The 115,343-nt window shown below is 35.4% G+C and carries 93 protein-coding genes, 1 tRNA gene, 1 pseudogene and 1 riboswitch (2 of these 96 cut by a window edge); of the genes and pseudogenes, 85 read left to right on the top strand and 10 right to left on the bottom strand.

Annotation, left to right across the window (positions count from 1 at the left end; translation table 11 throughout):
• From FS935_RS08755 to prfB, 15 genes are all read left to right on the top strand, one after another.
• Positions 1 to 414 carry the final stretch of a glycosyltransferase gene (locus FS935_RS08755; protein WP_158638571.1) on the top strand. 2,568 nt of this gene lie to the left of the window's left edge, so the window shows 414 of its 2,982 coding nt (coding positions 2,569-2,982); its start codon lies beyond the left edge, outside the window; its stop codon occupies positions 412 to 414.
• 857 nt (positions 415 to 1,271) lie between these two features.
• Complete coding sequence (fliD, locus tag FS935_RS08760) at positions 1,272 to 2,831, top strand: flagellar filament capping protein FliD (protein ID WP_146947630.1); 1,560 nt, start codon at positions 1,272 to 1,274, stop codon at positions 2,829 to 2,831.
• A gap of 111 nt (positions 2,832 to 2,942) precedes the next feature.
• A complete protein-coding gene (gene flaG, locus FS935_RS08765; protein ID WP_146947632.1) occupies positions 2,943 to 3,299 on the top strand; it encodes a flagellar protein FlaG in 357 nt (118 codons plus the stop codon).
• A gap of 24 nt (positions 3,300 to 3,323) precedes the next feature.
• Positions 3,324 to 3,722, top strand: coding sequence for a flagellar export chaperone FliS (fliS, locus tag FS935_RS08770; protein WP_146947634.1), 399 nt, complete (start codon positions 3,324 to 3,326; stop codon positions 3,720 to 3,722).
• Positions 3,722 to 4,072 carry a flagellar protein FliT gene (gene fliT / locus FS935_RS08775; protein WP_146947636.1) on the top strand — a complete coding sequence of 117 codons (351 nt, stop codon included), beginning with the start codon at positions 3,722 to 3,724 and terminating at the stop codon, positions 4,070 to 4,072. Before fliS ends, fliT begins: the two co-directional genes overlap by 1 nt.
• Positions 4,073 to 4,198: 126 nt before the next feature.
• Positions 4,199 to 4,292, top strand: a riboswitch (cyclic di-GMP riboswitch).
• Positions 4,293 to 4,373: 81 nt separating this feature from the next.
• Positions 4,374 to 8,993, top strand: a complete 4,620-nt coding sequence (locus FS935_RS08780) for an OmpL47-type beta-barrel domain-containing protein (RefSeq protein WP_146947638.1) — start codon at positions 4,374 to 4,376, stop codon at positions 8,991 to 8,993.
• A 257-nt stretch (positions 8,994 to 9,250) separates the two neighbouring features.
• Complete coding sequence (gene hpf / locus FS935_RS08785; RefSeq protein ID WP_146947640.1) at positions 9,251 to 9,805, top strand: ribosome hibernation-promoting factor, HPF/YfiA family; 555 nt, start codon at positions 9,251 to 9,253, stop codon at positions 9,803 to 9,805.
• A 198-nt stretch (positions 9,806 to 10,003) separates the two neighbouring features.
• Positions 10,004 to 10,984 carry a LacI family DNA-binding transcriptional regulator gene (locus FS935_RS08790; RefSeq protein ID WP_146947642.1) on the top strand — a complete coding sequence of 327 codons (981 nt, stop codon included), beginning with the start codon at positions 10,004 to 10,006 and terminating at the stop codon, positions 10,982 to 10,984.
• Positions 10,985 to 10,995: 11 nt separating this feature from the next.
• Positions 10,996 to 11,898, top strand: a complete 903-nt coding sequence (gene rbsK / locus FS935_RS08795) for a ribokinase (RefSeq protein WP_146947644.1) — start codon at positions 10,996 to 10,998, stop codon at positions 11,896 to 11,898.
• Positions 11,899 to 12,297: a D-ribose pyranase gene (gene rbsD, locus FS935_RS08800; protein ID WP_146947646.1), complete on the top strand. Its 399-nt coding sequence runs from the start codon at positions 11,899 to 11,901 to the stop codon at positions 12,295 to 12,297.
• Positions 12,294 to 13,784, top strand: a complete 1,491-nt coding sequence (locus FS935_RS08805) for a sugar ABC transporter ATP-binding protein (protein ID WP_146947648.1) — start codon at positions 12,294 to 12,296, stop codon at positions 13,782 to 13,784. Before rbsD ends, FS935_RS08805 begins: the two co-directional genes overlap by 4 nt.
• 1 nt (position 13,785) lies before the next feature.
• A complete protein-coding gene (locus tag FS935_RS08810; RefSeq protein ID WP_146947650.1) occupies positions 13,786 to 14,730 on the top strand; it encodes an ABC transporter permease subunit in 945 nt (314 codons plus the stop codon).
• Positions 14,731 to 14,758: 28 nt separating this feature from the next.
• The gene (gene rbsB / locus FS935_RS08815) at positions 14,759 to 15,697 is read left to right on the top strand and encodes a ribose ABC transporter substrate-binding protein RbsB (protein ID WP_146947652.1); all 939 of its coding nucleotides are present in this window, start codon (positions 14,759 to 14,761) and stop codon (positions 15,695 to 15,697) included.
• A 316-nt stretch (positions 15,698 to 16,013) separates the two neighbouring features.
• Entirely contained in the window at positions 16,014 to 18,524 is a 2,511-nt protein-coding gene (gene secA / locus FS935_RS08820; protein ID WP_146947654.1) for a preprotein translocase subunit SecA, read from the top strand.
• 329 nt (positions 18,525 to 18,853) lie between these two features.
• Positions 18,854 to 19,958, top strand: a protein-coding gene (gene prfB / locus FS935_RS08825) for a peptide chain release factor 2 (protein WP_146947657.1) whose coding sequence is annotated in 2 segments (ribosomal slippage) — positions 18,854 to 18,925 and positions 18,927 to 19,958 — 1,104 coding nt in all. Because the reading frame shifts where the segments join, the coding sequence is not laid out codon by codon here.
• Positions 19,959 to 20,098: 140 nt separating this feature from the next.
• Here prfB and FS935_RS24180 read toward each other — a convergent pair.
• Positions 20,099 to 20,224, bottom strand: coding sequence for a hypothetical protein (locus FS935_RS24180; RefSeq protein WP_275669588.1), 126 nt, complete (start codon positions 20,222 to 20,224; stop codon positions 20,099 to 20,101).
• Positions 20,225 to 20,500: 276 nt separating this feature from the next.
• Between FS935_RS24180 and FS935_RS08830 the strand changes: the two genes are divergently transcribed.
• From FS935_RS08830 to FS935_RS08865, 8 genes are all read left to right on the top strand, one after another.
• Positions 20,501 to 21,361 (top strand): YitT family protein, encoded by an 861-nt coding sequence (locus FS935_RS08830; RefSeq protein ID WP_193559361.1) that lies wholly within the window; start codon positions 20,501 to 20,503, stop codon positions 21,359 to 21,361.
• A 78-nt stretch (positions 21,362 to 21,439) separates the two neighbouring features.
• Complete coding sequence (gene cccB, locus FS935_RS08835) at positions 21,440 to 21,775, top strand: cytochrome c551 (RefSeq protein WP_146947661.1); 336 nt, start codon at positions 21,440 to 21,442, stop codon at positions 21,773 to 21,775.
• A gap of 363 nt (positions 21,776 to 22,138) precedes the next feature.
• Positions 22,139 to 22,825 carry a cell division ATP-binding protein FtsE gene (ftsE, locus tag FS935_RS08840; protein WP_146947663.1) on the top strand — a complete coding sequence of 229 codons (687 nt, stop codon included), beginning with the start codon at positions 22,139 to 22,141 and terminating at the stop codon, positions 22,823 to 22,825.
• Positions 22,818 to 23,708, top strand: a complete 891-nt coding sequence (ftsX, locus tag FS935_RS08845; RefSeq protein ID WP_146948419.1) for a permease-like cell division protein FtsX — start codon at positions 22,818 to 22,820, stop codon at positions 23,706 to 23,708. Before ftsE ends, ftsX begins: the two co-directional genes overlap by 8 nt.
• A 75-nt stretch (positions 23,709 to 23,783) precedes the next feature.
• Entirely contained in the window at positions 23,784 to 25,121 is a 1,338-nt protein-coding gene (locus FS935_RS08850; RefSeq protein ID WP_146947665.1) for a murein hydrolase activator EnvC family protein, read from the top strand.
• Positions 25,122 to 25,545: 424 nt separating this feature from the next.
• Positions 25,546 to 27,003, top strand: a complete 1,458-nt coding sequence (locus FS935_RS08855) for a S41 family peptidase (RefSeq protein ID WP_146947667.1) — start codon at positions 25,546 to 25,548, stop codon at positions 27,001 to 27,003.
• Between the two features lie 565 nt (positions 27,004 to 27,568).
• Positions 27,569 to 27,919, top strand: a complete 351-nt coding sequence (locus FS935_RS08860) for a swarming motility protein SwrAA (RefSeq protein WP_146947669.1) — start codon at positions 27,569 to 27,571, stop codon at positions 27,917 to 27,919.
• Between the two features lie 117 nt (positions 27,920 to 28,036).
• Positions 28,037 to 29,224, top strand: a complete 1,188-nt coding sequence (locus tag FS935_RS08865) for a PDZ domain-containing protein (RefSeq protein ID WP_146947670.1) — start codon at positions 28,037 to 28,039, stop codon at positions 29,222 to 29,224.
• A gap of 152 nt (positions 29,225 to 29,376) precedes the next feature.
• On the opposite strand, the gene FS935_RS08870 is transcribed toward FS935_RS08865, so the two are convergent.
• Positions 29,377 to 29,826 (bottom strand): hypothetical protein, encoded by a 450-nt coding sequence (locus FS935_RS08870; protein ID WP_146947672.1) that lies wholly within the window; start codon positions 29,824 to 29,826, stop codon positions 29,377 to 29,379.
• Positions 29,827 to 30,016: 190 nt separating this feature from the next.
• Here FS935_RS08870 and FS935_RS08875 point away from each other — a divergent pair, with 190 nt between their 5' ends.
• The 4 genes from FS935_RS08875 to FS935_RS08890 all read left to right on the top strand — a co-directional run bounded on the left by FS935_RS08875 (position 30,017) and on the right by FS935_RS08890 (position 34,326).
• Positions 30,017 to 30,853, top strand: a complete 837-nt coding sequence (locus FS935_RS08875; RefSeq protein WP_146947674.1) for a C39 family peptidase — start codon at positions 30,017 to 30,019, stop codon at positions 30,851 to 30,853.
• Positions 30,854 to 31,108: 255 nt separating this feature from the next.
• Positions 31,109 to 31,945, top strand: a complete 837-nt coding sequence (locus tag FS935_RS08880; protein ID WP_146947676.1) for an MIP/aquaporin family protein — start codon at positions 31,109 to 31,111, stop codon at positions 31,943 to 31,945.
• Between the two features lie 27 nt (positions 31,946 to 31,972).
• Positions 31,973 to 33,499, top strand: a complete 1,527-nt coding sequence (glpK, locus tag FS935_RS08885) for a glycerol kinase GlpK (RefSeq protein ID WP_146947679.1) — start codon at positions 31,973 to 31,975, stop codon at positions 33,497 to 33,499.
• 278 nt (positions 33,500 to 33,777) lie between these two features.
• Positions 33,778 to 34,326 carry a glycerol-3-phosphate responsive antiterminator gene (locus tag FS935_RS08890; RefSeq protein ID WP_146947681.1) on the top strand — a complete coding sequence of 183 codons (549 nt, stop codon included), beginning with the start codon at positions 33,778 to 33,780 and terminating at the stop codon, positions 34,324 to 34,326.
• A gap of 411 nt (positions 34,327 to 34,737) precedes the next feature.
• Here the strand turns inward: FS935_RS08890 and FS935_RS08895 are convergent, their stop codons facing one another.
• Positions 34,738 to 35,226: a hypothetical protein gene (locus tag FS935_RS08895; protein ID WP_146947683.1), complete on the bottom strand. Its 489-nt coding sequence runs from the start codon at positions 35,224 to 35,226 to the stop codon at positions 34,738 to 34,740.
• A 1,014-nt stretch (positions 35,227 to 36,240) separates the two neighbouring features.
• On the opposite strand from FS935_RS08895, the pseudogene FS935_RS08905 reads away from it, so the two are divergent.
• From FS935_RS08905 to FS935_RS08950, 10 genes and pseudogenes are all read left to right on the top strand, one after another.
• A pseudogene (locus FS935_RS08905) lies at positions 36,241 to 39,023 on the top strand (EAL domain-containing protein).
• 219 nt (positions 39,024 to 39,242) lie between these two features.
• A complete protein-coding gene (locus tag FS935_RS08915; RefSeq protein WP_146947691.1) occupies positions 39,243 to 41,882 on the top strand; it encodes an ATP-binding protein in 2,640 nt (879 codons plus the stop codon).
• 10 nt (positions 41,883 to 41,892) lie between these two features.
• Positions 41,893 to 42,609: a LytR/AlgR family response regulator transcription factor gene (locus tag FS935_RS08920; RefSeq protein ID WP_146947694.1), complete on the top strand. Its 717-nt coding sequence runs from the start codon at positions 41,893 to 41,895 to the stop codon at positions 42,607 to 42,609.
• A 204-nt stretch (positions 42,610 to 42,813) separates the two neighbouring features.
• On the top strand, positions 42,814 to 43,527 hold the full coding sequence (locus FS935_RS08925) for an EAL domain-containing protein (protein ID WP_146947696.1): 714 nt from the start codon (positions 42,814 to 42,816) through the stop codon (positions 43,525 to 43,527).
• A gap of 53 nt (positions 43,528 to 43,580) precedes the next feature.
• Positions 43,581 to 43,742: a Myb-like DNA-binding domain-containing protein gene (locus FS935_RS23405; protein WP_158638573.1), complete on the top strand. Its 162-nt coding sequence runs from the start codon at positions 43,581 to 43,583 to the stop codon at positions 43,740 to 43,742.
• A gap of 76 nt (positions 43,743 to 43,818) precedes the next feature.
• A complete protein-coding gene (locus FS935_RS08930; protein WP_158638574.1) occupies positions 43,819 to 45,087 on the top strand; it encodes a methyl-accepting chemotaxis protein in 1,269 nt (422 codons plus the stop codon).
• Positions 45,088 to 45,735: 648 nt separating this feature from the next.
• On the top strand, positions 45,736 to 47,175 hold the full coding sequence (locus tag FS935_RS08935; RefSeq protein WP_146947698.1) for a PTS mannitol transporter subunit IIBC: 1,440 nt from the start codon (positions 45,736 to 45,738) through the stop codon (positions 47,173 to 47,175).
• A gap of 442 nt (positions 47,176 to 47,617) precedes the next feature.
• Positions 47,618 to 49,720: a BglG family transcription antiterminator gene (locus FS935_RS08940; protein ID WP_146947700.1), complete on the top strand. Its 2,103-nt coding sequence runs from the start codon at positions 47,618 to 47,620 to the stop codon at positions 49,718 to 49,720.
• A gap of 3 nt (positions 49,721 to 49,723) precedes the next feature.
• Entirely contained in the window at positions 49,724 to 50,155 is a 432-nt protein-coding gene (locus FS935_RS08945) for a PTS mannitol transporter subunit IIA (RefSeq protein WP_146947702.1), read from the top strand.
• 1 nt (position 50,156) lies between these two features.
• Positions 50,157 to 51,293 (top strand): mannitol-1-phosphate 5-dehydrogenase, encoded by a 1,137-nt coding sequence (locus tag FS935_RS08950; RefSeq protein ID WP_146947704.1) that lies wholly within the window; start codon positions 50,157 to 50,159, stop codon positions 51,291 to 51,293.
• A gap of 127 nt (positions 51,294 to 51,420) precedes the next feature.
• Here the strand turns inward: FS935_RS08950 and FS935_RS08955 are convergent, their stop codons facing one another.
• Positions 51,421 to 52,716: an aminotransferase class I/II-fold pyridoxal phosphate-dependent enzyme gene (locus FS935_RS08955; protein ID WP_146947706.1), complete on the bottom strand. Its 1,296-nt coding sequence runs from the start codon at positions 52,714 to 52,716 to the stop codon at positions 51,421 to 51,423.
• 385 nt (positions 52,717 to 53,101) lie between these two features.
• Here FS935_RS08955 and cls point away from each other — a divergent pair, with 385 nt between their 5' ends.
• Positions 53,102 to 54,550 (top strand): cardiolipin synthase, encoded by a 1,449-nt coding sequence (gene cls / locus FS935_RS08960; protein ID WP_146947708.1) that lies wholly within the window; start codon positions 53,102 to 53,104, stop codon positions 54,548 to 54,550.
• A gap of 886 nt (positions 54,551 to 55,436) precedes the next feature.
• On the opposite strand, the gene FS935_RS08965 is transcribed toward cls, so the two are convergent.
• Complete coding sequence (locus FS935_RS08965; protein ID WP_146947709.1) at positions 55,437 to 56,282, bottom strand: TetR/AcrR family transcriptional regulator; 846 nt, start codon at positions 56,280 to 56,282, stop codon at positions 55,437 to 55,439.
• 380 nt (positions 56,283 to 56,662) lie between these two features.
• On the opposite strand from FS935_RS08965, the gene FS935_RS08970 reads away from it, so the two are divergent.
• The 13 genes from FS935_RS08970 (at position 56,663) to FS935_RS09025 (ending at position 77,680) form a co-directional block, all read left to right on the top strand.
• The gene (locus FS935_RS08970) at positions 56,663 to 59,842 is read left to right on the top strand and encodes an efflux RND transporter permease subunit (protein WP_146947711.1); all 3,180 of its coding nucleotides are present in this window, start codon (positions 56,663 to 56,665) and stop codon (positions 59,840 to 59,842) included.
• A gap of 231 nt (positions 59,843 to 60,073) precedes the next feature.
• Entirely contained in the window at positions 60,074 to 60,880 is an 807-nt protein-coding gene (locus tag FS935_RS08975) for a pyruvate, water dikinase regulatory protein (RefSeq protein WP_146947713.1), read from the top strand.
• Positions 60,881 to 60,884: 4 nt separating this feature from the next.
• Positions 60,885 to 63,554 carry a pyruvate, phosphate dikinase gene (gene ppdK, locus FS935_RS08980; protein ID WP_146947715.1) on the top strand — a complete coding sequence of 890 codons (2,670 nt, stop codon included), beginning with the start codon at positions 60,885 to 60,887 and terminating at the stop codon, positions 63,552 to 63,554.
• Between the two features lie 783 nt (positions 63,555 to 64,337).
• Entirely contained in the window at positions 64,338 to 64,961 is a 624-nt protein-coding gene (locus FS935_RS08985) for a DUF47 domain-containing protein (protein ID WP_146947717.1), read from the top strand.
• A 14-nt stretch (positions 64,962 to 64,975) separates the two neighbouring features.
• Complete coding sequence (locus FS935_RS08990; RefSeq protein WP_146947719.1) at positions 64,976 to 65,974, top strand: inorganic phosphate transporter; 999 nt, start codon at positions 64,976 to 64,978, stop codon at positions 65,972 to 65,974.
• Positions 65,975 to 66,086: 112 nt separating this feature from the next.
• Positions 66,087 to 66,254, top strand: a complete 168-nt coding sequence (locus tag FS935_RS23410) for a hypothetical protein (protein ID WP_158638575.1) — start codon at positions 66,087 to 66,089, stop codon at positions 66,252 to 66,254.
• 252 nt (positions 66,255 to 66,506) lie between these two features.
• Complete coding sequence (locus FS935_RS08995) at positions 66,507 to 68,219, top strand: methyl-accepting chemotaxis protein (RefSeq protein WP_158638576.1); 1,713 nt, start codon at positions 66,507 to 66,509, stop codon at positions 68,217 to 68,219.
• Between the two features lie 523 nt (positions 68,220 to 68,742).
• The gene (locus FS935_RS09000; RefSeq protein WP_146947723.1) at positions 68,743 to 70,329 is read left to right on the top strand and encodes a peptide chain release factor 3; all 1,587 of its coding nucleotides are present in this window, start codon (positions 68,743 to 68,745) and stop codon (positions 70,327 to 70,329) included.
• Positions 70,330 to 70,581: 252 nt separating this feature from the next.
• Positions 70,582 to 71,031, top strand: a complete 450-nt coding sequence (locus FS935_RS09005) for a GNAT family N-acetyltransferase (RefSeq protein ID WP_193559356.1) — start codon at positions 70,582 to 70,584, stop codon at positions 71,029 to 71,031.
• Between the two features lie 39 nt (positions 71,032 to 71,070).
• A complete protein-coding gene (locus tag FS935_RS09010; RefSeq protein ID WP_146947727.1) occupies positions 71,071 to 71,304 on the top strand; it encodes a DUF2198 family protein in 234 nt (77 codons plus the stop codon).
• Between the two features lie 467 nt (positions 71,305 to 71,771).
• On the top strand, positions 71,772 to 73,757 hold the full coding sequence (gene uvrB / locus FS935_RS09015) for an excinuclease ABC subunit UvrB (protein WP_146947729.1): 1,986 nt from the start codon (positions 71,772 to 71,774) through the stop codon (positions 73,755 to 73,757).
• Between the two features lie 7 nt (positions 73,758 to 73,764).
• Positions 73,765 to 76,638, top strand: a complete 2,874-nt coding sequence (gene uvrA, locus FS935_RS09020; protein ID WP_146947731.1) for an excinuclease ABC subunit UvrA — start codon at positions 73,765 to 73,767, stop codon at positions 76,636 to 76,638.
• Between the two features lie 142 nt (positions 76,639 to 76,780).
• On the top strand, positions 76,781 to 77,680 hold the full coding sequence (locus FS935_RS09025; RefSeq protein ID WP_158638577.1) for a GNAT family N-acetyltransferase: 900 nt from the start codon (positions 76,781 to 76,783) through the stop codon (positions 77,678 to 77,680).
• 381 nt (positions 77,681 to 78,061) lie between these two features.
• Here the strand turns inward: FS935_RS09025 and FS935_RS09030 are convergent, their stop codons facing one another.
• Complete coding sequence (locus FS935_RS09030; protein WP_146947735.1) at positions 78,062 to 79,105, bottom strand: DUF4179 domain-containing protein; 1,044 nt, start codon at positions 79,103 to 79,105, stop codon at positions 78,062 to 78,064.
• Positions 79,102 to 79,653 (bottom strand): RNA polymerase sigma factor, encoded by a 552-nt coding sequence (locus tag FS935_RS09035; protein ID WP_146947736.1) that lies wholly within the window; start codon positions 79,651 to 79,653, stop codon positions 79,102 to 79,104. The genes FS935_RS09030 and FS935_RS09035 overlap by 4 nt, the downstream gene beginning before the upstream one ends.
• 159 nt (positions 79,654 to 79,812) lie before the next feature.
• Between FS935_RS09035 and FS935_RS09040 the strand changes: the two genes are divergently transcribed.
• From FS935_RS09040 to FS935_RS09060, 5 genes are all read left to right on the top strand, one after another.
• Positions 79,813 to 80,136 (top strand): magnetosome magnetite crystal formation protein family, encoded by a 324-nt coding sequence (locus tag FS935_RS09040; protein WP_146947737.1) that lies wholly within the window; start codon positions 79,813 to 79,815, stop codon positions 80,134 to 80,136.
• A 33-nt stretch (positions 80,137 to 80,169) separates the two neighbouring features.
• On the top strand, positions 80,170 to 81,255 hold the full coding sequence (locus FS935_RS09045) for a DUF4097 family beta strand repeat-containing protein (RefSeq protein WP_146947738.1): 1,086 nt from the start codon (positions 80,170 to 80,172) through the stop codon (positions 81,253 to 81,255).
• A gap of 30 nt (positions 81,256 to 81,285) precedes the next feature.
• Entirely contained in the window at positions 81,286 to 81,483 is a 198-nt protein-coding gene (locus FS935_RS09050; RefSeq protein WP_146947740.1) for a PspC domain-containing protein, read from the top strand.
• Between the two features lies 1 nt (position 81,484).
• On the top strand, positions 81,485 to 81,847 hold the full coding sequence (locus FS935_RS09055; protein WP_146947742.1) for a phage holin family protein: 363 nt from the start codon (positions 81,485 to 81,487) through the stop codon (positions 81,845 to 81,847).
• 105 nt (positions 81,848 to 81,952) lie between these two features.
• Positions 81,953 to 83,476, top strand: coding sequence for a metallophosphoesterase (locus FS935_RS09060; protein ID WP_146947744.1), 1,524 nt, complete (start codon positions 81,953 to 81,955; stop codon positions 83,474 to 83,476).
• 355 nt (positions 83,477 to 83,831) lie between these two features.
• Here the strand turns inward: FS935_RS09060 and FS935_RS09065 are convergent, their stop codons facing one another.
• Positions 83,832 to 84,506 (bottom strand): N-acetylmuramoyl-L-alanine amidase, encoded by a 675-nt coding sequence (locus tag FS935_RS09065; protein WP_240050881.1) that lies wholly within the window; start codon positions 84,504 to 84,506, stop codon positions 83,832 to 83,834.
• A gap of 605 nt (positions 84,507 to 85,111) precedes the next feature.
• On the opposite strand from FS935_RS09065, the gene hprK reads away from it, so the two are divergent.
• The 13 genes from hprK to hisIE all read left to right on the top strand — a co-directional run bounded on the left by hprK (position 85,112) and on the right by hisIE (position 96,444).
• The gene (hprK, locus tag FS935_RS09070; protein WP_146947748.1) at positions 85,112 to 86,047 is read left to right on the top strand and encodes an HPr(Ser) kinase/phosphatase; all 936 of its coding nucleotides are present in this window, start codon (positions 85,112 to 85,114) and stop codon (positions 86,045 to 86,047) included.
• Positions 86,048 to 86,299: 252 nt separating this feature from the next.
• On the top strand, positions 86,300 to 87,118 hold the full coding sequence (gene lgt / locus FS935_RS09075) for a prolipoprotein diacylglyceryl transferase (RefSeq protein ID WP_146947751.1): 819 nt from the start codon (positions 86,300 to 86,302) through the stop codon (positions 87,116 to 87,118).
• A gap of 39 nt (positions 87,119 to 87,157) precedes the next feature.
• Positions 87,158 to 88,105: a nucleoside recognition domain-containing protein gene (locus FS935_RS09080; RefSeq protein ID WP_146947757.1), complete on the top strand. Its 948-nt coding sequence runs from the start codon at positions 87,158 to 87,160 to the stop codon at positions 88,103 to 88,105.
• Positions 88,095 to 88,736 (top strand): pyrophosphatase PpaX, encoded by a 642-nt coding sequence (ppaX, locus tag FS935_RS09085; RefSeq protein WP_146947759.1) that lies wholly within the window; start codon positions 88,095 to 88,097, stop codon positions 88,734 to 88,736. Before FS935_RS09080 ends, ppaX begins: the two co-directional genes overlap by 11 nt.
• 1 nt (position 88,737) lies before the next feature.
• Positions 88,738 to 89,265, top strand: a complete 528-nt coding sequence (locus FS935_RS09090) for an acyltransferase (protein WP_146947761.1) — start codon at positions 88,738 to 88,740, stop codon at positions 89,263 to 89,265.
• Positions 89,266 to 90,032: 767 nt separating this feature from the next.
• On the top strand, positions 90,033 to 91,199 hold the full coding sequence (locus FS935_RS09095) for an ATP phosphoribosyltransferase regulatory subunit (RefSeq protein ID WP_146947763.1): 1,167 nt from the start codon (positions 90,033 to 90,035) through the stop codon (positions 91,197 to 91,199).
• 25 nt (positions 91,200 to 91,224) lie between these two features.
• Positions 91,225 to 91,830: an ATP phosphoribosyltransferase gene (gene hisG, locus FS935_RS09100; RefSeq protein ID WP_239589593.1), complete on the top strand. Its 606-nt coding sequence runs from the start codon at positions 91,225 to 91,227 to the stop codon at positions 91,828 to 91,830.
• A gap of 3 nt (positions 91,831 to 91,833) precedes the next feature.
• Positions 91,834 to 93,102 carry a histidinol dehydrogenase gene (gene hisD / locus FS935_RS09105; protein WP_146947767.1) on the top strand — a complete coding sequence of 423 codons (1,269 nt, stop codon included), beginning with the start codon at positions 91,834 to 91,836 and terminating at the stop codon, positions 93,100 to 93,102.
• 12 nt (positions 93,103 to 93,114) lie between these two features.
• A complete protein-coding gene (gene hisB / locus FS935_RS09110) occupies positions 93,115 to 93,705 on the top strand; it encodes an imidazoleglycerol-phosphate dehydratase HisB (protein ID WP_146947769.1) in 591 nt (196 codons plus the stop codon).
• A gap of 1 nt (position 93,706) precedes the next feature.
• Positions 93,707 to 94,330: an imidazole glycerol phosphate synthase subunit HisH gene (gene hisH, locus FS935_RS09115; RefSeq protein ID WP_146947771.1), complete on the top strand. Its 624-nt coding sequence runs from the start codon at positions 93,707 to 93,709 to the stop codon at positions 94,328 to 94,330.
• 1 nt (position 94,331) lies between these two features.
• A complete protein-coding gene (hisA, locus tag FS935_RS09120) occupies positions 94,332 to 95,069 on the top strand; it encodes a 1-(5-phosphoribosyl)-5-[(5-phosphoribosylamino)methylideneamino]imidazole-4-carboxamide isomerase (RefSeq protein WP_146947773.1) in 738 nt (245 codons plus the stop codon).
• Complete coding sequence (gene hisF / locus FS935_RS09125; RefSeq protein ID WP_146947775.1) at positions 95,066 to 95,824, top strand: imidazole glycerol phosphate synthase subunit HisF; 759 nt, start codon at positions 95,066 to 95,068, stop codon at positions 95,822 to 95,824. The genes hisA and hisF overlap by 4 nt, the downstream gene beginning before the upstream one ends.
• Positions 95,821 to 96,444: a bifunctional phosphoribosyl-AMP cyclohydrolase/phosphoribosyl-ATP diphosphatase HisIE gene (hisIE, locus tag FS935_RS09130; RefSeq protein ID WP_146947777.1), complete on the top strand. Its 624-nt coding sequence runs from the start codon at positions 95,821 to 95,823 to the stop codon at positions 96,442 to 96,444. Before hisF ends, hisIE begins: the two co-directional genes overlap by 4 nt.
• Positions 96,445 to 96,664: 220 nt before the next feature.
• Here hisIE and FS935_RS09135 read toward each other — a convergent pair whose 3' ends face one another.
• Positions 96,665 to 97,687 carry a DUF3231 family protein gene (locus tag FS935_RS09135; protein WP_146947779.1) on the bottom strand — a complete coding sequence of 341 codons (1,023 nt, stop codon included), beginning with the start codon at positions 97,685 to 97,687 and terminating at the stop codon, positions 96,665 to 96,667.
• Between the two features lie 271 nt (positions 97,688 to 97,958).
• Here FS935_RS09135 and FS935_RS09140 point away from each other — a divergent pair, with 271 nt between their 5' ends.
• The 7 genes from FS935_RS09140 to FS935_RS09170 all read left to right on the top strand — a co-directional run bounded on the left by FS935_RS09140 (position 97,959) and on the right by FS935_RS09170 (position 105,128).
• Positions 97,959 to 99,419, top strand: a complete 1,461-nt coding sequence (locus FS935_RS09140; RefSeq protein ID WP_158638578.1) for a tetratricopeptide repeat protein — start codon at positions 97,959 to 97,961, stop codon at positions 99,417 to 99,419.
• A 513-nt stretch (positions 99,420 to 99,932) separates the two neighbouring features.
• The gene (trxB, locus tag FS935_RS09145; protein ID WP_146947783.1) at positions 99,933 to 100,883 is read left to right on the top strand and encodes a thioredoxin-disulfide reductase; all 951 of its coding nucleotides are present in this window, start codon (positions 99,933 to 99,935) and stop codon (positions 100,881 to 100,883) included.
• Positions 100,884 to 101,279: 396 nt separating this feature from the next.
• Positions 101,280 to 101,738: an 8-oxo-dGTP diphosphatase gene (locus FS935_RS09150; RefSeq protein ID WP_146947785.1), complete on the top strand. Its 459-nt coding sequence runs from the start codon at positions 101,280 to 101,282 to the stop codon at positions 101,736 to 101,738.
• Between the two features lie 258 nt (positions 101,739 to 101,996).
• Entirely contained in the window at positions 101,997 to 102,893 is an 897-nt protein-coding gene (gene rapZ, locus FS935_RS09155) for an RNase adapter RapZ (protein ID WP_146947787.1), read from the top strand.
• A 3-nt stretch (positions 102,894 to 102,896) separates the two neighbouring features.
• On the top strand, positions 102,897 to 103,859 hold the full coding sequence (gene mgfK, locus FS935_RS09160) for a gluconeogenesis morphogenetic factor MgfK (RefSeq protein WP_146947789.1): 963 nt from the start codon (positions 102,897 to 102,899) through the stop codon (positions 103,857 to 103,859).
• 30 nt (positions 103,860 to 103,889) lie between these two features.
• Positions 103,890 to 104,840 (top strand): DNA-binding protein WhiA, encoded by a 951-nt coding sequence (gene whiA / locus FS935_RS09165; RefSeq protein ID WP_146947791.1) that lies wholly within the window; start codon positions 103,890 to 103,892, stop codon positions 104,838 to 104,840.
• Positions 104,841 to 104,870: 30 nt separating this feature from the next.
• A complete protein-coding gene (locus FS935_RS09170) occupies positions 104,871 to 105,128 on the top strand; it encodes an HPr family phosphocarrier protein (RefSeq protein WP_146947793.1) in 258 nt (85 codons plus the stop codon).
• 426 nt (positions 105,129 to 105,554) lie between these two features.
• Here the strand turns inward: FS935_RS09170 and clpP are convergent, their stop codons facing one another.
• Positions 105,555 to 106,148 carry an ATP-dependent Clp endopeptidase proteolytic subunit ClpP gene (gene clpP / locus FS935_RS09175; protein ID WP_146947795.1) on the bottom strand — a complete coding sequence of 198 codons (594 nt, stop codon included), beginning with the start codon at positions 106,146 to 106,148 and terminating at the stop codon, positions 105,555 to 105,557.
• A gap of 354 nt (positions 106,149 to 106,502) precedes the next feature.
• Between clpP and FS935_RS09180 the strand changes: the two genes are divergently transcribed.
• The 9 genes from FS935_RS09180 to eno form a co-directional block, all read left to right on the top strand.
• Positions 106,503 to 106,578, top strand: a tRNA-Arg gene (locus FS935_RS09180).
• A 246-nt stretch (positions 106,579 to 106,824) separates the two neighbouring features.
• Positions 106,825 to 108,117 carry an RNA polymerase factor sigma-54 gene (rpoN, locus tag FS935_RS09185; RefSeq protein ID WP_146947797.1) on the top strand — a complete coding sequence of 431 codons (1,293 nt, stop codon included), beginning with the start codon at positions 106,825 to 106,827 and terminating at the stop codon, positions 108,115 to 108,117.
• Between the two features lie 34 nt (positions 108,118 to 108,151).
• Positions 108,152 to 108,385 (top strand): glutaredoxin family protein, encoded by a 234-nt coding sequence (locus FS935_RS09190; protein WP_146947799.1) that lies wholly within the window; start codon positions 108,152 to 108,154, stop codon positions 108,383 to 108,385.
• A 144-nt stretch (positions 108,386 to 108,529) separates the two neighbouring features.
• Positions 108,530 to 109,549: a sugar-binding transcriptional regulator gene (locus FS935_RS09195; protein WP_146947801.1), complete on the top strand. Its 1,020-nt coding sequence runs from the start codon at positions 108,530 to 108,532 to the stop codon at positions 109,547 to 109,549.
• Between the two features lie 112 nt (positions 109,550 to 109,661).
• Positions 109,662 to 110,669 carry a type I glyceraldehyde-3-phosphate dehydrogenase gene (gene gap, locus FS935_RS09200; RefSeq protein ID WP_146947803.1) on the top strand — a complete coding sequence of 336 codons (1,008 nt, stop codon included), beginning with the start codon at positions 109,662 to 109,664 and terminating at the stop codon, positions 110,667 to 110,669.
• A 250-nt stretch (positions 110,670 to 110,919) separates the two neighbouring features.
• Positions 110,920 to 112,104: a phosphoglycerate kinase gene (locus FS935_RS09205; protein ID WP_146947805.1), complete on the top strand. Its 1,185-nt coding sequence runs from the start codon at positions 110,920 to 110,922 to the stop codon at positions 112,102 to 112,104.
• A gap of 266 nt (positions 112,105 to 112,370) precedes the next feature.
• Entirely contained in the window at positions 112,371 to 113,126 is a 756-nt protein-coding gene (tpiA, locus tag FS935_RS09210) for a triose-phosphate isomerase (protein WP_146947807.1), read from the top strand.
• A complete protein-coding gene (gpmI, locus tag FS935_RS09215) occupies positions 113,123 to 114,658 on the top strand; it encodes a 2,3-bisphosphoglycerate-independent phosphoglycerate mutase (protein WP_146947809.1) in 1,536 nt (511 codons plus the stop codon). Before tpiA ends, gpmI begins: the two co-directional genes overlap by 4 nt.
• Before the next feature lie 14 nt (positions 114,659 to 114,672).
• A protein-coding gene (eno, locus tag FS935_RS09220) for a phosphopyruvate hydratase (protein WP_146947811.1) crosses the window boundary here: on the top strand, positions 114,673 to 115,343 show its 5' portion. 622 nt of this gene lie beyond the right edge of the window; only the first 671 of its 1,293 coding nucleotides appear in the window; its start codon is at positions 114,673 to 114,675; its stop codon lies off the right edge, out of view.

Below are 115,343 nucleotides of genomic sequence, written 5' to 3' on the forward strand. Positions count from 1 at the left end.
GATGTGACGGGAATTGATATTCGACCGGTATATGCTGAGAATATATCTAAGTTATTAAATATACCAGTATACTCTGTTGACTTTCATGAGTATCAAGCAGAAAATCTGTTTGATGTAATTTGTATGGGAGATGTAATAGAACATATAATCGATCCGGTTTCTTCAATAGAAAAGGCTTCAAGTCTATTAAATCGAAATGGAGTATTGTGGATTTCAACACCCAATTTTGAAAGTGCATTTTCGCTCGTTACAAAAGATAAAGACCCAATGTGGAGAATAATAGAGCATTTAAACTACTTCTCTTTTAGATCATTAAAAAAGCTGCTCGAAAAATGTAATTTTAAGATAGTTGATTATAAAGTATCATCACACTATAATGGCTCAATGGAAGTTACTGCAGTGAAATTAGATTAAATAATTAAAAATGAGTGAATCGATAGTAAAGTATAAGATTAATGTTTCTCTCTCAATATTTCAGTATAGCTTGCTTATTATGATCATCAATTTAGCATCAGTAATCTTTAGATTCTTTTTGAATCGCATTATGGATACTTATCAAAACTTCTAAACCTTAGAAGGGAGTTCTGTAAATCTCTACCTTGTTGAAAGGTTCTGTTCAGGAAACATTTGTCCTAACTACTATAAGTTTAGGGGACGTTTCTGTAGAAGAGGTGTTATGACACTAAACAGTTTTTCGTCCTCTATTAATCATGAACTTTAGTAGCTATATTTCCATGTTGAGAGGAGAACTATTTTGTAAGTGCATTTTATTTATAATGTGATCACCCCATACTAATTCGGGATTCTTTACGATATTTTTTTAAAATCCTGAAAAATTTAAATTGAGTCCTTCATACACAATTTAAGGGTAAACTTAGTTTTGCTAGGGTCCTTTTTACAAAGATAAGAGTGATACTATCGATTATGTCATTGCTGTTAATCATTAGAAAATCTATGTAGATTTACGGATTTCCCATCTGTTTTTACTCATAATTTTAAGTGGTAATTTCCTCTAAACAAATGTTCATTTATTGGATTTCCTATTACCATCAAACTAGTAATTTTCTAACTTCACAAAACTTTATTGAAAACGTTCTTGCAATGCGGTGTTTTTTTATATAATGTGGCTAAAATTTTTTCTAATTCACTGGATAATTTTTTTGGAAAACCGATATAAATTCCATAAGTTAAATTGATCCAATAAAGGAACTTTTACTATTATTGAGTGATTGTAAGTCGATAATTAAAACGATTAGAGGAGGAAAGTAAGGATGAGTATTACTTCAATAAGATTTTCAGGTTTAGCATCAGGTATGGACACTGAAAGTATGGTTAAGCAGCTAGTTGATTCTCAAAAAGGTAGACTAATTAAATTGCAACAAGCTAAAACACTTAATAATTGGAAAACTGATATTTACAGAGATGTTAATGCTAAACTTGCTAATTTTCGAAAAGCAACAGAAAATTTAAGGCTTGAATCACCTTTTAATAAGCAAACCACATCTGTAAATAACGAAGAAAAGATAGGAGCAACTGTAACAGGTACACCATCGTTATCTTCTTATACAATTACGGAAGCTACGATGGCGACAGATGCTAGGGCTGCATCAGCAAGTTTCACTTTGAACGTTCCACAAGATGGGAAAATCGGACAAAACATTTCTTTTAACCTAAATGGATCTGCAACTGAAATTACACTCACTGCTGATGATACTATTTCTTCAGCGATTACAAAGATAAATAATGCTGGAACAGGAGTTAAGGCTTCATATTTTCAAGATGGTAATTCCATTATATTAACAAGTGATACCAAAACATCAACTGCTCAAGTAGAAATTACAAATTTAACGGTTGACGGGAGTACTGCTGCTACTTCGAATAACTTAGGTCTCTTTAATGGGATTATTGATGGTAGTACGGACACTTTTACTCCAAATAATGGTGTAACAGCTGCCAAAGGTCTTGATGCGGTAAATGCAAAAGTAGTCATCAATGGATTGACAATTAATCCTACTGGAAATAGCTTTTCTTTTGATGGAATACAATTTGATTTAAAATCCAATATCACATCTGATCAACCAGTTACAGTTGAAACTAAGCAAGATACACAAGCTATTTTTGATAGTATTAAAACCTTCGTTGATAAATACAATGAACTTATTGCTGATTTGAACACAAAGATAACAGAAAAGCAATATCGTGACTTTCCTCCATTAACTGATGAACAAAAAAGTGAAATGAAGGAACGAGACATTGAATTATGGGAAGAAAAGGCAAAAAGTGGTTTGGTAACTCGTGATCCCTCAATATCTAGCTTTTTAAATGATCTTCGAAATAGTTTAATGACACCTGTAGCTAATGGTGATGAAGGATTCAAGATGCTATCTAATATTGGTATAACAACAAGTAAAAACTATCGAGAAAATGGCAAATTAGAGCTAGATGAAACAAAGCTTAAAGCTTCACTTGAAAGTAACTTAGAAAGTGTAAAAAAACTTTTTAGTTCTTCTAGTAGTATTACACAAGATAACACACTAACAAATAAGACAAAGCATGATGAAAGTGGATTTGGACTTAGATTATATGAAAGGATAGGCCAAGGAATTACTGATTTAAGTAAAAAAGCTGGAGCGTTAACTTCTAGTATTGACGTAAATAGTTTTATGGCCAAAGAGTTAAAGAATATAGAAAGTGGAATATTAAAAGAACAAGATAGAATGCAAAGGTTAGAGGATCGGTATTGGCAACAATTCCAAGCAATGGAATCAGCTATACAAAGAGCTAACTCCCAAAGTGGTTGGCTCGCACAGCAATTTAGTGGTGGTATGTAAAGAAGCAGAGGTATTCCTTTGCTTCTTTTTTTACCGTAATACTAAAAATTAAATTGTAATTACCGATATATACACTATACAGGGGTTTTATTACGAAGGGAGAAAACATGGATGTCAATTGAAGGTATTTCAAATCATTCTGTTGCAGTTAATTCAAATTATGTAAATGATGTACAAAATGCACAAAAGGATCAGTTGGAAACAATAGAGCCTAAGTTAGAAGAATTCAATCAAGTAGTATCAAAAGAAAAGCTTGAAGAGGTTATCCATGGGTTGAATAATTTTTTAATACCTACCACAAATACAGCATTAAAATTTGAATTACATGAAGAACTAAACACATATTATGTGAAAGTGATTGATGAAAATTCGAAAGAAATTATACGTGAAATTCCGTCAAAGAAATTACTCGATATTTATGCCTCAATGACAGAGTTTTTGGGATTAGCGGTTGATAAAAAGGTTTAGGATAATAAAAGGAGTGCAATGAAAATGGCAATGAACAATCCGTATCAATCATATCAATCAAATGCAGTAACAACAGCATCACCTGGTGAACTAACGTTAATGCTTTATAATGGATGTATAAAGTTTATCAAACTTGCCAAAAAAGCTATCGAAGAGAAAAATATTAGTGAAAAAAACACCAATTTGATTAAGGCACAAAATATTATTCATGAATTGATGGTTACGATAAACATGGATTATGAGATTTCCAAAAATATGTTAGCAATGTATGACTATATGAAGAATCGTCTTGTAGAAGTGAATATTAGTAATGACCTTGAAATTTTAGAAGAAGTTCAAGGTTATGTAGAAGAGTTTCGGGATACATGGAAGCAAGTGGTTCAAGTAAATCGTCAAAAACAACATAAAGGTGGACAGGCATAGTGAATGCCGTACAAAAGTTATATGATACCAGTGTAGATTTACTATCTCTTTTAGAGAAGGATGCATCAAGTGAGGGCCGAGATCAGTTTATTCAAGAAATAGAGTCTTACTTGCAAGTTCGTGAAGAAATGATGAAAATGATAAATCCTCCATATACTCCTGAACAGAAGGATATAGGGAGCAAACTAATTGAATTAAATAAGAAAATTAACCTTCACTTAGCAGGTTTAAAAAAAGAGATTCAGGTTGATTTACGTAAACTAAATAATAATAAAATAAGCAAAAAAAAATATCAAGATGCCTATCAACCAGATACAATAAGTGGATTATTCTATGATAAGCGTAATTAACTAAATTTATAAAAGTATATGAGTCAATAAAACTATAAATGGGAAAAGTTATTTCATAATAGTCATTAAGAACTATATATAACCCAGGATAAAAGTATTATAATATTGATATGCTACTAAACTACCAAGTGAAAAAGGCAAACCATCGGAAACGCTGGGACGCAAAGCTAAGGGCCTTCCTCATGAACTGATATTTCATGAATGGCAGCCGGTTGCCACAAGGAATCATAGTCTATCAACCTATGAACCTTGTAAAAGGTTTATTTTTTTATGCCTTTTTCACAAAGAGAGGAAAAGGAAAATGAGAAATTTATTTCGTTTAAAACTATTGCTTATCGCATTGGTGCTTCTAAGTTACCAGATAATTGTTCCGATTGGGAGCGTATTTGCAACATCAGCTAATATGTTACCGCCAAGCAATCTTGCTGTAGAAAAGGTAACACCTGATGATGTGAAGCTAACTTGGAGCGCTGTATACGGAGCTTCTGGTTACCAAGTGTATGAGATTAAAGATGGACAAATCCTTCCTTTAGGGGAAGCGGAGTCGAACAGTTATACTGCCAATGATCTTGAAGAAGGTTATTATGAGTACGTTGTATCAACATTAAGCTCGGAAGGTGAATCAGGTCCAAGTGCTCCTGTCTCAGTTACGATTGAATACCCAGAGATGACGGCACCCGGAACATTCACGCAAACAATCAAAAATGGTAATGATATCGTATTGACCTGGGGTGCATCACAGTTTGTAGAAAAATATAATGTTTTTCAAATCTCAGGAGATGGTGAAAGGTCATTACTAACTTCTGTACCAGGCACAACTCACACAGTAAGTAATGCACAAGAAGGTAACTATTCATATGCTGTTTCTGCAGTAAATTCGTTATATGGAGAATCGCTTCTATCAAATCAGCTTGATGTTGCGGTTGTTCACCCAACAATGATAGCACCAGAAAACTTTACGTATTCTGTGACAAATGGGAATGACATCACATTAAAATGGAATTCTGTTTCTTTTGCGGATAATTACAAGGTTTACCAAGTGATTGATGGTGAAAAGATTTTAAAGGATACAGTAACAAGTACTTCTTTAAAATTAACGAATGTTCCTGCTGGGGAATATATGTATGAAGTTCACTCAAACAGTAACCGCTTTGGCGAGTCAGAAAAGGGCAGTCAATTAAATGTAACAGTTGACTCTATTACAATGGCAACACCAAACGTTACGTACAAGCTACAAAATATTAATGATCTTACGTTAACATGGGGAAGCGTTTCTTATGCTAACAGCTATAAAATTTATCAAATTATTGATGGAGAAAAAGTCTTACAAAATACAGTGACAGGATCAAGTATCACATTCAAAAACATGCCTGGTGGAGACTACACATATGAGGTTTACTCATATAGCGACCGTTTTGCTGAATCAAACGAAGGTGGCAAGGTTTCGTTGCACGTAGAGACTGTTACAATGGCTGCACCAGAAAACTTCAAATACGAAATTCAAAATGGGAACGATATCGTCCTAAGTTGGGATAGTGCTACAAATGCTGACAGCTATAAAATCTATCAAGTCATTGATGGTCAAAAGGTTCTGAAAAGTACCGCTAGTGGAACAACTGTCAGATATAGTAATCTACCTGAGGGCAACTACAGCTATGAAGTTCACTCGTATTCTAGTCGTTTTGGTGAATCAAATGAAAGCAGTACGCAAGCAATCACGCTTGTTCATCCTACGATGGAGCCACCGACTAATGTAGAAAAAACAATAAAAAGTGCTTCTAGCTTTACTATTAGCTGGGACCTGGCACCATATGCAACAAACTACAAAGTTTATCAAGTAGTTGATGGCAATGAAGTTTTAAAAAGCACTGTCACAGGGGCAGCTGTTTCATATAGTAACATAGCACCAGGAGATTACACATACGTTGTTTATGCGAACTCTTCGCGCTTTGGTCAGTCTGCTAGTGGTAGTAAGGTAACATTGACACTAACGGGACTTACGATGGAAGCACCAACTAATTTGTCACATACAATTACAAATGGAAATGATATGACGTTAAAGTGGACAGGTGTTCAAAACGCGAATGGCTATAACATTTATCAAGTAATCGATGGCGAAAGTGTTCTTCAAAAAACAGTAACAGGTACTTCTGTAAAGTTTACGAACATGCCTGCTGATAACTATCAATATAAGGTTACTTCTTATTCAAATTTATACGGTGAATCTGAGGGGAATGCGAACGTAGAGATTTCTTTAGTTCACCCAACAATGGAAGCTCCTACAGACTTTACCTATACAATTAAAAATGGAAATGATGTTGTGCTTAGCTGGAAATCAGTTGAGTATGCTAATACTTATAATGTTTATGAGATAATTGAAGGCGAAAAGAAATTAGTTAAATCAGTGTCATCATTATCTACAAGCATTGTGAATGTGGCAGAAGGTGATCATAAGTATGTTGTTCATTCTGAAAGCAGCCGTTTTGGTGAATCAATAAATAGCAGTGAAGTCTCTTTGGCTATGGTTCATCCAACGATGCAAGCACCAGGAAATGTATCACAAACAATCCTTAACGGAAATGATATTTTATTAAAATGGGATGCTTCAGAATATGCAACGCTTTATAATGTGTATCAAGTCATTGATGATGAACTAGTTTTAGCAAAAACAGTAACAAGTACGTCAGTCAGATTTAATAATATGCCTGAGTCTGAATATGCGTATGTGATTCATGCCTTTAGCACACGCTTTGGTGAATCAGTTGAAGGAAGTAAGCAGTCTTTCACGCTTGTTCATCCAACAATGCAGGCTCCAGCTAATCTTTCGGAAACGATTGTAAATGGTAATGATATTCGCTTGAAATGGATTGCTTCAGATTATGCAACAAGCTATAATGTGTATCAAATTATTGATAGCGAGCGGGTTTTACAGAAAACCGTAACAGGTACAAGTGTCACTTTTGTCAATATGCCAGAAGGTGACTACACATATGAGGTTCGTGCTGAAAGTAATCGTTTTGGTGAATCAGCAAATGGAATTGACCTTTCATTAACCCTTGTTCATCCAATCATGCAAGCACCAGAAAATCTAACAAAAAGTATTGTAAATGGAAATGATATTGTGTTGAAATGGAATGCTTCAACATATGCAACTGAATATAGAGTATACCAAATTGTTGAAGAACAACTTGTATTAAAATCAAGTGTAAAAGGAACAACGGCAAGATTTAATAACATGCCAGAGGGAGATTACGAATATGTCGTTCATTCATATAGTAATCGCTTTGATGAGTCACCAAATGGAAGCTCTACCAACTTCACATTAACATGGCCTGTTGTTGAAGCACCGGTTATTTCAGCTAAAGTAGAAAATATAAACAATATTACGTTATCTTGGCCTGTAGCAGCTTGGGCAAATGAATACCGTGTTTATCAAATCACAAATGATGAGAAAACATTAATTTATAAAGGTACTGCGCGAAGCTATAAAGCTAATAATCTTTCAGAAGATACACATTCTTTTGAGGTAACAGCCTACAATACACGATTTGGTGAATCAACTGCTTCAAATCGTATAACAGAAACAATTGTTTATCCAATTATGGAGCCGCCAACGGCAAGCTTGACTCTTGTAAGTGAAACAAGTGCAAGAATTAATTGGAATTTTATTACCTATGCAAATGGCTACAACATCTATGAAGTGATTGATGGAGAATTAGTGTTAATTGCTGAAAAAGTAAATAATTTAATGTATGCGCTCTTGAATTTAAGCTACGCAAATCATGAATATGTTGTCACGTCATACAGTAACTCGTTTGGTGAGTCTGAACCATCAAACATAGTACTGGCAAAGTTAATTTTAGATGAAGAAGCACCAGTTACAACTGCTAAGGCACCAACTGAGTGGGTAAATCAAGATCAAGTCATCACTTTATCAGCTACAGACAATGAAACAGGAGTTGCGAAAACGTATTATTCAGTTGATGGCAGTGATTTTGAAGAAGGCACTTCTTTTGAAGTAAAAGGAGAAGGTATCCACAATGTATCATTTTACTCAATTGACAAAGTGGACAACACTGAAAAAGTTCAAACAATTGAAGTGAAAATCGATCAAACAGCACCAGTGACAACTTCTGATGCACAAGACTTTTGGAGTATGGAAGATGTAACAGTGAACTTAACTGCAGACGATGGACAAAGTGGTGTTGCAAAAACCTTCTATTCTATTAATGGTTCTGACTATGTAAAGGGAACAGCCTTTAGATTAACGGAAGAAGGAATCCACGAAGTGAAATTTTTCTCAATGGATCACGCAATGAATATAGAAGCGATAAAGACAATTGAAGTGAAAATTGATAAGACAGCACCAGTTGTAAATATGGATTTAGGTACTGAATACAAATTAGGTACTGACTTGGAATTATTCTACAATGCAGAAGATACTATTTCTGATGTAGTTATCGAGAAAATGATTGTTTCTTATCCTGATCATACTGATGGAAAAGAGATTGTGAATGGTACTTCTATTTCATTAGACAATCCAGGTACCTACAATGTAACAGTTATTGCAACAAATGGAGCAGGCTTAACAACAATAATTGAAAAACAATTTGTCGTGTACATTCCTGCAACCATTGATGTGACGGCTAAAGTCATTAAAGGTAATAAGGGAGTGTTTACAGTTAGAGTAGACTTACCAGCAGGATTTGATACAAAGGGATTTGAACTGGATAAAGCTACCGTGAATGGAGTAAACGCCCTAACAAGCAACAAGGGCTACTATAACCAAGCGAAAATTGGACAATTCAAGTTTGAACGTTCTGACTTTACTTGGGATTCTTCAGAAGAAACACTTGTGTTCCGAGGATATCTTGATGGTTATTTAGTTGTTGGACAAAAGACTGTAAGAGTTCAGAAATAAACGATTCTGTTCTCTACCGGTAAAAGCAGATAGAAATGAAAAACTCGTCTACTAAGGCGAGTTTTTTCATTTAATGAATGAATACAACATATATTATTAACACACCCTTAAAGTTCCCTGCACAAACTTAACCCAACCAAACAATCTTCTACAAAATTCACAAAATTTTTCAAATTATTTTTTAGTTTAAGCAGGAGACAAGCAGGGAAATATAGAATTAGTACTACATAGCTTTATCATAAAGGAGGAGTTCAATCATGAGATATAACGTCAGAGGGGAAAACATTGAAATAACTCCAGCATTAAGAGAGTATGCAGAAAAGAAGATTGGTAAGCTTGAAAGATATTTTGAAGAGTCAGTTGACGCGAATGTGAATGTCAATCTGAAATATTATAATGATCAAGAATCTAAAATTGAAGTAACCATTCCAATGACAGATCTTGTCCTACGTGCTGAGGAATATAACCAAGATATGTACGCAGCGATTGATCTTGTGGTGAATAAATTAGAACGTCAAATTCGTAAGCATAAAACAAAGGTTAACCGCAAACTTCGTGAGCAAGGTACACCAAAGTTTGTGTTTAGTAATTTTCAATCAGAGGATGCTGTACCAGATGCAATTGATGATGAGGATGAAGTTGTTCGTACAAAGCGCTTTAACCTAAAGCCGATGGATAGTGAAGAAGCTATTCTTCAAATGGACATGTTAGGTCACAACTTCTTTGTTTATACAGATGCTAAATCTAACAAAACAAATGTAGTGTACAAGCGGAAAGATGGAAAATATGGCTTGATTGAGCCTCAAGTATAATATCATGGCGTCCTATTTATAGGGCGCTTTATTTTTTTTTATAAAAAATTATTGACAACAACCAAAGAAAGCGATTACAATACATGTAACGGGTTACACAAATGATACAAACGTATTAATTCAAATTTTTTTGAGATATTCCGTAACCGGTTACATATACGATCTACAATCGAGTGCAAGTTCATTGAGGTGTAAGTTATGAGTACAATAAAACAAGTCGCTCAAGAGGCAGGGGTATCTGTTGCAACCGTTTCGAGAGTGCTAAATAGTAATGGATATGTGAATGAAGAAACACGTAAAAAGGTTTTACAAACAATTGAAAAATTAAATTACAAACCAAATGCGGTTGCGCGTAGTTTGTTTAAAAAACAGTCAAAAACGATTGCGTTAATTGTGCCGAATATATCAAATCCATTCTTTCCAGAAGTTGCACGTGCCATTGAAGATGTCATGAGTGGTAAGGAATACACATTAATTTTGTGTAACTCTGATGATAAAGAAGAAAAAGAGCAGCATTATTTTGAAATGATGAAGCAGAAATATGTTGATGGTGTCATTATTGCAACTAGCACAGTGAGACCTAAATATATTGAAAAAAGCGGGATCCCAATTGTAGCTGTTGATAGATTTATTAATGAAGACATTCCATATGTTTCTGTTAACAATACTGCAGGCGCTATACAAGCAGTACGATATTTAAAAAGCACAGGTTGTAAAAAGATTGCGCATATTCGTGGTCCTGAATATATTCATAACTCTGAAGAACGTTATCAAGGTTATTTAAAAGAAGTTCAAGGTGAAGGTTGGTTTCATCCAGAATTAATTGTAAATGGAAATTTCGAAAGTGAAACAACGATAAAAGCTACTGAAAAGTTACTAACAAAATATCCTGATATTGATAGTATTTTTGCAGGAAATGATTATATGGCATTAAGTGTGATAAAAGCAGCACTGAGAATGGGAAAAAGAATACCTGAAGACTTGTCGGTTATTGGTTTTGATGGAATTAATTTATCTAAGCTAACAAATCCAGAGTTAACGACGATTGAACAACCAATCTATGATATTGGCTATAAAGCAGCAGAGCTATTACTAGATGTAATTGAAGGTAGACCATTGACGAAAATACAGCATGAATTAGATGTTTCTTTATATGAGGGGCAGACAACAAAACGATAGAGGTGAGGATAATGAAAAAAGCGAATATTACAGTCATCGGAAGCTTGAATATGGATATTGTGACAAAAACCTCGACAATACCTAAGGTTGGTGAAACAGTATTGGGTGAATCCTTTTTTACCATACCTGGTGGAAAAGGAGCAAACCAAGCTGTTGCAGCGGCAAGACTTGGTGCCAATGTGAAAATGGTAGGTAGAGTTGGAAGTGATGCATTTGGTTCTCAGCTTAAAGATGAATTACATAAACAGGGTATTAATTTGGATAATGTGAAACCGGTTACACATTCTTCGACAGGAGTTGCGGCGATTACTTTATCGAACGGAGATAATAGCATAATCGTTGTTCCTGGTGCTAATTATGAGGTAACACCTGAGGTTGTGTTAGGTGTTGAAGATGACATTGCTACAAGTGATATGTTGCTTTTACAATTGGAAATTCCACTAGATAGTGTAGTAGAAGCGGTAAGAGTAGCAAAAAAACATCGTGTTCCTGTGATCTTAAATCCTGCTCCATTTTTAGTATTACCAAAAGAGGTTTTACAGAATGTTGATTACCTAACACCTAATGAGCATGAGTTAAATCTTTTGATATCTTCTTACGAATGGTCAGATGATGAGCTTGAACAATTAAGAGCAAAATGTATTGTGACTAAGGGAGAAAGTGGCATCTCGTTTTTTGAAGGAAAAGACCAGCTGATACCTAGTTATAAAGTAGATGTAGTTGATACAACAGGTGCTGGTGATTCTGTGAATGGGGCATTAGCTGTTGCACTAGGTAATGGATTATCTCTTAAAGAAGCATGTAGATTTGCTAATGCTGTTGGTGCGTTAACTGTGACAAAGCTAGGAGCACAGGGGGGCATGCCCACAAAGAGTGAAGTTGACAGTTTCTTATCGGAAAGAGGTGAGGTTTAAATGAAAAAGCAAGGAATGCTAAACAGTCATATTGCGGAAGTGTTATCGCGTCTTGGTCATACAGATACGATTGTGATTGCTGATTGTGGGTTACCTATTCCTGATAAAGTGAAAAGAATAGATATTTCGTTAAAGCAAGGTGATCCGAGTTTTATTGAAACCATTGAAGCTATTTTGGAGGATATGGTTGTGGAAAAAGCAACACTTGCTAGTGAAATAGTGGAAGAAAATAGCGCTGTTCATTCATTAACTCTTCAACAATTAGGTGATGCAGAGATTAACTATGTAAGTCATGAGAAATTTAAGGAGCTTACGAAAAATGCAAAGGCAGTTATTCGAACTGGTGAAGTGACTCCTTATGCCAACATCATTTTTCATGCGGGAGTGACTTTTTCATGAAACCGATCGTACAAATGAAATCTATTTCTAAGGCATTTTCAGGTAATAGAGTACTAGAGAATGTTGATTTTGAGATTATGCCTGGTGAGGTTCATGCGTTAATGGGGGAAAATGGTGCTGGCAAATCTACGCTGATGAAAATCTTAACAGGTATTTATGAAAGAGATTCTGGAAGCGTTTCCTTTAAGGGGAATGAAGTACATTTTAAAAACCCAAAAGAAGCAGAAGATATTGGAATTGCGGTCATACATCAAGAATTGAACATTATTCCTTATTTGTCTGTAATCGATAATATGTTTCTTGGCAAAGAGCTAACAGTAGGAAAAACAGGTATTGTCAGACATAAAGAAATGAAGAAAAAAACAAAAGAATACTTAAATGCGTTAGGTATAGATATTGATCCTGATATCGAAGCTGGTGAACTTTCTGTAGGACAGCAACAGATGATTGAAATTGCAAGAGCTGTTGCTGCAAACATGGAAGTGCTGATTATGGATGAACCAACTGCAGCTTTAACCGATCGTGAAATTGACTCTCTTTTTAAAGTGATTTCAAGGTTAAGAGAGCAAGGTGTAGGAATTGTCTATATTTCTCATCGGATGGAAGAGATTTTTCAAATATGTGATCGTATTTCAGTGTTACGAGATGGTTCGTTTATTGGAGTTAAGAAAATTCCGAAAACAAATTTTGATGAAATTGTAAAGATGATGGTGGGACGTCAATTAGGCGAGCGCTTTCCAGCTAGAAACACCGTACTAGGTGCTGAGCGTATAAAGGTGAAAAACCTTTTTTGTAAGGGACTTTTTGAGAATATTAGTTTTTCCGTTAAAGAAGGTGAAGTTCTCGGTGTAGCAGGTCTTATGGGAGCTGGCAGGACAGAGATCATGGAAGCGATATTCGGACATCGTTCATTACACGGAGGAAAAATTATCATTGACGGTCAAGAAGTGAAAATCAAAAATCCATATGATGCGATTAAAAATGGACTAGGATTTATCACAGAAGATCGTAAAAGTGAAGGACTTGTTCTTGATCTTTCAGTTAGAGAAAACTTTTCACTCACAAATCTAGGGCGAATCTCAAAGAATCAAATCATTTCCACAAAGCAAGAAGAAGATTTTGTAGATGATTTAATAAAAAAGCTACATGTGAAAACAGCTAGTAGAGAATTACAGGTGAGTTCATTAAGTGGTGGAAATCAACAAAAAATTGTGATAGGTAAGTGGCTTGGAATTAAGCCAAAAATATTAATACTAGATGAACCGACTCGTGGTGTGGATGTTGGAGCGAAAAAGGAAATCTATCAGCTTATTAATCAACTAACAGAAGAGGGTGTATCGATTATTATGGTATCCTCTGAGCTTCCAGAAATACTCGGAATGAGTGATCGTGTTCTAGTTATTCATGAAGGAAAGGTTTCTGCGACAATTCCAATTGCAGAAGCAACTCAAGAAAAAATTATGCAAGCAGCAACAGGAGGGATATAAAATGAAATCCTCAAAATTAGTTACGACGAATCTACAAAAATTAGGCCCGTTAGTGGGATTGCTATTGATTATTGTGATTTTATCGATTGTTAGTCCAAATTTTATGACGGTAGACAATATTTTAAACGTATTACGTCAAGTATCAATAAATGCCCTTATTGCTTTTGGAATGACATTTATTATTTTAACAGGTGGTATTGATTTGTCTGTTGGATCGATCTTGGCTTTAGCTTCAGCTGTTACAGCAAGTATGTTAGCTAGTGGCATGGATCCTATTTTAGCAATTTTGATTGGTTTATTGGCTGGTGCCATTATGGGGGCAATAAATGGCTTGATTATTACAAAAGGAAAGGTAGCTCCTTTTATTGCAACTCTAGCTACAATGACTGTATTTAGAGGTCTGACACTTGTGTATACAGATGGTCGACCAATTACAGGTCTTTCTGAAAGTGAGTTATTTGTGTTAATGGGTAAAGGGTATGTTGGTTGGATTCCGGTACCTGTTATTTGGATGCTGATCACGTATGCCGTTCTCTATTTTATCTTAAAGAAAACAACATTTGGTAGACGCGTTTATGCGATTGGTGGAAATGAAGGAGCAGCCATTTTATCAGGAATTCGTGCTGATCGAGTGAAAATTTGGATTTATTCTTTAACTGGTTTGTTATCAGCTTTAGCTGGAATTATTCTTTCATCACGTCTTAACTCAGCACAACCAACTGCAGGTGCTTCTTATGAGCTTGATGCCATTGCAGCAGTTGTTCTTGGGGGAACAAGTCTTTCAGGTGGACGTGGTTGGATTTTTGGAACTTTGGTTGGTGCTTTGATTATCGGTGTGTTAAACAATGGGTTAAATATTATGAATGTGAGCTCCTTTTATCAACAAGTCGTTAAAGGAGGTGTTATTTTACTAGCCGTGTTGCTTGACCGAAAAAAATCAGCTTAATAAATGACAAACATAGGGGGAATTTAGTATGAAAAACATGTTGAAAATGGTTATGTTCTTTGTCTTAAGTTTTGCATTATTAGTAGGATGTTCAACAGAGCCACCAGGAGCATCTTCTGAGAAAGAGCCTGCTGCAGCTGAAGGAAATGATGATAAAGTTAAAGTAGGTCTTTCGATCTCGACGTTAAATAATCCATTCTTTGTTACGCTAAAAGAAGGTGCAGAAGAAGAAGCAAAAGCTAAGGGGATTGAAATTGTCGTTGTTGACGCACAAAATGATTCTGCAAAACAGGTAAGTGATATTGAAGATTTAATTCAACAAAATGTTGATGTTTTACTTGTTAATCCAACTGACTCTGCAGCCGTTTCAGCTGCGATTGAATCTGCGAATAATGCTAATGTTCCGGTTATAACATTAGATCGTAGTGCTGAAGGTGGAGAAGTTGTTGCTCATATTGCTTCAGATAATGTAGCAGGTGGTAAGATGGCAGGTGACTTTATTTTAGAACAACTTGGCGATAAGGGGAAAGTAGCGGAAATCGAAGGAATTCCAGGGTCATCAGCAGCACGTGAGCGTGGAGAAGGTTTTCACCAAGCGGTAGATGCTGTTGCTGAAATCGAAGTAGCTGCAAAACAAACAGCTGATTTTGACCGTGCGAAAGGTTTAACAGTTATGGAAAATATCTTGCAAGGTAATAAAGACATCCAAGCTGTTTTTGCTCATAATGATGAAATGGCATTAGGAGCTTTACAAGCCATTGAAGCTGCTGGTTTATCTAATGTTTTCGTTGTAGGCTTTGACGCAACTGAAGATGCAGTAAAAGCTGTAGAAGACGGAAGATTAGCAGCAACAGTTGCACAAAAACCAGCTGTTATTGGACAGCAGGGAATTGATACAGCTATTTTAGTGGCTAATGGAGAAGAAGTTGAAGAGTTTATTCCAGTAGAGCTTGAATTAGTAAAATAGTAGAATAAGAAAAAAGAGCCGATTTGGCTCTTTTTTGTCTTGGAGTATTTTTCACGAGCTCACTTTGTTTTCTGAAACTAATATGTGTTTTGAAATGAATGCTTTTGAAACTTGTTTACTAAAAAAGTAGGTTTTTAATTAGTTTACGTAGAACTGTTTTGTTTCGAAACTCAGTGGAATAATAACCTTAATCAACCCTCTTCCACTCCATCACCCTTCCCTGTTGTACCACATCCCAAATAGTGCTAAAATAAAGGATAGTTTGAATTATTTTCATTAGTTTGTATTTCCACTCTAAAACAGAGGAGCGTTTTGAATGCTTGGAATTTTAAATAAGGTGTTTGATTTTAACAAACGTGCGTTAAATCGTTATGAAAAGATGGCTGATCAGGTGTTAGCGTTAGATAGTCAAATGAATGGCTTATCTGATGAAGCACTAAAAGCTAAAACAGAGGAATTTAAGGGTCGTGTGGCGAAGGGTGAATCACTTGATGATCTTTTAATAGAAGCATTTGCTGTTGTTCGTGAATCAGCAAAGCGTGTATTAGGATTACATCCATATAAGGTTCAGTTAATGGGTGGTATTTCTCTACACGAAGGTAATATTTCAGAAATGAAAACAGGTGAAGGTAAAACATTAACGTCTACAATGCCTGTTTATTTGAATGCACTTTCAGGTGAAGGTGTGCATGTTGTGACGGTTAATGAATACTTGGCTAGTCGTGATGCACATGAAATGGGTCAATTGTACGAATTTCTTGGCTTAACAGTTGGTCTTAACTTGAATTCAATGGACAAAGATGAAAAACGTGAAGCATATGCTGCAGATGTTACATATTCAACAAATAACGAACTAGGCTTTGATTACTTACGTGACAATATGGTGTTATATCGTGAACAAATGGTTCAGCGTCCACTTAATTTTGCCGTAATTGATGAGGTTGACTCGATTTTAGTTGATGAAGCAAGAACACCATTAATTATTTCAGGACAAGCTGCGAAATCAACAAAGCTTTATATTCAAGCAAATGGCTTTGTTCGTCAGCTGAAAAAAGATGAAGATTTTACGTTTGATGTAAAAACAAAGGCTGTTCAGTTAACTGAAGATGGGATGACAAGGGCTGAGAAGGCTTTTGGAATTGAAAATCTTTATGACATCACACATGTCGCTTTACTTCACCATATTAACCAAGCATTAAAAGCACAGTTTGTGATGCAAAATGATGTTGATTATGTTGTTGATGAAGGACAAGTTGTGATTGTTGATTCATTCACAGGTCGTTTAATGAAGGGTCGTCGCTATAGTGAAGGTCTTCACCAAGCGATTGAAGCAAAAGAAGGCTTAGAAATTCAAAACGAAAGCATGACTCTTGCGACAATTACGTTCCAGAACTACTTCCGTATGTATAAAAAGCTGTCTGGTATGACTGGTACAGCAAAAACTGAGGAAGAAGAGTTCCGTAATATTTATAATATGCAGGTTGTTGCGATTCCAACGAACAAGCCAATTGCTCGTGATGATAAACCGGATCTTGTTTATCGTTCAATGGAAGGCAAGTTCCGTGCTGTTGTTGAGGATGTAAAACAACGTTATGATCTTGGTCAGCCGGTTTTAGTTGGAACAGTTGCTGTTGAAACATCTGAATTAATTTCTCAGCTTTTAAAGAAAAAAGGCGTTCCACATCATGTGTTAAATGCGAAGCAGCATGAAAAAGAAGCAGAAATTATTGAAACAGCAGGACATCGTGGTTCTGTTACAATCGCAACAAATATGGCAGGTCGTGGTACAGATATCAAGCTTGGCGAAGGTGTTCGGGAGGTTGGTGGCTTAGCTGTTATCGGTACTGAGCGTCATGAATCTCGTCGTATTGATAATCAGCTTCGTGGACGTTCTGGTCGTCAAGGTGATCCTGGTGCAACTCAATTCTATCTTTCAATGGAAGATGAATTAATGCGTCGTTTTGGTTCAGAAAACATGATGAATATGATGGATCGTCTTGGAATGGATGATACACAGCCAATTCAAAGTAAAATCGTTTCACGTGCGGTTGAATCTGCGCAAAAACGTGTTGAAGGTAATAACTTTGATGCACGTAAGCAGCTTCTACAATATGATGATGTATTACGTCAGCAGCGTGAAGTTATTTATAAACAACGCTTTGAAGTTCTTGATTCCGATAACCTTCGTAACATTGTTGAGAAAATGCTTACATCAACAATTCAACGTGTTGTGGCTACTTATACTCCACAATCAGAGGTTGAAGAAGATTGGAACTTAGAAGGCATTATTGATTATATGAATGCAAACATTCTTCAAGATGGTCAGCTTTCAATTGGTGATCTTCGTCGTAAAGAGCCAGAAGAAATGATTGAGCTTATTTCGAAGCAAGCACTTGCTCATTATGATGAAAAAGAAGCTGATTTCGGTGAAGAACAAATGCGTGAATTTGAAAAAGTTATCCTACTTCGCGCAGTTGATTCGAAATGGATGGATCATATTGATGCAATGGATCAGCTTCGTCAAGGAATTCATTTACGTGCTTACGGACAAAACGATCCGTTACGTGAATACCAAATGGAAGGCTTTGCAATGTTTGAGACTATGATTGCCTCAATTGAGGAAGATGTAGCAAAATACATCATGAAAGCTCAAATCCGCAACAACCTTGAACGTCAAGAAGTAGCCCAAGGTCAAACAGCTGTTCATCCAAAAGAAGGCGATGAAAAGGTTAAGAAAAAGCCAAAACGAAACGCCGTTGAAGTAGGCCGTAACGAAGCATGTATTTGCGGCAGCGGCAAAAAATATAAAAACTGCTGTGGACAATAATTAGCATTACGATCCATAGAGAGATATAATAGACTAATGTTTAAACTGAGAGAGGTGTTAATCACCTCTCTCTTGTTGCGAAAATATCATATAATAGGTTAATCAATAAGGCTGTTTTCTCAAAATATTATGTTTTGAACACTATAGTGTAATGGAGCGGAAGACACTGACTCCTGCGGGTGTAGAGGAAAGGCTGAGACCCCACAGGCGTAGCCGAGGAGGCTCAGCTTCCTCCCCGCGGAAAGCAGTGTCTGCAGCGAAATGAAACGAACTCGTTTTAAAAGCAATAATGTATATGAACAGCCTAAAATAATCATGAGGTGACTGGAATGGAATTAGTAGAAATTCGTCAAGAGCTTGAAAAAACAGCTAAACGTTTAGCGGACTTTAGGGGGTCTCTTTGACCTCGATATTAAAGAAGCACGTATCTCTCAACTTGAAGGGCAAATGACTGCACCTGATTTCTGGGATAATCAAAACGCTGCACAAGTTGTGATTAATGAAACAAATGCACTAAAAGAAATGGTCGATCAATTTCATAATTTATTCGAATCATATGAAAATCTTCAATTAACACATGATCTTGTCAAAGAAGAAGCAGATGAGGATTTACAGTCAGAGCTTGAGTCAGAGCTTAAAGACTTAGTTTCTCAGCTAAATGACTTCGAGCTTCAGCTTTTATTAAGCGAGCAACATGATAAAAACAATGCAATTTTAGAGCTTCACCCAGGTGCTGGTGGAACAGAATCACAAGACTGGGGCTCCATGCTTCTTCGTATGTACACACGTTGGGCTGAGAAAAAAGGCTTTAAAGTGGAGACTCTTGATTACCTACCAGGAGATGAAGCGGGAATTAAAAGTGTCACTCTTCTCATTAAAGGTCATAATGCTTATGGCTATTTAAAAGCAGAAAAAGGTGTACATCGTTTAGTTCGTATTTCACCGTTTGACTCATCAGGTCGTCGTCATACATCATTCGTATCATGTGAAATCATGCCAGAATTCAATGAAGAAATCGACATTGAAATACGTACTGAAGATTTAAAAGTTGATACCTACCGTGCAAGTGGAGCTGGTGGGCAGCATATCAATACAACTGACTCTGCAGTACGTATCACGCACGTACCAACAAACATTGTTGTAACATGTCAAACAGAGCGTTCACAGATCAAAAACCGTGAGCGTGCGATGAAAATGCTTCAAGCAAAGCTTTATCAAAAACGAATCGAAGAACAAGAAGCAGAGCTTGCTGAAATTCGTGGCGAGCAAAAAGACATCGGCTGGGGAAGCCAAATTCGTTCATACGTGTTCCACCCATATTCAATGGTGAAGGATCACCGTACGAATACGGAAATTGGGAATGTGCACGCTGTGATGGATGGAGAATTAGATCCGTTTATTGACGCGTTTCTTCGTTCTAAGTTATCTCAATAATAGATGGGAGCAACTCGACTTTATGGTTGAGTTGCTTTTTTAATTAGTCGTTTTTAGTAAGGGAAACTTGGGCTAGTGAAAGCTACTTAATTTTGGGCTATCAAACTAGGTGTGGTGGTGCGGATTTTGTCGGAAATAGTCTAATCGAAGATAAATCCGGAAAATCGAAGATAAATTCCCAGAATCGATGATAAATCAGAAAAATCGCCGATAAATTCAAAAAATCGACGATAATCTCGATCACCTGGGACCAAATCGAGCACCAAAGTACGAACCCCCCCTATTATAGTCCAAAATAGAGGCAAGTCAGCCTCCAAAATACCAGGAAATCACAAGTTTCTCCCTCCACCCACAGAATTTTTCCTCTTAAATAGCAAATACTACACAAAAAGAAGAATAGTCTTCCAATATTTCCACCTACACCGCAACTCTTTACTCCGTTAACACGTTATTTAACTGTTATTCACAGACAAAATGGCGAGTGCTATACTCATCTAGGGTTTTAGATTTTTGAAAGAGGAGGGCGAACTTACGATATGAATATGAAGAAACGAAATTATACTTATCATCCTAAATTCAACTTGCTACTTGAATACATATACATTTTGTTAGGATCAGCTACTGTTGCGATTGGGTTTAATTTGTTTTTACTGCCTAATCGGATTGCATCTGGTGGAGTAAGTGGAATTAGTACGATATTGGATGCTACTTTAGGATTAGAGCCGGCTTATGTACAATGGGCGTTTAATATTCCTTTATTTATTGCAGGTGTGATCTTGTTAGGAAAACAATTTGGGTTTAAAACATTAATTGGGACCATATTTTTACCGTTTGTTGTTTTTTTAACTAGAGATTGGGAGCCGGCTACAATGGATCCGTTGTTAGGTTCACTTTTTGGTGGAATTTGTATTGGGCTTGGTCTTGGGGTTGTTTTTAGAGGAAAGGCGTCGACTGGTGGAACAGATTTAGCGGCACAAATTATTCATAAATATACTGGCTTGTCATTAGGTACTTGTGTTGCGTTGATTGATGGGTTAATCGTCTTAAGTGCAGCATTTGTTTTCGATATTGAACGTGGACTTTATGCATTAGTTGGACTATATGTAACAAGTAAAACAATTGATATTGTTCAAATTGGCTGGGGACGTTCGAAGATGACGATGATTATTACAACAAAGCAAGAAGAAGTTCAGCATGCCATTTTAAATGAAATTGATCGTGGTGTGACAAGGCTTTCTGCACATGGTGGCTTTACGAATAATGAAAGACCTGTGTTAATGTGTGTTGTGGATCAGACAGAATTCACTAAGCTGAAGCAGCTCGTAAGAAGTATTGATCCAAATGCTTTTGTTACAGTTACAGATGCTTCTGAGGTGTTAGGGGAAGGTTTCAAAAGGGTTTAGAATGGTTATAATATCAATGGTATTGTATAGTAATTGATGAATGTTCTACATAATGAGGTTTGTTAGGAGGTATGCAAAATGAAACATAAGTTACTAGCGTTGTTACTTGGTACTTCTGTGATTTTAGGAGCTTGTGGTGGTGCAGAAGAACCAGCTGATGAAGCGGCAGATTCTACTGAAGGAACAACAACAGCCAGCGGAGATGGAGAGGAAATTTATCAACAAAACTGTATTGGGTGTCACGGCCGTAATCTTGAAGGAGCTTCTGGGCCAAACTTAACTGAGGTTGGTGGCAAGTATGATCAAGCTGCGATTGAGAGTATTATCATCAATGGACAAGGTAACATGCCTAAAGGGTTGCTGAATGAAGCGGATGCTGAGGTTGTTGCATCATGGTTAGCTGAAAAGAAATAGTGTTGAAGAAGATGGCTTAAATGGTCATCTTTTTTATTTGCATAAACCAGCATTATATTATTTTTTCTTGCAAAAATAGTCAGAAAGTTCTAAAATAAAACATAAATAATAGCGCTTACATACTAGTACCCAAAATATAACATTCTCCCATCATTCTCCCTAAAATGCCCTCTACAGCAAGTGTTCGACACAAATTACAAGCGTTGAAATGAAAATGTAACATTATTTAGTCTATATTTGTTGCATTTTGATGTTATAATAAATTTTGTAGTTTAGTAGACAAGGAATTACTATGTCTATTCGGTCGACAATTATCGACAACAATCGACTGTTATCCAAAAAAACAACTTTAGGTGGTTCTATATGATAGAAATGTCAGAAGTATATAAAACATATCCAAATGGTGTTTTGGCCATAAATGGTATAGATATAATGATCAACCAAGGTGAGTTCGTTTATGTCGTTGGACCTAGTGGAGCAGGAAAATCAACGTTTATTAAAATGATGTATCGTGAAGAAAAACCTTCTAGCGGTAAAATTGTCATAAATGGTGTTGATCTATCAAAGCTAAAGGAAGCAAAAGTGCCGATGTTAAGACGTAATATTGGTGTTGTTTTCCAAGACTTTAAACTATTACCGAAATTAACTGTATTTGAAAATGTTGCATTCGCATTAGAAGTTATTGGTGAAACACCAAAAACAATAAAAAAGAGAGTACTAGATGTACTAGATTTAGTTCAGTTAAAGCATAAAGCTAGATTTTTCCCTAATGAACTTTCAGGGGGAGAGCAGCAGCGTGTGTCAATTGCACGTTCCATTGTCAATAACCCATCAGTGATGATTGCCGATGAGCCTACAGGAAACCTTGATCCTGATACATCATGGGAAATCATGCATTTGTTCGAGGAAATTAATAATCGTGGTACAACAATTGTAATGGCAACTCACAACAAAGAAATTGTAAATACATTAAAAAAACGTGTCATCGCAGTTGAGGATGGAAAAATAGTCCGTGATGAAGCAAGAGGGGAGTATGGTTTATATGATTAATGCTCTTGGTCGTCACTTCAGAGAAAGTATAAAAAGCTTAGCAAGAAATGCATGGATGACCTTTGCGTCAGTAAGTGCAGTGACTGTGACGTTGATTTTAGTAGGAACATTCCTAGTTATCATGATGAACCTTAATCATGTTGCATCTAACCTTGAGAATGATGTTGAGATTCGAGTACTAGTTGATGTAACAGCAAATGAAGAAGCACAAGCAAAGCTTAAAAGTGAAATAGAAAAGATCAGTCAGGTAGAATCAGTTGTTTTCTCTCCGAAAGAAAAAGAACTTGATAACCTAGTTGAAAGCATGGGAGAAGAAGGTAGATCGTTTGAATTGTTTGAACAAAATAATCCGTTAAATGACGTGTTTATTGTTAAAGCAAAGAATCCGCAGGACACAAGTGCTGTAGCTGAAAAGCTGACGAATCTAGAGAATGCTTCTAAAGTAAGATATGGACAAGATCAGGTTGAAAAGCTGTTTAAAGCCATTTCTGTTGCAAGAAATATAGGTTTAGGGTTAATTATTGGACTTGTTTTTACAGCCATGTTCCTAATCTCTAACACAATCAAAATAACAATTATGGCACGTCAACGTGAAATTGAGATCATGAGACTAGTAGGAGCAACGAACGGATTTATTCGTTGGCCGTTTTTCTTGGAAGGATTATTTTTAGGAATCTTTGGTGCAATTATTCCAATTGTGCTAATTGTGATTGGTTATAAATCTCTATACACATGGGCTTTACCAAAGCTTCAAGGCTCATTTATCGAATTTTTACCATTCAATCCTTTTGTATTCCAGGTTTCAGCCATCCTTATCTGTATCGGTGCGCTTATCGGTATTTGGGGAAGCTTAATGTCTGTTCGTAAGTTTTTAAAAGCATAAACTAGCAATCACCTTGATTGCTAGTTTACTAGCTTTATAATAGTAATTTTACATAACATTTGGGGAGGAAACATGATGAAAAGAAAGCTAATGACATACAGTTTGGCTGCCGTTGTTGGGACAAGCGGGTTATTGCTTCCAGCTAGTAATACAACCTTCGCTCAAACGTTACAGGAAAAAAAGCAACAAATTGAACAAAAACAATCAGACGTATCTTCTAGTCTTGAAAATAAGGAAAGTGAAATTTCTCAGCTAGAGCAAGAAGAACAAAAATTAAACAGTGAAATAAAAAAAATAGATCTTCAATATGCTGAAATCAACGGTAAAATTAGAGAAAAAGAAGCTAGTATTGAAGAAACTAAAAAAGAAGTTGAAGAACTAAAAATACAAATAGATGAAGTAAAAGCTCGCATAGCTGAGCGAAATAAATTGTTAGAAGACCGTGCTCGTTCACTTCAAGAAAATGGTGGAGTAGTTAGCTATTTAGATGTACTTCTAGGTGCTCAAAGCTTTGGCGACTTCGTAGGTCGTGTTAATGCAGTAACAACAATCGTTGAAGCTGATAAAGAAATTATTAAAGCTCATGAAGCAGATAAACTTTTACTAGAGCAAACAGAGGCAGATCTAAATAATAAGCTAAAAGAATTAAAAGCGGCACTAACAGAATTAGAGGTTTTAAAAGCTCAATTAGAAGTCCAAAAGAATAAAAAAGAAGAATTAATGGCTACAGTAGAAAAGCAGCATGATGAAGCTTTACATGAAAAACATGTATTAGAAGATGAAGCAGCATTTTTAGCTGAACAAAAGAAAGCCATCGCACTTGAAGAGCAAAGACAACGTGAAGAAGCAGCAAGAGCAGCGGAAGAAGCAAAGCGTCAAGCTGAAGAAAGAAAAAGAGCTGAAGCAGCAGCGGCTTCAAGTAAGAGTTCAAATTCTAGCTCTGGATCTAGCTCTAGCTCAAATAGCAGTAGTTCTAGTTCAGGCAGTAGCTCAGCGTCTACACAAAAGCCAGCTGTAACTAGTGGATCATTCATGTGGCCTGCATCAGGTAGATTTACGTCAGGATATGGACAACGTTGGGGCAAACTACATGCTGGAATAGATATTGCAAACCGTTCAGATGTACCAATCGTTGCATCTGCAAGTGGTACGGTTATTCGTGCCCATTATTCAAGCAGTTATGGTAATGTTGCTTATATTTCTCACAACATCGGCGGACAGGTTTACACAACATTATATGCACATATGGAAAATTTACAAGTAAGTGCAGGACAATCTGTTTCAAAAGGTCAGCAGATCGGTATCATGGGTAACACAGGTCGATCTACAGGTCAGCATCTACACTTTGAAATTCACAAAGGACCATGGAACGGACAAGCAAACGCTGTGAATCCTTTAAACTATTTACCATAATAATTAAATACCCGTATTTTCACCTCTAAAACGTATTGTTTTAGAGGTTTTTTGTTATGTTTTTCTGAAATTTTGTCTCATCTGGGTCAGAGGGTTATGTTCTAGAACATTTTGTACTATCTCACTAAGGTGGGATTGGCAATCTTAGAATTTATCAGCGATTTTTTGAAAATATCAGCGATTATTGAGATTTATCGTCGATTTTCAGGATTTATCAGCGATTATTGAAAATTATCATCGATTAGACTAATCTCGACAAAATCCGCACCACCACCTCCTCCTTTACGTAAACACAATTTCAAATCCAAAAAAACTATTCCCAAATTGCTTTACATGATTTGTCCAAGCGTGACATATACTAAAAAAAGTCTAATTAATGCTCAAATTACATAAACGTGGCAACGTAAGAAATCGGAGGTAAAAGATGAATCGAAAACTAACAGCATTGTATATGACATTGTCTTTGGTATTAGGTGCAGGTGGTATGTATGTTGGTCAAGATATCCTTCAAACGGACTCACCTGAAAAATCTGAAGCGATCCCGACGTTTGGTAATGTGTTTAATGCGGAAGAACAGGCCTCAGAAATTGAAGGGTTTGATAAGTTTAGACAAGCTCTTGAATTAATATCAACAAAATACGTGGAAGAAGTAGATGAAGAGGAGCTTTTAGAGGGTGCTATTCAAGGAATGCTTTCCACATTAGAAGATCCGTATTCGGTTTATATGGATAAAGAAACAGCAAAGCAATTTTCACAATCACTTGATTCATCCTTTGAAGGAATTGGAGCAGAAGTAGGGATGGAGGGCGGAAGAGTTACAATTGTATCTCCTTTCAAAGGCTCTCCAGCTGAAAAAGCAGGTCTTCAACCAAATGATCAAATTGTTAGCATTGACGGAGAAAATGTTGAGGGCTTAGATCTTCATGAAACTGTCCTGAAAATTCGTGGTAAAAAAGGATCAAAGGTTGCTATAGAGGTTGTTCGACCAAATTCAAAGGAAAAGTTAACATTTGATGTTGTACGTGACGAAATTCCTCTTGAAACTGTTTTTGGTAGTACAAAGGAACATGAAGGCAAAAAGGTTGGATATATTGAAATTAGCTCTTTCTCTGAAAATACAGCAAAAGATTTTCAACAAACATTAACAAAATTAGAAAAAGAAAATATTGAAGGCTTAGTGCTAGACGTTCGTGGCAATCCAGGTGGCTATTTGCAAAGTGTTGAGGAAATTTTAAAACAGTTTGTAACAAAAGATCAGCCATATATTCAAATTGAAGAACGTGACGGAAATAAAAAACGTTATTTTTCTGATTTAACAAAAAAGAAGGATTACCCAGTTACAGTTTTAATTGACAAAGGTAGTGCCTCAGCTTCTGAAATCCTTGCTGGTGCATTAAAAGAGGCATCAGGCTATGATGTTGTTGGTGTCACATCTTTCGGAAAAGGAACCGTACAACAAGCAGTACCAATGGGTGATGGCAGCAATATTAAGCTAACGCTTTACAAATGGTTAACACCTGAAGGAAATTGGATTCATAAAAAAGGTGTTGAACCAACAATTAAAGTGGAACAACCTGCTTTATACCAAGCAAGTCCATTACAGATCGAGAAATCATTAGTACGAGACATGAATAGCGATCAAGTGAAAACAGCACAAATCGCTCTAAAAGGACTCGGCTTCGCACCTTCTCGAACAGATGGATACTTTAACGAAGCAACAGAAACAGCTGTAAAAGCATTTCAACAAACAAACGAACTACCAATCAGCGGAAAAATCGACCAACAAACAGCAGACGTCCTAAATAAGAAAATGCAAGAACTCCGAGGCAAAGAAGAAAATGACGTACAACTAAAAATGGCGATTAAGACGTTGTTTAACTAAAGGTTGAAAAATAAATGTGTATTACATTAAACAGACCAATCACAAGCAGTGATTGGTCTGTTTTTATTACTATCTAAAATATGCTTATGTCGAGATTTGTATCCGCTAAATACTTAGAGTGATTTTACAACAGATTAAGAGAGCTAACCAAATGTACATTCGGTCCTTAAGGTCTTCTACACAAAAACTATATAAAGTTGATTGTGGCGGAAGGTGTGAGACTCCTGCGGGTGCAGCGGGACAGGTGAGATCCCACAGGCGCTGTGCGCCGAGGAAGCTCACCGCCCGGCCCTAGGAAGAATTGCTTATTAAAAAAGTCGGTAATTGGACTTTTTTTATATTCTTCGCGCGGAAAGCGAGCAACCTGTAGCGCAAATCAACTAGCACCAGTACATTTTACATAGCAGATTGGTCTGAAGCTTTTTAATATAATGTTATTAATATTGTCAGTTTAACTTCAACAATTGATTTCCTGCATCGTTTTAGCAATTCTTTCTATCTTCAAGGACGTAAAACCCACCCCCTCAACGAACCTCTATAATAAACAAACCAGGGGGAACTAATCTTGAGAAAATCCAGCTATCAAAGGGAACTTGTATATCAAAACCTACTAGACGAACTAACTGAAAAAGTAATCGTATCACCTCACTCCCATGCAAGCTCTAGTAAATACATTCACCTATTTTGTATGTACTTAGCAAACTACTCCGAGAAGAAAACCATCCAAGAAGTGGACGAGCAAATCGTAAAAGAATACTTTACCTATTTAACCAAAAGCCATAAACGATTAACACTCACTTTATCAGATATAAAAAAATCAATACAGATGATATCAGAAACCTTAAATATTGAACTTGGTCAAACCTTGAATGATTTTTCCCTTTCCAACAGTAGTCTTTGGAACAAGTTAAAATAAGCATACTCAATTGTTAAGAGAGATGGTAAAATATGAGTAACTGATTTCAAAAAAATGAAAGTTTTTTGGACAAGTTCAAACTAGATACGGCTAAAAACAGTGAGGTGGGATTCTGTTTTGATAGAAAATTGGTTACTAGAGTTGCTGTGGGCTGTTGGTCGCTTCTTCATCCATCCACTCTTTTATTTATTTTTTCTTTTAACACTTGCTTATGGTTATTTTCGCGTTAAGCGTGAAAGAAGGTCATTTCATACGAGAGTTCGTGATCTTTATGATGAAATGAAATTTACTTATACAAAGGGAATACTTGCAGGGTTGATATTATCAATTATTTTATTTGCAGTAGGCTTAAGTCTTCCTTTCGGTGCAATTGTACTATGTGCAATAGTAACAGCAGTCATTGGTTTTACGTTTCGATTACGTTGGCTTTCTGCTGCCTTTACAATCGGGTTAACATTCTTCGCTATTTCCATTCTACCAGTGGAAAGTGCTGAGAAATTTGATTCTTTTTTAATTGGCTTATCAGAAACTAGCTTTACATCACTTAGTATTTTGGCTGGATTACTGATTTTAACAGAAGGTGTGCTCATTTTCCGAACAGCGCATCAACACACATCACCATATATAAAAACAAGCACAAGAGGTTTACCAATTGGTACTCATGAATCCAATCGTACGTGGATGCTGCCATTGCTATTTTTGGTTCCAGGCGGAGACTTAACATCTACCTTGTCATGGTGGCCTGTGTTATCCATTGGTGGACAACCCTTTCTTCTCTTGTTTATTCCTTTTTTCCTAGGCTTTCATCAACGAGTGCAGGGTTCAATGCCATTAGAAAGCATTAAAGTAACAGGAAAGCGTGTAGTCTGGTTAGGTGTTATGACCTTAGTAATTGCTGTTAGCAGTATATGGTTCACTCCTGCTGCGTTTATCGGCATGTTTATAGCAATGATTGGGCGTGAGTTTATTACGATTCGTCAGCGTATAAATGATGATTCAGCTGCCTTTTATTTTTCAAAAAGAGATCATGGCTTAATGATTTTAGGCATTCTTCCACAGTCACCCTCAGAAAAGATGGGGTTACAGGTTGGAGAAATGGTAATGAAGGTTAATGGTTATTCAGTTACCTCTGTTGAAGAACTTTATCAGGCATTGCAAAAGAATTCTGCGTTTTGCAAGCTAGAGATTATTGATTTTAACGGAGAAATTCGTTTTGCACAAAGAGCTTTGTATGATGGTGAACATCATGAATTAGGCATACTTTTTGTAGAAGATGATAAGAAATGGGAAACAGAAGCGGTTTAAAAACTGGCATAATAAATAGCAATAAAAATAAGCGCATGGAGAAAATAATTCTCCATGCGCTTATTCTTTGTATCAATCACATCAATTTAACTTTTTTAGCATTCATATTTTTGACAATCAGCTTTTTAAAAAGAATAATATCTTTCTTGTTTTCAAAAAATCTCTTTGGTATAAGCTTTATTTTTAGAAATGTAGAGGCGGAACATTTCATAGTGTTCATGTGCGACTAAAATGTCATTCCAATCCAAGGAAGAGTTTGATCTTCTTACATTTTGAGTTATTCCAACGTTATCAAATATATATGTTAATTCGCTTTTTATTAGTTGATCACTACTATATTCTCTACGAATACGGATGCGTAATCCTATTATTAATATTAATGTAAAGAAACCTGCAATTATTAAAGCAATTATGAATGAAATGGGCACTATTAATATCCAATCACCAGAAAAAAGACGAGTACACATATAGGTTAAAACTAATAGTGCAGTAATAAAATAACCTATGACAATCTTCCTTTGATGATACCGATTATGCTTTAGATAATCCTTAAATGTTAAGGTACCCGTGGCAGTTACTTCTATCTGTTTATCTTGTGTCATTTTTCCTCCTTAATTTTAATATAATCAATTATTTTAACATATTATTCCTATGGATCTAAACATTAGGTTAGGTAACTACACTATTTTCCAGTGCAGGATCTTAATATGTAATGCTAGTTGCTCTTAGAATAGATATAATATATTTATATGGTTCTTTTATCTGTATAGGCTTTTTTGAAAGGAGTTTACTATGGGTTTGTTATCTCTTTTTATTACAGCTCTCATAGCTCTAATATTATTAACCACATATATAAAAAGCAGCAAGAAGTCGATTTATTATATGGGTTGGCTTGCTGTCCTTCTCTTTTTCTCTTTATTAATATACAATGGTAAGCAATTAAAAGCAGAGTTCAATAGTTTAGCAAATTCATTAAGTGAACCAGCGTTTTTACAACATATGATGGCTGGTGAAGAAATTATCCTTACTGAAAAGATGTTAGATGTACCTTTAGTATCACAGCTTCCAGAACTACCAAGAGGCTGCGAGGTAACTAGCTTAGCTATGCTCCTCTTATACGAGGGAATTGAAGTAGATAAAATGGAGTTAGCTCAAAATGTGAAAAAGGATCCTACTCCCAAGACTGTTAAAAATGGTGTGATTCACTTTGGTAACCCTCACTATGGCTTTGTTGGAGATATGTATACCTTTAACAACCCTGGTTATGGAGTTTATCACGAGCCAATTGAGGAGCTTGCTGAAAAGTATGTTCCAAATAAAGTGGTTAATTTGTCAGGATATGATTTTGAAGAAGTCATTCAGCATATTAATGCGGGTTCACCTGTATGGGTAATTGCAAATACCATGTTTAAAACTCTACCAGAAACATTTTTTGAAACGTGGGAAACACCACAAGGGAAAATTAAGATAACCTATAAAGAGCATTCAGTTGTTGTAACAGGTTATGATGAACAATTTATTTATTTTAATGATCCTTTAGCAAATGAGAAAGATCGAAAAATACCGAAAGAAAACTTTATAGCTGCTTGGGAACAGATGGGGAAACAGGCGATTGCTATTAAACATTAATTGAAAGTAACGTATGGTCGCTATTTTTGGGTAGCAGAAACAAATTTGTTTATAAATGTTAAAAAAGCGTTTACAAATGGTATTTCTTTCTATATACTAAATTTAACAAGTTAAATCGTGCTGATGAGTGATGGAGAGACAGCCATTTGCAACTAATAAATTATTTATTAGTTGTAAGTGGGCTGTCTTTTTTTACTCTAAATATTTTCTAACTTGTTAAAAATGTAAGCAATGACAAAACAGGGGGGATACTTTATGTCAGCTTTTTTGGGTGAAATTATTGGTACGATGATTCTCATTATTTTTGGGGGAGGCGTTGTTGGAGGGGTAGTTCTTAATAAATCGAAAGCACAGAATTCTGGTTGGATCGTTATTACAATGGGCTGGGGTTTTGCAGTAGCATTTGGGGTATATGCTGTTGGTAGTATTAGTGGTGCTCATTTAAATCCAGCGGTAACAGTAGGTTTTGCATCAATTGGTCAATTTCCATGGGCAGATGTTCCAACATATATCGCAGCTCAAATGATTGGAGCATTTCTGGGTGCAACAATTGTTTGGTTATACTATTATCCACATTGGAAAGCGACTGAAGATAAAGGTGCAAAATTAGCGGTTTTTTCTACAGATCCAGCGATTGCTCATACTCCATCTAATTTTATTAGTGAAGTTTTAGGAACAGCGGTATTAGTTTTTGGACTATTATCAATAGGTGCAAATCAATTTACAGAAGGTTTAAACCCAATCATTGTTGGTTTCTTTATCACAGCTATCGGACTTTCTCTTGGTGGAACAACGGGATATGCAATTAATCCTGCACGTGACTTAGGACCACGAATAGCACACTTTTTACTTCCAATTGCAGGTAAGGGGTCCTCGAATTGGAAATATGCATGGATACCTGTTGTAGGACCTATTGTCGGTGGTGTTTTAGGATCGCAATTTTACCAAGTGTTATTTGTAAATGGCTCTGAAATGGGACTATATATTTTAATAGGTTTATTGGCAATCATTGTTTTAGGGGTAAGATTTACTAGTGGTAGTAAAACAGTAGACATAAATAAAACACCTAACATGAATAAGCAAGCACTGTAATACTTACTTAAATTGGAGGGAATTAATATGGAGAAAAAATACGTTTTATCACTTGATCAAGGAACAACAAGCTCAAGAGCGATTTTATTTAATAAAAATGGGGAAATCGTTGATGTGGCACAAAAAGAATTCACACAGTATTTTCCGAAGCCAGGCTGGGTTGAGCACAATGCTCAAGAAATTTGGAGCTCAATATTGGCTGTTATATCAGAGCTATTAATTAAAACGAATGTTTCTCCAAAAGAGATTGCTAGTATTGGAATTACGAACCAACGTGAAACAGCGGTTGTATGGGATCGTGAAACAGGTCAACCAGTTTATAATGCAATTGTTTGGCAATCGCGACAAACTGCAGAAATTTGTGAAGAATTAAAAGAAAAAGGTTATAACGATTTGTTCCGAAGTAAAACTGGATTATTAATTGATGCATACTTTTCTGGAACAAAAGTGAAATGGATACTTGATCATGTTGATGGAGCAAGACAAAAAGCGAATGAAGGTAAATTACTTTTTGGTACTATTGATACATGGCTAATTTGGAAGCTATCTGGCGGTACAAAGCATGTGACAGATTATACGAATGCCTCTAGAACTTTAATGTATAATATTTATGATTTAGCATGGGATGATGAATTATTAGAGCTATTAACTGTTCCAAGATCAATGTTACCTCAAGTTTGTTCTTCATCTGAGGTCTATGCTGAAACAGTTGATTATCATTTCTTTGGTGAAGCAGTACCAATTGCAGGAGTTGCTGGTGATCAGCAAGCAGCATTATTCGGGCAAGCTTGTTTTGAGAAAGGTATGGCTAAAAACACATATGGTACAGGATGTTTCATGTTAATGAACACTGGTGAAAAAGCTGTTCCTTCAAACCACGGATTATTAACAACAATTGCATGGGGAATTGACGGGAAAGTTGAGTATGCTTTGGAAGGTAGTATTTTTGTAGCCGGATCTGCAGTTCAATGGCTTCGCGATGGTTTAAAAATGGTCGATAGTGCTCCAGAATCAGAAGAATATGCAACAAAAGTTGATTCAACTGATGGAGTATATGTTGTTCCTGCATTTGTAGGGCTAGGAACTCCTTATTGGGACAGTGATGCTAGAGGAGCAATTTTTGGAATTACGCGTGGTACTTCAAAAGAGCATTTTATTCGTGCAACCCTTGAATCACTTGCTTATCAAACGAAGGATGTTTTAACAGCAATGGAAGCAGACTCAGGCATAGAGCTGAAAAAGTTACGTGTTGATGGTGGAGCAGTTAAAAATAATTTCTTAATGAATTTCCAAAGTGATGTTTTAAATGTTCCTGTTGAGCGCCCTGTTGTGAATGAGACAACAGCTTTAGGAGCAGCATATTTAGCTGGTCTTGCAGTTGGTTTCTGGGGTAGCCGAGAGGAAATTATGAATCAATGGAGTGTTGATCAATCCTTTGAGCCGACAATGGCTGAAGAACAAAGAACCGCTCTATATGATGGTTGGCAACAAGCAGTAGAAGCAACTATGGGCTTTAAGCCAAATAAAAAGGTGAAAACAGAAGAGAAAGTTTAAACATATATTAATAAAGTTTATACATGTTAATAGATTAGGTCTGAGATAAATGAGGGGACCACAACAAAGCTGAAGTTTAAAACAGCTTATGTTGTGGTCCTTATTTTTGCTGTAAACCAGATAGTTTTTCTTTACTTTAATAGATAGAGAATAAATTGTAAAAGAGCCTATTGCGAAAAGTGTTTAACGATATTTATTGCAATACTCATATTAGTTAATATATGTTAAAAGTATAGTATTATATAGAGATAATAGAATAAGGGATTTGAGGGGATAAAATGGATTTTAATGGACAGAAGATTTTGCCTGCAATAAAGACAATGAAGGACTTTGAAATAATTTTGAAAAGTGATATTGAGTACATTGTTATGCTAGAAGTCCATATTGCACAAGTGGAGAACATCATGAAATATGCTCATAAACATGACAAAAAGGTATTATTGCATGCTGACTTGATACAAGGTCTAAAAAATGATGAATATTCCGCTGAGTATCTCTGTCAAAAAATCAAGCCTGATGGTCTTATTTCAACAAGAGGTAGTGTTTTAAAAACCGCAAATAAAAACAACGTTTTATCAATACAGCGACTTTTTTTGCTAGACACAATAGCACTAGAAACTGGATATAAATTAATTCAAAAGGTTCAACCTAAATTTATTGAAGTACTACCAGGATGTGTTCCTCATCTTATAGAAAGAATAAGTAAAGAAACTGGACTGCCAATCATTGCGGGAGGACTTATAACAAATCCTAATGAAGTCGAGAGTGTCCTTTCAGCAGGTGCGAAAGCTATCACAACATCTCGAAAGGAATTGTGGAAATTATAAAAGGCTTTTTTCTGAAAGATTGTTGCCAATTGCCCTAATTTTGCAGTTGAAACATTGTTTTATTACATAATAGGTACTAATCAATGAAGAAAAGATGCCACTATGCTTGATACAGAGCTGTTTACTAGGAGTTGCTAAAGCAACAAAGTTTATGAAAACAGCCTTATAAAAAGAGGTTAGGACAAATGTATTTTATCAAAATAGAAACCGAATAATGGGAGTAGGTGAAGTTACGCCGCTCCTTAAAATATACTTCGCTTTCCGCGGGAAGATGGCAAGCCGCTTCGTACTACGCACTGTGGGGACTTGCAGTTGCTTTTCATCCCGCATTAGTCAACGTATATTTCATCCGCTAAGCTATTACTTTGTTCGGAATTTTTGTTAATTACTTAAGTTGTGTCCCAGCCCCAATTAATAATCCTTATTCTGAGACGGAGTATTCTTTTGACCGATCACTTTATCATAACCAACTTGAAAACCATACATTAATAGTGACTTTATCAAGAATGATAAAGAAAGTTGAAATTTTGTAATCTTAACAAGTGATGCATAGCCCATTTTTTTAAACCAATCAAGAATGAAATAAGTAAAGAAAGAATCAACAATAGTATTTATTAACATGTACAAATTGAATTTTCCATATGTGAATTTTAAAATCCAAAATGATCCAACAATGAATGGTCCGAGTATTAAAGGGAGTTCTCCTATAACATTAGGTTTTACATGGAAAGGAAACCACCACCATTTTTTCTTCTCCGCAAAATAGCCTTCAGCTGTTAAAATTAAACTCATGAATAATACGCTTGGTAAAAATCTTATCAATGTTTTTTTCTTTAAAAATGGGATGGATAGCCATGGTAAGAGAGTCATTAAGATCATGAAAACTTTTGAATTCTTCATTGGTAAACCACCTTTGCAATTTTCTGTATACGTTAAATATCCCCAATTTCATAAAGTTTATGTGTTTTCTAAAGAATAATTCATTTCTTGTCAAACTGCTTCTAAGTTCCTTTAAGGTGGCGGTTTTGAACGATACCGACCTGATATTTACTAATTAGACTTCAGCTTGTCGAATAGCCAATATTTCAATAGAATCAAGTACATCTTCAAATAAAAGCGCATGCCCTAGTTGGTCCTCTAACCATAAATTCGTTAGTGGGACAGGTTCTTTTCCTTGAACTAAATAACTTAAAATCCGTAAATTTACTTGATTTTCCGCTAATCTTATACGTACGAGGTAATATGCCAAGTAATTAAGGTGGCTCTATTCTGAAAGATTGTTGCTATGTATTAAAAAATATGAAGTAGAAAGAGTGTTTTTTGCATATAGGGTACCATTTTTTCAAGAAGAGAAGCCACTAGACTTTTTTCTGAGCTGTTTTCATCTTGCATTTAAAAGCAACAATATTTGTGAAACAGCCTTATTGAACTAAATAAATTAATCTTAAAACTGTATATTACAATCGAGAGAATGTCGAAATTTGTCTTTTGGAGATAAGAATAATGTCTCATTGAATAGTTTATCACGTCATTTGGATAGATAAAGATGCTATTAGGATATAAATGAGTTGGACATTTTCAATGATTGTCATTAATATTGTAAAGAATTATTAATAGAGTTCTAAATTGAAAAGGGGAAGGCATAATAACTAGTTTAACACGGTCCTGTTTATTGAACTTTTACTCTTATTGATAAATTCAGAAATTAAGTATTGTTATTTATGATTAACTTGTCCCCTTATAGATATGGTGAAAAAAATCTTCGTCTTAGTAACCTATTCAACAAATAACTAAATGAATAGTAAAAATATAAGTAATTCAGAAAAGATTTGACGAATTCATGAATAGGAATCGAGTCTGGTATTAGTTTATATAACAGCTCTATCAATGGTTTTATGGAGGATAAGGATGGATATGAATGTATTAAAATCTCGTATATTTAGGCGGACTTTTTTCTTCCTATTTATTGCTATTATTTTTTTAATCTGCTTTGTTTATATAGCTTCAAGTATTATTCTTCCACAGATTTCAAAAGACCAGTATAGGGAATTGACTGATTTATCTGTCAACCGTTTAACTGAACATGCAGAGTTGTTAGTAGAGAATGCAAACGCAATATCAAAAAGCAGCAAAGAAAAGAAGGAATTGTTTCAAAACGAACGAAATCAGCTCCAAAAGGAATTAGACATAATTGTTGATACTTCACCTTATTTTGATGGAGGAACAATAACAGATGTTTATGGTGAGGAACTTGTTAGAAGAGATATAATCCTAAAGGACTATTTAGTTGAAAATGATAAAGAGTATGTCATGGACAAAATATTAGGACAAGAAATACATTTCAGTAATGTTCTTGCAAATAGGGTGAATCCGAAACAATCTATTATTTTATTGTCAATACCTTTATATGATGAGAATGAACAAATGCAGAGAGTTATACATTTGTCTATTCATCTTCATAAACAAGGGTTATTTCAATCTGTCTTTAAAGATTTAACCATTGGTAAAGATAGTTATGCTTATATAGTTGATTCAAATGGGAACTTAATTGCTCATCCTAAAAAAGATATGATCGGAATAAATGTTTCCGATAATCCAGCGGTAAGAGCATTATTAGGAGAAAAATCTGGGTATATGGAATTAACCAATCAATTTAATATAGAGATGTATTCCTCCTATAAGTATGTTCCAGGCTTAGAGTGGGGAATAGTTACACAAGTCCCAGCAGAAACAACCTTTTTAGGTGTACAGAAGTTTCATAAAAGTTTATGGGCTATTACAATAATTTTAGTTATTCTCTTAACGTTTTTATCAGTAATTCATACTATAAAGACTATGAACCCTATAAGAAAGTTGCATAATGCAGTTGATCAAGTCGCTAAAGGTAATTTTCAAACATTTATTAAAGATGTAGATTCGAAGGATGAAATTGGGAAAGTATTAAATCGATTCAATGAAATGATACAATCCTTGCATTCAACAAGAACACAATTAAAATCTAAAGAAATGTTCTTACGACAGATTATAGATAAGAGTCCTAATGCTATTTATGTGATGGATAGAGAGGGGCAGTATTTATTGGCAAATGAATCCTTTGCAAAGCTATTAGGTACAACACCTTCTGAAATAATTGGGAAGAAGGAATCTGATTTTAATCCTGATCAAGAAGATGTTGAGCGATCATTTCAGATGAATCGTGAGGTAATTGAAACAAAAAGCGAGAAATTTCTCCCGGAGATTGCTCTTGTAGATACAAAAGGCTCACAACATTGGATGCAAGTAATGAAGATCCCAATAGTTGAAGAAGATGGAACAGCTCAATCTCTCTTATGTTTTGCGACAAATATTACCGACAGAATCTTAAATGAAGAAAAAATAAAATTCCATGCTTCTCATGATAGTCTGACTCAGTTACCAAATCGATATATGTTTAAAAAAGCTTTGACGAAAGAAATTGAAATGGCTAGAGACGATCAAACGATAGTTGCAGTATTGTTTATGGATTTGGATCGATTTAAATATGTGAATGATAATTTTGGTCATATAATGGGAGATAAATTATTACAGGCAGTTACAGTTAGATTAAAAGAAAATCTAGAAAAGTGTGATACAATCTCAAGGTTTGGAGGAGATGAATTTACAATCATCTTACCAAACATTACTGATAAACAACATGTAAGTAGTGTTGCAACAAATTTAATTCAAGAGTTAGCACAACCTTATAATATAGATGGGCATTCCTTTGTAACAACAACCAGTATAGGGATAAGCTTATTTCCACATGATGGTGAAAATGTAGATCATTTAATAAAAAATGCTGATACAGCTATGTATCAGGCGAAAAATCAAGGCAAAAACACCTACCGTCACTTTCATAATGAAATGAATTCAGTCCTATCTAATAAATTCAGGCTTGAAACATACATGCGCGATGCACTAAAACGAGGGGAGTTTGACCTTTACTATCAACCGAAAATGGATACAATAACTGGGAAATTATCTGGTGTTGAAGCATTACTCCGTTGGAATCAACTAGAGCTTGGAATGGTATCGCCAACAGAATTTATTCCAATTGCAGAAGAAAGCGGTATGATTGTACCGATAGGTGAATGGGTTTTAGAGCAAGCATGTTTACAAAATAAAAAATGGCAAGATGAAGGCCTGCCACCTATCAAAGTTTCAGTCAATTTATCTGTATTACAGATAAAACATAGTGATATTCTTAAAAGTGTTCAACAAGTACTAGAGAAAACAGGTTTAAATCCTATATGGCTTGAGCTAGAGATAACTGAAACTGCCGTTATGGAAAATAAAAGATCAATTATACGTACAATAAAACAACTAAAAAAAATAGGTGTTTCTATTGCTATCGATGATTTTGGAACTGGTTATTCTTCCTTAAATTATTTAAAAAGATTTCCAGTGGATACATTAAAGATTGATCGTACATTCATCCAGGGGATTTTAACAGAACAAAATGATACGGTCATAACGACAGCTGTTATATCTATGGCTAAAAACTAGGTTTAAATGTTGTGGCTGAAGGCGTTGAAACAGAAGAACAATTACATTATCTTTGTGATTTACATTGTAATGAGGTTCAGGGCTTTCTCTTAAGTCCTCCAGTGCCAAAAGAGAAAATGGATTTATTATTGAATGAAGAACTTCTGTACTATATGACGAAAACGGTGAGCTAAATAAAAGCTTGTATCTTTATAGATACAAGCTTTTATCATGTTTATAACGAAGAGTTACATAAAATGGAAAAAATAAAAAGGATAAAGCTACTGTCGCTACAAGAATTAGCCTTGCCTCAGATAAACAAGTAATTGGAATAAGTTACATATAGTTCATGAAGAGAGTGTTTAGTAACATTAAAGATATAGTTTATATGTAAATAGTAAAGGGGAAAAAATATGTTCCAAATAGGTGTATCAGATTGTTCTGATCTATATTATTTTTTACTATCTCTGATAATGGCTTTAATTGGTTCATGGATTGCTCAGGATTATATAAGTAAACTAATTTTGTCAAAAGTAAAGTTAAATCTTTTTAATTTGTATTTTTTAGCATCTGGTGCTGGAATTATTATATGGAGTATAACTATTATTGGGTTACTAGGGTATCAGTGTCCCATTATACCTCAGTTTGACATAGTATTAATTGCTACTTCTTTCATTTTTTGGTCAGTTGGAATACTTTTTGTTTTTTACATTAACACATTAGATAATAAATCAAAGACTATATATGTCATTAGTGGACTAATTTTTGCTATAGCCATTACATCTGTTCATTTTATTGGGATTTACTCTATACAACACTTAGGAGAGTTAGAGTTTAATTGGATTTTAGTGATAGTATCTTTTGGGTTTGCTCTAATAACAGCCTTTAGTTCTCTGTTGTATTTTAATAATCAACGATCTCATAAAAAAGGTGAAAAAAGAGGGTTTTATCATAAGTTAGTAAGATCCTTCTTGATAGGATTACCTTTAGTTGCAGTGCAGTATGTTTTATTAGCTGCAACCTCTTTTAACTCTGAAGAAGAATATATTCATTCCATCAATATGGATTACAGTAGAATGGCTTATTATATAGGCTTGGCAACATTATTAATCTTTATAAGTATTATTATTGTAATCTATGTTGATAGAGAAAGAATCATACTAAAAAAGAAACTGGTAGATGAAAAATATCAATCTTTATTCCATTCAAGTCCTTTAATTGTTTTAGAACTAGATAATCAGGGGAAAATAATAGATGTAAATCAAACATTTTTAATGATGACAAGATACACACGAGAAGATGTCATCAAACAAGATATTTATGGTTTGTTTTTACCGAAAAACAAAGTACAGCTACAATCAGCAATCCAAGAGGCTTTATCGGAGAACCCTACATTTAAAGAGTTGAGCATAGTTAAAAAAAGTGGAGATCCAATAGATTTGACTGTAACACTTTTACCAATAATTCAAAATTTAGGAATGCCTGGTTTCTACTTAATAGGAAAAGATGTTAGTGAAAAAAATGAGGTAGTTCGCAAACTGAGAAGAGCTGAAGATAACTTAAAAGATATTATAAAAAATCAATTAAGTGTTATTAATAAGTTCAAAAAAGATGGCAGTTGTTATGTTCATACAGTAATTGACGGTCAATTACTGTATAAACTAGGTTTACCACCGAGTACTTTAATTAGTATTAAATTAAATGAATTGCCATTATCTGATGAAATGTATCAATTTCACCTAAAACAATATGATAAAGCGTGGAGTGGTGAAGAAGTTACCTATGAGAGTTATTATAAAAACTTTAATCTACTTAGCTTTTTAAAACCAGTTATTAAAGATGGGAAAACAGTAGAAGTTATCAGTACCATCGTAGATATAACACAACAAAAAATGGTAGAGAAGGAAATGTTAATTGCTAAGGAAGAAGCTGATCAAGCAAGTAGAGCAAAATCGGATTTCCTTTCGAAAATGAACCATGAGCTAAGGACACCTTTAAATGGTGTGTTAGGTTTTACACAGGTGCTAGAAATGGATAAAGATCTAACTGAGGAACAAAGATCTCATGTTAAAGAAATTTTATTTGCAGGACGCCACTTGTCGAACCTTATTAATTCAGTATTAGATCTGTCAAGGAACGATTCTGGTTTGATGCACTTTAAAATGGAGGAAGTATTGATACAACCAATTTTGCAACAAAGTATAAGGATGGTTGAATCTCAAGCAACGGAGTTAAAGGTTAATCTTATTTTGAATGATTTAACAACTAAATCATCAATAGTTTGGGCAGATAGTACAAAGTTAAGGCAATTGTTTATTAACCTATTAGATAATTCAATAAAATATAACAGTAATAACGGAAGTGTTTTTATTAATACGATCGAGGATGAAAAATATGTTTATATTACTATAAAAGATACTGGAATAGGTATAGGTAAGGGGGAGTTGAAAAAGGTATTTGAGCCATTTTATAGAAGTGTAAATATGAGAAATAATATACCAGGAGCTGGAATAGGACTTTCTATAGTAAACCAAATCATACAAGAATTTAATGGCTCTATAAGTTTAACTAGTGAATTAGGTAAAGGTACAAAACTAGACATTAAAATCCCTTTGCTACTATCTGAAGAAGAAAATAAGGAACATAGTGAAATGAAAGCAATAAATTATCACTTAAATATACCTTTCTCAAAAATTTTATATATTGAGGATAATAATATGAACCGTTCACTTATTGAGAATTTATTCAGAAATGAACATGAGAAAATAATGATCTTATATGCTAAAACAGGAAGAGAAGGTTTGGAATTATTAAATAAAGAGGATATAGATTTAATTCTTCTTGATGTTAGTCTTTCTGACATGAACGGATTAGAGATTATTGACATATTAAGAGGAAAAGAGAAAAATCAAGTACCTATTATAGTTGTTAGTGCCAATGCATCTTCAGATGATATAGAGAAAGCATTGTCAGTAGGATGTTCCGAATATATAACAAAACCAATAGATGTAGGATTACTTTTCAAGCTTTTAAATCAATACCTAAGAAGGTGAAAATCTTAAAATGAGAATAGTTATTGCAGAAGATGATCTCACATCTAGAAAAGTGTTGACTCACTTTATAAGTAAGCTACCATCTTATAAAGTTGTGGGAGAGGCTAAAAATGGAGAGGAACTGATCAGTAAAATAATAACCGAGAAGCCAGATATTGCAATAGTAGACATAGAAATGCCTGTATTAAATGGGATGGAAGCAATTAAGTATTGCAAATCCTTATTTCCAGAATTACAAGTTATCTTTACAACCGGTCATGATTGGTACGCTGTAGAGGCTTTCGGAATAAGTGCTGTAGATTATATAATAAAGCCTATTGAATATGATAGATTTGTTCAAGCGATTGATAAGGTTTCCAGGGTTCGAGTAGAGAAGTCAAAAGAAGAAGTCTTTTCTAAAAATAATGAAAAAAAGTTAGTTCTACAACATTATAGTAGCGTGACCATCATTCCACATGATGAGATTATTTTTATTGAGAAATTAGAAAGAAAAACGTTCATTCACACAAGGAATAAAGTCTATCAAAACTCTGAATCATTAACAGATTTATTAGAAAAGTTACCATATGGATTTGTGCAGTCGCATAGATCATATATTGTGAATATTAATCAATTGACAAATATAGAATCCCTTGGTCAAACATATTATGCATATTTTAAGGATTATCTAGAACCAGCAAAAGTATCTAAGCATCAAATAAAAGAGATTCAAAAAATGCTTAACTAAAAAAAGCAGCCATTAAATAGCTGCTTTTTTTCTATGTCTAAATTTGTAACTTTTTGTCTTATTGGATTACTATTGTGGTTAAAAGGATAAAGAGTATGTCTATATAAACACTTACATGTCCTTAATGTAATTGGACATTTGTGTCAGTTATTCATATGATTTACATAGAATTATGATTTAGGACTTTGGTAGTGTGAGGGGGGAATGAAAATTAGCAACAATACGTTTGAACCCTTAGGACTTTCAGGAATACATCATGTATTTCAGCCTCTTTGGACATTAGAAAATTGGAGTTTATCAGGATATGAGTGCTTTTTAAGAAGTAACAGTACCTTAAATCCAGAGGAGATATTTTCCGAAGCAAGAAAGAACGGCTGTCTTTTTCAGCTAGATATCTATAGTTTAAAGAAAGCTATAGAGGAATATGTAAAATTCAGTCAAGTACCTCTATTTATTAATATATTTCCTTCTACAATTTTACATGAAGAATTTCCATTAATTATAAATGACTTACTTAATACGCATCCAAAAGCAGTTGGTAGATTCATTTTAGAATTAAATGAATCTATTGAAGAAGAACAAATTTGGTTGATTCCAGCACTTAAGGAAAAGATAAGTTGGTTACAAGATCAAGGGATAAGCATTGCTATTGATGATGTAGGAAAAGGTGCGGCATCGTTGCAGAAAATGGTTGAATTTCAACCTAGTTTTGTGAAGTTGGATCGATATTTTTCCCAGGGTCTTAGTGAATCTAGAAGAAAACAGAAAATTGTTTCACTACTTTCAGCATACTGCTCAGAAGAGAACATTGCCCTAGTGTTAGAGGGAATAGAAACACCTAGTGATCTTGCATGTGCTAAAGCTCTAAAAATTTCTTTAGGACAAGGATATATTATAGGAAAGCCCACGAGAATATAGGAGTGAATTTCGTGGAGTGAAAAATCAATAGTGATTGGAGGTAACTCTGAAAATTGAGAACTTACAAGCATTGGACAACGAAAGAAGATTTTAAATTACTAACTCTTCGTAATAATGGTAAAAAATATAGAGAGATTGCCATATTATTAAATCGAACTATTGTTAGTGTTGAAAAAAGATATAGAAAAATTAAAAGAGAAAAGATATATGCTTGAAATTTGGGGAATTGTGAAAACAAGTTGAGGAAAGAGGAACGAACAATCCCATTATTAATAAATGGAGGAATCTATAGTGAAATTTAGCAGGACACTGCAATTTAAATTAATAAGTAGCTTGTCACTACTTCTGTTTATACTTATATCAATTAGAACGACATTGGTTGGTTTTGTACATAATTATTTTGAAAATTCACTTATGGTTAATATCATTTCAGCCATAGTCAGCATATTCATCGGAGCCATTATTATTTATTATATAATCAAGATCCTGATTGACAGACCTATAAAAAAACTATTAGCAATTACACATCATTTTAACAACAATGATTATACGCAACGTGTTTCTGTAAAAACTAATGATCAATTTGAAGAGTTGGGTCAAGTATTCAACAATCTTGCAGATACTTTACAAAAACTAATTAAAGAAGTTCAGGAAACGAGCTACCAGGTAGCATCAACTTCACTTGAGCTTTCTGCTACATCAGAAGAAACGACCAGTGCTAGCGAAAATATTTCAAATACAATGACTCAGCAGTTAAGGATCTCAGAGAACCAAGAAAAGCAGGTAGATGCAAGTAAAGAAGCAATTGAGAAATTATCAAATAATATTAGTGATATTTCCCAAAGCACCAAAAGAGTTGAGGAATTGACGAATTCAACTTCAGAAAAGGCGGCAATTGGTGGTAAAGAAATTCAAAACTCCTTACAACAATTAAATACAATCAATACTTCAGTAGGAGATTTATCTAGTTCAATAACAAAATTGGGTGAACACTCTAACCAAATTGGAAATATTATTGAGGTTATTTCTGGAATATCTGATCAAACTAATTTACTTGCTTTAAACGCAGCAATCGAAGCTGCAAGAGCTGGTGAACATGGTAAAGGTTTTGCAGTAGTCGCTGATGAGGTTCGTAAATTAGCAGAGGAATCTTCTATATCTTCCAAAAAAATTGGTGAACTTATTCATGCGATCCAAAATGAAACAAAGATTGTATTAAAGTCAATGGATACATCAACTAATGAAGTTTCATCTGGTATTAAGAAAATATCAACCTTAAATGAAACTTTTAGGACTATACAAGATGCTGTTATCAATCTAGAAACAGAAATTTTAAACGTGTCATCTAAGACATATATAATAGATAAAGATACAGAACATGTAACTAAAGCGGTATCAGATGTTCAAGAAATCTTTAGAGCTTCATTAGAAAGAATAGAAGAAATAACATCTGCAACAGAGGAACAACTGGCTGCATCAGAAGAGGTCTCTTCATCAGCAGAAAATCTATCCAATTTGGCTGACCATTTAAATAATCAACTTTTAAAATTTAAGGTATAAGTATATATTGATATTCTCTGAGTCCATAGACATAGAACCACCTTCAGCAAACGAGGTTGGTTCTTTTTAATTTGTATTACTCTTCTGGAAAGCTATCTAAATCAATTGTATTAACTATATACATACAAGGTGGAATAACGTTTGTAAATAACAAATTTAACTTCCCAAACATGAAATGAAAAAGGATAAAAGTGTATATAACGTTTAAGTAAATAACTGCTTAAAAAGAAAGTCCGATGCCTATTGTAAAAACGAAATAAACAATTAATGAGCTTGATTCAGGTCAAAGACTTAAGAATCTACAACTAATAAAGGAGCAAAAAGTGTCCTTCAGCTTGGGCGAAGTCTGGTGGCTGGGATGATAAAGGGTGAAGGAGTAAACAGTGTTTTTAAATGTTGGATTGATATATTGTATTCGACAAAAACCGGGGCGTGACAGGCACCGCCCCAAAAATGCCACAAAATCAAGGGGTTTCGACAATGTTCGATATTGACAAAGTGGAGGTGTTTCTACCTTAAATTTAGTTTTGTCAACATTGTGTCAGACAAAATCATGTTTAGATTAAATTGTTTCTTTTATGTAATCGCTTTATTATTAAGACAAGAAAGAAACACAATAACAGATAATCTTATAAAGAGGTGACCATAATGGAAACGAAGCAAAATCAGGCAGATTTCCGTGTTAAGATACAACGTTTTGGTAGTTATTTAAGTGGAATGATTATGCCGAATATCGGTGCATTCATTGCATGGGGTATTATTACAGCATTATTCATTCCAACAGGCTGGACTCCTAATGAGACATTAGCAGCATTAGTTGGTCCAATGATTACGTACCTTCTTCCACTATTGATTGGATATACAGGTGGTAAGATGATTTATGATGTACGTGGTGGTGTTGTTGGTGCGACTGCAACAATGGGGGTTATTGTTGGTGCAGACATCCCTATGTTCTTAGGTGCGATGATTATGGGTCCACTTGGTGGGTACTTAATCAAGAAGCTTGATGGTTTATTGAAAGATCGAGTTCGTACTGGTTTTGAAATGTTAGTTAACAACTTTACAGCTGGTATTTTAGGAGCACTATTAACGATAATTGCATTACTAGGAATTGGTCCAGTTGTTGAAGGGTTAAATAAAGTTTTAGCAGCTGCAGTTGAAGGTATTTTCGAAGCTGGTTTGCTTCCTTTAGCAAGTATTTTCATTGAACCAGCAAAAGTTCTTTTCTTAAACAATGCAATTAACCACGGTATTTTAAGTCCAATTGGTATTGAGCAAGCAGCAAGTGCAGGAAAATCAGTATTATTCTTACTAGAATCAAACCCTGGTCCTGGTTTAGGGATTTTATTAGCTTATATGTTCTTTGGAAAAGGATCAGCAAAACAAACAGCACCTGGTGCCGTAGTTATCCACTTCTTAGGTGGTATTCATGAAATTTATTTCCCTTACATTTTAATGAAGCCTATGTTACTTCTTGCAGCAATCGCTGGTGGGATAAGTGGGGTATTCACTTTCACAGTTTTCAATGCAGGTTTAGTAGCAAGTCCATCTCCAGGTAGTATCATTGCGTTACTTGCAATGACTCCAAAAGGTAACTATGTAGGTGTTCTTCTAGGTGTAATTATTGCTGCTGCAGTTTCATTCGCAGTTGCATCATTAATTCTTAAAACAAGCAAGCAATCTGAAGAAGATTTAACAGCTGCTACTGCTAAAATGGAAGCAATGAAAGGTAAGAAAAGCTCTGTAAGTGGTAACTTAACAACTGCTGAAAAAACAGTAGAAGCTACTACAACTGAAGAATTTGATTTCGGAAATGTGAAAAAAGTCATCTTCGCATGTGATGCCGGTATGGGTTCAAGTGCAATGGGTGCATCCATCTTAAAAAATAAAGTTAAAAAAGCTGATATTGAAGGAATTGATGTAACAAACACATCAATCAACAACATCCCAGCTGATGCTGATATCGTTATTTCTCACAAAGATTTAACAGATCGAGCACAAGCTAAGCTACCGACTGCTTATCATGTATCAGTGGATAATTTCTTAAATAGTCCAAAATATGATGAAATTGTAAACAAATTAAAATAATTTAGAGTAAAAAGGATGCCACATTAGGTATCCTTTTTATGTTTTGATGGACATGAGCATAGTGGATGTTTGTCGCTTTTTGTCTAATCGAAGATAAATTCTAATAATCGAAGATAAAATCAGAAAATCGAAGATAAATTTCAAGAATCGAAGATAAATTCTCAAAATCGAAGATAAACATGAAATTCATGAGAAATCCGCAAAATTACAGAGCTATCCACAATTCAAAAAAGAGGTCTTCAATAGAGTAAGGTCAATCAAATAACCTAATAATAATCCTTAGACCAAAACGATCAACCGCATCAGATTCTATATTAACAACAATTAAATTATGTCATGAGTGTAATTGAAAAATTCGCATTTTCTATTGTTTGAATCTATATTGAAGGTGCATTTATAATTAAACTATGTCAATAACTCATGTTGAAACGAGTGATGGAAAATGATTGTTTCTGCAAGGGAGCGGCTTATTCTTCAGTATTTAATTGAAGAAGCCAATCAGGAGGTTACGATTAAAGAGCTCGCTGATGTTATAGATGTTAGTGAGAGAACGATTCATCGAGATTTAAAGAATGTTGAATCATTATTAAAGGAATTTAAGCTCGAATTAGTTAAGCGTGCTGGAATTGGAATCAAAATTGTTGGGAATGAAGCTAATTTTCATGAATTGAGAATTTCAATTCATAAGCAGGATTATAAGGAATATACCCCTGATGAGCGGATGATGGTGGCGTTTTGCACCTTATTAGATCATCAAGATCCGATGAAATTACAGACTCTCGCAAATGATCTTGGGGTGACAACAGCAACAATTAGTCATGATCTTGATAAAATGGAGCCATTTGTGCAAGAATATGGATTAACTTTAATTCGAAGAAGAGGCTATGGAATTGAGTTAACCGGTTCTGAAGAAGCAAAGCGAAAGGCAATAACAAGCCTAATATCAAACCGATTTGATGTTCCAGACTTTTTACGAATGGTCCGAGAAAATATTGATAGAAAATCAACAAACAAAATCGATTCAATTTCTGAACGACTTTTAGGGCTTGTAAAAAAGGATAAAATCATTGTGATTGAGAATTTGATTAATCAAATCAATTCTCGGTTACCATACCCCTTGGCAGATAGTTCTTATGTTGGATTGGTTGTACATCTTGCTCTTGCTATTGAGCGAATTCAACGTGGTGAGAAAATCACCATTAAAGAAGAATATCTTGATCAACTAAAAGACTCTCGTGAATTTACTTTTGCAGAAGAAATAGCAGAAAAACTAGAAAATACATTTAATATATCTATTCCACTTGATGAAAAAGGCTATATTACCATGCACTTAAGAGGTGCAAAGCTCAGATTTGAAGGAAAGCTCGATATTCAAGATGAAAATGTTGAGATTGCTTATCTTGTGCAACGTTTAATTGAGCAGGTGGAGCAGCTTACGAATAATAAACTACAAGATCAATCGCTATTTCAAGGTCTTCTTGCTCATCTTCAGCCAGCTATTTATCGTCTGAAGCAGGGTATGAAAATTACGAATCCACTTCTTCAGGAAATTAAGCGGGATTACCAAGAGCTGTTTGAGGTTATTCAGCAGGCAGTGAAAGTAACACTACCATTTGATAAAGTACCCGAGGAAGAAATAGGATATTTAGTTCTTCATTTTGGAGCTGCTTTGAATAAAAAGAAAGTTATTCGGAAATTAAAGGCTTTAGTTGTTTGTTCTAGTGGTATAGGAACATCAAAGATGCTTGTTACGCAAATTAATAATCAATTTCCTCATTTAACTGAACTGAGAAGTATTTCAGCTTTTGAATTAAGAGATATTGATCTTAACAATTATGATATTATTCTTTCTACCATTGCCATTGAGGAAATTTCCAGTGATTATTTGCTTGTTAGTCCGATCTTGACTCCACAGGAATTGGAAAGAATTAAAAAGTATATAGAAGGAAAAGGACTTGAGATTTCAGGAATAAGCTCTTTTGAAGAAAATAATCCGAAGGTAGAGCTAACTTTAAATTTTGAGCAATTTAAAGATTTTACCGCGAAATCTCACGTTTTGATACAGCTTTTAGAGGATATGGAGCTTTTCAAAATAGTTGATCGTGATGATGTTAGCTCAATTTTGAAGCCTGTAAGTAAAAGATTAAAAGAAAAAGGATTAGTTAAGAACGAGCAAGAAATTGTTGATGCTTTATTACAGAGAGAACAAATTGGTGGCCTAGCCATTCCTGAAACAAAGCTTGCCTTATTTCACGCAAGAAGTGAGACGGTGTTTAGACCTGGGTTTCATGTTCTTGACCTTGAAAAACCTAGAATTCTCCGAGCGATGGACAATGAAATGCTTGAAGTTTCAAGAATTCTTTTATTAATAGCACCAGAGGAAGCAACAAGTGAGGAACTTGAGCTTATGAGCTTTATAAGTGCGAGTATTATTGAATCTCGAGAAAGTATCGTCATGTTTGAAACAGCTACAAAAAGCAGTTTTATTCAATATATTAGTCAGAAATATTTCAAGAACTTTGTTCAAAATATAAGGAGTGTTTAAACAATGAGTATTTTAAATGCAGAAAACATTTTATTAAATCAAAATTATGAAAACAAAATAGATGCAATTAAAGCTACAGGACAAATTTTAGTAGAAAAAGGCTATGTAGAAGCAGCTTATATCGAGGCAATGCTACAACGAGAAGAATTATCTTCAACATTTATGGGGAATTTCGTTGCGATACCACACGGAACAGAAGATGCAAAAACATCTGTAATCAACTCAGGATTATCAGTTATCCAGGTTCCTGCAGGAGTTGATTTTGGCAATGGCAATATCGTAAAACTTCTCATTGGAATCGCAGGTAAAGGTGATGAGCACTTAGAAATTCTTTCTAAAATTGCGATTGTACTTTCTGAAGAAGAAAATGTAGAAAAACTAGTTCAAGCACAAACGAAAGAGGAAATTATTCAGCTTCTTAGCGAGGTGAACTAATTTGAAGGCAACTCACTTTGGTGCTGGTAATATTGGTCGCGGCTTTATCGGGCTTTTATTACATCAATCAGGATATCATGTTGAATTTGTTGATGTGAATGAAGCATTGATAGATGAACTTAATAAAGAAAAATCATATCGTGTGATTCTTGCAAATGAAGAAAAATATGAATTTTTCGTAGAAAATGTTTCAGGAATTAATAGTCAACAATCTCCCGATGCTGTGATAAATTCAATCGCAACAGCTGATATTGTTACTACAGCTGTAGGTCCACATATTTTGAAGTTTGTGGCTCCTTTGATTGCGGAAGGTTTAAAAAAGCGTAAGCAAGTTGGTGGTGGCTCCCTTAACATAATTGCTTGTGAAAATATGGTCGGAGGAAGCAGTGAGCTGCAAAAGCATGTTCTTGAAAAGCTTAATGATGAAGAAAAAGCTTGGGTCCTGGAGCATATTGGTTTTCCAAATTCAGCAGTAGATCGAATTGTACCAAATCAAAAAAATGAACGCTTATTAGATGTTCTTGTTGAACCATTTCATGAATGGGTCATTGATTCAACACAAATAAAAGGTGAACAACCAAATGTTGAAGAAGCATTATTTGTTGATAATCTATCAGCGTATATCGAGCGTAAGCTATTCACAGTGAACACAGGACACGCTGCAACTGCTTATTTAGGCAATCTTGCAGGCTTTTCAACAGTAGCAGATGCAATAGCAAATGAAGAAGTAAAAAAAGATGTTCTTGATACTCTTAAAGAAACGGGCAATGTGTTAGTTTCTAAATACGGTTTTAACGAAAATGAGCATCAAGCTTATATTCAAAAAATAATTGGTCGATTCGCTAATCCTTATATTGTAGATGATGTACAACGTGTTGGAAGAGCGCCTATTCGTAAGCTAGGACCAAAAGACCGTTTAGTGGCACCAGCTTTAGAATACTTAGAGAAATTCAAAGAAGCACCAGAGCATCTTGTAAAAGTAATCGTTGCCGCACTTCAATTCGTTTCCGAGGAAGATCAGGAATCAATTGATCTTAAGAAGATGATTGAGGAAAAAGGGGCAGCAGGTGCATTTAGCGAGATCACAGGGTTAGTTGTGGCTCATCCATTAGTGAAGGATGTAGAGAAGAAGATTTAATCGACAAAAACCGGGTGGTGACAGTCACCTGTATCTGCACCGATATCAATAAAAAATGTCGCCTATTTAAAGAAGGCGACATTTTTTTATTGGTGTTATTCGACAAAAATCGGGTAGTGACAGGCACCTATTTCTGCAAGTCTTCAGCACCTTGTGCAATTAAGTCAAATAGTTCTTCGATGTCTTCAGCTTCTACGCATGAGAATGCGATGCGCAGGTCTGTGGAGTTGATGGAGATTGTTCCGACACCGTATTTGTCTAGTAGGTGTAAGCGTAATTCTTCAGCGTTGATGCTGTGGAGCTTTAAGCACATGAAGTATCCTGAGTTGAATGGATAGTACGTCCAGTACTTTTGGAATTCTTCTTTGTTTAGCACTTCTTTTGTTTTGTCCGCACGGCTTTTCATTAACGCAAACTTTTGCTCTTTTTCTACATCAAACTCGTTTGATTGCAGTGATTGTAAAATAATCGATTGTGAAGGATGAGAGCTGCTTGAGATTGTTCCCCTGATAAGACCCTTCGTTTTTTGCTCAAGTGCATTTAGAATTGCCGCACTTTTACTTGCATAAGTGATAAAGCCTACACGAAATCCCCATACATAGTTTTCCTTCGTTGCTCCATCAATTTTAACTGGTAGTATTCTAGGATGAACATCAGCTAATAAGCTGAAAATTGATTCTGTCATTGAATCTTCATAAAATAATCCGAAATACGCATCATCAATTAGTGCAACAATGTTTAAGCCAGCTTCAGCAGCTTCAGTTAAAACAGATACAATTTCTTTTGCTTCTGATTCTAGTGGTGTGTAGCCTGTTGGATTATTAGGGAAGTTTAGTAAAACAACCACTTTACCAGCAGAACTGTGTGAATTTATAGCTTCTTTTAATCCAGCACTATTAAATCCTTCTGCTTCATTAAATAAAGGAAAAGTGGTAACTGTTCCCCCGCGACGAACTTTAAATGTTAAGTTGTAGTTGCCCCAATATTTATCAGGTAAAATAACGGGTGTACCTTCGTCAACAAATAAGTCAGCGGCAATACTTAAGCCATGTGTTAATGCGTTTGTTACGATTGGATTACCAACGATTTCACCATTTAAGCTTGGATTATCTTTTAGTATTTTCTTTTTCCACTCTGTACGTAGAGCTTCTTTTCCTTGTGGTGGTGCATAAGGGAAAAGGTCTTTAGCAGCGACTTTGTCTCCGAATAGATCTTGAATATGCTGAAAATGCATTGGTTCATTGTTTTCCGTTGCAATACCGATCGTCGCATTAAATCGATGTGCCTTTTTACCAGCTTCCGCTGATTGACTCAAAATACCCTTTGGATAAAACATTTCTTTTCCGAGCTGTGATAGCATATCGTACACATATTCATTTTCTTCTTTAACAGCTTGATTTAGCGCTTGAGCTAATTCATTCATGCTTTACTTCACCTCTATAATTAATAAGTATTTTGAAAATTCATTAAGTGATATTTTATCATAGTAAAGGTTGTTCTCACAGTGGTATTTCAACATTTTAGTGAAAATTAAAGACACAATTTGACACAAGTTTTTATGAGGAAACAAACGATCGTATTAAGCTTCTGTGATTGTTAGTAAATGAAACTTTTTATCACATAGTATTCATTCAGCAATTTCTAAGATAACCAGGTTTGCGCTAAAATATCTTATGACACTTTATGGAAAATAACCTTTGTTAGCATATAATATACTTAAGGATATAAGATAGCGATAGCCTTTACAAGTTAATTCATCATAAAGAAGCATGAACCTTTAAGCTTAGAAACGATTGAGGAGATATATAATGAATATTGTATCAGTGTTACTTGGTGTGATCATTGTTTTGAATATCTTATTTGCTGTTGTTGTGATTTTTCGGGAACGAAGAGATGCACCATCTTCATGGGCATGGCTGCTTGTGTTGTTTTTTATCCCAGTATTAGGTTTTTTATTGTATTTATTATTTGGGCAAAATTTAAGTCGATATCGGATGTTTCAATGGGAAGATCGTAAAAAGCTTGGCATTGAGAAATTATTAGCAACACAGCTAGAGCATATCAGAAACAATATGTTTGAGTTTCAAGCTGACACAGCGATACATCATAAACAACTTATTAATATGCATGTAACAAATAATGATGCTGTTTTAACAGAAGATAATAGTATTGATATTTTTACAGATGGAAATGAAAAATTTGATAAGCTTCTTCAAGATATTAATGAAGCAAAACATCATATTCATTTGCAATATTATATTTTAAAAAATGATCAGCTTGGTAAGCGGCTTCTTTCTGCATTAACAACAAAAGCAGAGGAGGGAGTAAAGGTTAGAGTTTTATATGATGATCTTGGATCGCGGGGCTTAAGGCCTTCATTTTTCCGTAAGCTTCGAGCTGCAGAAGGTGAAGTAGAAGTGTTTTTTCCATCAAAGTTAAGATGGATCAATTTGCGAATGAATTATCGTAATCATCGCAAGCTTGTGATCATTGATGGAAGCATTGGATATGTTGGTGGCTTCAATGTGGGTGATGAATATTTAAGCTTAAATCCTGCATTTGGCTATTGGCGTGACACACATTTACGTATTCAAGGAACAGCTGTACATGCGATTCAAACACGATTTATCCTTGATTGGAATCAAGCAACAGGAAAAAGATGTATTGCTTACTCACCAGAGCTATTTCCAAGTCCAGAAATGACCGGGAAAAGTAGTATGCAGATCGTGACAAGTGGTCCTGATTCTGAATGGGAGCAAATCAAAAATGGCTACATAAAAATGATTTCAACAGCGGAGAAATCAATTTATATACAAACACCCTATTTTATTCCTGATGCAAGTCTTTTAGATGCATTAAAAATAGCCTGCTTATCGGGTGTAAAGGTTGAATTAATGATTCCTAATAAACCAGATCACCCCTTTGTCTATTGGGCCACACTGTCATATGTTGGTGAATTATTAAATTCAGGAGCAAAGATCTACATTTATGATAACGGCTTTATTCATGCAAAAACAATAGTGGTTGATGATGAAATTTCCTCAGTCGGCACAGCCAATATTGATGTAAGAAGCTTTAAGCTGAATTTCGAAGTGAATGCTTTTATTTATGACCGAAATATTTCCTTGCAGCTTGTTGACGCTTTTCGGAAAGATGTGGCACTATCACGCGTTTTAACTCTAGAAGCTTATCTTCAAAGAACACGAAGAATTCGGTTCAAAGAATCTGTATCACGACTGCTGTCTCCGATTTTGTAATATTGCTCCCAATACTTTGGGGGCTTTTTTATGGTGTAATCTTTTTGTAATGAGTTGGTAGGGTGTTGCAGGTTTTGTCGAAAATAGTCTAATCGATGATATTTTCGCAGAATCGACGATAAATCCGAAAAATAGATGACAAATCCGGAAAATCGACGACAAATCAGAAAAATCCGAATCGAAGATAAAATGATTGCAGCCTGCTCGAGGTGTGAAAAAGATACACGTTTTAGCCATAAAGAGTGTTAAGTAAATAAGAGCTAACTTACTTTTACTAAAATTATTAAAGATTTAGTTAGTCTTAAGTGCATTTTGAATGAAAAGCCCTTTGATTAGTCCACTTTTAAAATAAGTAACTATATACATAGTTTGCTCGGCTATTAGTAAAAGTGGGCAGGTTTTGTCGAAAATAGTCTAATCGAAGATATTTTCGCAGAATCGACGATAAATCCGAAAAATCGATGACAAGTCCGGAAAATCGGCGATAAATCAGAAAAATCGGCGATAAATCAGAAAAATCGAAGATAAAATGATTGCAGCCTGCTCGAGGTGTGGAAAAGAAACACGTTTTAGCCATAAAGAGTGTTAAGTAAATAAGAGCTAACTTACTTTTACTAAAAATATTAAAGATTTAGTTAGCCTTAAGTGAATTTTTTAATAAAGAACCCCTTTAATTAGTCCAATTTTAATAAATAGCTATATTCATAGAAATAATGGATGGATTTCGTTGAACAGCCTACTTTTTCTTAAAAAATTTCAGTTAGTCCAAAGAGCCCTTTTAAATGAAAAGCCCTTTGATTAGTCAAAAAGCATTTACCAATAAATATTACATTGATTTTGCAGCACAACAAAAAAACTAGCGAATTCATATCCGCTAGTTACTTGCTCAAAGTTCGAAATAGTCTTTAATCTGATTTCGTAATGATCGCAGTTGCGATTTTTCGGGTATGTTGTTGATCATTCCTTGGATAACTGGGAGTCTAGGTTTATCTTTTTTGAGTTCTTCTTCGATCACTTCAAGTGTGATTGATAAATTTTCATCCTCTGTTTCTGAGATTGCTTTTGCTAGCTGTTGAAGCAGTGCATCTTTACTAGAAGTGATCAGTGGTTCTGAGTGCTTTGTGATCCAATCTAATGTAATAATTGGTTCTTCTTTAGATACTTTGTAGCCAGATGCTAAGTCATCCATTCGGTTCATGATATAGATTGATAGCTTTCTTACATCAATGGATGATTGTTCGAAAATAATTAACTTTAGATAAGACTGTATGATTCCTTGAAGGATGATGTTTAAGTCATACATATAGGCACTAATTGAGGTACCATATAGTCTTGTAAGTGATTGGTGATAGAGACTTCCGATTTCGTAGCCCATTTTTCGGATGAAATCTTCTACCTCTGTATTAATCGGTGTTGTTTGCTCTCTAAATTGCATAATAATAAAATCTTTGTGTCTATTGATTTCTTCAAATTGGATTGTAAGCTGATTTATGAATGCCTCTCGAGGATCTACACCTTCTATATCGATGGAGTCAATTTTTGATTTTATCATATTAAATTGGTACTTAAAGGCTGCAAGTAGTAAAGCATCTTTAGATTTAAAGTGAAGATAAAATGCTCCTTTAGACATTCCGCATGCATCAACAATTTCTTGAATAGATGTTGTTGAGTAGCCCTTTTTAGCAAATAATCTGCTACCTGCTTCGATGATCATTTTTTCTTTAGCATTCATGACAATCTCCTTTTAAGGATATTTACGTAGATTTTGTTGCATTTAGAAATCTAAAAGTAATAGCACTGTATATAGTTTTGTGGCATCTTTTCTTTCTAAAAATCGTTTCTTTTATAAGATAAAAGATTGTTTCTAACAAATTATGAGGTCTATTATCAACAATACTTCAGAAAAGATCCCCTATTAAAGCTTATCTATTTTAGTACCATTTATCTATCTGTTGTCACCTCTTTTTTGTAATTCATGACCATTCGTTCACAATTTACAAAAAGTTAATATGGTATTTACGATATATTCATTGACGAATGACCGACTAGTCATTTATATTATTATATATTGTGACCTAGTAGTCAATGATATTCGAAAAAACGGAGGGTAATATGAATAGCTTAATTAATTTTGTGCTTAAAAACAAGTTTGCAGTATGGCTGCTTACGATAATTGTATCTGTAGCCGGTTTATATTCTGGAATGAATATGAAGTTAGAAACAATCCCTAATATTACTACCCCAATTATCTCTGTTACAACCGTTTATCCAGGTGCAACTCCCCAAGAGGTAGCAGATAACGTAACAGAACCAATTGAACAAACAGTATCAAATTTAAATGGAGTGAGCGTTGTTAGTTCAAATTCATTCCAAAATGCATCATCCATTCAAATTGAATATGGATTTGAAAAGGATATGGATGAAGCAGAAGATGAGTTAAATAGTATTTTAGCAAAGCTTGAATTACCAGAGGGTACTAATGATCCTTCTGTTTCAAGAATTAGCTTAAATGCATTTCCTATCGTAGCATTAAGTATTGCTAATGATGATTTATCACTTGCAGAGCTTACAACAGAAGTAGAAGATAAAATTCTTCCAGCATTAAAAGGTGTTGATGGAGTTTCATCAGTTCAAGTTTCTGGTCAACAAGTGGAGGAAATAGAGTTTTCTTTTAATGAAGAGAAAATGAAAGAATATGGTCTTGATGAAGAAACTGTACAAAACATCATTAAAGGCGCAGATGTAAGTTTTCCTCTAGGATTATATACATTAGATGATACAGAGAAATCTGTTGTTGTTGATGGAAATATTACAAACTTAGAAGATTTGCAAAACCTAGAAATACCTGTTATACCTTCAGCTGGTGCAGCACAGCAAGGAATGATGCCTAGTGAGCAACAAGCTGGTATGACTGGTCAGTCACAAGCTGGTGCAGAAGCTGCTAATCAAGCACAAGCACCTCAATCAATTGAATTACCAACTGTTAAGTTATCAGAAATTGCGAACATTGAATTAGTTGGAAAAGCAGAATCTATTTCAAGAACAAATGGTAAAGAAGCAATTGGAATTCAAATTGTGAAATCTGCTGATGCAAACACGGTTGATGTGGCAAAAGAAGTAGCAGCAGAGTTAGCTGATTTTGAAGAAGAGATGTCAGGCTTAGACGTTGTGTATACACTAGATCAAGCAACGCCGATCGAAGAATCTGTTCATACAATGTTAAGTAAAGCGTTATTTGGAGCTCTTTTTGCAGTTGTGATTATTCTCTTATTTTTAAGAGATATTAAATCAACATTAATTTCAATCATCTCAATACCGTTATCACTATTAATCGCGATTGTTCTTTTAAACCAAATGGATATCACGCTTAATATGATGACATTAGGGGCAATGACAGTTGCTATCGGCCGTGTTGTTGATGACTCGATCGTAGTTATAGAAAATATCTATAGAAGAATGTCTCTAAAAGGTGAAGTATTAAAAGGAAAAGCACTTGTTCGTGAAGCAACGAAGGAAATGTTTATACCGATTATGTCTTCAACGATCGTTACAATTGCGGTATTCCTTCCATTAGCATTAGTAAAAGGAATGATTGGTGAGTTATTCTTACCATTTGCTTTAACAATGGTATTTGCGCTATTAGCATCATTATTAGTAGCCGTAACAATTGTACCAATGATGGCACATAGCTTATTTAAGAAAAATTTATATGGTGAAGGCAAACAGCTGAAACAACATGATGATAAACCTGGAAAGCTTGCGGGGGCTTATCGAAAGATTTTAGAATGGACCTTAAATCATAAAATTATTACATCAGCGATTGCGATTTTAATGCTAGTTGGAAGCTTATTCTTAGTGCCGGTTATTGGTGTTAGTTTCTTATCATCTGAAGAAGAAAAGATGATGATGGTTACCTACAAACCAGAGCCTGGTGAAACAAGAGAACAAGCAGAAGAAATGACAGAAGTTGCAGAGAAATTCTTCCTAGATCGTGAACGTGAACATGTGAAAACAGTTCAGTTTTCTTTAGGAAGTGAAAATCCAATGAATCCTGGTGATACAAATAGTGCTTTATTCTTTGTAGAGTATGAAGATGACACACCAAACTTTACTGAAGAAAAAGAAAAGGTTATTGCAGATTTAACAGAAGAAGCATCTGGTGGTGGAGAATGGGCTTCACAAGACTTTGCATCTGCTGGAGCTAGCAATGCAATCACAATGTTTGTTTATGGTAATAGCATCGAAGACATTACACCTGTAGTTAATGACATTGAAGACATTATGAAAGATAATGACAATCTAAAAAATGTTGAAACAAGTATGTCTGAAACATATGAAGAGTACACATTTGTGGCAAATCAAGAGGAATTAAGCAAGCTTGGTTTATCAGCAGCACAAATTGGGATGGAGCTAAGTCCGACAAGAGAGCGTCCTGTTTTAACTAAGATTGAAAAAGACGGAGAAGAAGTAAATGTCTATCTTCAAGTGGAAGAAGAAGAATACGAATCTGTTGATGATTTAACAGAAAAAACAATTACCTCACCGTTAGGTCAAACAGTAAAAATTGGTGATGTTGTCGAAGTGAAAGAAGGCGAAACATCTAATACTGTAACAAGACGTGATGGTAAAATTTACGTTCAAGTTTCAGGAGAAATTAAAACAGATGATGTTGCTAAGGTTTCATCTGATGTACAAACAAAGGTTAGCGATTTAGATATAGATTCATCTATTGAAGTGAATATGGGTGGAGTAACGGAAGATATCCAAGAATCATTTACTCAATTAGGATTAGCGATGCTTGCAGCAATTGCAATTGTATACCTTATCCTTGTTATAACATTTGGTGGCGGATTAGCACCACTTGCGATTCTGTTCTCACTTCCATTTACAATCATTGGAGCACTTGTAGGATTATTGATTGCAGGTGAAACATTGAGTGTGAATGCAATGATTGGTGCGTTAATGCTAATCGGTATTGTTGTAACAAATGCGATTGTATTAATTGACCGCGTTATTCATAAAGAAAAAGAAGGCTTAAGTACACGTGAAGCATTGCTAGAAGCGGGTACAACTCGATTACGTCCTATCCTTATGACAGCTATTGCAACAATTGGAGCGTTAATTCCATTAGCTCTAGGTCTTGAAGGAAGTGGAATGATCTCTAAAGGTCTAGGTGTAACAGTAATCGGTGGTCTTACAAGTTCAACATTGTTAACACTTGTCATTGTACCGATCGTGTATGAAATGCTTAGTAAATTTAGAAAAAACAAATCATTAGTTGAAGAAGAATAAACAATGCAGGCCTGACAATTGTCAGGTCTTTTTTTTGTGTTTGAAAAAAATATCGTCTCCTTTGTTCAACTAACTAGCACTCGGCATATTAGCATAATCAAAATATAGTGAAAAACATGACAAAAAAGGTATTGCCTCAACTATTCAATGATGGTAATATAAAAATCAACTAAATAGTATAACACATTAATATTATTGTATAACTTATTATTGGGTGTATGGAGGTTTAATGTGACGAAAACTGTATATGTTGTGTCTGATTCAGTTGGAGAAACAGCTGAGTTATTAGTAAAAGCTGTAGCAAGCCAGTTTAATGGTGGAGTAGTTGAGATTCAGCATTTTTCATATGTACAGAATATTGAAGATCTGGAACTAATACTTACTCAAGCGAAAAATAATGATGCGATTATCGCATATACGATTGTTGTTCCGTTTTTAAAGCAATTTCTTGATGAAAAAGCTAAAGAAGAAGGAATTTTCGCTGTGGATTTACTGAATCCCCTTATGCAGGCTTTTCGTGCAAAGTTTAATAGTGAACCAAAAAGTGAACCTGGCTTAATGAGAAAATTAGATGAAAACTATTTTAGAAGAGTTGAAGCAATTGAGTTTGCTGTTAAGTATGATGATGGTCAAGATGTAAGAGGAATTAGACATGCAGATATTGTTTTAATCGGTGTTTCGCGGACTTCAAAGACACCGCTTTCAATGTATTTGGCTAACAAGATATTTAAGGTTGCCAATGTTCCGTTAGTTCCAGAAATCGCTCCACCTGAAGAACTGTTCAACATACCAAAAAACAAATGCGTTGGTTTAGTTATTACACCAAATAAATTGAATGAAATCCGCATCGAACGACTGAAAAATTTAGGTTTAACAGCACAAGCTAATTATGCGAATTTAGGTCGTATTCTTGAAGAGTTGGATTATGCTGAAAAAATTATGAAGCGCATAGGCTGTCCTGTTATTAATGTTTCGAATAAAGCTGTTGAAGAAACAGCTGATGTTATATTAGCGATGTTCAAAAAGAGAGGGGTATGACTTGATGAATAAATTTGTTTATATGTTTAATGAAGGAAACAGTAATCAAAAAGAGCTTTTAGGAGGAAAGGGTGCCAACCTGGCTGAAATGACTAGAATTGGTTTACCTGTTCCATTTGGCTTTACTATATCAACGAAGGCATGCCTTTCTTATTATGAACTTGGTCAATCTACTTCAGTAGAATTAGAGTTTCAAATCTTAGAAGCTCTTAAAAAGCTAGAAAAAGAAACAGAAAAAAAACTTGGTGATCCAACAAACCCTTTGTTGGTTTCTGTAAGATCTGGTGCCGTTCATTCCATGCCAGGAATGATGGATACGGTTTTGAATCTAGGAATGAATGATGAAACAGCCCAAGGATTAGCACAGTTAACAAATAATCCTCGTTTTGCATTTGATTGCTACAGAAGATTTATTCAGATGTTTAGTGATGTTGTACTAAAGGTAGATGCTTTTTATTTTGAACAGTGTGTGGAAGAAACAAGAGAGGAAAAAGGGTATAGATCAGATCCTGAAATGTCTGCAGATGACTGGAAGGAAGTTATTGAGAAATACAAGGGAATTGTGAAAAAACATTGTAAAAGAATGTTTCCTCAAGATCCTAAGGAGCAGTTATTTCTTGCGATAAATGCCGTGTTTGATTCTTGGAATAATCAACGTGCTGTCGTTTATCGCCGTCTCCAAAATATCCCAGGTGACTTAGGTACTGCTGTTAACATCCAAAGTATGGTTTTTGGTAATATGGGCAATGATTCTGGAACTGGTGTTGCTTTTACTCGTAATCCTTCCACAGGTGAAGCAAAGCTTTATGGAGAATACTTAATTAACGCACAAGGTGAAGATGTTGTTGCAGGCATTCGAACTCCTCAACCAATTGCTACTTTACAAGATGAAATGCCTACTGTTTATCAGCAATTCATCGATACATCTGAGTTACTTGAAACGCATTATAAAGATATGCAAGATATTGAATTTACAGTAGAACGTGGACAACTTTTTATTCTCCAAACTAGAACTGGCAAGAGAACTGCACAAGCAGCGATTCGAATTGCAGTTGAAATGGTAAAAGAAAACATCATCTCTAAGCAGGAAGCTATTTTACGAGTGGATCCAGATCAATTAAATCAATTGCTTCATCGTCAAATAGATGACTCTACTGATAAAACACTACTTACAAAAGGGTTACCAGCTTCTCCTGGAGCGGCGACAGGTCAAGTTGTGTTTACGGCAGATGATGCAGAAAAGTTAACACACGATCATAAAAAGGTTATTCTTGTTCGACCAGAAACAACACCAGATGATATTCATGGAATGATTGCTTCACAAGCAACGGTGACTAGTCGTGGAGGGATGACTAGTCATGCTGCAGTTGTGGCAAGAGGAATGGGCAAGGCGTGTATTTGCGGATGTGAAGCTTTGTCTATTAATTTGAAGCAAAAGCACTTTTCAGTAGGAGATATTGTGATAAATGAAGGAGACATTATTACGGTTGACGGCTCTACTGGTGAAATTTTTTTAGGTGAAATAAAGATGATTGAGCCAGGGTTATCTGATGAGTTTCAATTATTATTAACATGGGCAGATGAAGAACGAAAGCTAGGAGTTCGAGCAAATGCGGATAATCCAGAAGATGCTAAAAAGGCTCTTGAATTTGGCGCGGGTGGAATCGGGCTTTGTCGAACAGAGCATATGTTTATGGATCCCAAGCGAATTCCAATTGTTCAGGAAATGATTTTGGCTGAAACGAATGAAGAGCGGAATAAAGCACTAGCTAAGCTGCTACCAATGCAACAAGAGGATTTTGAAGGAATCTTTGAAGCGATGAATGGAAATCCTGTAACAATTCGTTTGTTAGATCCGCCATTACATGAATTTTTACCTGATAAAGATGAATTACTTGTAGAAGTTACAAAATTAAGGATGATTAACACACCTTCAACAGAGCTTAATGAAAAAGAAAGGCTTTTACGAAAGGTACGTCAATTGCACGAATTTAACCCAATGCTCGGACACAGAGGCTGTAGATTAGGTATGATTTTTCCTGAGATATATGTGATGCAAGCAAAAGCGATTTTTTATGCGATTACAAAAGTAACTGCAAGAGGGTTCAAAGTAAAACCAGAAATTATGATTCCTTTGGTTGGACATGTAAATGAGTTAAAAGAAATGAGAAACCTAGTTCAAAGTGCAGAAATGCTAGTATCAGATGAAACAGGCCAATCATACTCTTATCTGATTGGCACAATGATAGAAGTACCACGGGCAGCATTAACTGCTGATTCCATTGCAGAAGAAGCCGACTTTTTCTCTTTTGGTACAAATGACTTAACACAAACAACATTTGGATACAGTCGTGATGATGCAGAAGGCAAATTTCTTCAAGCCTATATTGACCAAAAAATACTCCAAGAAAACCCGTTTTCTACCCTTGATGTCGAAGGAGTTGGAAAGCTCGTTGAAACAGGTGTAAAGCTTGGAAAACAAACAAAACCGAGCTTGAAAACTGGCATTTGTGGAGAACATGGTGGAGAAAAGAAATCCATTCAATTTTGCCATGAAGTAGGCTTAGATTATGTTAGCTGCTCACCATACCGAGTCCCACTAGCTCGACTAGCAGCAGCACAAGCAAATATTCGGCATTCGCAGGTTGAACAAGCGCTCCAAGTTCAATTGTGATTTTGAAGAGAGATTTCTTTCGGCTTATTATGAACATTTAAACTGTGGAAATTTGCAAAGCTTGTAAAAACAGCCTTATATGTTCCGATTAGAGTGCAAAAAAGTAAATTAAAATAAGAATAAACGCGTGAATTCACGCGTTTATTTTTATTGATTTTACAACGTTTTAAACTACTTTCTCTAATTTTATAGCCATAACACAATGTGTTGAACATTGAGCACTTATTTGGAAACAGGCTTAATTGGATTTTAGTATATAGATTATAAATGATTTTTAAGAGATTCAGTGAGAAGATACATCTATTAAAAATAAATAAGAAGTAATATATAATTCCAATGGTCGAAATGAATTATTGATATCCACTATTAAGATAAACTTAGTGAAATGTAGCGGAAGACACTCGACTCCTACGGGAATAGAGGAAAGGCTGAGACCCCGCAAGCGTAGCTGAGGAGACTCAGCTTCCTCCCCGTGGAAAGCGAGTGTCTGCAGCGCAATGGAACGAACTAGATTCTACGATTAACTACAATTTTTACCTCTTCAGTACTTTTCACAAAGGTTCCAACTCCAACCATAAAATCTCCTTAATAATTTCATAGCGAAATCCCATAAGATAAGCTACAATTCTATTAATCTTACTCGACTTTTCATCAGCAGCGTTTTGCTCGAAAATATAGGGTGATAAGGGGCACTACTTTCAAAAAAATCAGGATAGTAGTCATGTTTATTTCTTTTTGCACGTACTCTAATTACAGGACAAGTTGTTGATGGGGGAAAATGTTATGGTATTTTCAAAGGGGAAGAAAGATAAATTTTCAGAGCTGTTATTAAAAATTACGAACAATTTACAGCAAACAACAAAATATTGTTTAAAACAAAAAATAACGAACCATCATGAATTACAGTTATTCTTAGAAACTGTAAAAGAGTTTGAAACAACAGGAGATTCGTTCATACATATCATTACAAAAGAACTGAATTCAACATTCATTACTCCTATTGATCGGGAAGATATTTTGCAGCTGGCTGTTGATTTAGATGATATTTTAGATGGTATCGAGCATATTGCTGCTTTACTTGAAATGTACTCTGTTACAAATTTGACAGAGCATATGAAAAAGTTCATTGTCATTATTGATCAATGTTCAATAGAAATTTCACATGCTATTGAATGTTTGTCACAAAAGAAATTACAAGAAATCTCACCATACTCTTTAAAAATAAAAGAACTTGAATCTAATAGTGATAATTTATTGCGATTAGCGGTTAAAAATTTATTTGCTGTAGTGAAAGATCCTATTAAAATTATTCAACACAAAGATATTTACGAATCATTAGAAGGTATTGTGGATGATTGTCGTAAAGTTTCAAATACACTAGATAGCATTGTAATGAAAAATGCGTAGAGGTCGACAGTAGTATGGAAGAAACCTTACTGATCACAACCTTAATTGTTATCGGCGCATTAACATTTGATTTTATCAATGGCTTTCATGATACAGCTAATGCGATTGCAACAAGTGTATCAACAAAAGCATTAAAGCCAAGGCAGGCGGTTTTACTCGCTGCAGTGATGAATTTCATTGGAGCACTAACATTCACGGGTGTTGCAAAGACAATAACAAGTGACATTGTTGATCCTTTTACTCTAGAAAATGGATCTGTAGTCATTTTATCAGCTTTGATTTCGGCTATTTTCTGGAACCTTTTAACCTGGTATTACGGAATACCAAGTAGTTCATCACATGCAATTATTGGATCAATCGTTGGTGCAGCTATTGCTTCTTCTGGTTTTTTGGGTATTAATTATTCCGGCTTTAGTAAGATTGTTCAGTCGTTATTATTATCACCTGTCTTAGCTTTTGTTGTAGGTTTCTTTGTGTATAGCTTGTTTAAAATAATTTTTCGAAATCATTCTCTTACAAAGTCGAACAATCGATTCCGAAGATATCAAGTGTTAACAGCTGCATTTCAAGCATTTACACACGGAACGAATGATGCGCAAAAAGCAATGGGAATCATCACTCTTGCGTTAATCGCCAACAACTATCATAACTCAACTGAAATCCCTTTTTGGGTGCAATTTTCATGTGCTCTTGTTATGGGACTCGGAACTTCAATTGGAGGTTGGCGAATTATTAAAACAGTAGGAAATAAAATTATGAAGATTCGACCAGTAAATGGTGTTGCAGCAGATATGTCTTCAGCTGCAATAATATTAGGTGCGACAATTTTTCATTTACCAGTAAGTACAACACATGTTATTTCCTCTGCGATTTTAGGTGTAGGAGCTTCACATCGTAGAAAAGGCGTTAACTGGGGCACAGCGCAAATGATGGTGATTACCTGGGTGATTACCCTACCAGCATCAGCCATTCTAGCAGGAATAGTCTATTATTTCCTCCAATTTTTTATGTAAGAAATATATTTCTAGCATATTATAAAAAATAACGCTATTTACAGATTTCCCTGAATGATTTTTCTCATGTCAACATATAAATATGGACAAGGAGAATTGGGGGAGATTACAAATGAATGATCTTTTATTTTTAATTGTGTCACTTCTATTATTAAGCTTTATCACCGGAATGAAAATGCTAATCCACATATGGAGCAATAAGTATGAGTATAAAAATGCGTGGGATTTAGTAGATGTAGAAGCTAATAAGGGTAGAAATCGAAGACAGTATAGACGTTGAAGCAGAGGATTATTCCTCTGTTTTTTCTTTTGGAAAAAGACACTAATAAGTGCTTGGGAAATTCATCCAACAATATGGTTGTTAGCCATGTAGCATCCTTTTTCATCGGTTTTTCTGTATATTTTTTAGTCAATGGTTGAACTTTCCAATGAAGAAAGGATAAAACATATCAATGGATAGACGATATATATAGTGAATATGTACATCTCACAAAGACAACTAGAAAATGAAAAACAATTAAGGGAGACGAGCATGAAATTAAAAATGAAATTTACAGTAGGACGTAAGCTTTTTGCAACATTTGCCGCAATTATTTTACTTATTCTCATATTGAATAGTATTAACACATGGAACATGAATAATATTAACGAACAATCTACTGAAATCAAAGACAATTGGTTACCGTCAGTTGAGTATGTTGGAGAAATGAGATTTTTAATGGAAAGTTATGTTTCTTTAGAATTATTTCATATTACTTCAGTACTTCCTGAGAAAAAGGCAGAATATGAGAACGCTTTAAATCAAGTGTTGGATAAATTAAATGGTGTTTCAGCTGAATATGAAAAGGTAATTTCATCAGATGAAGAGAGAAAAATATATGAAGAAGTAAAATTGGGTTGGGCAGACTATCTTACATCATCTGAAGAGGTTTTAAAAGCGAGTAATGCAGATGACGCTATTGCAGCTAGAGATCTTTTGCGTGAATCTAATGAAGAAATAAATTTGCTTAAAGAAAAGATTAATTCATTAGTCAAACTAAACCATAATGGTGCAGTCGCAGCATCCGATAAAGGAGATGCCATTTTTAAACAAGCGAACATCGTAACAGTTGTGTTTGTGACAATCGTCATTTTATTGTCAGTTATTATAGGCTTCTTATTAACGAGAAGCATTTCGAGACCGCTTACAAATATGGCCAAGCAAGTAAATGAGGTTGCAAAAGGGAACCTAAATGTTGAACCACTTAAAATTAGAAATAAAGATGAGATTGGTAGTCTTGCAATTGACTTTAATGAAATGACAAGTAGTTTAAGAGAAGTTATTAGCTCAGTTACAGGTCATTCTCAACACGTAGCGTCAACATCTGAAGAGCTAACTGCAAGTGCAGAGCAAACATCTAAAGCTACTGAACAAATTACTGAATCGATTCAAGAAGTGGCTTCAGGAACGGATACTCAGCTGCAACAGGCTTTAGAAGCAAATAAAGCAGTAGAAGAAATTTCAAAAGGTATGACTCAGGCAGCAAACTCGATTGTCGTAGTCGCGGATTTATCATCATCTGCAAGCGAGCAAGCTATAAATGGATCAACTGTTGTAGAAGTGACAATAGAACAAATGAACGATGTGCAAACAAAAGTTCAATCGGCAACACAAGTGGTCAACTCATTAGGAGAAAAATCAACAAAAATTGCTGGTATTGTTTCTCTGATTAATAGTGTGGCAGAACAAACAAACTTACTAGCGCTTAATGCTGCAATTGAAGCAGCAAGAGCTGGCGAGCATGGAAGAGGATTTGCTGTTGTTGCGGACGAAGTACGTAAATTGGCAGAAGAATCGAGTCATGCAACAAATGAAATTCGAGCGATATTAGGAGAAATAAAGCTAGAAGCTGATAAAGCTGTGGAATCAATGGATGAAGGATCAACAGCTGTTGAATTAGGTATTGTGAAAGTGAAAGAAACAGGTGAAACATTTAAAGGAATTGTGAAGGTGATTGAAGAAGTTGCCGCACAATCTCAGGAGGTTTCAGCAATTGTTGAAGAAGTGACAGCGAGCTCACAATCTATGGTCAAGATGGTTGAAGAAGTTGCGAGTATTTCACAACAAACAGCAGGAAACACACAAAATGTTGCCGCATCTGCTGAAGAACAAAACGCCTCTATGGAAGAAATTGCAGCTTCCTCTGAATCACTAAGTCAACTAGCGATTGAGCTTCAAGAAATTGTTAGTCGTTTTAAAATATAGAAACAGTTTAAGTAGTATTATGAAGGATTTTTAGAAAGAGGCTTAGACATAATTATTTAAGCTAATGATAAACCCGAATTATTAGGCGATCAATTAATCTTTCGCCCAATAGTTCGGGTCTTTTTGCTTTCTTCAATAATTTTTTTGAAATTGCTAACTATTTTTAAGCAATAGTGGAATGGAGCGGAAGTCACTAGGGCACCTACGGGAATAGAGGAAAGGCTGAGACCCCGCAGGCGTAGCCGAGGAGACTCAGCTTCCTCCCCGTGGAAAGCGAGTGGCTGCAGCGCAATGGAACGAACTTTTTTTTAGCTAAACTGATTAATCTTCTAGGTTTTTTAATTATCAGAAATGCGATCTTTGCAAAACGCATATAAGATGAAGAACAAAAAAGAAGTCAAGTAGATAATTTACTTGAACATTCATATAGTAGAATGTATAAGGAATTATGATAACAAATTGTTCTTTCTCTTGCTTTGTAGTATATTTGAAACACGAATTTATATAAAAGAGGTTATTGCTAATGAGCTTACAAAATGAAATAAATAAACGACGTACGTTTGCTATTATCTCGCATCCGGATGCTGGGAAAACGACGTTAACCGAAAAATTACTTTTCTTTGGACAAATTATACGTTCCACTGGAACAGTAAAAGGGAAGAAAACAGGAAAATTTGCTGCATCTGACTGGATGGAGATTGAGAAAAAACGTGGAATCTCTGTTACATCAAGTGTAATGAGCTTTCCATATCATGATTTTCATGTGAATATTCTGGATACACCAGGACATGAAGATTTTAGTGAAGATACGTATCGTACACTAACAGCAGTTGATAGTGTTGTCATGATTATAGATTCAACAAAAGGTGTAGAGCCACAGACAATTAAACTTTTCAAAGTGTGTAGAATGAGAGGAATTCCAATCTTTACATTCATCAACAAGCTTGATCGTGAAGGTAGAGATCCCTTAGAGCTTCTTTCTGAAATTGAAGAGGTGCTTGGAATTGAGTCATATCCAATGAACTGGCCTGTTGGAAGTGGGAAACGTTTCTTAGGAATTCATGATCGATTCAATAATCAATTTGTCCGTTTTAAGGGTGATGAAGAGGAAGAAATCATACCATTAGATGAAATTGCTGGTACTGATATTGAAGAAAGTGTTATCTATCAAGATACATTAGGTGAGCTTGAGCTTCTTGAAGAAGCAGGAAATGAGTTTACTCCTGAACGTGTAGAAAAAGGAGAGCTTACACCAGTATTCTTTGGTAGTGCTTTAGCAAACTTTGGTGTTCAAACGTTTTTTGATACCTTTTTGCAATTTGCTGCACAGCCTCAGCCACGAAAAACAGATCAAGGCTTAATTGAACCTGAAAAAGATCAATTTTCTGGTTATATCTTCAAGATTCAAGCGAATATGAATCCAGCTCACCGTGATCGTATTGCCTTTTTCCGTGTATGCTCTGGAAAATTCGAGCGTGGTATGAGTGTGAATTTAAGCAGAACAAACAAAACCATCAAGCTGAATCAAACTCAAGCTTTTATGGCGAAAGATCGTGATACAGTAGATGAAGCATATCCAGGTGATATTATTGGGATTTATGATCCAAATATTTATCAAATTGGAGACACATTAATTGGTGGAAAAGAATCTTATCAATATGAAGAGTTACCACAATTCCCACCAGAATTATTTAAACGAGTTCAAGCGAAAAACGTGATGAAAGCAAAGCAGTTTAGAAAAGGAATTGAACAGCTTGTGCAAGAAGGTGCGATTCAGCTTTATCGCCAAGAATTGAATGATTCAATTATTTTAGGTGCAGTTGGGCAGCTTCAATTTGAGGTTTTTGAATACCGAATGAAGGCAGAATATAATGTGGATATCGAATTTACTGCATTAGGAGAACGAATTCCTCGTTGGATTAAAAGTGAAAAGTTTGAAAAACGTTTCTTTGATTCTAGAAGTATGCTAGTTCGTGACCGTTTTGGTGCGTATGCTGTTTTATTTGAAAATGAGTTTACGTTAAGATACTTCCTTGAGAATCAAAAGGAAATTGAGCTTGTTGATTTATTAGAAGAAAATGATTATCAAGGTACAACATCACATAAATAATGATCTTAGGCTATATTCGTAAACTTTGTTGCTTGTAGTAAATTGAAGGATCTATCACTGTATAAAATCTAGTGGCATCTTTTCTTCTCTAAATAGTACCTTTTATAAGATAAAACATTGTTTTAAACTTGGTATTAGGTCAATTAGCAGCAATCTTTCAGAAAAGAGCCTATGTTAAGAGGTTAGTTCATTTGAATTAGCCTCTTTTTCATTGCACATGTTATGATAAAGCTAAAAAGCGTGGGGATTATGTTGAACATTATTAAAGCAGAAATAACAGAACTGAATCAAGTTGCAACATTATTTAATGATTACAGAGTGTTTTATGATCAGACTTCAAATATTGATGCAGCAACATCTTTTATAAAAGAACGAATGACTATGAAAGAATCAGTTATTTTCTTGGCGTTAGATGGTGAAATTCCAATGGGGTTTGTGCAATTATACCCAATTTTCACTTCAGTAGGTATGAATCGTAAATGGTTGTTAAATGATTTGTTTGTTTCAGCAGACTATCGCCGTCATGGAGTAGGAAAAGCACTTATGAATGCAGCGAAGAAGCTTGCAGAAGAAACAAAAGCTTCAGGAATTTTATTAGAAACAACAAAAGATAATAACAAAGCACAAGCTCTTTATGAAAGTATAGGTTATGAAAAAGAAGAGTCTGTTTACTTTTACAATCTTTCATTATCAAAATCTTAACGAGTTATAAATTGATTACATTTGAATAGGAGATTTCTAATGGTTTTAAAAGCAATCTTAGCTTTAACTTTACCTTTTTTACTTGTGTTACTTTTTACACGTGTTAGCTATAACCATTATGTTGGAACGGCATTAACAGCAGCACTTCTACTTGCATCTTATTCAAGAGGATATGCAGATACGTGGTTTATTATGGTTTTAGATTTTATCTCACTATCAGTTGGCTTTGTTTACGCCCGTAAAATGAAAGCAGATCTTATCAAGAAGAAATAGGTTTGACAAGCTACATAAAAAGGAATACTTAAAAGAGCTACTAGAAATAGCTCTTTTTTTGAATTTACCAAATTAAGTATTAAGGTTTTTTTGAAACTATATTTCTTTGGTGTATTAAAGAAATATATATAATCTCACTAAATGATCTTACTACTTAAAAGTGTTTTAAGAATTTAAAAAGATCATACTATGTAAATTCTTTATAGTGGAATGTAGCGCAAGAAACTTGACTCCTGCGGGTGCAGAGGAAAGGTCGAGACCCCACAGGCGAAGCCGAGGAGGCTCGACTTCCTCCCCGCGGAAAGCAAGTTTCTGGAGCGAAATGAAACGGACTCGTTTCTACCTAACAATTACATGGCAAGAAATTCACATTAAAAAAACAATACGAACTTTAGTTCGTATTTTTAGTCATTTAATATAAATTTATGGTAATATGTAGATAATTGAAATCGAATGGAGGCTTATGCGTGAGCGAGCAATTTGAATTAGTCTCAAAATACAAACCAGAAGGTGATCAGCCTAAGGCGATTACTTCGTTAGTTGAAGGAATACAGCAAGGGAAAAAACATCAAACATTACTTGGAGCAACAGGAACAGGTAAAACCTTTACTGTTTCAAATGTGATTAAAGAGGTTAATAAACCTACACTCGTTATTGCTCATAATAAAACATTAGCTGGGCAGCTTTATAGTGAATTCAAGGATTTTTTCCCTAACAATGCTGTAGAGTATTTTGTTAGCTACTATGATTATTATCAGCCAGAGGCATATGTTCCACAAACAGATACATTTATTGAAAAAGATTCAAGTATAAATGATGAAATAGATAAACTTCGTCACTCAGCAACTTCATCACTTTTTGAACGTAAAGATGTTATCATCATTGCTAGTGTTTCTTGTATTTATGGTCTTGGTTCTCCAGAAGAATATAAAGAGCTTGTTGTTTCATTAAGAAAAGGTATGGAAATTGAGAGAAACCAACTATTAAGAAGGCTAGTTGATGTTCAATACGAGCGAAATGATATTGATTTTCGTAGAGGAACATTTCGAGTACGCGGTGATGTTGTAGAAATTTTCCCGGTATCACGTGATGAACAATGTATTCGAGTTGAATTTTTCGGAGATGAAATTGATCGAATTCGAGAAGTTGATGCGTTAACAGGTGAAATTTTAGGTGAACGCGAGCATGTTGCGATTTTCCCAGCATCTCACTTCGTTACCCGAGAAGAAAAGATGGAAAAGGCTATTGTGAATATTGAAGCAGAGCTTGAGGAGCGATTAGAGGTATTACGTGAAAATGGTAAGCTTCTTGAAGCACAGCGTCTTGAACAAAGAACAAGATATGATCTTGAAATGATGAGAGAGATGGGCTTTTGCTCTGGAATTGAAAACTATTCCCGTCATTTAACATTACGACCATCAGGATCAACACCATATACACTGATCGATTTCTTTCCTGATGATTTTTTAATTGTGGTTGATGAATCACATGTTACCCTTCCACAAATTAGAGGGATGTTTAATGGTGACCAAGCACGAAAGCAGGTTTTAGTTGATCATGGCTTTCGTTTGCCATCAGCCATGGATAATCGTCCACTTCGGTTCGAGGAATTTGAAAAGCATTTACATAATATTCTTTATGTTTCTGCAACACCAGGTCCATATGAGATCGATCATTCACCTGAGATGATCGAGCAAATTATCCGACCAACTGGATTACTTGATCCAACAATTGATGTTCGTCCGATCGAAGGTCAAATTGATGATTTAATCGGTGAAATCCATGATCGAACTGAGAAAAATCAACGTGTGTTAATTACAACATTAACGAAGAAAATGTCTGAAGATCTAAGCAGCTATTTAAAGGAGCTTGGAATAAAAGTAAACTATCTTCATTCAGAAATTAAAACCTTAGAGCGAATCGAAATTATTCGTGAGCTTCGATTAGGTAAATATGATGTGCTTATTGGAATCAACCTTTTAAGAGAGGGTTTAGATATTCCCGAGGTCTCATTAGTCGCAATTCTTGATGCAGATAAAGAAGGCTTTTTACGCTCTGAGCGTTCACTCATTCAAACAATCGGTCGTGCAGCACGTAACTCTGAGGGGCATGTAATTATGTATGCAAATAAGATTACAAAGTCGATGGAAATTGCAATGAATGAAACACAGCGTCGTCGTGAAATTCAAGAAGAGTACAATAGAAAGCATGGAGTTACTCCAAAAACAATCCAAAAAGCTATTCGTGATAGTATTCGTGCAACAATGGCTGCTGAATCACCTGAAGAATATGATGCACCGATTTCAAATAAATTAGCGAAATTAACGAAAAAAGAACGTGAGAAAGTAATAGAAGGAATGGAAACAGAAATGAAAGAAGCAGCAAAAGCATTGAACTTTGAACGAGCTGCTGAATTACGTGATTTAATTTTAGAGTTAAAAGCAGAGGGGTGAAACGAGGATGGCAATGGAACATATAATTGTGAAGGGAGCACGTGCTCACAATTTAAAAAATATTGATGTAACCATACCGCGAGATAAGCTTGTTGTTTTAACAGGATTATCAGGTTCAGGGAAGTCATCATTAGCTTTTGATACGATTTATGCAGAAGGTCAACGACGCTATGTTGAATCATTATCAGCATATGCACGTCAATTTTTAGGTCAAATGGATAAGCCTGACGTTGATGCGATAGAAGGTTTATCACCTGCGATTTCAATTGATCAAAAAACAACAAGTCGAAATCCACGTTCAACTGTTGGAACAGTAACAGAAGTGTATGATTATTTACGTCTTTTATTTGCACGTGTTGGGCGACCAACATGTCCAATTCATGGCATTGAAATCACATCACAAACGATTGAGCAAATGGTTGATCGAATTCTCGAATATCCTGAACGAACAAAGCTTCAGGTGTTAGCTCCAATTGTTTCAGGACGAAAAGGCACACATGTAAAGGTGTTTGAGGATATTAAAAAGCAAGGCTATGTACGTGTAAGAATTAATGGTGAAATGCAGGAGCTTTCAGAAGAAATCTCATTAGAAAAAAATAAAAAGCACTCGATTGAAGTTGTTATCGATCGAATTGTTGTCAAAGAAGGTGTAGCATCTCGTTTAGCGGATTCATTAGAAGCTGCCCTTCGTCTTGGTGAAGGTAAGGTTATGATTGATGTAATGGGAGAAGAAGAGCTGCTATTTAGTGAACATCATGCTTGCCCACAATGTGGCTTCTCAATCGGTGAGCTTGAGCCAAGAATGTTTTCGTTCAACAGTCCTTTCGGCGCATGTCCTGGCTGTGATGGTTTGGGTACAAAGCTAGAGGTTGATTTAGATCTTGTTCTTCCAAATAAAGACCTCACTCTAAAACAACATGCCATCGCACCATGGGAGCCAACAAGCTCACAATATTATCCACAAATGCTTGAAGCTGTTTGTAATCATTATGGAATAGATATGGATATACCCGTGAAGGATCTTCCAAAGCATATGATGGATAAAATATTATTCGGCAGTGATGGCGAAGAAATTTATTTTCGTTATGAAAATGATTTCGGTCAAATTCGTGAAAATTACATACAATTTGAAGGTGTAGTCAGTAATGTAGAGCGTCGTTATAAAGAAACAAGCTCAGATTTTATTCGTGAGCAAATGGAGAAATACATGGGTCAGCAAGATTGCCCAACATGTAAAGGACATCGTCTTAAAAAAGAATCACTAGCAGTGTTAATTCAAGGAAATCATATTGGTGAAATAACAAAGCTTTCAGTTCAAGATTCTTTATCATTTTTTCATTCCCTTTCGCTTACGAAAAAAGAAATGACAATAGCGAACTTAATTTTAAAAGAAATTAGTGAGAGATTAGGCTTTTTGAATAATGTTGGACTTGATTATTTAACATTAAATCGAGCAGCTGGCACATTGTCAGGTGGAGAAGCACAGCGTATTCGCCTTGCCACTCAAATTGGCTCACGCTTAACAGGTGTTTTGTATATCCTTGATGAACCATCGATTGGTTTACATCAACGTGATAATGATCGATTAATTCAAACACTGCAAAATATGCGGGATATTGGTAATACACTTATCGTTGTCGAGCATGATGAAGATACAATGATGGCTGCTGATTATTTAATCGATATTGGACCTGGTGCAGGAATTCATGGTGGACAAGTTATCTCTGCAGGTACACCTGAGGAAGTAATGAATGATGAAAACTCCTTAACAGGTCAATATTTAGTAGGACGTAAATTTATTCCACTACCATATGAACGAAGAAAGCCAGATGGTCGATTTATCGAAATCAAAGGTGCAAAAGAGAATAACTTAAATAATGTAAGTGTGAAATTCCCACTAGGCACGTTTATCTCAGTTACAGGTGTATCAGGTTCAGGGAAAAGCACATTAGTTAATGAAATTCTTCATAAATCACTGGCACAAAAGCTGCATAAAGCAAAAGCTAAGCCAGGTGAGCATAAAGAGGTTAAAGGAATAGATTATCTAGAAAAAGTAATTGATATTGATCAATCACCAATCGGACGTACACCCCGATCTAATCCGGCAACATATACGGGAGTTTTTGATGATATTCGTGATGTTTTCGCAACAACAAACGAAGCAAAAGTAAGAGGCTATAAAAAAGGTCGCTTTAGCTTTAACGTAAAAGGTGGACGTTGTGAAGCATGTCGTGGAGACGGAATTATTAAAATTGAAATGCACTTCTTACCAGATGTGTATGTTCCTTGTGAAGTTTGTCATGGCAAAAGGTACAACCGTGAAACACTTGAAGTCACCTATAAAGGAAAGAATATTTCTGATATCTTAGAGATGACTGTTGAGGATTCTGTTGGTTTCTTTGAAAATATTCCAAAAATCAAACGTAAACTACAAACGATTTTTGATGTTGGTTTAGGATATATTACACTTGGACAACCAGCAACAACTCTTTCAGGTGGAGAAGCGCAAAGAGTGAAGCTAGCATCAGAATTACACAGACGCTCAACAGGTCGCTCATTATATATTTTAGATGAACCAACAACAGGCTTACATGTTGATGATATCGCACGTCTTCTAAAAGTACTACAACGATTAGTTGATAATGGTGATACCGTTCTAGTGATTGAACATAATTTAGATGTGATCAAAGCAGCAGATTATCTTGTTGACTTAGGTCCTGAAGGTGGAGACAAAGGTGGTCAAATCATCGGAGTCGGAACACCAGAAGATATTATGAACAATGAAAAGTCCTATACAGGTAAGTATTTGAAACCTGTCATTGAAAGAGACCGTGAGCGAATGCGGAAGCTTGTGAAAGAAAAAGAAGAAGTAACACAATAATAGATAATTAAGTAAAAAACTACTCTTGAATTAACAGGAGTAGTTTTTTTGCTTTCTTGAAGAAGACAAAGATCTAAATGTAAATTAAACTAAAGCTAATAAGTGTTTTAGTAAGCGCATTTTATTTTAAAGGATGATTGATATGGAAGTTAAAGCTTTAACGAATGTGTATAAAGAAAAATTCATTGCGTACTGCAAGAAATATCGAAATGATGTTGATGACTCCTTTTTATATGATGAAGATTTAAGAAATTTTGAACTCAACGATGATAACCCTACTTACCTTATTTTAAATCAGGAAAGAGAAATTATTGCTGCTGCTTCCTTAATGATTGATGAATACAATAAACGAGGGAAAAAAGCTCGTTTTCGACTTTTTCATTCTGAAGTAGATGATTTTAGCTGCTATAGCTTACTTTTAGAGAAGATTCTGCTACATACAAAGGGCTTGGAGAAGGTATTCCTTTTTATTAATCTTGAAAATGAAAAATTAATGAATATAATGAAAAAATTGAATTTCACAATAGAAAGATATTCATTCGTTCTTTTAAGAGAAAATACAGAGGTGGAAGAGCCAGTATACTCCACTGATTACAACGTTAGAGATTTTAGACAGGGAAAAGATGAAGAAGTTTGGTGTAATGTTAGAAATGAGGGATTTGCGAAGCTTCAAGGAAATGAAACACCAATTGATCCAGAAAATGTAGCGAAGATGCTCTCAAGTGAAGACTATCTAGAAGGTGGAATGAAAATTCTATATCATCAAGAAAAACCTGTTGGAGTTGTGAGGTGTACGAATGATGTTTACCTTAATGAACCAACAATGAATATAGGACCTATCAGCATCATTCCTGATTATCAAGGAAAGGGTCTAGGTAGGAATTTACTAAGAACTGCACTGAAATTTGCTCAAGAACAAACCTATAAAAAAACAATATTATGCGTGAATGCTGAGAATGATCATGCAAAAAAACTATATCTTCAGGAAGGTTTTAAACAGGTTGAAGCAGTTGCTTGTTATAAGTATGATCTAACTGTGTAAGGTGACTGAGTGTAAAAAAGCGTAGTAGTCAGTTAATCTATGAGATATTTTAAAGAGCAACATTGAATTATGTTGCTCCATATATATATTAGTTAGGGCTATGTTAAAGCTCTAAATGTTAATTTTCAACACACTGTTGATTGTAGCGGAAGACGTGAGACTCCTGCGGGAATGCGAGTCAAAGGGAGACCCCGCAGGCGCTCGCGCCGAGGAGGCTCCCGGACCGCCCGCGGAAAGCGAACGTCTGCAGCGGAAAGAAACAGACCAATTTAAGAACCATTTTATAAGGTAAACGGTTTTATGCATATCTAAATAAGTCAGTATACAGTTTGTACTAAGATATATTTAATAACTATTTTCTGAGTTAACAATAAGTAAAAATCAAAACGAAAACTCTTCTCCACCTTTACTTCTAATAATTAACTCATACGGCTGATTTTTAACTTTTGCCTGTACTTCATCTGTTTCAAGAAATGAGATAATTTCATTCTCAATTTTCTTCACCGTTGCTTCAGCATCTTTATCATTCAGCTTCATCGTTGTTTTAATAATAATCTGCATTTTTTCTGGTCTATAAGAATAAGCATAGCTTGAAACATGGAACTCCTTGTTTAATGAAAGACCTTCATGAATGGTTCGTAAGTAATCGAGCCATATTCCCTCACGCTTGTTATTTTCAACATCCACCTTTGTAAATGACACTGTTTTATCCAATCCATTATCCTTTGCTATATCTAAGGTAATCTTTGAGATCTCATTCTCTCTTGTTTCTGTTAAAGGAATATCTATTTCAATTTTTTCGTTATAAGGATTTACAGTTATGATGTCAAATCCGCTACTTCTTAAATTCTTTTCGATGACTTGACCCAAGTCTGCAAGTTTTTTCTCTTCTTCTGATAAAGGAGTGATTTCAGGAATATAAGAAGATACTTTAATTTTGTACTGATCATAACCTTTGCTTTTAAGAATTTCGTCTACAATATTTGTAATCTTCTTCCTCTCTCGATCTGCATCCTCTTTCGTTCCTTCTAAGCTAATTTCAAATAATATCTTATCTCCCGGAGTCATCCCAATCGATGCACGATGATATCCCGCTTTTTCTATTGCTTCATAAATTAATAAATCAATAGACTTTGATTGAAATAGCTGACCTAGAAATGGGATTTTCGATTTCATTTCAGCCATAGTTGGAGATAGAATTGTGGATGTTGCTATGATGCCAAAGCCTATGACGATTGCGACTGCAATTGGGTATTTTCTTTTTTTACGTTTCTCAAAACGATCGCTCATTTGTTTTATAGATGTACTTGAGTTTTCAGATTCTTTCTTAATATTTTCAGCAAATTTGTATAAAGATGATGGAACATCTATAGAATCTACTTCTTTATGTATTTCTTCTTTTACTAATTTGTTAATAGGTTTCAACGTATATTCACCTCTATCATTTGATTTTCGAGCAGCTTTTTCTCTAATGCATTTCTGCCTCTTCGTAAATGAGATTTAACAGTTGGGATTTTCAGATTTAATAAATTTGCTATTTCATTTATTGACAGCTCTTGATAATAATAAAGTAAAAGTACAGTACGATAATCCTCATTAGTTAATGAAGTAATGCTTTTCTTTAGCTCACCTTCTGTTTCGTCTTTGATAATTGCTTCTTCAACATTTTCTTTCTCAGCAATAAGTGAAATCTCATCAGAGAACTCTTTTTCTTTAGCAAATTTTCTTATCATATCAATTGATCTGTGTGAAACTAATGTAAGAAACCAAGTCGTAAAATAATGGATTTCTTTACCGTTCATAATGTTACGATAAGCCTCAATCATGGATATCTGTAGCACTTCTTCAGCTTTTTCCTTTGAACGGAGTATCGAGTAGCTTGCACGATAGCCCTTTTCTATTAACGGGTGTACAAGTTCAGCAAAAGCAGAATCATCTCCATTTCGAACTCGCTTTACTAATTCTTTTTCCATAAAAGGCAACTCCTTTTGTTCTAGTACCTAATAGGCGTATATACTTTTCATTTGGATGCATATTTTTGAAAAAAATAAATCACTTTCTGGAAAACCACACCAGTTTATTGAAACCTCTTTTATCTTTCATTCGTATTAAGAGTAAGGGAGAGTGAAGTAATGGATAAAACAAATAAGATAATAGCATCATTAAATTACTTTAGTGTGTTTTTTGCACCGTTTTTGTTACCGATAGCAGTTTACTTTATCGTTGATCATCATGAAGTTAAAGAACATGCGAAAAAGGCCTTAATTTCACATATTGTTCCATTTCTCTCAATTATTGCACTAATCATAACAGTTGTATTTAGTGGGTTTTCAAATCCGTCAGAAGCAGCAATGTTAACTGTCTTTTTTGGAGGTATTTTAGTCGTTGGAATAATCAATCTGATCGTTTTTATTTGGAATATTGTTAAAGGAATTAAACTATTAATGACTGTATAACAGATAGAAAAATATAAACTGAGGAGAATGACCATGAAAGAACAAAAAATAAGAATTTTAAAACTTGTTGAAGAGGGTAAGCTATCTGCAACTGAGGCACTTTCATTAATCGAATCATTAGAAAGTGAAAAACAAGAAAAAGAAGCAAAGTTAACTGCGTTATCAACAGAAGTTATCAATCAGGGTGATCAGCAAAAAAATGAACATCAAGAAACAAATGATTTTAAGCAATCATTAGGAACAAAATTAATGGACTGGGTTGATACAGCTGTTAAAAAAGTAAAGGAAATTGATCTTGATATAAACTTTGGAAAATCAATTGATCTTCAGCACATTTTTCAATTTCCAGGAGCAGCCTTCCATGATATAGATATTAACGTACCTAATGGAAGCGTCAGTATTCAGCCTTGGGGTGATCAAGATATTCGAGTTGAATGTGATGCAAAGGTTTATCGAGTAGAAAATAATGAACAAGCAAGAGAGACATTTTTATCAAGCATTGACTGTACAGTTGAGGGAAATCGCTTCATTTTCTTCACTGAGAAAAAAACATTAAAATTAAACTTAACTGTAAAGGTCCCAGAGCAGTTATACGAAAATATTAAGGTGAAATTGTTTAATGGTCCAATAAGAGGGGAAAATCTACATGTAGAGAGTTTAAAAGCGAAAACGGCAAATGGAGTTGTCTCCTTTTCATCTATTACTGCTAAAAAAGCTGAATATGAAACAGCAAATGGGCAAATTAAGCTTGCAAACTCAAAATATGAAAAGTTTGCTGCAGAAACAATAAGTGGAATCATTGAATTTGACGGAGTAGTTGAACGAGCTGATATTCAAAGCTTTAATGGAAATCTTATGATTAAGGTTAAAGATCATGCTTGTGAGACTTTATATGCAAAAACAACAACAGGAAACATCGAAATTCTTTTACCTGAAGAAAGCAGACTTGTTGGTGATTTGAAATCGAATTTAGGTGCTGTTTCAACACTATTAAAGGATGTTGAAATTTCATATGAAAAAAGTGATACGATCCAAAAGGAATTAAGATTTAGAACATCTAAGGAACCTACGTTAACTTTATTTGCCGATTCCAAAACAGGATCTATTGTCGTTAAGTAATTTTACAAAGAAATTAAGGGTGAAAATACTATGAAAAATTTATACAGATCAACAACTGATCGAAAACTATCAGGAGTGCTTGGTGGTTTATCAGATTATTTAGGCATGGATGCTTCTTTACTCCGAATATTGTTTGTGATAGTAGGGGTTTTTACAGCATTTCTTCCATTAGCAATCATTTATGTCGCGTGGATCTTTCTAGTTCCGGAAGAATCGGAAGTTAGTTGATATGGTGAAATGGATTGTAAGTATTCTTGTTAATGCATTAATTTTAATAGTTGTTGCTGGCTTTTTTGATTCATTCCATTTAAGTGGTATTGGAGCAGCACTTGGAGCCAGCTTTATTTTGTCTGTTCTAAATGTACTAATCAAACCATTTTTAATTTTACTTACATTACCTGTAACAGTCCTAACACTTGGATTATTTCTGTTTGTCATAAATGCCATCACCTTAATGATAACAGAAGGTCTAATGGGGGATTCTTTCGTAATTGAAGGGTTTGGTACAGCATTAATTGCTGCTATCTTTATCTCTTTGTTACATCTAATGATTCAAAAAGGAATTGTCGAGCCGATGAAGAAAAGCAAATGATAATATGATCATTGGTGAGACGATCCTCACTTTTTGTCGAACGTAACATTTTGTTTAATCTTATATTCTTTAACACCCTGTACATACTATAAATGGGTGAATAGTATGGACAATAAGAAACTTAAAAAAACAGTACTTCTTTTATTCTGGTTCACAATTCTTATACCAATGATTTTTCCTTCAACAAAAGCTGTAAGTCATTCAATTAACTCTTCGAAAATTAAATATAGTGCTGCACAAAGCTACTATCATACACATCGGTATTTATCCACAAATAAACAACATATGAAAATAAGTGAAAATGCTACAAAAACAGAGCCGCCTAAAAAGTTCAACCCTTTAGGTGAGATAGAGTTTTCAAAAGAGAAATATCATTCATTGCTTCAAAAAAATAGTGAAGAAAATGAAACACATGCTGTTTCTAAATTTCCTTATCACAGATTTGATGTAAAGGTTGATCAAGATATTCAACCTTCTGATATGCTATCACTTCATTGGGAGGGAAAGTCGCTTGCTGGAAGGCAGGTAACAATGTATGCTTGGAACCTGGCTGAAGATAAATGGATAGCGGTTGATCAAAAAGTAGCGGGTGAAACTAATTTTGAACTAAATGGGACAATTACTGCAGATCAATATGTAGAAAATAAGAAAGTTAGTGTGATTGTACAAGATCAAGTATTACCTTTATCAAAAGGCTATGATTATTCATTTGTTTGGATGACAGATACTCAATATTACGCACAAGATCATCCTGCTATTTTTAAATCAATAACAGAATGGATTGCACAAAATAAAGATGTGATGAATATTAAATATGTTTTTCATTCTGGTGATATTGTGAATAAAGGAAAAGATGAGAAGCAATGGCGCCGAGCTAGTGCACATATGAATACATTAGATGTTGCGAAAATACCTTATGGAGTTTTACCTGGAAATCATGATGAAGGAGATCATTTAACGTACTATCGTCAATATTTCGGGAAAGCAAGATTTCAGAATAAAGGATATTATGGTGGCTCATATGAAAATAATCGAGGTCATTATGATTTAATCTCTGTGGACGGAAAAGATTATGTTTTTGTTTATATGGGCTGGGATGTAGAGGATAAGGATATTGAGTGGATGAATGATGTGCTTCAGCAGTATTCAGATCGAACCGCAATTTTATCACTGCATAGTTATTTAGAGAAAAACGGAAAACGAAATAGAGAAGGAAATAAAATATATGAAAAAGTTGTGATGACCAACAAGAATGTTGTTGCTGTGCTGAGTGGTCATTATCACGGCAGTAAGCACAGAGTTGATGAAATCGATGATAACCAAGATGGAATAATTGATCGAACCGTTTATCAACTTCTTGCTGATTATCAAAAAGCACCAAATGGAGGCAACGGATTTATTAGGCTGCTTCATTTTGATAAAGAAACAAACACAATTGATGTTGAAACGTATTCACCATATGTTAATCAATATTCTTACTATGATCCGATAAAGCATCCAGATAAAGATCAATTTACGATGAATATTGATCTGCAACAATCTAAAAAGATGATCTCAACAACCTTATTTGAAGTTAATGTTTACAAAAAGATTGATGGCTATAAAGTGGCGGAATCAGTTGCTTATTAAAAATAGAGGCTGGGACATAATGAAAGAAATCATACAAAAAGACGAATAGACCTAAATTCAGTTAAGGTGAAAAAACAAGTTCGTTCCATTGCGCTGCAGACATTTGCTTTCCGCGGGGAGGAAGCTAAGCCTCCTCGGCGCAAGCGCCTGTGGGGTCTCAGCCTTTCCTCTGCACCCGCAGGAGTCAAATGTCTTCCGCTCCATTCCACTAGTTCTTAAAAAAAGTATGCAAAATCAAAAAACATTGAAGACTGCAAATAAAAACCCGAACTATTAGGCGAATGTTTAACTGACATATCACCTAATGATTCGGGTTTTTCATTAGCTTAAATACTTATGTCCCATCCTCTATTTACTATTCATTAACAACAAGCGTATCATAGCCCTTTTTCTTAAGCTCTTTTGCTAGATTTATGGCATGCTGTTTCTGTGAAAATGCCCCTACTTGGACTTTATATAGTGTTGAAGTAGGTGTTTGCTTTTTCTTTTTTAACGAATAATAGGAGGCAATACCATTAGCTATGGATCTTGCACATAATGCTCTATAAGCGTCTGTACGAAGTAGTGCTGCTTCTTCCTTGTTAGTCATAAATCCACATTCACAAAGAATGGCTGTCATCTTTGTTTTTTCCAAAACATAAAAGTCAGCAGCTTTGACTCCACGATTTTTTCGCTTTGTTGCTCGTATAAGCTCTTCTTGAACTTTTGCTGCTAACTCAGCTGCCTCTTTCGGTTTTGTTTGATAAACAAATGTTTCAATTCCTTCAGCAGATGTCCAAGTCCGTCCGTTGCCATGTGCATTAGCGTGAATCGACACAAACAAATCAACATTCGCTGAATTTGCCCTGCTTGTTCTAACATGTAATGGAACATCACTAGAGTCAGAATGAGAGAACATGACAGAAACTCCCTCAAACAACATCAAAAGCTCCTTTAATTTACTTGCAACTGCTGAATTGAACTCATACTCCTTCATTCCATCCACAGATCTTTTACCAGGCGTATCTTTTCCATGACCCGCATCAATCATGATTTTCACTTACATTCCCTCCTTTTTATAGATCTTAGATCGAACGTAATATTTATCGATCACAATTTATATAGAACCTTATCTATAAAGAGTAGCGTTAAAACAATCTCATTTTTTGCGAATTAAAATTAGCAGCAATACTTCATAATGTAGGACTATAAAAAAAGAAAGTGGAATAATAAACAAGATCAAACAACTTCTATTTTTGTTTATAACACTCTAATGCTAAAATGGACTTAGAGTTGTGTAAGTGTAATTATTTTAAAGTGCTGTTTTTCAAAGTTGGTTGTTTTAAATAGACTATAGTTGAATGGAACCAAGTGTTTATAGTTAATAAGAGTATGTTAGACCAAATGTTGTTTTACACTTTGTTTATTGTAGTGAAAGGCATGAGACTCCTGCGGGAGAAGCGTGTCGAAGGGAGACCCCACAGGCGCTTGCGCCGAGGAGGCTCCTGGACCGCCTGCGGAAAGCGAATGCCTGTAACGGAAATAAACAACGAAGTTTAAACCTATCTATCCAATAACAACACAACTAATATGAAAAGATAAACAAGACATTAACTCAACTGTCTAATGCTCTTGTTATAAAGGAGGATATATATAATGGCAAAAGTTCGCACAAAAGATTTAATCGATAAATTTAGCATGGAACTAATTAGTGGTGAAGAAGGAATAAATCGACCAATTACAACAAGTGATTTGTCACGACCAGGGATTGAAATGGCGGGATTTTTTACATATTATCCAAAAGAAAGAGTTCAATTACTTGGTAAAACAGAACTTTCGTTTTTTCATCAGCTTTCAGATCAAGAGAAAAAGCATCGCATGGACGAGTTGTGTACAGATGTAACTCCTGCGATCATTTTATCAAGGGAATTAGAAGCGCCAAAAGAATTACTTGAAGCATCAGAAAGAGCAGGTGTTGCTGTATTACGGTCACCTTTGAAAACAACAAGACTTTCAAGTCATTTAACAAACTTTCTTGAAGGAAAGCTTGCGCCGACTACTGCTGTTCATGGAGTATTAGTTGATATTTATGGTGTTGGTGTGCTGATCATTGGTAAAAGTGGTGTTGGTAAAAGTGAAACAGCTCTTGAGTTAGTAAAACGTGGACACCGTTTAGTAGCTGATGATTGTGTTGAAATTCGTCAAGAAGATCAAGATACATTAATCGGTAGTGCTCCAGAGCTTATTGAGCATTTATTAGAAATTCGTGGGTTAGGAATTATTAATGTGATGACGTTGTTTGGTGCAGGTGCTGTTCGTAGCTTTAAACGAATCACATTAGTGATTAATCTTGAGCTATGGGATCAAAACAAGCAATATGATCGTCTTGGTTTAGAAGAAGATAAGATGAGAATAATTGATACTGATGTAACTAAGTTAACAGTTCCTGTTCGTCCTGGACGAAATCTTGCGGTTATTATCGAAGTTGCTGCAATGAATTTCCGTCTGAAACGTATGGGTGTAAATGCGGCTGAGCAATTTACTAGTAAGCTTGCTGGTGTGATTGAAGATGGAGATCAAGAAGAGGAATAAACCTTACGATATAAAAAGAAGATTCCACTAAACTATCTGAGGATTATTTTTTGAGTCACTAAAAAGCAATAGGTTATGATAAAGAGCTATAATAAAAAAATGTGGAATCGGTAAAATACCGATTCCATTAATAATGAATAAACACAGTGTTAAATTTTTATTAATATTACCATGACAAAAGGAAAATGTTGTATGGTAATAAGGGGAAAGTACTTACATAAAAAGTGAAAAAAAGTAGTGGGAGATGAAGTTATGGAAGATAGTATAAAGCCTATTAATCCCGTATTTCTTGACTTAGGTCCAATTCAAGTCCATTGGTATGGTGTAATTATTGGTTTAGGAGCTTTACTGGGTCTTTGGATTGCGATGAGAGAAAGTGAAAGACGTGGATTACATAAAGATACCTTTGTCGATTTAGTTCTATTTGCGATTCCAATTGCTATTCTTGGAGCAAGAGCTTATTATGTCATTTTCCAATGGGATTATTACTCACAAAATCCTGGAGATATATTTAAAATTTGGAATGGTGGTTTAGCGATACATGGTGGATTAATCGCCGCCTTTATTACAGGAGCTGTTTTTGCACGTGTTCGCAAGATTTCATTTTGGAAGCTAGCTGATATTGGTGCACCAAGTATTATCCTTGGTCAGGCAATTGGTCGTTGGGGGAATTTTATTAACCAAGAAGCACATGGTGGTGCTGTAACCCGAGATTTTCTAGAAGGATTATTTCTTCCTGAATTTATCGTGAACCAAATGTACATCAATGGCCAATATTATCACCCAACATTTTTATATGAATCTCTATGGAGCTTAGTAGGATTCATTGGTTTAATGCTATTAAGAAAAGCGAATTTCAGAAGAGGAGAGCTTTTCTTAACGTATATTATTTGGTATTCAATTGGTCGCTACTGGGTAGAAGGACTAAGAACAGATAGCTTGATGTTAACTGAATCACTGCGTATTGCACAGGTGATCTCGATCGTGTTAATACTGATTGCTGTTGCAGTTATGATCTTCCGCCGTGTGAAAGGCTATTCAAAAGAAAGATATCTAGATGTAAGTAAATAATTAGCGTAGTTTATAACATAGCAGCGAGGAGAGAGCCACATGGGGAAAAGTTTAAAAGCAGGACTTCAAGCGGGCTTTCAAACAACCTGGACATTAGGGAAAATTATCTTCCCTATTACATTAATTGTTAGCCTGCTTCAATACACACCAATATTAGGATGGGTTGCAAAATTAATTACTCCTCTTATGGGGATATTTGGTTTATCAGGAGAAGCTGCGATTCCTTTGGTTATTGGTAATTTTTTAAATCTATATGCTGGTATAGGTGCAATTCTATCGTTAGATTTAACAGTAAAAGAAGTCTTTATTCTCGCACTAATGCTGTCTTTTTCACACAATCTACTGATTGAATCATCAGTTGCTGCAAAAGTAGGGCTTCACCTTTGGGTTATTCTTGCTGTAAGAATTGGTCTTGCTCTTATATCTGCATTCGTCGTGAACCTTGTATGGCAAGGTGGCGGTGAGATGGCTCAATATGGATTTGTGAGTTCAACAGAGGTTGTACCAAACGGTTGGCTTGAGATCATTAGTATCGCTTTACAAAAAGCTGCATTAGGGGTTGTTCAACTCGCATTAATAGTCATCCCGTTAATGATTGCCATTCAATATCTAAAAGATTTAGGATTACTAAAGGTATTTACAAGGTGGATGGCACCTGTTACACGTTTTTTAGGGATGAAGGAAAATACATCAATGACATTGGTTGCAGGTCTAACGATTGGTTTAGCTTATGGAGCGGGTGTCATGATTCAAGCTGTAAAAGAAGATAATGTGAGTAAAAAGGATTTAACTTTGGCATTTATTTTCTTAGTTGCTTGTCACGCTGTTGTAGAAGATACATTAATCTTCATACCATTAGGAATTCCTGTTTTACCATTGCTTATCATTCGGTTAGTAGTAGCAGTTGTTTTGACAATTACGATTGCAACAATTTGGCGTAAAGTGGAAGCTACACCAAGAAGAAAGGAAGCGACTTATGAAAATTAACACTCTTTTATTTGATTTAGATGGAACCTTAATTAATACAAATGATTTGATCATAGAATCGTTTTTACATACGTTACACACGTATTATCCTGATCAATACGTTAGAGAAGACATTTTACCATTCATTGGTCCAACTCTTTACGATACATTCTCAACAATTAATCCTGAGAAAGTAGAAGAAATGATCACAGTTTATCGTAAATTTAATCACGAACAACATGATGTACTTGTCACAGAATATGAAACAGTATTTGAAACGGTTAAAGCGTTAAAAGAACAAGGATTTAAGCTAGGAATTGTGACAACGAAAATACGTGATACCGTAAACATGGGCTTAAAGCTAACAAAGCTAGATCAGTTTTTTGATGTTGTCGTTACATTAGATGATGTCGAGAACGCAAAGCCACATCCAGAGCCTGTTTTAAAGGCGTTGGAGCAGCTAGGTTCTTCACCTGAAGAGGCCATTATGGTCGGAGATAACCACCATGATATTGAGGCAGGAAAAAATGCAGGTACAAAAACAGCAGGAGTATCCTGGAGTGTAAAAGGAAGAGAATATATTAGTAGCTACAAACCAGATTATATCTTAGAGAAAATGAGTGATTTATTACCAATTGTCGGAGAGAAATAAGTTGAGAAAAACAACTCGTTATCCAGTAACTGGAGCAAACTCTTTATGGCATGTATACAAAACAGTTCCATTTTGGAAGGTAGTTCGTAACTTTATTGTCATTCAGCTTGCAAGATACACACCATTTTTAGCAATGAAAAACTGGTTATACCGAACCTTTCTAAAAATGAAAGTAGGAGATCAAGCCTCTTTTGCCTTAATGGTCATGCTTGATGTGATGTTCCCTGAAAAAATATCTGTAGGTAAAAACACAGTAATCGGCTATAACACGACAATCCTAGCTCATGAATATCTAATAAAAGAATACCGACTTGGCGATGTGATCATAGGCGACGAAGTATTAATTGGCGCTAACTCAACAATCCTACCAGGCGTAACAATCGGACATGGAGCCATTGTATCAGCAGGCACTCTAGTCCACAAAGATGTCCCAGAAGGAGCCTTCGTAGGCGGCAACCCAATGCAATTAATCTATACAAAAGAAGAAGTACTAAAACGCAATCTATCTACAACAAAAGAAGATTCTTAAAATAGGACCAAACCTCTTCATCAAAGACGGTAGAAAAGGTGGTATAACTCCCTATCTACCTCATTTGAAAGAGGGGAGGTTCTTTTGTTTATTTAGTAAGTTAATGTGGTGATTTGAGCCTTCTTTGAAAGTTGATTGTCTGTGGATTCTTTTTTGAAAGCTTTGTTCCGTATGAGTCAGATTCATCTGAACATCATAGTTCTAAGATATAAACATTGAGCTAAACTATAGCCTTTTTGAAGTTTTTAGAAGGATTTTAATCAGGTAGAGACTAGAGGCTAGTAATTAATTTGACAAACAACTTCTATAGATTCCTGAGTAGTATTGGTCTTAAAGTTTGTTGCTCATAGTGGAATGGAGCGGAAGGTATTTGACTCCTGCGGGCGCAGAGGAAAGGCTGAGACCCCACAGGCGCATGAGCCGAGGAGGCTCAGCTTCCTCCCCGCGGAAAGCAAATACCTGCAGCGAAATGAAACGGACTAATTACTATCTAACAAACTATAATCGCCAGTATCTTCACAAGAAAACAGTTAATTAAACGTTTGTTTAAACCAGTCAAAGCACTGTCAAATAAGGAATTCCAAAAAATATTAGCACTACCCTAAACCAAATTAACTGAATAAATAAACGATTTCAAAACAATAACCAAAACTATTTTTTGCTAACTTCTTGAAATAAACCCTTCACTTTGGTAGTATATTAGCATATTAGCGAAGTAAAGCATTCAGAAAATTATACTTAGTACTTAATAACGGGGGTACAGACACATGTTTATGTTTGAGAAACCGCTTGGGATGGTAGACACACTACCTAATCTATATGAAATAAAAAAGAAAACACGTCAAGCAATGACATCAACAATAGAACACTGGGGCTTTCAATTTATTGAAACACCAACACTAGAATATTACGAAACAGTAGGTGTACAATCAGCAATCCTAGATCAACAGCTTTTCAAACTGCTAGATCAACAGGGACATACTCTTGTTCTAAGACCTGACATGACAGCACCAATTGCACGTGTAGCAGCATCTAAATTATATAACACCTCATATCCTTTACGTCTTGCATATTCTGCAAATGTATTTCGGGCTCAACAACGTGAAGGTGGTCGTCCAGCGGAATTTGAACAAGTTGGCGTTGAATTAATAGGTGATGGTACAACAAGTGCTGACGCTGAAACAATTGCTTTAATGATTGAAACTTTAAAGCAAGCTGGACTTGAGAATTTTAAAATTGCCATTGGCCATATCGGCTTTGGTAATGCACTATTTAAAGAGGTTCTAGGTAACCAAGAACGAGCAGATGTGTTACGCCGCTTTTTATATGAAAAAAATTATGTTGGTTATCGAGAGCATGTAAAGAACTTACCTTTATCTTCTATTGATAAAGAAAGATTATTAAATTTGTTAAAGCTTCGTGGAGACATTGAGAAAGTTGTAGAAGCGAAAGAAATGATTTCATCTCAAGAAGCAAAGAATTCTTTAGAGGAAATCAACCAGTTGTGGTCAGCACTAGAAGCTTTCCAAGTAACAGATTATATTAAGCTCGATTTAAATATCGTTAGCCATATGAGCTATTACACAGGAATTTTATATGAAGTGTATGCAGATAATGTTGGTTTTTTAATTGGAAATGGTGGAAGATATGACCACTTATTTGAAAAATTCAACCGAGCTGCACCTGCAACAGGCTTTGGATTGCATATTGACCGAATTATTGAAGCGTTAAATATCGAAGAAGAACAGAACTTTCACTGTGTTATTTATAGCCAAGAGCGTCGCACAGAGGCAATTGCACATACAACCGAGCTTCGAGCTTCAGAAAAAAAAGTTGTCATGCAGGATATTAGCGGGATAAAAGATGTGGATGCTTTTACAAAGCAATTTGAAGAAGTGGTTTACTTTATTGGATCAAAAAAGGAGGAGCTGTAAGGTGAAAGATGTATTAACAATTGCCATGCCAAAAGGAAGAATATTTGTAGAAGCAGCAGATATGCTTCGTAAAGCAGGTTATCAGCTTCCTCCAGAATTTGATGAATCAAGAAAGCTGATTTTAGATGTTCCGAATGAAAATATTCGCTTTATTTTAGCGAAGCCAATGGATGTTGTCACATATGTTGAACATGGTGTTGCAGATGTTGGGATAGCTGGTAAAGACGTGATGCTAGAGGAAGAACGAGATGTATATGAAGTGCTCGATCTTAAAATTAGTGAATGTTATCTTGCAGTAGCAGGATTACCTAATGCAAAAATTACAGATGTTGCACCGAAAATTGCGACGAAATATCCTAATGTTGCATCGAGTTATTTCCGTGAGCAAGGTGAACAAGTGGAAATTATTAAATTAAATGGATCAATTGAGCTTGCTCCATTAATTGGTTTAGCAGAACGAATTGTTGATATTGTTTCAACTGGTCGTACATTAAAGGAAAATGGTTTGGTTGAGCTTGAACATATTTGCGATATTACTTCTCGTTTAATTGTAAATCCTGTTAGCTACAGAATGAAGGATGAACCAATCGATGAATTAGTTGAACGGTTATCGAAAGTAATTGGAGGCTAAATTATGAAAATTACTCGCATTACTGATAAAAAGGTATCATTAAGAAGAACAATTGATACAGGTACAGAAGAGCAACGAAAGGTTGTTCAATCGATTATTTCAACCGTACAAAAACAAGGTGACAAAGCACTTTTTTCATATACTGAAACATTCGATAAAGTCACATTATCAAATTTAAAAGTAACAGAAGAAGAATTTGTTGCAGCTTATAGATCTCTTGATGAAGAGCTAGTAACGATTATTCGTGAAGCAGCGGTTAATATTCGCGCGTTTCATGAAAAGCAAAAACGTGAAACGTGGATAAGCTATGATGAAAATGGCACAATGCTAGGTCAGAAAATCACAGCTTTAGATGCTGTTGGTGTTTATGTACCAGGTGGAACGGCTGCATATCCTTCATCAGTGTTAATGAATGTTATTCCCGCTCAGGTAGCTGGCGTGAAGCGAATTGTGATAACATCACCACCAAATCAGCAAGGAACATTGCCAGCAGGTGTGTTAGTTGCGGCAAAAGAGCTTGGCATTACAGAGATTTACAAAGTTGGTGGTGCACAGGCAATTGCAGCACTAGCTTATGGAACGGAAACAATTGCTGCTGTTGATAAAATTATGGGGCCGGGTAATATCTTTGTTGCGCTTGCAAAGCGTGAGGTATTTGGCATTGTTGATATAGATATGATCGCAGGTCCAAGTGAGATTGTTGTGTTAAGTGATCATACAGCTCGAGTAAATGAAATTGCCGCCGATTTGCTTTCACAAGCAGAGCATGATAAAAATTCATCTAGTATTCTTGTGACAACATCTATTAAGCAAGCAGAAGAGGTAGCAATTGAGATTGAAAAACAAGTAGCCACTTTACCTCGACATGAAATCGCAAAGGCGTCAATTGATGCGTACGGACACATCTATGTGACGGATACTTTTGAAACAGCCATTGCTGTTGTGAATGAATTAGCACCAGAGCATTTGGAGGTTTTAACAGAAAATCCTTTAGCAAGCTTAAATGAAATCAAGCACGCTGGAGCAATCTTTCTTGGAAGATATAGCTCAGAGCCTGTTGGCGATTATTTTGCAGGACCTAACCATGTTTTACCGACAAACGGTACAGCACGTTTTTCAAGTCCGTTGAACGTAGATGATTTTATGAAAAAATCCAGCATTATTTCATATAGTGAAAAAGCATTTTTAGAAAATTACAGTAAGGTTGCTAAGCTAGCAAGACTTGAAGGCTTAGAAGCACATGCTCGTGCAATGGAAGAACGACTTAAATAGGAGGCGAAAAGGATGACTAGAAAAGCATCAATTGAACGAAATACAAAAGAAACACAAATTTCCTTAGATTTTACGATCGATGGAAAAGGTCAATCTTCACTTAAAACAGATGTTCCATTTATGGATCATATGCTTGATTTGTTTGCAAAGCATGGTCAATTTGATTTAACGGTTAATGCAAATGGTGATGTTGAAATTGATGATCATCATACAACAGAAGATATCGGTATTTGCTTAGGTCAGGCACTTCGTGAAGCACTAGGTGATAAACGAGGAATCAAACGCTATGGAAATGCTTTTGTGCCAATGGATGAAGCACTTGCTCAAGTAGTAGTTGATTTAAGTAACAGACCACATTTTGAGTTTAAAGCAGAATTCCCAAGTCAAAAGGTCGGTACATTTGATACGGAAAATGTTCATGAATTTTTATGGAAGCTTGCTCTTGAAGCTCGCATGAATTTGCATGTAATTGTTCATTATGGTCACAACACTCACCATATGATTGAGGGAATTTTCAAAGCATTAGCAAGAGCTTTAGATGAAGCAACAATGGTTGATCCACGTATTGAAGGAGTTCTTCCATCAACGAAAGGAATGCTCTAACATGATCGCGATTATTGATTATGGAATGGGTAATTTATATAGCGTTAGTAAAGCACTGGAACGAATGAATGTGAATTATATTCTTACTTCAGACCAAGAAGAGTTAGATAAAGCTGATGGCTACATTCTACCAGGAGTTGGTTCATTTAAAGATGCGATGTCCATTTTAAATGAAACAGGATTAACAAGCTTTATTCACAAAATAGTGGCTGAAGGAAAGCCTCTACTTGGGATATGCTTAGGCATGCAATTATTATTTGATGAAAGTATTGAAAATGGACTTTCAAAGGGCTTATCTTTATTACCAGGTCAAATCGTGAAAATTCCTGAAGGTACAGAGTTAGAGCCATTAAAAGTTCCACATATGGGCTGGAATGATTTGATCATTAAAAATCAAAATCGTTTACTTGATGGAATTTCTGGTGGATATGCGTACTTTGTTCATTCCTATTACGTTCATACAGATCAGAAAGAAACATTATTAGCAACAGCTGACTACGGAATTGAAGTACCTGCTATTGTTGGTCGTGGAAATGTATATGGTACTCAATTTCACCCTGAAAAAAGCAGTGAGCTAGGATTAGCGATTTTACGAAATTATATTAAAATAGTGGAGGGAGAATAACATGAGCCAATTTATTATTTATCCTGCAATTGATATGCGTGGCGGTAAATGTGTACGATTGCTTCAAGGAGATTATAACAAAGAAACGGTATATGGAGATTCTCCTTTTGATATGGCCAAGCAATTTGATGATAATGGTGCAAGCTGGATTCACATGGTAGACCTTGATGGCGCAAAGGAAGGAAAACTTGTGAATCATCAGCATGTGCTTGATGCAGCTGAAAAGCTTTCTGCGAAAATTCAAATCGGTGGCGGTATTCGAACAGAAGAAGATGTGAATTTTTATTTATCACAAGGTGTAGATCGTGTTATTTTAGGAAGTGCTGCCATTTCTAATCCGGATTTTGTGAAAAAAATGCTTGCTACATATGGTGAAAAAATAGCGATTGGTATTGACGCTAAAGATGGCTATGTTTCAACAGAAGGCTGGTTAAATACATCAACTATTAAAGCAACTGATCTTGGTAAAGAGCTTGCAAATGCTGGTGCAGAGGTGTTTATTTTCACTGACATTGCAACAGATGGCATGCTATCAGGACCAAATGTTGAAGCTGTTGTTGAAATGGCTCAAGCAACTGGAAAACAAGTGATCGCTTCTGGTGGAGTGAGTTCTTTAAAGGATTTAGAAACTCTCGCAGAATATGAAAACACAGGAGTATCTGGTGCAATTGTTGGGAAGGCCCTTTATACAAATCAATTCAGTTTAAAGGATGCTTTACAAGTAGGGAAGCAATCATGATAACAAAACGTATTATTCCGTGCTTAGATGTAAAAGAAGGACGAGTTGTTAAAGGGATTCAATTTCTAGGGTTACGAGATGCAGGAGATCCAGTTGAGCTTGCAAAATTTTATGATCAAGAAGGAGCAGATGAGCTCGTCTTTTTAGATATCTCTGCTTCACATGAAGGCCGCAAAACAATGGTTGATGTTGTTGAGCAAGTGGCAGCACAGCTAGCTATTCCGTTCACAGTTGGCGGTGGTATTAACTCTCTTGAAGATATGAAAAGAATTCTTCGTGCAGGTGCAGACAAAGTATCATTAAACACTGCTGCTGTATTGAATCCAGAGCTTATTACAGAAGGATCAGGCTTTTTCGGATCACAATGTATTGTAGTGGCTATTGATGCTAAGTATGATGAAGAACTTGGTAGCTGGAGAGTTTATACACATGGTGGAAGAAAAGCAACAGATTGGGAAGTTGTAAAATGGGCACAGGAAGCTGTTAAACGCGGTGCTGGAGAAATTTTACTAACAAGTATGGACAGTGATGGCGAAAAAAGCGGCTTTAATCTCTCTTTAAATAAAGCAGTAAGTGAAAACGTAACTGTTCCTGTTATTGCCTCAGGTGGAGCAGGAAATGCAGAACATTTTTTACACGCCTTTCAAGAAGGAAAAGCAGATGCAGCATTAGCAGCGTCAATTTTTCATTATAAAGAAACATCAGTCAAAGAAGTGAAAATGTATTTAGATCAACAGGGGGTGAATGTTCGATGATTGAAAATGTAAAGTTTGATGAAAAGGGATTAGTTCCTGCGATTATCCAAGATGCAACAAGTAAGGAAGTTCTTACTCTTGCTTATATGAATGAAGAGTCTTTAAAAAAGACATTAGAAACAAAGGAAACATGGTTTTACAGCAGATCAAGACAAGAGCTTTGGCATAAAGGTGGAACATCTGGCAATATTCAAAAGGTTGTTGAAATGAGATATGATTGTGATCAAGATGCCATTCTTGTTTTAGTTCAACCAGCGGGACCTGCTTGTCACACTGGTGCATACACTTGCTTCAGCGAAACAATTGATAAACAAGAAGTTTTCACAGCACAAGATCGTTTTGCGATTTTAAACAATCTTGAGGCGCTAATTGCAGAGCGTGAAAGTGAGCTTCCAGAAGGATCTTATACGACGTATTTATTTAATGAAGGTGTCGATAAAATCCTTAAAAAGGTCGGCGAAGAAGCAAGTGAAGTCATCATTGCTTCGAAAAATCGTGACGCGGAAGAACTAAAATGGGAAGTAGCTGATTTACTCTTCCACTTAATGGTTTTATTAAGAGAGCAAAAGCTTCCGTTAGATGAAGTGTTAAAGGTGCTTGAAGAAAGACATTCTAAATAAGGTAAAGGAAAGATATGAAGATGGGTGTAGTTGTCCTATTTTCATATCTTTTTTGGGTGAAAAAAAGTTGGTTGGTTGTCGAAAATTGTCTAATCGCTGATAAATCTGCAGAATCGCTGATAAATTTCAAAAATCGTTGATAAATCTGCAAAATCGCTGATAAATGACGTAGCACCCACACACTTCCCTAAAAATCCAATATGAACACCACTAAATATGACTATTTCTTACCCTTAGATAAATACTCACGATCCATTGCTTGAGATGGTCGTTCGAACCAGCCATTTTTGATCATTATATTTGCACTATCTTCAGCATATAGACCAATATCCTTTATCATGCTAAGATATTTTGTTGCAAGATCACGTCTAAGTGAGAGACCAAGGGATCCGCCCATATTACCGATACCAATTGACGTTAATGCACTTACATGAAATAACATAAGCTTATCAGAAAAGGGAGCTATAGTTGAATTATTCACCTCTGTATCCCAAGTCATTGGAGCGGGTAAGGTACTTTCTTCCAATAGTGTACTAAGGTTTTTGATAATCGAGCGGGCTAATTCTATTCCTTTAATAAAGTGACTTCTTAACTCTTCAGACCTCACTGTTTGTGAAAAGCCAATTAATAGAGCCTTTCCATTCGAGTTATTTGTATGGTTCATAAAAATATGAGCAATTTCTTCAGCAGTTAGTGTACGTCTTTCTCCAAACCACCCTCGTAAAAACGCTTGTTTCTCTATAAAATCAGGTTGATCAGGTATGGATATGTATGGAGGTCGAATAAAGATGCCTTTTGAAAGCATCACTTCTTTTGCTTTATCTTCGACATGAGCGGCATCTATTAAATAATGATAATAAAGTTCTCGTATATCTTTTCTTGCTGCCATTGAAAATGCCATACCATCTGCGGCAATTCCAGCTTTACCTAAGTTTCGAAGAAAAAATAGCATGTACGTATCAGAAAATAGTCTCGGAGCGTCTACATTGACATCTTCATCAGAAAAACCAATAGGAATCGGGTAATTTTCTTTTGTGAAAATTTCAGTTAAAGATATTAGATGCTCTGTTGATTTACTTATGGCTAATTCAATAATTTGTTTAATTTCTATATCTTCAACAATATTGTTGAAATATTTGAGAACAGGTAATGTCGCGCTTTCTGTTATATAAGATGTCCAAAGAACCCCTATTTCAGCAGAAGTTAATTGTATATGGTGATTCTTCATATTCTTTTCGTCCATAAATCTTCCTCCTAACTTATAACAATTAGTCTTTACAAGTCATCTAAAGAATATTTGTATTTTTTTGGGATTTCCTTTTAATGTAAATGCTTTCGAAGATTTCTTTTCAACAGGACGTGTTCTCAAGGCTGTTACGGATTTTAAAAAGTTTGTGAAACCAGTTCGTTTTTCTGATAGTCAGGTAGAAATACATTTAAATTAACCACTATTGTAGAGGGCTTATCTTGTGGTATACTTACCTACGGTGAATTGATTGAAATGGAGGATTTCAGTGGGAAAACATTTGAGCAAACAACAAAAAAGAGCACAGGTTGTCCCGTTTCTCCAAGATGGACAATATTATTATAATAAAGGCCTAAAGGCGTATCGTGAACAAAACTTTCAAAAGGCTAGTAAATACCTGACGAAAGCATTGGAGCTAGATCCAAATGATACAATGAAACTTTCTCAGCTTGCAACAGTTTATACAGATATGGGGAAGTATAGTCAATCGAATGAGTTACTTTTACGTATTCTTGATGACGTTGATACAAGTATGTTAGAGTGTCATTACTTTATGGCAAACAATTATGCACATCTTGGATTATTTCAAGAAGCTTACAAATGTGCTACGGAATATGCTGAAAAAGCACCATATGGTGAATTTATAGAAGAAAATGAAGATCTTATTGACCTTTTAACAATGGAAGATGATGAAGAAGAGCCATTCTTAAAAGATCCCGATGATCTTATCATAAAACAGGATGCAGCAAAGTCACTTCTTGAAGATAGTAAGTTTGACGAAGCTATTTTATTACTTGAAGAGCTTGTGAAAGAATATCCTGAATTTTGGTCTGCTCATAATAATTTATCATTAGCTTATTTTTATGTTGGGGAAGTGGAGAAAGCAAAGGAATATTTAACAACTGTTCTTGAGCGTAATCCAGGTAACCTTCATGCATATTGCAATTTGTTAGTTTTTTATTATTATGAACGTCAGGATGATAATGTAGATGAACTAGCCAAAGCACTATCAAATGTACATCCACTTCTTGTAGAGCATCGATATAAACTTGGTGCTACCTTTGCTTTAGTAGGCTATTATCCAGTAGCTTATAAATGGCTTAGATCACTGCATAAGCAAGGCTATGAGGGTGATGATGTATTTTATTACTGGTTATCTTATTCTGCTTACTTTACAGGACACGTTAACTTTGCTGAGCAAATGTGGGAACGAGTAATAAAACTGAATAAAGAAAAGGTTGGATCAGAGCCTTGGAATGTAAATGCTGAGAAATCAGAAAATAGAGCTAACAGCATGTCATTGGAAGAAAGATTGTACGCCATTTTCCTGTCGATAGAAACGAACAATCTTGATCAAATAAAGGATTATCAATTCTCAAATGTTCCTCAATCACAATTAGAAAAAGAATTTATTAAACTTGCTTTATCTAATGATCGTGATGATGATATGAAAAAAATGGACTCTCTTTACCAAGTGGCAAAAACATTATTTGTTCAATCTGAGCATGATGAATTATTTCTTTTTACATTTAAAATCTTAGCAAAAGCTTATAAAAATGAGTATTCTTTTAAAAATTATGCTGGTTGGGCTGCTGCTTTAGATTATATATGGATGAAGCAACATGCTTCAAATGAAGAAATTAGCCAAAACGCTGTTGCTAACAAATATGGTACATCTATTTCATCAGTTAGAAAATATGTGAAATTGGTTAAAACTATCTTAGCTTAAAATCCCAAGTATTATGTGCTTGGGGTTTTTTATGAGTTTGTTTTGCGCTTTTAACAAGGCACTTCCGCTTTTCTAATCTGGTCAGCTACTGTAGTCTGACTTTGTAAAAGTAAGATGCCTAGCCCCTCGAGGAAAAATAAATTCCTTTTTCCTTGGTCATAAGCCACAAAGGAATGGAAGACAAAGAGCGACTTCTATTCCTTTGCGTCTTATGCTTGTCGGGGCTGAACAGGCACTTTCGCTTTTCGAGTTTGTCCAGCTACAGTGCCTAGCCCCTCGAGGTCATAAGCCACAAAGGAATGGAAGACAAAGAGCGTCTTCTATTCCTTTGCGTCTTATGCTTGTCGGGGCTGAACAAGGCACTTTCGCTTTTCTGTATATGAGCAAATTATTAGCGTGTTTCGACTTTATTTTATACGATGGGGGTACGGCAAAATAAAGAAGACGAAGACGTATGTGTCTTCTTGTATTAGCAGATAACTAAAGTAAAGGTACTTATAAGGAGTGAACGTCGTGTCAGAAGAAAAAATTTATGATGTGATTATAGCTGGTGCAGGACCTGCGGGGATGACAGCGGCAGTATATACATCTCGTGCAAATTTATCAACCTTAATGATTGAACGCGGTGTGCCTGGTGGTCAAATGGCTAACACAGAAGAAGTGGAGAACTATCCAGGCTTTGATCATATATTAGGACCAGAGTTATCAACAAAAATGTTTGATCACGCTAAAAAGTTTGGTGCTGAGTATGCTTATGGAGATATTCAGGAAGTGATCGATGGTGAAGAATATAAAATAATCAAAGCTGGAAAAAAAGAATATAAAGCACGAGCTGTTATTATTACAACAGGTGCTGAATATAAAAAGATCGGTGTACCGGGTGAAAAAGAATTAGGTGGACGTGGCGTATCATATTGTGCGGTATGTGATGGAGCTTTCTTTAAAGGAAAAGAATTAGTTGTTATTGGTGGAGGAGATTCTGCTGTTGAAGAGGGTGTATATTTAACTCGCTTCGCTTCTAAAGTAACAATAGTCCATCGTCGTGATGAACTAAGAGCACAAAAAATTCTTCAGCAACGTGCATTTGATAATGAAAAAATCGATTTTATTTGGAATCATACAGTAAAAGAAATTCATGACCAAGATGGTAAAGTAGGCAAAGTGACATTAGTAAACACGGAAAATGGTGAAGAGCAAGAATTTAAAACAGATGGAGTGTTTATCTACATTGGTATGGTTCCATTGTCTAAACCATTTGCAAGCCTAGGCATTACAAACGAAAGTGGTTATATAGAAACAAATGACCGAATGGAAACAAAGGTTGAAGGTATATTTGCTGCTGGAGATATTCGTGAGAAAATGCTACGACAAATCGTTACAGCAACTGGCGACGGTAGTATTGCGGCGCAAAGTGCACAACATTATATCGAAGAATTAGTAGAGAAACTTAAAACTGTAAAGTAATGTCGAAGATTGTTTTACCAAAACGTAATTCTGTTTTAACTTTACTGTAACATGAGTGAAACAATTATGGGTTATTATAAAGATAGTAATTGACCCCCTTTTATAAATAGACTTATTTGGAGCATGGGTGCCCTTTTCCTATGCTCCCCTTTTTTTATTCAACTGTTCAAAAAAATTTCAAAAAAAATGAAACAGTTTTCTTTCCCCTTCGTATATACATATATCATCATGAAAATCACCCAGGAAAATTGTTACAAATTTAGCCAGCCATGTTCATTGTTAAGACTCCTTGAAAATAGTATAATAAATGAAAGTAAAATACGATGCAGATTTTCTTAAAACAAATGATATGCAAAACTATTTTGAGAATCATGTTATGAATGAGGTGAAGAATATTTGCAAAGAGTAACAAATTGCGTCTTAGTAGAAGGAAATAAAGTTCTTCTCCTTCAAAAACCTAGAAGAGGCTGGTGGGTTGCACCAGGCGGTAAAATGGAGTTAGGAGAATCGATTAAAGATACAGTTACTCGTGAGTACCGCGAGGAAACAGGAATTTATATAAAAAACCCACAACTTAAAGGGATTTTCACCTTTATTATTCAAGAAGGAAAAGAAGTTGTTTCTGAATGGATGATGTTTACCTTTTCTGCTACAGATTATCAAGGCACAAACGTGTTAGAATCTGAAGAAGGCACAATAAGGTGGCATGACATTGAGGAGATAGAAAAGCTTCCAATGGCACCAGGTGATCACCACATCTTAGATTATGTCATCAAAGGAAATGGAATGTTATATGGAACATTTACATATACACCCGATTTCGAACTAATTTCCTACCGCTTAGATCCACAGTAATGAAAATTAATCTGTTGCTGTTGGGATATTTTCTTCCCTATTTATAAAAACTAGTTATTTATTATGATATGTTAAAGAAAGCGAATTACAAGGTTTTTGTTACCTTTAAGCCTGCGCTTTCTTTAATAAAGGCACTTTTCTGAAAGAATGTTGGTTATCAGCTAGAAACTGTCAATATACAAAGCGGTTTAATCTAGTACTAAAAGCAACAACGTCTTCGAAAATAGCCTATAAGTTGAAGAGAGGAGGAGCCTAAAAATGACTGTTGAAAATCTTGATACACAACAAGAAGTACAAATGGTGATCATTACTGGTATGTCAGGTGCTGGTAAAACAGTAGCCATTCAAAGCTTTGAAGATTTAGGTTATTTTTGTGTAGATAATTTACCACCAACTCTTTTGCCAAAATTCTTAGAATTAATGAAAGAATCTGGATCTAAGATGAATAAAGTTGCTCTTGTTATGGACCTTCGAGGACGAGAGTTTTTTGATAGCTTATTTCAAGCTCTAGATGATTTATCTGAAAAAGCGTGGTTAACACCTCATATTTTATTTCTTGATGCGAAGGATGCGGCACTAGTTACAAGATATAAAGAAACTCGCCGTTCCCATCCTTTAGCTTCAAAAGGATTACCTTTAGAAGGAATTGGGCTTGAACGGGAGCTGCTAGAGGAATTAAAGGGTAGAGCACAGCTGATCTTTGATACCTCTGATTTAAAGCCAAGAGAGCTACGAGAAAAAATTCTTAAGCAATTCTCATCGAGTGTTCAGCATACCTTTACAGTTAATGTTACTTCCTTTGGCTTCAAATATGGAGTGCCAATTGATGCTGATCTGGTATTTGATGTGAGATTTTTACCAAATCCACATTATATTGATCATATGAGACCAAAAACTGGTTTGCAGGAAGAAGTATCTTCGTATGTGTTAAAGTGGAGTGAAACACAAAAGTTTTTAGAAAAGCTCTTAGATTTACTTTCCTTTATGTTGCCTTATTATAAGCGTGAAGGAAAAAGTCAATTAGTTGTTGCGATTGGATGTACAGGAGGACAACATCGCTCAGTTACACTGGCGGAATACATTGCAAAGCATTATAAAAATGACTATCATACTCAAGTTTCTCATAGAGATATTGAGAAAAGAAAGCAACATTAAGTAATGTCAGAACAGCCTAAAGTCGTTATTTTAGGCGGTGGTACTGGTTTGTCGGTATTATTAAGAGGATTAAAAAAGTTCCCTGTTGATATTACCGCAATCGTTACTGTTGCTGATGATGGCGGGAGCTCAGGCAGGCTCCGAACTGAACTCAATATTCCTCCTCCTGGTGATATTCGCAATGTATTAGCTGCTTTATCAGATGTTGAGCCTCTTGTTGAGGAGCTTTTTCAGCATCGATTTAATAAAGGAAATAATTTAATCGGACATTCATTAGGAAACTTAATTCTAGCTGCTATGACAAATATAACAGGTGATTTTGTTCATGCAATTAGGGAAATGAGTACTGTTTTAAATGTTCGTGGAAAAGTATTACCTGCTGCAAATACAAGTGTTGTTTTAAATGCAGAAATGGAAGATGGTACAATAGTTTCTGGAGAATCTAAAATTCCCTTTTCGGGGAAAAAGATAAAAAAAGTTTTTCTTTCACCTGATGATATTGAACCACTTCCTGAAACACTAGAGGTTATTGGAGAAGCAGATTTAATTATTATTGGACCTGGAAGCTTATACACAAGTATTTTACCTAACCTTTTAGTACCAAAAATTGGGGAAGCTGTTTGTCAAGCTAAAGCTAAAAAGGTGTATATATGTAATGTAATGACACAAGCAGGAGAAACGTTAAACTTTTCTGCAAGTGATCATGTGAGAGCTTTGTATACTCATATGAATGAGGCCTTTATGGATATTATTCTTGTAAATGAGGAAGAAATTCCAGACCATATCAAATCATTATATGAGGAAGAGCTTGCAAAGCCAGTTCACTTTGATGTAGATACATTAACCTCTCTAGGTCTTGACGTGATAACAGATAACATTGTTTGCTATGAAAATAGTGTAATAAGGCATGACACAAATAAAGTTGCAAAGCTATTGTATGGAATTCTACAACAAGAATTAACATAAAGCTGTTTGTGAAGGAATGGGGGTGCAGAGTTGTCATTTGCATCTGAAACAAAGAAAGAATTAACCAACTTAGAAATAAAGCCATGCTGTTTAAAAGCGGAATTATCAGCACTCATTCGAATGAATGGCTCCCTGAGCTTTTCAAATCGAAAGGTCATTTTAGATATACAAACTGAAAACGCTGCGATTGCAAGAAGAATCTACACTTTATTAAAGAAACAATATGTTGTATCAGTTGAGCTTCTTGTTCGAAAGAAAATGAGATTAAAAAAGAACAATGTCTATATTGTGCGTCTAGTTGAAAATGCACGCACAACTCTAGAGGACTTAGATATTTTAGATGAAGGTTTTACCTTTTTTAGAAGTATTTCAGAAAACCTTGTTAAAAAGAAATGCTGTAAACGCTCTTATATAAGAGGGGCATTCCTTGCAGGTGGCTCTGTTAACAATCCTGAAACATCTTCTTATCATCTTGAAATATTCTCCCTTTACAAAGAACACAACGATTCACTTTGCGAGCTAATGAATACATTTGATTTGAATAGTAAAACACTAGAGCGCAAAAAAGGCTTTATCACTTATCTAAAGGAAGCAGAAAAAATCACAGAACTTTTAAATGTGATTGGCGCACACCAAGCATTGCTTCGCTTTGAGGATGTTCGCATCATTCGAGATATGAGAAACTCTGTAAATCGCTTAGTCAACTGCGAAACAGCAAATCTTAATAAAACAATAGGTGCTGCACTAAGACAGGTAGAAAATATCCGTTTTATTGATGAGCGAATTGGTTTAGATGCATTACCAGACAAACTTCGTGAAATCGCAAGGCTACGTGTAGAATATCAGGATGTTACACTGAAAGAGCTAGGAGAAATGGTCTCAAGCGGTACGATTAGTAAATCAGGAATCAATCATCGCTTACGCAAACTAGATCAAATAGCTGAACAAATAAGAACAGGACAGCCATTGTCACTAAAATAAAAATGAGAATAGGGAAGAGGAGAGATTATTATGGTTGAAAAACAAGTAGAAGTACAACTAAAAACAGGCTTACAAGCACGTCCAGCAGCATTATTTGTACAAGAGGCAAACCGTTTTACATCAGATGTATTTTTAGAAAAAGACGGAAAAAAGGTTAATGCAAAAAGCATCATGGGATTAATGAGCTTAGCTGTTAGCTCTGGATCAGTTATCAAACTAATCGCAGATGGCAACGACGAGCAAGAAGCTGTTGATACATTAGCTACTTATGTACAGCAAGAGGGATAAGATAAGAAAACGGGCTGATTCTTAATTGAATTGGCCTTTTTTATTTGGGTTTGGTGGTTTTGATTGGGGGTTTCGAGTGAAATTGGAGTGGAGAGATGGATTTCTGACCACAATTGGTGGTATTTACACCAAATAATTGAGCTGAAAGTACTTAAGATGTCTTAAAAGTTCTAACATGCACTTGTGTAACCGTATACAAGCTAGCTGATCACACCTTTTACTCCACCAAAAAGAGCGGTACGGAAATTTTATCAGCGATTTTCCGGATTTATCATCGATTCTGGAAATTTATCATCGATTTTTCGTATTTATCATCGATTAGACATTTTTCGACAAAAACCTCATCCAAATCAACGGATAGCTCAAACTAAAAAACGGAGCCGTTACCCAAAGGCAATAGCTCCGTTCCATCATTACTAATACTAATTATTTATTTAACGTGTTACGATCTAATACTTTATCAATTAAACCGTACTCTAAAGCGCGATCTGCTGTCATAAAGTTATCACGTTCTGTATCTTTTTCAATCACATCTAGTGGTTGACCAGTGCGATCTGAAAGGATTTTGTTTAATTTGTCACGCAAGAAAAGGATACGCTTAGCTGCGATTTCAATTTCAGTTGCTTGACCTTGTGCGCCACCTAATGGTTGGTGAATCATTACTTCACTGTTAGGAAGTGCATAACGTTTACCTTTGTCACCAGCTGCAAGTAAGAATGCACCCATAGATGCAGCCATACCGATACAGATTGTTGATACACTTGGCTTAATGAACTGCATTGTATCATAAATTGCCATACCAGCAGTGATTGATCCACCAGGACTGTTTATGTAGATTGAGATGTCCTTCTCAGGATCTTCTGCTTCTAGAAATAGTAATTGTGATACAATTGAGTTTGCTACATTATCATCAATACCGCTACCAAGCATGATGATACGATCTTTTAATAGACGAGAGTAAATGTCATACGCACGCTCTCCGCGATTTGTTTGTTCAATAACTGTAGGGATTAAATTCATTATTATTCCTCCTTCATGATAAGAAAGATTTGTTCTAATACTATTAGAACAGCACATAGATTTGTATTACTTATGTATTTCCATCATACAACTATGGTCAATAAAGGTCAAACGAAAAGCATGCTGCTTTTGATCTTTTTAACTTAGTCAATCTTTCTATGTATGTATATGTACTCTGTAAGCATAACATGTAAACATGATTCCCATATTTTTTATATTTCAAACAGTTGATTGAAATGTTAGTTTATCGTTGAATGAACTACAAGATCCCAATAGTGAGGGATAAAAAGACAGTTGAAATTAAAGAGAAGTTGCCGTATAATTTTCAGGTATTGATAGTTATATAGTTATAATGCGCTCGTAGCTCAGTAGGATAGAGCGGTGGTTTCCGGTACCACGTCTGCCGGGGGTTCGAATCCCTCCGAGCGCGCTAACTTATTTAGCAGGGGAATTCTTCCTTGCTATTTTTATTGAACTGAAGCAGCATCTTTCCTTATATCTTTGCATTATTTCAATACTTCTACATAAAAATATACTATCATCAAGGATTGTAGCAGCTACGGATTGTTACTAAAATCATAAACATGTAAAATAAAATGTAAACGCTTACTAACATTCAACCATCAATAACACTTTTTATCATTTTTGTGTAAAATAGAAACCAGGGGGGAACAAAATGAGAATTGGGTTAGTACAAGAGCAGTCTTTAAAATTAAATATGACTCAAGAGCTACAGCAAGCCATTGCTTTGCTTCAATATTCCTCAGCAGATCTTCTTTCCTATGTCCATGAATTAGCAATGGAAAATCCACTAATCGAAGTAAAAGAAACCTACAGATCTCCATACAGACAAGTAAGTAAGAATTCAGATAAGCAATCTTTTATTGAAAATACGTGTAAAGAGAAAGCGAGCTTGCGAGAACATTTGCGATCACAGCTTATTGATTTTCATCTAGAGAAGAAAGACAGAGATTGTTTAAGTTTATTAATTGATGCGATCGATTCAAATGGATATTTGAAGGATTGTCTAAAGGATTTGGCCAGTGTTATCGATGTGTCAGAAGAATTTTTAGAAAGTAAATTATATTTTCTTCAAAGCTTAGAACCAGCTGGAGTAGGTGCGAGGTCTCTTCAAGAGTGTATTTTACTGCAGTTGCGTAGATTACCTGCAAGGAATTATTTAGCGGAAACAATTGTTGAGCAGCATTTTCAAGCTTTTGCAGAAAAATCTTGGAAAGAGCTTTCTAAAAGGTTGAAAATCAAAATTATTGAGATTCAAGCTATTCATGAGCTTATCAAAAAGCTGGAGCCAAGACCAGGCTTGAAATATGAAAGTGATGACATGTCATATGTCACACCAGATATGACGATTGAAAAGGTTGATCATAAGCTTCATATTATTTACCATGATGAATTGATGCCACAGCTGATTATTCATCATCCATTACAAAGTGATGAAGCTGTAAAAGAAGAGAATGATACGAGAGACTATTATTCTAAGAAACTAACTCAGGGGAAATGGCTTCAACGAGCTATTCAGCAAAGAAAAGAAACAATGGTGAATGTAATGAGAGTGATTGTTGAGAAACAGGAGGATTTTTTCATAAAAGGAAGAAGTTTTCTAAAGCCTTTAACCTTGAAATCTATTGCAGATCTTCTTGATGTTCATGAATCAACAGTAAGTCGAGCAGTGAAAGATAAATATGTGCAAACACCTCATGGTCTTATTAGTATGAAAACCTTCTTTTCCACAAAAATAGATGAAGATAAGGGAGATGTATCTTCTGCAGCTGTAAAAATAAAGCTGGCTGAAATCATTTCATCAGAAAATAAACAGAAACCATTATCAGATCAAAAATTAGCGAATCTACTAAAAAATGATTATGATATTAGAATATCAAGAAGAACAGTGACAAAATATAGAGAGCAATTAAATATTCCTACCTCTGCCGTTAGAAAAGAATACTAGCTGCTAAATAGCTTTGAAAGTGATGTGCCCGACTATGAAAAAAGTAATTTTTTATTCAAAAGAAAATTGTCCTTTATGTGATAAAGGGTTAGGAGTGTTAAAAGAGGTTCAAAAAGAAATCTCATTTCAGTATGAAGTTGTCGATATTTATAAAGATGATGCATTGTTAGAGCTATATCAAATCATGATTCCTGTTGTGAAAATTGATGAAGAAATCGTTTCTTATGGAATTTTGGATAAAGATGTAATAAGAAAGCGTTTACTTTAAAAATTAGAGAAAGATTTCTTGAATAAGCAAATTTACCCTGTTAAAATGAAATTGTAGCAGGGAGATTTTTTTTTGAGAAGGTGGGACATAATAAGTCTCAGTGGGACGAATGAAGTCCATGCCGGCTCAGAAAGGGATGGCAAAATGAAATCATTAATAGAAGCACAGAAAAAATTATTGCCAGACCTACTACAGGTTATGCAAAAACGTTATCAAATTCTTCAATACATAAGATTGATGCAGCCGATTGGAAGAAGAAGTCTCTCAACTAGCCTTGGGTTAAGTGAACGGATCTTGAGAAATGAAGTTCAATTTCTGAAAGATCAGAATTTAATCGATATTCACACCTCTGGCATGACTTTAACGGATGAAGGCTCATCATCACTAAAGCTTCTAGAAGAAATGATGAAGGATGTTTTAGGATTATCTTCTCTGGAAAATAAATTAAAAGAGAAATTTAATCTGAATCGAGTCATAGTCGTTTCTGGCAATAGTGATGAATCACCATGGGTGAAAAAAGAAATGGGAAGAGCATGTGTAACATGTATAAAAGAGCGATTAATCGGTAAAAATATCGTCGCTGTTACTGGTGGAACAACTCTAGCAGCTGTTGCTGAGATGATGACACCTGATAGTAAAAATCGCGAAATTCTTTTTGTACCGGCTCGCGGTGGCTTAGGTGAAACAGTGGAAAATCAAGCAAACACAATTTGCGCTAAAATGGCAGTGCGTGCGAGTGGGATTTATCGACTTCTCCATGTCCCAGATCAGCTTAGTAAAGATGCCTATGAATCAATTATTGAAGAACCCTCAATAAAAGAGCTTTTAGCTATAGTGAAATCCTCAAGTATGGTTGTTCATGGAATAGGAGACGCTAAAACAATGGCAGAGCGCCGGAAAACTCCGGAAGCAGATTTCCAGAAGATTCACAATGGAAATGCTGTCGCAGAAGCGTTTGGCTATTATTTTGATCAAGAGGGTGACATTGTACATAAAGTGAAAACAGTAGGGATACAGCTTGATGACATTGAAGAGGTACCAAATGTAATCGCGGTTGCAGGTGGGGCATCAAAAGCAAAGGCAATCCAAGCTTATATGAAACAAGCTTTAGATTCTGTTCTTATTACAGATGAAGGAGCAGCAAACGAGTTAATAAGGGACTAATACTCCCTGATTATATATGTTTACCTTTCCTACTCGAGAGGGAAACAACTAACTTAGTAGTATTGTTCAAAGGTACATAACCGAAGAACAAAATTAAAGGAGGAAATTAATCATGGCAGTAAAAATCGGTATTAATGGTTTTGGTCGTATTGGTCGTAATGTATTCCGTGCAGCATTAAAAAATCCTAACGTGGACGTAGTTGCAGTTAACGACTTAACAGATGCAAATATGTTAGCTCACCTTTTAAAATATGATACTGTGCACGGAAAGTTAGATGCAGAAGTGTCAGTTGACGGTAACAACTTAGTTGTTAACGGAAAAACTATTGAAGTTTCAGCAGAGCGTGACCCAGCTAAATTATCTTGGGGAACTCAAGGTGTTGATATCGTTGTTGAATCTACTGGATTCTTCACAAAACGTGCAGACGCTGCAAAACACTTAGAAGCAGGAGCTAAAAAAGTTATCATCTCAGCTCCAGCAAGTGATGAAGATATCACAATCGTAATGGGTGTTAACGAAGATAAATATGATGCAGGAAGCCATGATGTAATCTCTAACGCTTCTTGTACAACTAACTGCTTAGCTCCATTTGCTAAAGTATTAAACGACAAATTTGGTATCAAACGTGGAATGATGACAACTGTTCACTCTTACACAAATGACCAACAAATCTTAGATTTACCACACAAAGACTACCGTCGTGCTCGTGCGGCAGCTGAAAACATCATCCCAACTACAACGGGTGCTGCTAAAGCTGTTTCTCTAGTATTACCTGAGTTAAAAGGTAAATTAAACGGTGGAGCAATGCGTGTTCCAACTCCTAACGTTTCTTTAGTTGACTTAGTTGCTGAATTAGATAAAGAAGTAACTGTTGACGAAATCAACGAAGCATTCAAAGCAGCTGCTGAAGGCGAATTAAGTGGAATCCTTGGATACAGTGAAGATCCATTAGTATCTGGAGATTACAATGGTAACCCAAATTCTTCTACAATTGATGCTTTATCAACAATGGTTATGGAAGGCAGCATGGTTAAAGTAATTTCTTGGTATGATAACGAAAGTGGTTACTCTCACCGTGTAGTAGATCTTGCTGATTACATCGCTTCTAAAGGACTTTAATTCTTTAAAAGAAGATGACAAGCAAGAATAACTGTATAATGTAAGAAAACGGGGAAAGGGGATCATCCCCTTTCCCTTTTTTAGAAATAAGGGCTTTATAATTTTTTTGGTGTCTAGCTGTAGCGCCTAGCCCCTCGAGGTCACAAGCCAATTCTCACTGAAAGGTAAAGAACACCTTTCTGTGAGGCTCGTCTTGTGCTTGTCGGGGCTGAACAGGCGCTTCCGCATTTCAAATTAGGAGGGCTTTTTCATGAACAAACAGTCAGTTAAAGACATTGATGTTAAAGGGAAAGTCGTCTTTTGTCGCGTTGATTTTAACGTACCGATGAAGGATGGACAAGTAACAGATGAAACACGCATTCGTGCAGCTTTACCAACAATTCAGTATTTAAGTGAGCAAGGTGCTAAAGTTGTATTAGCAAGTCATCTAGGTCGTCCTAAAGGTCAAGTTGTTGAAGAACTACGCTTAAATGCAGTTGCAGAAAAGCTTCAAGAACTTTCAGGTAAAAATGTTGTGAAAACAGATGAAGCTTATGGCGATACGGTTAAAGCTGAAATCGCAAAATTAGAAGAAGGCGGCGTACTTCTTTTAGAAAACGTTCGTTTCTACCCTGGTGAAGAAAAAAATGATCCAGAACTTGCAAAAGCATTTGCTGATTTAGCTGATGTTTATGTAAATGATGCATTTGGTGCTGCTCACCGTGCACATGCTTCAACTGAAGGTATTGCAAAACATATCCCTGCTGTTGCAGGCTTCTTAATGGAAAAAGAGCTTGAAGTTCTAGGTAAAGCATTAAATAATCCAGAGCGTCCTTTCACTGCTATTATCGGTGGAGCAAAAGTAAAAGACAAAATCGGTGTGATCGACAATCTTCTTAATAAAGTAGATAATATAATCATCGGTGGTGGATTAGCTTACACATTCATCAAAGCTTTAGGACATGATGTTGGTAAATCACTACTTGAAGAAGATAAAGTTGATTTAGCAAAATCTTTCCTTGATCAAGCGAAAGAAAAAGGCGTTAATTTCTACATGCCTGTTGATATTGTTGTAGCAGATGATTTTTCAAATGATGCAAATACACAAATCGTATCAATCGACAGCATTCCAAGTGATTGGGAAGGTCTTGATTGTGGTCCGAAATCTCGTGAAATCTACGCTGACGTTATCAAAAACTCTAAACTTGTTATCTGGAACGGACCAATGGGTGTATTCGAATTAGATGCATTCGCAGGTGGTACAAAAGCAGTTGCAGAAGCATTAGCTGAGGCAAATGATACATATTCCGTTATCGGAGGAGGAGATTCAGCTGCCGCTGTAGAAAAGTTCAACTTGGCTGATAAAATGAGCCACATCTCTACAGGTGGTGGAGCATCTCTTGAATTCATGGAAGGTAAAGTACTTCCAGGCGTTTTAGCATTAAACGATAAATAAAGGCTCTTTTCTGAAAGATTGTTGCTAATTGCCTTGTTATTGCAATTTAAACTTAGTTCTTTTTGCATAATAAGTACTATTCTATTAAGAAAAGATGCCACCATGCTTGATAAAGTGCTGTTTACCTTGAGTTGTAAAAACAACAAAGTTTAACGGAAACAGCCTAAATAAAAAATTCAGTCTTCTATTTTTATAATTTCAAGATTAGTCGCGACATCTTGATGTTAGTGAAAAAGAACGGCTGTAAAAAAAGGGACGGTGTAAACATGAGAAAGCCAATTATTGCTGGTAACTGGAAAATGAACAAAGTTTCTTCTGAAGCAAAAAGCTTTATTGAAGAAGTAAAAGGTCTAGTACCTTCAACAGAAAGTGTTGACTCAGTCGTTTGTGCTCCGGCACTATTTTTAGAAAGCTTAGTTATTGCTACTAAAGGTACAGACTTAGAAATCGGTGCTCAAAATATGCACTTTGAAGAAAACGGTGCTTTCACTGGTGAAGTTAGTCCAGTAGCTCTAAAAGATATCGGTGTAAGCTATGTAGTGTTAGGTCACTCAGAGCGTAGAGAAATGTTTGCTGAAACAGATGAATCAGTAAATAAAAAGACTTTAGCTGCTTTCAAACACGGATTAACTCCAATCGTATGTTGTGGTGAAACGTTAGAAGAGCGTGAAGCTGGAAAAACAAATGATCTTGTAGGAAACCAGGTGAAACAAGCTTTACAAGGTTTATCTGAAGATCAAGTGAAACAAACAGTTATCGCTTATGAGCCAATTTGGGCAATCGGAACTGGTAAATCTTCTTCTGCAGAAGATGCTAATGAAGTTTGTGCACATATCCGTAGTGTTGTAGCAGAGCAATTCTCTACAGATGCAGCAGAAGCTGTTCGTATCCAATACGGTGGTAGTGTAAAACCGGCTAACATTAAAGAATATATGGCACAGCCTGATATCGATGGTGCATTAGTAGGTGGAGCAAGCTTAGAAGCACAATCTTTCCTTCAACTTGTGGAGGCAAACAAATGAGTAAGGCACCAGTTGCATTAATCATCCTTGATGGTTTTGCAGTTCGAGAAGAAACAATGGGTAATGCAGTGGCACAAGCTAAAAAGCCTAACTTTGATCGCTACTGGAATCAATATCCACATGCTGAATTAATCGCTTCAGGTGAGGCTGTTGGTCTTCCAGAAGGACAAATGGGTAACTCTGAAGTAGGTCATTTAAACATTGGAGCAGGTCGAGTTGTTTATCAAAGCTTAACACGTGTAAATGTGGCAATCCGTGAAGGTGAATTTGAAAAAAATGAAACCATTACAGAAGCAATCAATCATGTAAAGCGTACAGGTAAAAACCTTCATCTCTTTGGTTTAGTGTCAGATGGTGGAGTTCATAGTCATATTCAGCATTTATATGCTCTTCTACAGCTTGCAGCTAAAGAAGGTGTGAAAAATGTGTACATTCATGGCTTCCTAGATGGACGTGATGTTGGTCCAAAAACTGCTAAATCGTATGTGAATGAATTACAACAAAAACTCACAGAATACGGTGTCGGGGAAATTGCGACATTATCTGGACGTTACTACTCAATGGACCGCGACAAGCGCTGGGACCGAGTAGAAAAATCATACCGTGCAATGGTTTATGGTGAAGGCCCAACTTACAGTCATCCAATGGAATGTATCGATGATTCTTATACAAACGGAATTTTCGACGAATTCATGCTTCCATCAGTTATGACAAAAGAAGATGGATCACCAGTTGCAACGATTAACGATGAAGACGCAGTTATTTTCTATAACTTCCGTCCAGATCGTGCCATCCAAATTTCCAACACGTTCACAAATGAAGATTTCCGTTCATTTGATCGTGGAGAAAAGCATCCGAGAAACTTACACTTTGTTTGTTTAACTCACTTTAGTGAAACAGTTCAAGGATATGTTGCTTTCAAACCAACTAACCTTGATAACACGATTGGTGAAGTGTTAGCGCAAAATAATTTAACACAGCTTCGTATTGCTGAAACTGAAAAATATCCGCATGTTACCTTCTTTATGAGTGGTGGACGTGAAGAAAAATTTCCTGGTGAAGAGCGTATTTTAATCGACTCACCAAAGGTTGCAACTTATGACCTTCAGCCAGAAATGAGTGCTTATGAAGTAACGGACGCGTTACTAGCAGAAATTGAAGCTGACAAATTTGATGCGATTCTTTTAAACTTTGCAAATCCGGATATGGTTGGTCACTCAGGAATGCTTGAGCCAACAATTAAAGCAATCGAAACGGTTGATGAATGCCTTGGGAAAATTGTTGATGCCATAATCGCTAAAGGCGGTAAAGCTATTATCACAGCTGATCATGGTAATTCAGATGAAGTTGTTACATTAGAAGGTGAGCCAATGACAGCTCACACAACAAATCCTGTTCCTGTTATTGTAACAGAGGATAATGTAACACTTCGAAATGGTGGAATTTTAGGAGACTTAGCTCCAACAATGCTAGATTTATTAAACCTTAACAAACCAGCAGAAATGACTGGTACTACATTAATTCAAAAATAAAGGAGAGAAATTAAATGCCATACATTGTAGACGTTTATGCACGCGAAGTTTTAGACTCACGCGGTAACCCAACAGTAGAAGTAGAAGTACACACAGAATCAGGTGCGTTTGGTCGCGCTTTAGTACCAAGTGGTGCTTCAACAGGTGAATATGAAGCAGTTGAGCTTCGTGATGGTGACAAAGACCGTTATTTAGGAAAAGGCGTTTTAACAGCTGTTAAAAACGTAAACGAATTAATCGCTCCAGAATTACTTGGTTTCGAAGTAACAGATCAAGTTGCAATCGACCAAGCATTAATCGAGCTTGATGGAACAGAAAACAAAGGTAAATTAGGTGCTAACGCAATTCTTGGTGTATCTATTGCTGCTGCTCGTGCTGCTGCAGATTTCCTACAAGTACCTTTATATCAATACCTTGGAGGATTCAATGCGAAAACTCTTCCAGTACCAATGATGAACATCGTTAACGGTGGAGAGCACGCTGATAACAACGTTGACATTCAAGAATTCATGGTAATGCCAGTAGGTGCTGAAAACTTCCGTGAAGCATTACGTATGGGTACTGAAATTTTCCATAGCTTAAAAGCTGTATTAAAAGGTAAAGGCCTTAACACTGCAGTAGGTGATGAAGGTGGATTCGCTCCTAACTTAGGATCTAACGAAGAAGCTCTTCAAACAATCATTGA

Source organism: Metabacillus litoralis (genome assembly GCF_007994985.1).
Lineage (GTDB): Bacteria > Bacillota > Bacilli > Bacillales > Bacillaceae > Metabacillus > Metabacillus litoralis.

What these genes read in the sequence shown, in the direction of transcription:
- fliD (WP_146947630.1), top strand. Translation starts at nt 1,272, where the DNA reads ATGAGTATTACTTCAATAAGATTTTCAGGTTTAGCATCAGGTATGGAC.
- flaG (WP_146947632.1), top strand. Translation starts at nt 2,943, where the DNA reads ATGTCAATTGAAGGTATTTCAAATCATTCTGTTGCAGTTAATTCAAAT.
- fliS (WP_146947634.1), top strand. Translation starts at nt 3,324, where the DNA reads ATGGCAATGAACAATCCGTATCAATCATATCAATCAAATGCAGTAACA.
- FS935_RS08780 (WP_146947638.1), top strand. Translation starts at nt 4,374, where the DNA reads ATGAGAAATTTATTTCGTTTAAAACTATTGCTTATCGCATTGGTGCTT.
- hpf (WP_146947640.1), top strand. Translation starts at nt 9,251, where the DNA reads ATGAGATATAACGTCAGAGGGGAAAACATTGAAATAACTCCAGCATTA.
- FS935_RS08790 (WP_146947642.1), top strand. Translation starts at nt 10,004, where the DNA reads ATGAGTACAATAAAACAAGTCGCTCAAGAGGCAGGGGTATCTGTTGCA.
- rbsK (WP_146947644.1), top strand. Translation starts at nt 10,996, where the DNA reads ATGAAAAAAGCGAATATTACAGTCATCGGAAGCTTGAATATGGATATT.
- rbsD (WP_146947646.1), top strand. Translation starts at nt 11,899, where the DNA reads ATGAAAAAGCAAGGAATGCTAAACAGTCATATTGCGGAAGTGTTATCG.
- FS935_RS08805 (WP_146947648.1), top strand. Translation starts at nt 12,294, where the DNA reads ATGAAACCGATCGTACAAATGAAATCTATTTCTAAGGCATTTTCAGGT.
- FS935_RS08810 (WP_146947650.1), top strand. Translation starts at nt 13,786, where the DNA reads ATGAAATCCTCAAAATTAGTTACGACGAATCTACAAAAATTAGGCCCG.
- rbsB (WP_146947652.1), top strand. Translation starts at nt 14,759, where the DNA reads ATGAAAAACATGTTGAAAATGGTTATGTTCTTTGTCTTAAGTTTTGCA.
- secA (WP_146947654.1), top strand. Translation starts at nt 16,014, where the DNA reads ATGCTTGGAATTTTAAATAAGGTGTTTGATTTTAACAAACGTGCGTTA.
- FS935_RS08830 (WP_193559361.1), top strand. Translation starts at nt 20,501, where the DNA reads ATGAAGAAACGAAATTATACTTATCATCCTAAATTCAACTTGCTACTT.
- cccB (WP_146947661.1), top strand. Translation starts at nt 21,440, where the DNA reads ATGAAACATAAGTTACTAGCGTTGTTACTTGGTACTTCTGTGATTTTA.
- ftsE (WP_146947663.1), top strand. Translation starts at nt 22,139, where the DNA reads ATGATAGAAATGTCAGAAGTATATAAAACATATCCAAATGGTGTTTTG.
- ftsX (WP_146948419.1), top strand. Translation starts at nt 22,818, where the DNA reads ATGATTAATGCTCTTGGTCGTCACTTCAGAGAAAGTATAAAAAGCTTA.
- FS935_RS08850 (WP_146947665.1), top strand. Translation starts at nt 23,784, where the DNA reads ATGAAAAGAAAGCTAATGACATACAGTTTGGCTGCCGTTGTTGGGACA.
- FS935_RS08855 (WP_146947667.1), top strand. Translation starts at nt 25,546, where the DNA reads ATGAATCGAAAACTAACAGCATTGTATATGACATTGTCTTTGGTATTA.
- FS935_RS08870 (WP_146947672.1), bottom strand. Translation starts at nt 29,826, where the DNA reads ATGACACAAGATAAACAGATAGAAGTAACTGCCACGGGTACCTTAACA.
- FS935_RS08875 (WP_146947674.1), top strand. Translation starts at nt 30,017, where the DNA reads ATGGGTTTGTTATCTCTTTTTATTACAGCTCTCATAGCTCTAATATTA.
- FS935_RS08880 (WP_146947676.1), top strand. Translation starts at nt 31,109, where the DNA reads ATGTCAGCTTTTTTGGGTGAAATTATTGGTACGATGATTCTCATTATT.
- glpK (WP_146947679.1), top strand. Translation starts at nt 31,973, where the DNA reads ATGGAGAAAAAATACGTTTTATCACTTGATCAAGGAACAACAAGCTCA.
- FS935_RS08890 (WP_146947681.1), top strand. Translation starts at nt 33,778, where the DNA reads ATGGATTTTAATGGACAGAAGATTTTGCCTGCAATAAAGACAATGAAG.
- FS935_RS08895 (WP_146947683.1), bottom strand. Translation starts at nt 35,226, where the DNA reads ATGAAGAATTCAAAAGTTTTCATGATCTTAATGACTCTCTTACCATGG.
- FS935_RS08915 (WP_146947691.1), top strand. Translation starts at nt 39,243, where the DNA reads ATGTTCCAAATAGGTGTATCAGATTGTTCTGATCTATATTATTTTTTA.
- FS935_RS08920 (WP_146947694.1), top strand. Translation starts at nt 41,893, where the DNA reads ATGAGAATAGTTATTGCAGAAGATGATCTCACATCTAGAAAAGTGTTG.
- FS935_RS08925 (WP_146947696.1), top strand. Translation starts at nt 42,814, where the DNA reads ATGAAAATTAGCAACAATACGTTTGAACCCTTAGGACTTTCAGGAATA.
- FS935_RS08935 (WP_146947698.1), top strand. Translation starts at nt 45,736, where the DNA reads ATGGAAACGAAGCAAAATCAGGCAGATTTCCGTGTTAAGATACAACGT.
- FS935_RS08940 (WP_146947700.1), top strand. Translation starts at nt 47,618, where the DNA reads ATGATTGTTTCTGCAAGGGAGCGGCTTATTCTTCAGTATTTAATTGAA.
- FS935_RS08945 (WP_146947702.1), top strand. Translation starts at nt 49,724, where the DNA reads ATGAGTATTTTAAATGCAGAAAACATTTTATTAAATCAAAATTATGAA.
- FS935_RS08955 (WP_146947706.1), bottom strand. Translation starts at nt 52,716, where the DNA reads ATGAATGAATTAGCTCAAGCGCTAAATCAAGCTGTTAAAGAAGAAAAT.
- cls (WP_146947708.1), top strand. Translation starts at nt 53,102, where the DNA reads ATGAATATTGTATCAGTGTTACTTGGTGTGATCATTGTTTTGAATATC.
- FS935_RS08965 (WP_146947709.1), bottom strand. Translation starts at nt 56,282, where the DNA reads ATGAATGCTAAAGAAAAAATGATCATCGAAGCAGGTAGCAGATTATTT.
- FS935_RS08970 (WP_146947711.1), top strand. Translation starts at nt 56,663, where the DNA reads ATGAATAGCTTAATTAATTTTGTGCTTAAAAACAAGTTTGCAGTATGG.
- ppdK (WP_146947715.1), top strand. Translation starts at nt 60,885, where the DNA reads ATGAATAAATTTGTTTATATGTTTAATGAAGGAAACAGTAATCAAAAA.
- FS935_RS08985 (WP_146947717.1), top strand. Translation starts at nt 64,338, where the DNA reads ATGGTATTTTCAAAGGGGAAGAAAGATAAATTTTCAGAGCTGTTATTA.
- FS935_RS08990 (WP_146947719.1), top strand. Translation starts at nt 64,976, where the DNA reads ATGGAAGAAACCTTACTGATCACAACCTTAATTGTTATCGGCGCATTA.
- FS935_RS23410 (WP_158638575.1), top strand. Translation starts at nt 66,087, where the DNA reads ATGAATGATCTTTTATTTTTAATTGTGTCACTTCTATTATTAAGCTTT.
- FS935_RS08995 (WP_158638576.1), top strand. Translation starts at nt 66,507, where the DNA reads ATGAAATTAAAAATGAAATTTACAGTAGGACGTAAGCTTTTTGCAACA.
- FS935_RS09000 (WP_146947723.1), top strand. Translation starts at nt 68,743, where the DNA reads ATGAGCTTACAAAATGAAATAAATAAACGACGTACGTTTGCTATTATC.
- FS935_RS09010 (WP_146947727.1), top strand. Translation starts at nt 71,071, where the DNA reads ATGGTTTTAAAAGCAATCTTAGCTTTAACTTTACCTTTTTTACTTGTG.
- uvrA (WP_146947731.1), top strand. Translation starts at nt 73,765, where the DNA reads ATGGCAATGGAACATATAATTGTGAAGGGAGCACGTGCTCACAATTTA.
- FS935_RS09025 (WP_158638577.1), top strand. Translation starts at nt 76,781, where the DNA reads ATGGAAGTTAAAGCTTTAACGAATGTGTATAAAGAAAAATTCATTGCG.
- FS935_RS09035 (WP_146947736.1), bottom strand. Translation starts at nt 79,653, where the DNA reads ATGGAAAAAGAATTAGTAAAGCGAGTTCGAAATGGAGATGATTCTGCT.
- FS935_RS09040 (WP_146947737.1), top strand. Translation starts at nt 79,813, where the DNA reads ATGGATAAAACAAATAAGATAATAGCATCATTAAATTACTTTAGTGTG.
- FS935_RS09045 (WP_146947738.1), top strand. Translation starts at nt 80,170, where the DNA reads ATGAAAGAACAAAAAATAAGAATTTTAAAACTTGTTGAAGAGGGTAAG.
- FS935_RS09050 (WP_146947740.1), top strand. Translation starts at nt 81,286, where the DNA reads ATGAAAAATTTATACAGATCAACAACTGATCGAAAACTATCAGGAGTG.
- FS935_RS09055 (WP_146947742.1), top strand. Translation starts at nt 81,485, where the DNA reads ATGGTGAAATGGATTGTAAGTATTCTTGTTAATGCATTAATTTTAATA.
- FS935_RS09060 (WP_146947744.1), top strand. Translation starts at nt 81,953, where the DNA reads ATGGACAATAAGAAACTTAAAAAAACAGTACTTCTTTTATTCTGGTTC.
- FS935_RS09065 (WP_240050881.1), bottom strand. Translation starts at nt 84,506, where the DNA reads ATGATTGATGCGGGTCATGGAAAAGATACGCCTGGTAAAAGATCTGTG.
- hprK (WP_146947748.1), top strand. Translation starts at nt 85,112, where the DNA reads ATGGCAAAAGTTCGCACAAAAGATTTAATCGATAAATTTAGCATGGAA.
- lgt (WP_146947751.1), top strand. Translation starts at nt 86,300, where the DNA reads ATGGAAGATAGTATAAAGCCTATTAATCCCGTATTTCTTGACTTAGGT.
- FS935_RS09080 (WP_146947757.1), top strand. Translation starts at nt 87,158, where the DNA reads ATGGGGAAAAGTTTAAAAGCAGGACTTCAAGCGGGCTTTCAAACAACC.
- ppaX (WP_146947759.1), top strand. Translation starts at nt 88,095, where the DNA reads ATGAAAATTAACACTCTTTTATTTGATTTAGATGGAACCTTAATTAAT.
- FS935_RS09095 (WP_146947763.1), top strand. Translation starts at nt 90,033, where the DNA reads ATGTTTATGTTTGAGAAACCGCTTGGGATGGTAGACACACTACCTAAT.
- hisG (WP_239589593.1), top strand. Translation starts at nt 91,225, where the DNA reads ATGCCAAAAGGAAGAATATTTGTAGAAGCAGCAGATATGCTTCGTAAA.
- hisD (WP_146947767.1), top strand. Translation starts at nt 91,834, where the DNA reads ATGAAAATTACTCGCATTACTGATAAAAAGGTATCATTAAGAAGAACA.
- hisB (WP_146947769.1), top strand. Translation starts at nt 93,115, where the DNA reads ATGACTAGAAAAGCATCAATTGAACGAAATACAAAAGAAACACAAATT.
- hisH (WP_146947771.1), top strand. Translation starts at nt 93,707, where the DNA reads ATGATCGCGATTATTGATTATGGAATGGGTAATTTATATAGCGTTAGT.
- hisA (WP_146947773.1), top strand. Translation starts at nt 94,332, where the DNA reads ATGAGCCAATTTATTATTTATCCTGCAATTGATATGCGTGGCGGTAAA.
- hisF (WP_146947775.1), top strand. Translation starts at nt 95,066, where the DNA reads ATGATAACAAAACGTATTATTCCGTGCTTAGATGTAAAAGAAGGACGA.
- hisIE (WP_146947777.1), top strand. Translation starts at nt 95,821, where the DNA reads ATGATTGAAAATGTAAAGTTTGATGAAAAGGGATTAGTTCCTGCGATT.
- FS935_RS09135 (WP_146947779.1), bottom strand. Translation starts at nt 97,687, where the DNA reads ATGGACGAAAAGAATATGAAGAATCACCATATACAATTAACTTCTGCT.
- rapZ (WP_146947787.1), top strand. Translation starts at nt 101,997, where the DNA reads ATGACTGTTGAAAATCTTGATACACAACAAGAAGTACAAATGGTGATC.
- mgfK (WP_146947789.1), top strand. Translation starts at nt 102,897, where the DNA reads ATGTCAGAACAGCCTAAAGTCGTTATTTTAGGCGGTGGTACTGGTTTG.
- FS935_RS09170 (WP_146947793.1), top strand. Translation starts at nt 104,871, where the DNA reads ATGGTTGAAAAACAAGTAGAAGTACAACTAAAAACAGGCTTACAAGCA.
- clpP (WP_146947795.1), bottom strand. Translation starts at nt 106,148, where the DNA reads ATGAATTTAATCCCTACAGTTATTGAACAAACAAATCGCGGAGAGCGT.
- rpoN (WP_146947797.1), top strand. Translation starts at nt 106,825, where the DNA reads ATGAGAATTGGGTTAGTACAAGAGCAGTCTTTAAAATTAAATATGACT.
- FS935_RS09190 (WP_146947799.1), top strand. Translation starts at nt 108,152, where the DNA reads ATGAAAAAAGTAATTTTTTATTCAAAAGAAAATTGTCCTTTATGTGAT.
- FS935_RS09195 (WP_146947801.1), top strand. Translation starts at nt 108,530, where the DNA reads ATGAAATCATTAATAGAAGCACAGAAAAAATTATTGCCAGACCTACTA.
- gap (WP_146947803.1), top strand. Translation starts at nt 109,662, where the DNA reads ATGGCAGTAAAAATCGGTATTAATGGTTTTGGTCGTATTGGTCGTAAT.
- FS935_RS09205 (WP_146947805.1), top strand. Translation starts at nt 110,920, where the DNA reads ATGAACAAACAGTCAGTTAAAGACATTGATGTTAAAGGGAAAGTCGTC.
- tpiA (WP_146947807.1), top strand. Translation starts at nt 112,371, where the DNA reads ATGAGAAAGCCAATTATTGCTGGTAACTGGAAAATGAACAAAGTTTCT.
- gpmI (WP_146947809.1), top strand. Translation starts at nt 113,123, where the DNA reads ATGAGTAAGGCACCAGTTGCATTAATCATCCTTGATGGTTTTGCAGTT.